A 112,799-nucleotide genomic window follows, 5' to 3' on the forward strand; every position below is an offset into this window, starting at 1 on the left:
CGGTCTTTTCGGCGTCCCCAAGCCGCCCATTTCCGGCTGATGGGCAACTTGTTCGGAGTTTCCTTAGCTCGATTCATCGCCGTCAGGATTTTTTGCGTACTCTCCTCGCGACGCTCACCTGATCCGTATATTCGATCTTTCAGGCGCCCGCAAAGGCGCCTGGCTCGCTCGTTGGCGAAGCGTCAGGTTGGTCTGCGCTTGTAATGAATGCTCGAAGACTTTTCCTGCCCGCTCCGCGCTTGAATGAAGTCAGAACAAAATTTCCTGCCTTTGTATGAACCACCCAGAAGCGCCCTACCCTATTCAACGAGAAGATCGGCGTGGTCGTTAGCAAATATGCCCCTGTGCGCTTTTCAATAAGCCCTGAAACGATTTGACCAACCACGACCCCCACTGCGCAATCATTCGAAATTTCAACGTCGCTCAGATAGGCAGTGATCGGCACAGGATACTGCTGAGCCATCGCTTGTATGATGCGCGTGAGCTGAAGAATCGATGGTTCTTCACCTGGGTACCTGATGATCTCATCTGTCATGAGTTCTTGCGCTCCTGCGTCCAATTCAACACCCCTCTGAGAGCTTTCGCTCCTAGAGGTGCTTAGATTTCAATGATGAAGTCCGGTACAAAGCCGGTCTTTTCACCTGGATACCCTCTGGGGTTCGATATGAGCCGACATCCCGAAACGACCGTGTCGACCGCGTAATGGGTATGGCCGAAGATCCAGGCATCAGCCTGCGAAACTAGGTCACCCCACTGGTTGAAGTACGCAGCACCGAGGTGGCCCTCATGACCATCACCAGAGACCTCTTCAATCGGGCAATGATGCGTGACGACGACCGTCTTGCCACCGAAGTCCTTAGCCAACTCCGTAGCCAGAAAGTCCCGCGCACAAATGTTGCGAGCGATGAGATCGACAGGGCGAAGCTTTCTAAAGCCCTCGCCGATTCGGATCTGGGTGAAGTCGCTCATCCACTCCCAGCACAACGACATCGCTACGCGGTAATCCCCTGTGGACGTAAAATCTGTCCACCCCGTCGCCGCTAAAAATCTCACATCACCAACGATCAGTGTCTGGTTATCCAGAACATGAACATGCCCAGCTGCCGCCTGTTGCATCTTCGTCAGCGTGCGGTCTAAGTGCCCCCGGTAGAACTCGTGATTACCAGGGACGTAGATCACTGGACAGTCAAACGCCGCGTTCGCCCACTCGACGCCTTGACCGCGCACAGAGATGTCACCCGCGAGCACGACCAGCTCGACGTCCAGCTTAGCTGGATCGAACGCCGAAAACTCATTGTGCAAATCCGAGTACACCGCAATCTTCATACCGCGCTCCATAGGGTAGCGTCGCTACTCCCGGGCCAGTCCGAAGGACGACCGGGCTGCAAAATATGCAATGTTCAAGGACGAAATGACAGAACCATCTCGAGCGAGGCTTGCTTCTTGTATCCGTCGCCGACAAGCAGATAGACCGTATTGCGAGTCTCAAACATAGATGGATGCTCATGGGAGATCGCGTACGTGGAACGCACCCAGCTGCCAGGTACGAACCGTCCTTGGCTGTCGTAAATGACCTCATGAGCGAGCACAATCATCGGCGCGATCCCGTCCGGCAACGGCTCAACCTCATTCGCGGGAATCTCAACGATGATCCAACGCTTCACCAAGCAAAACGCTTTTCCTGGAAAGCGCTGCTCTGCTGCTTGAACCAGCTCTCCTCTATCGTCAGTCCAACCATGGACAACCTCGCCGCCGCCGTAAAGAAACTCTGTAACCTCATCCAACGTGACCGCCATGAATCAACCTCTCGCGCTCGAGTAGACGTGTCCATCAGACGTGACAAATTCGTAAACCGGGGTCGGCTGGGTACCATCCTTGATCCGAATCTCGGAAAGCAGCTTCATCGAAAACTCTGATTGATTGGTCATCGCCGGGGGAGCGAGCAGATGAACTCGATTGACACTCAGGAAATCCACCGCATCCCCTTTGCACAGGGAGTCAACCCCCTCAACGCTCGACACCAAGCGTACAGTCGGGCCTAGGCATCCATTCACGAAGCCACTTCCTTCAACGACAAAGTAATAGCAATCAGGATTGAGACTTGCTGAATCCCAAAACAGATTCAGGCTGTCCAGAGCTAAAAACTGCCCTCGAAGTTCGGTTCTTTGGGTGACCAGCACAACACACTCCACCTATCAATCGGGGCAACTAGCTAGAACTTCGCCCAGAAACAATTCATATATATTGACAACTTTTCGCCCAGCAGCAAATGTCCATGCAGAACGCAAGTCATCTGTGGGAGCTAGTGAGACCACCATATCACCATTCCACATTCACTGCCTATAGTACGTGGATGTAGAATTTTCAGTGTGGCCTTATGCTTCCCTTTGCGGGAAGCTCTCCCATGCCAACGCGATACACTCTGGCAGCAGTCCTTCGCACCACGCGTGCCGCTCGTGGCCTATCCCAAGAACAGCTCGCCTCCACGGTGGAGCCTAGTCATTTGCACAAGATCGAGCACGCGAAATCCAATATCAGCCTCGAGATGCTCGAAGACATCAGTAAGCGCTTGGACGTCGATTCGGTGGCACTCCTCGCCGCTGCCGCCTCCTACGAACGCCAGGAATCACTCGAAGAGTTTATGACCCACCTCTGGGCGGAGCTGGGCAAGCTGGGTGAGATGCGTGTGATGGAAAGCCTGCCTGCGCAATTCTCGGGTAAAGCATTGATCGCAGCGAAATCAGGTAAGCCGCCAATCCCACCAGACAGAATTCAAGCAATCCTCGACTGCAAGGCAGAGGGCCTCACTCAAAAAGAGACCTCAGTGAAGCTGGAAATGCCATATTCCACAGTCCACAAGTTCTGGCACATGCCAGTTGCAGATCAGTGACGTAAGATGGCGGAAACGCTATAGGTCGACCGCCACTTAACGTATGCGACATTGAGACGTGGTCATGCCTCACATCTAGATCATGTCCCCCTAGGCTTAGCTCTTGCAGTTGCTTGTGCGACAAGGGGATCGTCAGGCCAGAAATGCTTGGGGTACCTACCCTTCAAATCCTTCTTCACCTCAACGTAAGTGGAAGCCCAGAAGTTCGCCAAGTCTTGAGTAACCTGAACCGGTCGGCGAGCAGGCGATAGCAAGTGCAGCTTGAGCACTTGGCGACCATTAGCAATGCGCGGCGTATCCGCTTGCCCGAAGAGTTCCTGTAGCCTCACGGCAAGTACAGGGGGACGCTCACCATAGTCCACACGGATGTTCGATCCCGAGGGTACTGCAATCGTCTGAGGCGCCTGTGTGTCTAACTGTTGTGGCAGAGGCCAGGGCAACAAGTTGCGAATGATGCTGGACAGGTCAAGTTGGCCAAAATGACTGAGGCGGGTCACCTTCCCAACGTAAGGCCCCAACCAATCCTCCAGCGACTGCAGCAATGACTCATCACGTAAGTCAGGCCACTCACTTTTGCTACCAGCTTCCTCATCAAGCACGCGCAGCAATTCGACCCTCGCCTGCCACTGACGGAGCTCAGGTGTCCACGGCAAAAGCTCCAGGCCTTTTCGCCGTACGTAGTTGAGCAACGCCTGAACGCGCGCTTCATCACCAAGGTTTGTCAGCGGCGCGCGGGACAGAACCAACTCCCCTACTTTCACTTGTCGCTCAGCGCGGAGTGCCCCCTCCCGTTCATCCCAATCAAGTTCATCCACCTGGCTGACCTGGTCTTTCAAGACCGTATCAAACAAAGCTTCATCCAGGTCGGCAGCGAGGTAAATCCGCTCTTCACGTTGGCCTTGCCGGCTGCCCAGGTCGGCGATCACCAGCCAAGAATGCTTCATCAGGGCATCGGTCTCGGTGAACATAGCTGCCCGACCATTCGCCAATCGGTATTCAGCCCCACCGGCACGACGTTGTTGCGCGACCCGGTCGGGATAGGCCAAAGCAAGTAGGCAGCCCACCCACCTCGGGTGGTCTGAATCAGCGACTGGTTGCGATGCTGAGCCGCGCAAGAATGACCGATATTGCCTGGCGAGTTGCTTCACACGTTGAACACCACCTTGCTCTCCCCGTTGCGCACGTTGCTCACCAGAGAGTATGGCCAAACGACTATGTAGGTCTGCCCCACCGCCACGCTGAATATCGCGCTCGCCGAGCAACGCTGCTATGTTGCACGCGGTTTCAGCCAGACCAAGCTCATGACCACGCAGCAGCAAATGCGCGATCCGTGGATGACTCGGCAACTCGGCCATCGCTTGGCCGTGCTTAGTCAATTGCCCATCTGGTTGCAAGGCGCGAAGGCGTCGAAGCAAGTCGTTTGCTTGGGCGTATGCAGCAGCAGGTGGCGCATCCAGCCAAGTCAGCTCGCTCGGCTGTACGCCCCATTTAGCCAGCTGCAGGGCTAGACCTGTGAGATCCGCTTGTTGAATTTCGGGCGAGCTGAAACCCGCCATCTGGTCGTGCTGAGTTTCAGACCAGAGTCGGTAGCAGGCACCAGGCTCCAGTCGACCGGCACGCCCCGCTCGTTGGGTGGCACTGGCCTTGGATATCCGCTGAGTATCCAGCCGGGTCATGCCACTGCGAGGGTCAAAACGCGGAACACGCTCAAGACCCGCATCGATGACCACACGCACACCGTCGATGGTCACACTGGTCTCTGCGATGTTCGTGGCCAGCACCACCTTGCGCATGCCTGGCGGTGCCGGATCGATTGCAGCTCGCTGCTGATTCAGATCAAGCTCACCGTGCAGGGGGCAAAGCAGCGTGTTTTTCTGTAACGACGGTGAGGCATGGAGCGCTTCCTCAAGCCCTGACAACACGCGGCGAATTTCGGCCTGGCCGGGAAGGAAAACCAGAAGACTCCCGGCCTGATCGGTGAGGGCGTCTAGGCATGCGCTGATGACCCGAGGCTCGATGTACTCACCCGGTTGCTGCGGTTTGTTCCAGATGGTGGTGACCGGGAACATTCTTCCCTCGCTCGTTACGATCGGAGCGTCATTCAGCAAACGCGACAGCCGCTCACCTTCCAGTGTTGCCGACATCAGCAACACCTTCAGCGGCGCATCGTCACGGAACAGTTCACGGCCATTGAGCGTGAGTGCCAAGGCAAGATCGGCATCGAGGTTTCTCAAGTGGAACTCGTCGAAGATCACTAAGCCCACGCCTTCGAGCGCCGGGTCGCTTTGTAGTCGGCGCGTGAGGATACCTTCAGTGACCACTTCGATTCGCGTCTTCGGCCCGACCTTGCTGTCCAGGCGGATGCGGTAGCCCACGGTCTCGCCAACCTTCTCACCGAGTTCTCCAGCCATTCGTTCGGCAGCAGCGCGCGCTGCAAGACGGCGTGGTTCGAGCATGATGACCGTCTGGCCTTGCAGCCACGGCTCATCGAGTAAAGCGAGCGGGACGCGAGTCGTCTTACCGGCGCCTGGCGGTGCTTGGAGCACCACTTCATCTCGCTCTTGGAGGGCATCAAGAAGGGCCGGCAGCGCGGCATTGATTGGCAACGAACTCATGTGGACTCCTGCGACAGGCGCGCAGTATACAAAGGTTCGTCAGGGGATAGATGCGAAGGACGGATAGCTCAGCGACCAGCGCCCCTGAGTAGAGCCGTTGTCGGCGAAACCACGGTCAAGTGAGAAAAGTCGGGGCATCGCTCTCCCTCGACAGCAGCATATGTTCAACCGTGCGCTCCTCCGTTTATCTGCTAAACCTCTTGGTGAACGCTGCGCGCAATTCGACACTAAAGTGCGTTTCCGATTTTGTAATGACCTCTAGGCACCAAGACTGTTCATGTATACAGTAGTGGTATGAACCATCAGTTCAGCATGACCTTTCGGCGAATACGTAGGCCAAATGGATTGATCTCGTATAAGCTTTGCCGCCGAAAAAGCACGCCCACAATGCCCACGTTCGTCGCTACCGCGACAGTAAGGATTCGAATGAGCAAGCGGCTTCCCAACCTGAGGCTTACGTCGCCTCGATGCACATTCTGCGGAGCCATATGGCACCCGGCAGAAGGCATCGATGCGGTCACCACGTGTTGCCCGAACTGCGCCGACCAGCGCAGGGCCGTTGCTCAAGCTCATTTCCAAACCAAGCCACTGAGCGCTGCCGACTTTGTGGACGGTTATCTGCTCCCGCGACGATCGCGCATTGCCGCTGGCTGAGTTCCGCTGGCGATTCCTCTATTCGCTGAAGTAGCTTTCCAGCTCTCGGTCGACCTGCTTGCGGCCTATGACGCCTGGCGATTGCTTGAGGGTCATCACGCGGCCTGCCCCAAGTGGCTGGCTCCATGCCTTCCACTCATGGCGCCGCTCCGAATGCAGCTTCCACTCTACGACCTTTGTGCGCTTGGGGGCCGGTAGCTCCCACCGCACCAAATCCGGCGTAACAGTGGTCTCCCAGGATGGCTGGGTCGGCAGAGCTGATATAGCGTTGAGAACTTCACCCGTCGTTGCATACCGCGCAGACGGATCATCGGCGAGCATCTTGCGGATGACGCGGCGCCAAGTCTTAGGCACATGCGGCAGCCAGCGCAAGCGATCAACGAGTCCACCTTCATGCACTATGTCGCCCGGTGCCTCGTTTTGAAGAACGTACCAAGCTTCGCCATGCAACAGCCGGAACAAGGTCATGCCTAGGGCCCAGATGTCAGTTTTGACACTCGTGTTCGCTCCCTGCCAGACCTCAAAGGCAATGTGATCCCGATACCCAGCAGCAGAGCCGTAGCCGAGCAGCAGGTCATCCGTGACAAGACCAAAGTCACCCAACTTCGCCAAACCTGCCTGATCAAGCAGAATGTTCCCCGGCTTGATGTCCCGGTGCAGCATGCTCTTGCCATGCAACGCGCCAAGCCCAATCAACACGTCCGTCGCCACTTTGTGAACACGGGACAGTGTCATCGGCCCTTGCTCATACGGCGTCTGCAGCGAACCGCCCGAGCAGTACGCCATGGTGAAACGGATGCTGGTGCCGAGATCCTCAATGCCGTAGACCTGCACGACATTCCGATGCGAAGCGGTCGACAGGTGTTTGGCTTCGGCCAGGAACCCCTCCTTTGTAACCACCCACGTCGCGTCGTCATGCTCGGGCTTACGGGAAAGAACCTTAACCGCGACATCCCCATGGACGCCGCACTTGCCCAAGAAAACCTCACCGAAGTGGCCGTTGCCCAGCCTCCTAATGATTTGCAGCGCCGGAACAACACTACTCATGGCCGATTCCTGTGGGCGACTACCAACATGGCGGCCTCGCGGCTCCCCTTACGCAGCTTGGCTCCATCGAGCTGCTCCTCCCAGAAGTCGTCATCCTTCAGGACTTCATCAACCTTTCGCTTGTAGGTTCTGCTTATCCAGCCCTTTTCCAGTACACGGGTCGCACATGCGGACGCAGCGGCGCACATGATCACACCCCGCAATTCTGCACCGTCCAGAATGCCATTCCCGCCGCCACCCTGAGGAAGAGCACTGGCCTTGATAACGATCTGATCTACACCGTTCTGCTGGATGTAGCCCGCACAGCGGTGGAACAGCGTTTCATAGGCTTTCGCACGATCGCCCCCCGCGAGCTTCCAGGTCTCATCCCTGTTCAGGATGAGCGGGGCATCCGGCTCGTCCGGAATAGTGGTGTCTACAACTGTTACGTCACTCGCGGTGATGACCAGCCCTACGCAACGTGATGCCATGTACTTTTCCTTGTGAAGGCAATTAAATATCACGCCATGGTATTACAGCGGCCTGCATCGTCAATTCACTTGCTCTGTGAACGACGATCAGCAGGCCACCGATTAACTAGAATAAGCTGTCTATCCTGCAGGTTTCAGCCATTTAAGATATCCGATGATTGGTTCGAAATTGGCTGATCTGGGAGTATCACTGCCGGTGCCCGAAATTGTGATAGCGGCACGAGCGCGGCTTCAGGGCTGCTCTTCATGCGGCTATGTGTAGACGCTGGAAATGAAAGGGATATGGCCTAATCGGCCATTTGCAACGGCTCAACGTAGGACTGAATCGTGGACGATTGGCAGGAAATGCTGCGGAAAATGTGGGGCCGGGCAAAGACGTTTTTGTGTTGGACTGGCGCCTTCATCAAGAAGATCTTCTTGGGTACGTGCATGCTCGTAGGAACGAGCTGGGGATCCATGATCATCGCGTTCCTCACTATCGGCAGCGCCGCGATGATCTCGGTGATGAGCGGCGACATCAAAAACGAGTACACCGCCGTACACACCTGGCCCGAGTTCTTCGCAACAGACTACCTGTGGCCGTCCATTCAGCTCTCCATCGCCGCAGTCATCTTGGTGTTCTTACGTGAGGTAGGGGTCGTCACCTCAACCCGGAAGAAGGAAAAAGAGCTACAGGATCGCCTGACCACCATGCCGCCCAAGCAGTTTCTCGCCGCCTATAGCGACGCGATGATCGACATTCGGCAGCTTTACGAGGGCCTACTGGAAGAAGGTGCGCCGCCGTTGACCCGTAAAGGTCTCGCAGGCGACATCCGCATGATGCTCACGAAGATCCTGGTCTTGGCACAGAACTGGGACAGTGCGCCCTCCGAAACGTACAGGGCCAACATCATGATGATTGAGGAAGACAAGGATCTCATCCGCAGGGAGTACTCGGAGCAGGTAAACGACAGCCCCTTCTTCCTGTTCAACTCCAACATCGATGCTCGCTTGGATAACGCAGACGGCATCCTACACATCACAGACCTTGAGCTCTCAACCTTGGTCGGCGCCCAGGTTTTGGCAAAGCCGGACACCGATATCGTGCCGATTTGCTTCCCGTTCAAAATGGATGCGTCGGATCACGCCAAATCGCACCCGAACCTACCCGGCGGGCCTGTAGCGGTCTCGACCATGGCATCTCAATATATCGAAGACTCTCGGACACACTTCAAGCAGTGGCTAGATGATGAAGCGCTGCAAAATTCGCATATAACTGAACACTATAAAACCACCATCTCCCGTTATTACAACTCTCACCGCTACGCTACGTCCATTCTTTCCATTCCATTAGTTTCTCGTAATAATGGTGAAGGGATCCCACACCCAATTGGATGCTTAAATATCTACAACAACAAAGCGAACATCCTTATGGGTGATAGCCGTAACGCACAATTTGTACAGTTATTGCAACCAATTTGCGCGTATTTGCATGATATGATATTCTTATACCGTGAAACTAACGACATGGAGGCTAGTTAAAATGACCGAACTTGCCAGAACTGAAGACGTTACTGTGACTACAGGTGACGTAGCAGTTGAGGTCTCCAATGCTCGGAAGAACAAAGCTTTCGCGAAGATTTACAATAGCCGTATGTCTCGTGAAGAGCTTAGGGCTTCTATGCTGGAGAAGGCGAAGAACGTTGTCGAGAAAGGCATCGGCTCGCTCGACCTGGTAACTGTAGTCGAGCACCGCTAGCCGCTCAGTACCCCATCACTGCGACGCGCTAGCAGCTTGCTTGAAGGCCACCGAAAGGTGGCTTTCTTGTTTCTGTCATCCATGCACTCATCCGCCCCGTAAGGCGACGCGCCCCGCTCACTTACAGCAGCAATCGTGTCCTTCCCACTTACACGCGAGTGGCTTCAGGATCAGCCCCCACGTTGAGCAGAGGGGATCAAACTCTGAGCGCTTTGGTGGCAAAAACTCTCTTGTCGCCGCCGTCACGCTGTGTCGGGCCACGTCATATTTTGCAGTCGCTCATCCGGCAACGCCGGCTTGGCTCTTGTGCCCTTAGCTCTGCGACTCCTGCTGCTCTAGACTAGCTGGAGTAATGTCCACCTCCTGGCAAACGCTCCAAACATCACTATCTTCTAAGAAAGTCGAGAGCGTGGTATCCGATGTAGCGTGGACTTCGACTTTTGAATTTCGCTCGCCATCAATCTCAGTATAAAACACATATTCAACTTTCGAATACAACCTCACAACCCGCGGCACCTGAATTATGCTACCGAAAACCTCAAACTTCTGACCTTCTCCTTCGGCAATCCGAATTATCTTCCCGCCAGGATTATTATCAATCTCTTCGAAAGAGGCACCTTCATGATACGCGAATGGCCCGACACATATCCTCGTAGGCTGTAGGGCACGTTCAATCGAACCACTTCCTAGTCGAGCATAATTTCTTAGGAGCTTATATGTAGCCGGGTTCAGCATGGTATTCTTAATTATCAGAGGCTCAGCGCACCTTTGTGCAATTGCCCTGGCAAAACCGATGTAGTCAATTAAAAACTGTACCTGCGCGTGTAAAACCTCATTGTGCGAGTTGGCTTGCGAACTGAATGTGCTCGCATTCTCGGCAATTTCGATTTCAATTACGAACCGCCCTGTATCTAAAAGCTTGGCAGCATTGGCGAGTTTTTGAAACCGGGGAAGATTAAGAATATTTTTCCCGACCCACGCCTCGAGATTGAACAACAAGTCGAACTTGGCATCTCGCCCTTCGTGAGAGCAGTACGCTTTGACCTTAAAGAAACCATCGAAAGCACTACCTTCAAACACTGTCCGAAGTGAGCCAGAATAGTAGTAACAAGGGAACACATCCAATACGGTTTCATGGCCCTCAGGGGTTCTGACAAAAAGAGTCGCGCGAGCTTCCTTTCTAGGAGCCGACATAGTCAGCACTGCTTGTTCAATCCCCTTGATGCCGCTATGGAATGCTTCGAACAGCTTGGAACCTTCAATTTTAAAATGCGCACCAGAAATGGTCAGTTCCCGACCCTCTTCTAGGAAGGCCTTTTCGGCTGCCAAATACCCTTCAATTTTATCTACGTCTTCGATGACGAGGTTGACGTTAACGTCTTCATCAACTGCCCTGATCAAATGCGTGAAAGCACTTCCAATTTTATTCACTTCGACGGTGAATCGCGGATCGAGGTTGGCCAGGTTAGATTCGTAGCCCTTCATTATTTCCGCAACCGGTGTTTGGAGCGGATCATCGGATCTGTTAATAAATCGATGGAGCAGATCGGCTGATTCTTTACCCGCAGCTGCTTTAACTTCTTTCTCAGTGAAGCTCTTTTGGTTCAGGAGGGAGTTGGATCTAGCCTCGGCATCGCGCTTCCACTGGAGCAGCGTTTTAACACTGTAGGGGGACTCGTCAGCATCAATGAGCTTCGAATGTGTTTGGCACATCCAGATGCCATTGTCGAAGTGCTTGCGATCTTCTGGGGACTGGTGCTCATCGTATCGTGGGCCGCCTGGTGCAGCAGCTTTAATGTGGCATGCGACACCAATGCCTACAGTGCCCTCTCCGTTCGATTTCGCGCCATGGGTATGTACGTAGCAGCCCGGGAAAGAACACACGTTTCCAGCGCTATCACGAAGCTTCTGTGTTGTCGTTCCTAGGAAGTTGTCGCGCTTTGGAGCGGCTTTGGCTTTCTTCTTTGCGCTGTTTTTTGGCTTGGATTTCGGCCCGCTCATGCACTGTCCTGGTGATGAATTTTGGATGTGCTGATGATGCTTGGAAATCGAGCGGATTGCGATGGTTGGAGGGGTGATGGTGTGGTTGGGTGGGATGGGTCTGGAGGGCGTCGGGGGTGGCTGTGGTCGACGTGGTTGGGTGGGTTGGGTTTGAGATCGTGGCACCTACCGGGGGTGGGATTTGGAATCGCACCGAGGTTGCTTAAGGAAGGAAAAAGAGGATGGGGCCCCTAGGGAGATGTCCTGGAAGGAGCTCAGTGGAGGGAGGGGAATGCCCTGCTTTTTGACAAGATATTGGGGTTTTTCAGTGAAAGTGACAAAACGTGGAATTCGTCAAAGATCAGCAGGCCCACGCCTTCCAGCGCCGGGTCGGCTTGCAGGCGGCGGGTCAGAATGCCTTCGGTCACCACCTCGATACGGGTTTTCGGCCCCACCTTGCTGTCCAGGCGGATGCGGTATCCCACCGTTTCACCCACCTGCTCGCCCAGTTCACTCGCCAGCCGTTCGGCTGCCGCACGCGCCGCCAGGCGCCGCGGTTCGAGCATGAGGATGGTCTGCCCGGCAAGCCACGGCTCGTTCAGCAGCGCCAGCGGCACGCGGGTGGTCTTGCCGGCGCCGGGTGGCGCTTCGAGCACAGCTTCGTCACGTTTTTCCAGGGCTTGGCGCAAAGCAGGCAGCACGGCATCGATCGGTAATGAAATCATGGTGGTCCTCGAACAATCTGGCGAGTATAACGGCGAACCCAGCCTGCTCTATCATGGTCTTAAGCTTCAGGCGCAGGCGCTTCGCTTGCCCTGATGAATACCTTCTCGGAGATTTACATGCGCATCCCATCCCGCGTCATCGGCGGCGCCCTCATCGCCACCTTGCTGACCCAGCTGACGGCCTGCGGTACCATTTTCTACCCGGACCGGCGCGGCCAGATCGGCGGCAAGATCGACCCCGTGGTAGCCGCAATGGACGCCATCGGCATTCTGTTCTACGTCATCCCGGGGCTGATTGCCTTCGGCATCGACTTCGCCACTGGCGCCATCTACTACCCGGGTGGCCGCACCGCCCAGGTCGACCCGGCCAAGCTGCAGGAAGCGGTCAGCCCCGACGGCAAGGTCGACAACCTGAAGTTGCAGGCCATCATCGAAAGCGAACTGGGCCAGCGCCTGCCGCTGAACGACCCACGGCTGATCCAGCACCGCGGCAGTGTCGAACAGCTGGCCAGCCTGGGCCTGGTGCCGGCAGCCTGACACCCACTCACGGACCTGGACCACGGATGATCACCTCGGCTGAACACCAGCGCCTGCTACGCCTTGCCACCCGCGCTTCACTGGCGGTGGCCAGTATCCTGGTGCTGAGCAAGGCGCTGGCCTGGTGGCTGAGCGGCTCGGTGAGCCTGCTGGCCGGGTTGACCGACTCGGCACTGGATGCTGTCGCTTCGTTCATCAACCTGCTCGCCGTGCACTACGCCTTGCGCCCGGCCGACGACGACCATCGTTTTGGCCATGGCAAGGCCGAAGCCTTGGCCGGTATGGCGCAGGCGCTGTTCATCGGCGTCAGTGCGGTGCTGATCGGCGTGCAGGCGGCCGAACGCCTGCACACGCCACAACCTTTGGGCGATACCGGCGTCGGCATTGCAGTGATGCTGTTATCGCTGGGGCTGACCCTTGCCTTGCTGGCACTGCAACGCAAGGTTATTCGCCTGACCGGCTCCACCGCAGTGCGGGCCGACTCCCTGCATTACCGCTCGGACCTGCTGTTGAACGGCAGCATTCTGCTGGCCCTGTTGCTGGCACGCTTTGGCTGGCCACAACTGGATGCACTGTTCGGCCTGGGCATTGCCTGCTACATCCTCTGGAGCGCTTTTCAGATTGCCCGCGAGAGTACGGCGATCCTGATGGACAAGGAGCTGCCCGGTGAAGTTGGCGAGGACATGACCACACTGGTGTTGGCCATACCCGGGGTGAAAGGCGTGCATGACCTGCGTACGCGGGTGTCGGGTAACCAGTGGTTCGTGCAGCTGCACCTGGAGCTGCCGGAGCAGTTGCCGCTGCATGATGCGCATGGGTTGTGCGTGGAGGCCTCGCGGGTGATCCGCCAGCGTTATCCTCTGGCGGATGTGATGGTGCACGCCGACCCGGTGTGAATTAACAAGGGCCCTATCGCCGGCGAGCCAGCTCCCACAGGGGTGCACTGGCCTGACGGCATGTGCAATACCTGTGGGAGCTGGCTTGCTGACGACAGGGCCGGGACCGACAGCACATCTGGCTTAGTTGATGCTGTAACCCCGGCCACTGAAGCAGGCACCCAGCGCCCGGCGATAGGTGTCGAGCACATTGGCCGCCGGTGCGTAGGTCGCCGTCGCCGGGTCGAACCCCGACTGGCTCACCGCCCAGCGATGGCACTGGTAGCGGTCCTGCTCCTGCTGCTGTTGCCCCTGCCCGTTCATCGGGTAAGCCACCACGTCATACCCGCCGTTTGCCGGTGCCACCGGTACAGGCGCAGGGGCGCCGACGGGCGGGTTGACCACCACGTATTCCTGGCTGTCAGCCAGGTACTGGTAATAGGTGTCGGCCACCAGGAAGAACATCGCCCCACCCAGCCAGACCTCCTGCGCATAGGGCGGCAGGTAATTGACCCGCACGCCGTAAGGCGGGGTCACGACGATGTAACTGCCACCATGGGGGCGATACCAGTAGCCACCGGAGTAGAAGTAGTCCGCCCCCCGGTAGGGCACTTTCCAGTAGCGGTCGGGGAAATGATCGACAGTGTGACCCGGTCGATACTGCGGCCCAGGCCCCCAACCATTGCCGTGGCCATCCGGGCGCCCCTGCCAGTCGCCACCGGGGCGTTGCCCCGGGCCGCCAGCCTCCCATTGATGGTTATCGCCGTGGCGCCGGGGGATGTCCTGATAGTAACCCTGCCTTGGCGGCTGGGTCTGGCGCACTTCGTCGCGCGAGTTCAGCGAGCGGCCGGGCGTACCTTCTGCCTGCCCCTGTTGGCCACGTTCGCCATGCCCCTCACCCGGCCCTTCGGCCAAGGCCCCCAGGCTGATGCTCAAACCCAGCAAAACAACACCTGCCAACTGCCAGATGCGCGACTTCATGGTGTTCCTCACGGTAGAAAATACGGCAACTAGAGCCAGTCTACCGTGACGGCACCACAGGCCAATTAAATTTCCAGACAGAAAAAAGGGAGGCCACAGGGCCTCCCTTCTGAAATTGTCGTCCGTGCTCGGCACTTGTGGCGCCGGCTCACCTCACACCGTCTTCTGGAAGGTGTGTAGCCCGGGGGCCGAGTGCATCCTGTTGGATGGCTGGCCGCGACCGCCCGCCTAGGGCGCGTCGCCGTGGACTGATGTCCGGGCAGTGATTCTGTTGATAAAGATACCGGACAGGTTGCGGCAGAGGATTGCGAAGATTGCTCAGATAAATAGCACTTGCGCAATTTTTCACCCTGGATTGATAATTCGCCGCAATACGAACAGAAAAGGGCAAATGCCATGAGCAAACTTGACCGCTACGACCTGAGCATCCTCGCCGAATTGCAGCGCGATGCGCGCATTTCCAACCAGGAACTGGCCGAACGCATAGGCCTGTCGCCTTCGCCATGCTCGCGTCGGGTCAAGCAACTGGAGGACGACGGCTACATCTCGCGCCAGGTGGCGCTGCTCGACCGCAAAAAGCTGGGCCTGAGCCTCACCGCCTACGTGCTTATCGGCATGGACCGCCATACCCCGGAGCGCTTCGAAACCTTCGAGGCGGCCATCCGTATCCTGCCGCAGGTGCTTGAATGCAGCCTGGTCACCGGGATGGATGCCGACTACCAGCTCAAAGTGGTGGTGCCGGACATGGACCATTACCAGAAACTGCTTCTAGGCAGCCTGACCCGTATCGAAGGCGTCACCAGCGTGCGTTCAAGCTTCGTGCTCAACCAGGTGTTGGCCAGCACCGAGCTGCCATTGACCCACCTGCGTTAAATGCCCACGGTAGCCGGCGTATAATCGGCTGCTCAGCCTGCCTGGAGAACACAGATGGATCCCGCCGTATTCGAAGAGTGGATGATGATAATCCTGGTCACCGTATTGATCGGTTTCATGGGTTTCATCGTCTGGGACCTGGCGAAAAAGTCCAAGGCAGGCAAGTTCGGGACGTTGATCCTGTTCTTCGTGCTGGGGCTGGGGGTGCTGGCCTTTATCATCAAGAGCGTGGTGGTGGGGTTTCTCGAAGGCGTATAAAAATTTCAGGGCCCATTCGCGGGCACGCCCGCTCCCACAGATTTGGCGTTGCCTTCGAGTACTGCGCCGTCCCTGTGGGAGCGGGCGTGCCCGCGAACAGGCTCATGACCTGAACTAAAGCTTGGCAGGGACTTCGCGCCAGCAACCCTGCTCCAGCCCATCCAGCGCCCAACCCCCTATCCGCACCCGCACCAAACGCAAGGTCGGCAGCCCCACTGCCGCCGTCATCCGCCGTACCTGCCGGTTACGCCCCTCGCGAATCACCAGTTCCAGCCAGCTGGTCGGCACGCTCTTGCGAAAGCGTACCGGCGGGTTGCGTGGCCACAGGTCGGGTTCTTCCAGGCGCCGCGCCTCGGCCGGCAAAGTCGGCCCATCGTTCAGCTCCACGCCATCACGCAAGCGCTGCAATTGCTCGTCGCTCGGTTCCCCTTCCACCTGCACCCAGTAAGTCTTGGCCAGCTTGTGCTTGGGGTCGGCAATACGCGCCTGCAGCCCGCCATCGTTGGTCAGCAACAGCAGGCCTTCACTGTCGCGGTCCAAGCGCCCGGCCGGGTAAACGCCCGCGATGTCGATGAAGTCCTTGAGGGTCGCGCGCCCTTCGCCGTCGCTGAACTGGGTCAGCACGTCGAACGGTTTGTTGAACAGGATCAGGCGCGGCTCGGCCGGCGGCGCCTTGGGCTGGCGACGCGGGCCGGCGGCAGGCCGCGCCTGGGGGCGGCGCGGCTTGTTACGGGGTGGCAGTGACATGGATCCTCAGCGGAACGGCGGCTCATCGAAGCTGCGCAGTTTACGCGAGTGCAGCGAGTTGAGCTCGGTGCGCAACAGGTCGAGGGCGGCAATGCCGATCTTCAGGTGCTGGCTGACCGCCCGGTTGTAGAAGGCGTTGGCCGAACCCGGCAGCTTGATCTCGCTGTGCAGCGGCTTGTCGGACACACACAGCAAGGTGCCGTACGGCACGCGCAAACGGTAACCCTGAGCAGCAATAGTGCCGCTTTCCATGTCCACGGCCACGGCACGCGACAGGTTGATCAACGGCCGTTCCTGGGCCCATCGCAGCTCCCAGTTACGGTCGTCGTAGGTCAGCACGGTGCCGGTGCGCAGGCGTTTCTTCAGCTGTTCGCCACGTTCGCCGGTAACCTGCGCAGCCGCTTCCTGCAAGGCCAGTTGCACTTCGGCCAGGGCTGGAATGGGGATGTTCGGCGGCACCACCCGGTCGAGAATGCCGTCACGGCGCATGTAGGCGTGGGCCAGCACGTAGTCGCCGATGGTTTGCGACTGCCGCAAGCCGCCGCAGTGGCCGATCATCAGCCAGCAGTGCGGGCGCAGCACGGCCAGGTGGTCGGTGATGTTCTTGGCGTTGGAAGGGCCGACACCAATGTTGACCAAGGTCACGCCGTCGCCGTCGGCGGCGATCAGATGGTAGGCCGGCATCTGGTAGCGGTGCCAGATCACGCTGGCGACCAGGGCCTGGGTTTCACCGTGATCCATGGCTTTTTCGATCACCACGTTGCCTGGCAGCACCATGCGCACGAAGCGCGGGTCGTCGCGAAGTTGCTCCAGACCGTGGCTGATGAACTGGTCGACATAACGGTGGTAGTTGGTCAGCAGGATCCACGGCTGCACATGGCGCCAGTCGCTGCCGGTGTAGTGCACCAGGCGGCGCAGCGAAAAGTCGACGCGCGCGGCGTCGAACAGCGCCAGTGGGAAAATTTCGGCACGGTCCCAGTCGTACAGGCCATCGGCGATGTTGTCAGTGGCGGCCGACAGGTCGGTGCTAGGGAACACCCGCGCCAGCTGCGCGGCGGTAATGCCGCTGCCGGCCAGTTCGTCGCCCTGGTCGACTACGTAAGGGTATGGAATGTTCTGCTCGCTGATGCCTACCTCTACCGTGACGGTGTAGTCGTGCATCAGGGGGCGCAACTGCTCCAGCAAGTAGCCACGGAACGCAGCGGGCTGGGTGACGGTGACGCTGTAGGTGCCGGCCACCTGCACCTTGGCATAGGCCCGCGTGGTGGCGGCGACCTCACCGTGGCTGTAGTAGGTCAGGCGCAGCGCCGGGTAGCGGAACAGGTCGCGCTCATCGGCGCCCGGCTCGGTACGGTCCTTCAGGTAACGCTTGAGGGCCTGGCTAAGGGCCCCGGTGGCCTGTTCATGCAGGGCCGCCAGACGGTCGACGGCCTGTTCGGGGGTATCAACGACTACAAAAGCGTGGCTCACACTGTGCTTCCTGTCTGGACATGCATGTGAACCATCTTGCCTGCGTTTCATGGCAATTACATCCCCGGCGGTCAGTACCGGCCTCAACGCCGGCAAGCCAGCTCCCACAAGTCCTCCACCGGTATCGAACATTGCGCATTACCTGTGGGAGCTGGCTTGCCGGCGATAGGGCCTTCAAACACACCTCAACTCGGCCAGGCAGGTGTTGCCCTGACCACCAATGCCTGCACATCCACACCCCGTGGCAGCGCCCCATACGCCCGTCCACCACCCGCCAGGCGGCTACCGATAAACGCATCGCTGACCACCGCGTTGCCCGCCTCCAGCAACAGCTTGGCCTGAAGCGCCAGGGCGATATCCTCGGTCAGCTGCCGCGCGCGGTACTGTATGTCGCCGGTGTCGGCAAATGCCCCCTTGAGGTTGCCGATATGCGCCGCCAGCCGCGGATCCCCATGCCCGTCGCCCAATTCGGCGAACAGCGCATCGAGCACGCCCGGCTCCTTGGACAAGGCCCGCAGCACATCCAGGCACTGTACGTTGCCAGAGCCTTCCCAGGTCGAATTGACCGGTGCCTCGCGGTACAGACGTGGCAGGATGCTGTCTTCGACATAACCCGCACCGCCCAGGCATTCGGCGGCCTCGTTGATCATGGCCGGCGCCCGTTTGCAGATCCAGTACTTGCCAACCGCCGTGACCAGCCGGGCGAAATGCGCCTGCTGCGGGTCGTCGGGTTGCTCCAGCGCCTGCCCCATACGCAGGCTCAGGGCCAGTGCCGCCTCGCTTTCCAGGGCAAGGTCGGCCAGCACGTTCTGCATCAGCGGCTGCTCATTGAGCAACCGGCCGCCGACCTTGCGGTGCGCGCAGTGGTGGGCCGCCTGGGTCAGCGCCTGGCGCATCAGGGCGCTGGAGCCGACCATGCAGTCGAAACGGGTCATGGCGACCATCTCGATGATGGTCGGCACACCCCGCCCTTCCTCCCCAATCATCCATGCCAGCGCACCACGGAACTCCACCTCGCTGGAGGCGTTGGAGCTGTTGCCCAGCTTGTTCTTCAGGCGCTGGATATAGAACTGGTTGCGGTTGTCGTCCGGGCGATGGCGCGGCAGCAGGAAGCAGCTCAGGCCTTTTTCGGTTTGCGCCAGCGTGAGGAAGGCATCGCACATGGGTGCCGAGCAGAACCACTTGTGCCCGACCAGCTCATACGGCTGGCCTGGACCAGGTGCCCCTACCGGGTAGGCCCGCGTGGTATTGGCGCGCACATCGGTGCCGCCCTGCTTCTCGGTCATGGCCATGCCCAGGGTGACCCCGGCCTTGTGCCGGTCGCCGACGTTGCGCGGGTCATACTCGCAGGCAAGGATTTTCGGCAGCCAGTACTCGGCCAGCTCGGGCTGAAGGCGCAGCGCCGGCACGGCAGCGAAGGTCATGGTCAGCGGGCAGCCAGTACCGGCTTCGGCCTGGCTGTGCATGTAAGTCATCGACGCGCGTGCCACATGGGCGCCAGCGCGGGGTTCGGCCCATGGCAAAGAAGGCAGGCCGTGTTCGACGGCGGTACGCATCAGCTCGTGGTAGGCCGGGTGGAACTCGACCAGGTCGATGCGATGGCCATAGCGGTCGTGGCTGATGAACTCCGGCTTGTGCGCGTTGGCCAGGAAACCTGCCTGCATCAGCGGGCCGCCCGCCAGGGCGCCGTAGGCATCTATCCGCGACTCGGCCCAGCCCGCGCCGAAACGCCGTGACCATTCCTGCAAAGGCAGGTCGAGGCGGTACAGGTTGGCACCGTCGAGAGGCGGCGGCTGGTTGGTGACTTCGTGGGTTTCAGCGTACTGGTGCAGGTTCATCGGGGGGCTCCTGGATCCGGGTAGGCTTGAGAGACCCAGTGAAGCACTGCTTGCGGGGGAGTCAAAGGGGCATTAATGACTAAACGTGTGGTGGGGGCGGCGCATGCCTTGGGAGGCATCAGGGCTGACAGGCGGTGCCACCCTGGAAGGTTTGTAGTCCAATTCTCTATCCCCTGTAGGTCCTTTCCTAAAGCCTCCCTGCCCCGAAAATACCCGTCTAGAGGCTGCTAGGTTCCTGGCTTTCATCCTCAAAAAAGAGGCAAGCCATGAGCATGCGCATGAACATCTTTGGCCGATACCAGGGCCTTGAGGGCGACCAAACCACCACAGGCGCTATCTGCATTGCCAGCCGGGCCAGGGGCCGCGTGCATGGCCGCAACTGGCTGCTTCAAGGCGACCCGACCACACCCTGCCCGCTCTGTGGACAAGCGGGCACCATCATCGAGGGCGAATCCCGCTGGCGGCAGGACGACATACCCACTGCTCTGGATGGAGCGCTGGTGCAATGCGGGTGCCCATCGGGCAGCAATCGCCTGGTTGCAAGTGGACACGCCCCTGCGGCGTCGCGCAGGGCGCCTGCACCTGAGCCTGTTCATGAGGCACCACCACAGGCCCAAGCGAGTAACCAAGTAAGCAGCAGCTATCAACCTCGGGCACATCAGCCCTCAAAAACAGCGCAGGGCATGGAGCCTGGCTTCTACATTGTTCCGCGCTGCGTGACGTATCAGGAAGTCTTGGCAGAACTCGGCGCGCCGCAGGCCAACCTGCCTAGCTCGATTCTGGAACGACTGAACCCGACCTATCAGCGAGGGTTCAAGGCAGGTGAGATCTTTGTTATCGGCGACGGTTTGCGGCGGCCGGTGTGCACGCGTGAAGAACTGACTGCAATGAGTGCGGCGAAGCAGGCGCGGGAAGCGTTGGCGAGCCTGACGCCAGAAGAGGCCGAGTTCATGATGCGCCATCAGGCCGAGATTGCCGGTTTGCTCAGCGATGTGAGCCTGGCGATGGGGGTAAGTGAGGCGATGGTTGGCAGGTCGCTGGATGAACTCAGCGAGATACTAAGAAAAATTGAAGACCTGCATAAAGATCAATTCATCAAGCATGGGCATCTTAGGCACCCTGAGTTCTTTGCGGAACGCCAAAAACTGTTCACACAACTAAGTGCAAACTTAAAAGCAACCGTTTTAAACAAACGCCTCAACCTTGGAAATTATGAAAACCTCCGCAGGGATTTAGGTATATCATCAAGAAGCTTAGTACACCACTGGAGTAAAGCAGGGGCTCCGAGCCACATCCCTGGTTATTCGACACATCTAAAGAAACTGGCCAAGATGGCTAAATACCTTAAAGCTGGAGGATCTGTTGCCATTACTGTTGGCGGCGCTAGTTCGGCGGTAAAAATCTCCGAAGTTTGCCAAGCAGGCAATGTTAAATCCTGCCAAAAGATCAAAGTCACTGAGGCAGGAAATTTTTCTGGTGGACTAGCTGGGGGCTGGCTAGGCGGCAAAATAGGAAGCAAAGCCGCCACGAAGGTTTGCTGGAAAGCCGGAGCCAATGGATTGGTGTGCGGAGTAGTGATTACTGGCGCAGGAGCATTGGCCGGAAGCCTCCTAGGCATGGGAAGTGGCGAAAAATTAGGCGAGGTCATTTTTGAGGCCATTCAAGATGATTGATCATCTGGACATCAAATTACGGCTACTCATATTGGCCTCACCATTCTGCCTGGGCCTTCTATCACTCGCAATAGATATTCAAATAGCCTGCTCTCGCCAATATGCAAGCATGACCAAATCACTCTCCCGGAGCAAATGCCTTTCCTATTCCGTAGCTCTCTGGGGTGAAGAACATATACGCTCGAGACTTTTGGTGATTTTCATGATCACTGGCACCATTACATTCCCTAAGTCCAGCATCCGCAGAGGCATACTGGATGCTCGAGACTACGATCAACTACCCAGAAACTTGAGAGCGAAATTGGTTATCGCATCCTGGGCAAACACCATTGGATTCACCTGGCTGACCATCAACTACTTTTTGATATAGCCGCCTTGCTTGAGGACTCATCGCGGGGCACCGATTCCCACAGTGATACCGCATCTTTCAATCTATGCACAATTCCTGTGGGAGCGGGTTCACCCGCGAAAGGGCCGGTACAGCCAATACAAAAGTCAGCGCATCAAGCCCAGCTCGGCATCATCCAGCAGCGCCTTGGCCATGGCTGCGAAGTAATGCGGTGCCCACATCATTTGCTGGTCGCCATCCATCAAACCGGTCAGCGACAAGTCCCGTGCATAGCCCATCAACTCGGAGGCCTGCTCGCGGGCGCTGCGGCAGGGGATGCCTTCGGCTATGCGGAACAGCGGATGGGTTTGGCCTTCGCCTTGGTAGAAATAGGTTACGCCTGGGGTGGTTTTGGTTTCGTCGGTCATCGATTGGGCACCATATCGTTATGTGCCACCCGTCAGTTTCCACACATTGGGGTGACAGCTGCACACGGAGTGGAAATCCAGGCATATGGCAAACCCGGTAGGCGAAAGCCTCCCGCGTACAGCTGTCATGACAACAAGCACCATATGTACTGCCAGGTTTCCACACCCGATCGCTGAACCGTCAGCGACAGGCAAAGCCTAGAGGGCGGGATTTGCAGGAACAATCAGACGCGTGTCGACAGAGGTTGTAGGGTATTTCGCAGGAGGGTGGAGTTACCAGCCCCGAGCCGTAGGAAGAGTCTGAAATCATCGTAGCCAATGAATCTCTTGGGGCCGCTTTGCGGCCCTTCGCAGGCACGCCCGCTCCCACTGGTTTTGTGCTCAGCCCAAGCTGTGCGCGATCCTTGTGGGAGCGGGCGAGCCCGCGAAGGGCTGCAAAGCAGCCCCAATAAAAACCTACAGCGAACGCCTCGTCTGTTGGATATTCGGAGTCATCTGCACCTGCGAAATCGCCACGTTCAAACTCAACTCGAACCGACTCCCCAACCCGCGCGTCGATTCATGCGCCAACCTGGCCCCCAGCAACTCCCCCATCTGCCGGCAGATCGACAAACCAATCCCCAGGCCGCCATACCGCCGGGTCATCGAACCGTCGACCTGGAAGAACCGCTGGTACAGGGTCGACTGCTCCAGGTCATCGAAGCCGATACCGCTATCACTGACGGTAAAGGTCAAGGCCAGGTCGCCCGGCCCCAACCGGCGGCCGCGCACCTGGATCATTACTCCGCCCTGATGGGTGAACTTCAAACCGTTGTCCACCAGGCAGCCCAGGCACTGGGCCAGCTTCTTCCCGTCACCCAGCAGCCCGTCCGGCAGGTCGGCCGGTATGTCCAGGCTGAGGTACAAGCCTTTGCGCAGGGACTGCCCTGCGTAACCAGCGCGCAAGCCATGCAGCAGCGCGCGCAGGCTGAACGGCGCCGGCTGCGCGCGCAGGCGGCCTGCCTGCAGCTCGGACAGGGTAAGAATGGCGTCGACCATGTCCATCATGCCTTGCGCCGACCCCACCGCCGTGCGGTGGTACTGGGCCATTTCGGCTTCCATCGGCAGGGTGTGCATCAGCTCCAGCGAGCCGATCACGCCATTCATCGGGGTGCGCAGCTCATGGGTCACGCTGGCCAGAAACTCGTCCTTCAGGCGGTTGCTCCTGGCAAGTTGCAGGTTCAGCTGCTCCAACGTGCGCCCTGTCTCGCGCAAGGTCTGCGCCTGTTGCTCACGCAGGCTGTTGATACGGTCGGCCAGCGCCAGCGACAGCAATGCTACCTCCAGCGCCGAACCGAGCTGGCTGGCATACATGGTGATGAACACATTTGGCAGGTGGCCCAGCACCATCAGGGTGTTGACCAGCCCGCCAAGCAGGAACGCCGTCCAGGCGATGATGAACCAGCGCGCCACGCGCAAGCCACGCCACCAGGCGTACAAGCCGGCGCTGAAGATGCTCACGGTGAACAGCAACGCCAGTAGCGTGGCCATGCGCAGGGCAATGCCGTAGGGCATGCTCACCGCCATTACCATGACCAGCGCGCCGCCCAGCATCAATAGCTGCAGCAGCCGGTCGAAACCACGGCTGATGTTGCCCAGTTGCAGGAAGTGCCGGGCGAACTGGCAGCCGAACAGGCCCGCCGCACCGATGAACAGCGGCGTCGAGGCGTTCGCCCACCAGGGGCTGTCCGGCCAGAAGTAGGCCACGCCTGCACCGTTCACCGATACCTGGTAGAAACCGAACGAGGCGATATAGAGGATGTAGTAGAGGTAGCTGACGTCGCGCACGCTGAGGTAGATGAACAGGTTGTACACCAGCATCACCAGTAACACGCCGTAGATGATCCCCAGCACATACAGGCGCGTGGGCTGCTCTTCCAGGTAGGCTTCAGGGGACCACAGCGCCAGCGGCGCTTGTACCGAACCCTGGCTGTGCAGCCGCAGGTAGGCGGTGGTCACCTTGCCAGGGGGCAACTGCAACTTGAACAGGTAGTTGTTCTGCCGTATCTGCCGGCTGTCGTAGGGCAAGGCATCGCCGGTGCGCTGCGCCAGGCGGTATACGCCGCTACCGTCAGGCAAGTACAGCTCGAGGTGGTCCAGCGGCGGATAGGCCAGCTCCAGCAGCCACTGCCGCGGGGCAGCGCCGGGCGGGGCAACGGGGCGCAGCTCGACCTTGAGCCAGAACACCGAGGTGGAGTAACCGGCGTTCAGCACGTCTTCATGGTGGGGGCGGAAGAATTTGGCAAACCCGGGGGCACTGACCTGGGCGATGCTGGCACTGCCATCGAGGTCTTCGTAAACCTGCATGGCCTTGCCCAATGGAAGATGCCGGGTAGCGTCGTCGAAATCGACCGCTCCGGCCAGCACGGGCAGCAAGCCCAGAAGCACAATCAGCAAATAGCGCATACAGCCCCAGCATGGCCTGTCCGGTCGCGTCGCGGTAGCCTCCCATCCGTTTGAGACGACGTGATCCAGCAGAACCCGTTTGTCGAGTTATCCGAGCACTCTAGCATAGCTTCGCAACCTGGCAATCGGCCATATCAAAAACCAAAGAAAAGGCTCTAAATCAATACTTTCAGAAGATCAGACAATTAGAATCTGACCGATCGATCAGTAAAACTCGTTTGTCGGACGATCCGCCCAAACAGGTTTGGTGGTAAGCTCGCCGACCATGAATACCTACAGCTCCCGCCCCGTTGTCCTCTGTCTCTCCGGCCACGACCCCAGTGGCGGCGCCGGCCTGCAGGCAGATATCGAAGCCCTGATCGCCCAAGGCTGTCACGCTGCACCCGCAGTGACCGCCCTGACCGTGCAGGATACCGTCAACGTTTCCGACTTCCGCGTGCTCGACCGCGAGTGGGTACTGGCCCAGGCCAATGCCGTGCTGGCCGACTCCACGGTGGCCGCCGTCAAGCTGGGCATGCTCGGTTCGATCGAGATGGTCGACACCGTCGCCGAACTGCTGGCCGCCCACCCGCACCTGCCGCTGGTCTGCGACCCGGTGCTGCGTGCCGGCGGCGGTGGCCGCCTGGGCAAGGACGAAGTGGGCTACGCCCTGCGCGAACGCCTGCTGCCGCTGGCGACCATCGCCACGCCGAACCTGCCTGAAGCCCGCATCCTCGCCGAACTGCCCGAAGGCACCGCCGACGAATGTGCCGAAAAGCTGCTGCCGTTCTGTAGACACCTGCTGATTACCGGCGGTCACGGCGACGAAGACGAAATTCACAACCGCCTGTACACCCAGGACGGCCAGCTCCACACCTGGACCTGCCACCGCCTGCCGGGCAGCTACCATGGCTCGGGCTGCACCCTGGCCAGCGCCCTGGCTGGCCGCCTGGCCCTCGGCGAGCAGCTGGAAAGCGCCGTGCGCAGCGCCCTGGACTACACCTGGCGCACCCTGCGTGACGCCGAGCAGCTGGGCAGGGGCCAGTACGTGCCGCGCCGCCTGCCCCTGGACTTCTGTTCCTGATACGAGGCTTTCAATGAAGCTACGCGGTCTGTATGCAATCACCGACAGCCAGCTGCTCGCCGGCCGGTTCCTGTCCCATGTCGAGGCGGCACTGGAAGGCGGCGTGTGCCTGCTGCAGTACCGCGACAAAAGTGACGACGCGGCGCGCCGCCTGCGTGAAGCAGAAGGGCTGATGAAGCTCTGCGAGCGCTACGGCACCCAGCTGCTGATCAACGACGACGCCGAACTGGCCGCACGCCTGGGCGTCGGTGTACACCTGGGCCAGACCGACGGCCCGCTAACCCCGGCCCGCGCCCTGCTCGGCCGCCGGGCGATCATCGGTTCCACCTGCCACGCCAGCCTCGACCTGGCCGCCCAGGCCGCCAGCGAAGGCGCCAGCTACGTCGCCTTTGGCCGCTTCTTCAATTCCGTTACCAAGCCGGGCGCGCCCGCCGCCAACGTCGAACTGCTGGAGCAGGCGCGTGCCCAGGTGAAACTGCCGATTGCCGTGATCGGCGGCATCACCCTCGACAACGCCGCCCCGCTGGTCGCCCACGGCGCCGACCTGCTGGCGGTGATCCATGGCCTGTTCGGTGCCGACAGCGCGCAGGAAGTTACCCGCCGCGCCCGCGCCTTCAATGCCTTGTTCGCATCCTGATTTCGAGAGAGCCTTTCATGTCCCGTTCCGAAGACCTGTTCGCCAAAGCCCAGAAGCACATCCCCGGCGGCGTCAACTCGCCAGTGCGCGCTTTCAAAAGCGTGGGCGGCACGCCGCTGTTCTTCAAGCATGCCGAAGGCGCCTACGTCGTTGACGAAGACGACAAGCGCTATGTCGACTACGTCGGCTCCTGGGGCCCGATGATCCTCGGCCACGGCCACCCGGACGTACTGGACTCGGTACGCAAGCAGCTGGAGCACGGCCTGTCCTACGGCGCACCGACCGCCATGGAAACCGATATGGCCGACCTGGTCTGCTCGCTGGTGCCGTCCATGGAAATGGTGCGCATGGTCAGCTCGGGCACCGAAGCCACCATGAGCGCCATCCGCCTGGCCCGTGGCTACACCGGCCGTGACGCCATCATCAAGTTCGAAGGCTGCTACCACGGCCACTCCGACAGCCTGCTGGTAAAAGCCGGTTCCGGCCTGCTGACCCAGGGCGTGCCAAGCTCGGCCGGCGTGCCGGCAGACTTCGCCAAGCACACCCTGACCCTGCCGTTCAACGACATCGCCGCGGTCGAGAAAACCCTGGCAGACGTCGGCCAGACCGTGGCCTGCATCATCGTCGAGCCCGTAGCCGGCAACATGAACTGCGTCCCACCGGCGCCGGGCTTCCTTGAAGGCCTGCGCGAGCAGTGCGACAAACACGGCGTGGTGCTGATCTTCGACGAAGTGATGACCGGCTTCCGCGTCTCGCTGGGCGGCGCCCAGGGCCACTACGGCATCAAGCCGGACCTGTCCACCTTCGGCAAGATCGTCGGTGGCGGCATGCCGGTCGGTTGCTTCGGCGGCAAGCGCGAAATCATGGGCTGCATCGCCCCGCTCGGCCCGGTTTACCAGGCCGGCACCCTGTCGGGCAACCCGCTGGCCATGGCCGCTGGCCTGACCACCCTGAAGCTGATCAGCCGCCCGGGCTTCCACGCCGAGCTGACCGACTACACAAGCCGCATGCTCGATGGCCTGCAGCAACGTGCCGATGCCGCTGGCATACCGTTCGTCACCACCCAGGCCGGTGCCATGTTCGGCCTGTACTTCAGCGGCGCCGACGACATCGTCACCTTCGAAGACGTGATGAGCAGCGATGCCGAACGCTTCAAGCGCTTCTTCCACCTGATGCTGGAAGGCGGCGTGTACCTGGCACCGAGCGCGTTCGAGGCCGGCTTCACCTCCATCGCCCACGGCGACAAGGAGCTGCAGATCACCCTGGACGCGGCTGAGAAGGCCTTTGCCGCCCTGAAATAAGCAGCTACTCCCCTTTGTGGGAGCGGCCTTGTGTCGCGATAGGGCCGCAAAGCGGCCCCGGCAATCGATGCATTTCTGCTGGAATTCTGGGGCTGCTGCGCAGCCCTATCGCGACACAAGGCCGCTCCCACAGAGGCCGGTACAGGCAATAATTACGCATGCACAATCAGCTGACTTCCCCAACCAAGCAGAAATTCGAGTAAAACTTTGTAAGGTTGGCGCTGCTTATCCCATAATGTGCCACCAGAGACATTGGCCGCAGCTTTGCAGAGGTAAGTCGATCCCCATGAACCGCACCGGCCGCGCCCTGACCCTGGGCTGCCTGTTGCTTCTTCAGCCCCTGCTGGCCTTGGCGGAGGGCGGTAACTCGTTGCTGATTCCGGCGACGGGCCGCTGCACCTTGAATGTTCAGCCTGAAGACCTGGCAAACGCCCTCAAGGCCTGCGAGCAGACGGCTACCGCGGGGGATGCCCAGGCGCAATTCGAACTGGGCGAGTACTACTACACGCAAACGCCGAAAAACCTCGACAAAGCCCTGGACTGGTTCCAGAAGGCTTCGCTGCAAGGCCAGGCCGACGCCCAGTACCGTCTGGGTGCCATGTTCTTCCATGGCGAAGGGGTCAAGGCCAACAACGTGCAGGCCTACATCCTGCTGAAGATGGCCGCGGTCAACGGCGCCGAAGATGCACTGGACATGGCCGACGAAGTCACCGAGCAAATGCCCCGCGACGAACTGGAGCATGCCACCCAGGTGCTCGGCCAGATCTTCCGCAAATACCTGCTGGAACTGCAGAACGCCGAAGGGCGCACGCCGTTCTCGCCACTCCCCTGACGGTTACTTTTCCGGCATTGGCATCGGGAACGGCATCACATTGCCGCCGCCCTTGGCTTCGCTGATCTTTGCCGTGCCCAGCCGCTCCACTTCGTCGATGCGCACGATCGAGTGCATCGGCACGAAACTGCGGATCACCCCCTCGAACTGGTTCTTCAGCTTCTCCTCGCTCGGATCCACCACCAGTTGCGAGCGCTCGCCGAACACGAACTCCTCGATTTCCAGGAAGCCCCACAGGTCGCTCTGGTAGATCTGCTTGGCATACATCTCGAAGACCTGCCCCTGGTTGAGGAAGATCACTTTATAGATGGCAGGTTCGCGTTTGCTCATGTTTGGCGGGATAACACATGCGTAAGAAAAGGGGCGCATCATAGCAGACAGGTTTGCAGATCTGTGTCGGCTGTACCGGCCTCATCGCCGGCAAGCCAGCTCCCACAGGTACTGCGCAAGCCTGAGGCCTGTGCAGTACCTGTGGGAGCTGGCTTGCCGGCGATAGGGCCAGAACAGGCAGTACATACCGTTGAACGTTTCAGTGCTTTCGCCACTGGCATTCAAGGGTTATTCTTGAGTTCACACCCATTGCCGTCGAGCGGCTAAAAACGACCTTGAACGCACCCATAGAACCCCATCGTTTCATCCTCGAGCCCTTCGAGGCCCACCGTTTCGCCAACTTGTGCGGGCAGTTCGACGAGCACTTGCGCCTGATCGAACAGCGCCTGGCCATCGAAATCCGCAACCGCGGCAATCAGTTCGAACTGATCGGCGAACCCAAGACCACCTCTGCGGCCGAACAGTTGCTGCGCCGTCTCTACCGCGAGACCAAGGCCACCGACCTGTCGCCGGAAACCGTGCACCTGTACCTGCAGGAGTCGGCTGTCGAAAACATCGACAACCCGGCCGTCAACGAGGTCAGCGTGTCGCTGCGTACGCGCAAGGGCAACATCCGCCCGCGCGGGCTCAACCAGCAGCGCTACGTGAAGGAAATACTGGCCAACGACATCAACTTCGGCGTCGGCCCGGCCGGTACCGGCAAGACCTACCTTGCCGTGGCCTGTGCCGTGGATGCGCTGGAGCGCGAACAGGTGCGCCGTATCCTGCTGGTGCGCCCTGCGGTCGAGGCAGGCGAAAAGCTTGGTTTCCTGCCCGGTGACCTGGCACAGAAGATCGACCCGTACCTGCGCCCGCTGTACGACGCCCTGTACGAAATGCTCGGCTTCGAACACGTTGCCAAGCTGATCGAGCGCCAGGTGATCGAGATCGCCCCGCTGGCCTACATGCGTGGCCGTACCCTGAACAACAGCTTCATCATCCTCGACGAAAGCCAGAACACCACGCTGGAACAGATGAAAATGTTCCTCACCCGCATCGGTTTCGGCTCCACCGCGGTGATTACCGGCGACATCACCCAGGTCGACCTGCCACGTGGCACCAAGTCAGGCCTGGCACACGTCATCGAGGTGCTGAAGGACGTTCCGGGCATCAGTTTTACCCACTTCCAACCCAAAGATGTGGTTCGTCACCCACTGGTGCAGCGTATTGTCGAAGCCTACGACCGCTTCGAAGCCCGCCAGGCCAAGCCCGAGGCGCCCGGCAAAGATGCTTGAACTTGATATCCAACGGGCCACGGACGCTGCCGCCCCGGATGACGCCGCCTTCCGCCGCTGGTGCGAGCTGGCCCTCCGCCAGCGCAGCGCCGACTCGGAAATGACCATTCGCCTGGTCGACGAAGCCGAAGGCCGTGAGCTGAACCACACCTACCGGCACAAAGACTACGCGACCAATGTGCTGTCGTTCCCGGCCGATGTGCCCGACGAACTGCTCGATATTCCGCTGCTGGGGGACCTGGTGATCTGCGTCCAGGTGGTCGAGCGCGAAGCGGCCGAACAAGGCAAGTCGCTCGAAGCCCACTGGGCGCACCTGGTCATTCACGGTTGCCTGCACCTGCTCGGCTACGACCACATCGATGATGAGGAAGCCGAAGAAATGGAAAGCCTGGAACGGGAATTGCTGGCAGAACTGGGTCACCCCGACCCGTATGCCGACGATGAAACCGACTCAATCACACACTGAAACACGAAGGATCACGAGAACCGCCATGAGCGAAGATCGATCGAGCAACGGGCAAAAGTCCTGGCTGGGCAAACTGACCCAGGCTTTTGCCCATGAGCCGAAAAACCGCCAGGAGCTCCTTGAGCTGCTACGCGAAGCCCATCAGAACAAACTGCTGGACAGCGAAGCGCTGACCATCGTCGAAGGCGCCATCCAGGTCGCCGACCTGCAGGTGCGGGACATCATGGTGCCGCGCTCGCAGATGAACAGCATCAAGGCCGGCCAGTCGCCTCGCGAGTTTCTGCCAGCGGTGATAGACGCCGCGCACTCGCGCTACCCGGTGATCGGCGAAAGCCACGACGATGTGCTCGGGATCCTGCTTGCCAAAGACCTGCTGCCGCTGATCCTCAAGGAGAACGGCGACAGCTTCAATATCAAGGACCTGCTGCGCCCGGCCACCTTCGTGCCCGAGTCCAAGCGCCTGAACGTGTTACTGCGCGAGTTCCGCGCCAACCATAACCACATGGCCATCGTCATCGACGAATATGGCGGCGTGGCGGGCCTGGTCACCATCGAAGACGTGCTGGAACAGATTGTCGGCGACATCGAAGACGAGCACGACGTCGAGGAAGACAGCTACATCAAGCCGCTGCCAAGCGGCGACTTCCTGGTCAAGGCGCTTACCCCGATCGAGAACTTCAACGAGTTCTTCGACAGCCAGTTCTCCGATGACGAGTTCGACACGGTTGGCGGGCTGGTGATGAGCGCCTTTGGCCACCTGCCCAAGCGCAACGAAACCACCGAGATCGGGTCCTACAAGTTCCGTATTCTCAACGCCGACAGCCGGCGGATACACTTGCTGCGCCTGACTCCGATCACCCGTTAAGGACAAACATGCGTTGGATCACCCGCCCCGGCTGGCCCGGTAACCTGCTGGCCCTGGCGGCCGGTGCTTCCACCCTTCTGGCCCTGGCGCCGTTCGACATCTGGCCGCTGGCCATATTGTCCATCGCCGTGCTCTACCTTGGCCTGCGCGAGCTTAGCCCGCGCCAGGCCATGTGGCGGGGCTGGTGGTTCGGTTTCGGCCTGTATGGCGCCGGCACCTGGTGGATCTACGTCAGCATGAACACCTACGGCGGCGCCTCGCCGCTGCTGGCGATCCTGCTGCTGTTGGCGTTCTTCGCCGCCCTGGCCTGGTTCTTTGCCCTGCCCACCTGGCTGTGGGCACGCTGGCTGAGGCGCAATGAAGCGCCACTGGCCGACGCCTTGTGCTTCGCCTCCCTCTGGCTGCTGCAAGAGGCCTTCCGCGGCTGGTTCCTGACCGGTTTCCCTTGGCTTTATGCCGGCTACAGCCAGCTGGATGGCCCATTGGCCGGGCTGGCACCGCTGGGCGGCGTATGGCTGGTTTCCTTCACCCTGGCGCTCACGGCGGCCCTGCTGTGCAACCTGCACCGCTTGCGCGCCCGCCCCTCGTTCCTTGCCGTGGCCTGCTTGCTGTTGCTGGCCCCGTGGGTACTGGGCCTGGCGCTCAAGGGCCATGCCTGGACCAAACCGGCAGGTGACCCGCTGAAAGTGGCAGCCATTCAAGGCAACGTCGAGCAGGACCTGAAATGGGACCCGGCGCACATCGACGCGCAACTGGCGCTGTATCGTGACCTTAGCTTCAGCTCCAAACCTGTGGACCTGCTGATCTGGCCAGAAACCGCAGTGCCGGTGCTCAAGGACCAGGCACAGGGCTACATCGACGTGATGGGGCGCTTCGCTGCCGAGAGGCATTCGGCGCTGATCACCGGCGTGCCGGTGCGTGAAGTGGTGCATCATCAGCGCCGCTATTACAACGGCATCACCGTCGCCGGTGAAGGCGATGGCACCTACCTCAAGCAGAAACTGGTGCCGTTTGGTGAATACGTGCCGCTGCAGGACATGCTGCGAGGGATGATCGAGTTCTTCAACCTGCCCATGTCCGACTTCGCCCGCGGGCCGGAAGATCAGCCGCTGCTGCAGGCCAAGGGCTATCAGATTGCGCCGTACATCTGCTACGAAGTGGTCTACCCCGAGTTTGCCGCAGGCCTGGCCGCACGCAGCGACCTGCTGCTGACCATCAGCAACGACACCTGGTTCGGCAAATCGATCGGTCCTTTGCAGCACTTGCAGATGGCACAGATGCGCGCCCTGGAAGCCGGCCGCTGGATGATCCGCGCCACCAACAACGGCGTGACGGCCCTTATCGACCCGTTTGGCCGCATTACCACGCAAGTGCCGCAGTTCGAGCAGGCGGTGCTGTATGGCGAAGTGGTGCCGATGCAGCAATTGACGCCTTATCTGAAATGGCGCTCGTGGCCGCTGGCGATTGTGTGTGCGCTGCTGCTGGGCTGGGCGTTGCTGGCAGGGCGCATAGCCAAAACCGTCTGATGATACTGCCAGTGCCGGCCTCTTCGCGGGCTTGCCCGCTCCCACAGGGACTGCACACGCCTCGAAGGCTGCGCTAATTCTGTGGAAGCGGGCAAGCCCGCGAAGAGGCCGTCACAGGCAGCAGAACATTCAGTAGAACACCCGATACCCCACCAACCCCACCACTTCATTGAGCAACTGCCCGCTCTGCCACATCGCCCGGCTCTCCGGCAGCAACCCGGCAAACGGCCGCGCATGATCGCGCCCCAGGAACCCCACCGGCGCCGACACCACCTCGAACCCCGCCTGCTCAAAGCTCCAGCGCGAGCGCTGCATGTGCCAGGCCTGGGTCACCACCACTACGCGGCGAATCCCCAACGGTTGCAGCACCTTGGCCGTGAGCTGGGCATTTTCCCAGGTCGTGCGGCTGGCCTCTTCGCGCCACTTCACCTCGACCGCAAAGTCCTCGCGTAGCCGATCCGCCATCAACCGCGCCTCGCTCGGCGGCGTGCCATAGTGCAGCCCACCGCTGGTCAGCACCGGCAACCCTGAGGCCTTGGCCAGCCGCGCGGCAAAGCGCATGCGCTCCAGCGCCGTGGCCGTAGGCTGGTCGCTACCGCCCCAGGCCAGGTCGCCCCGTTCACGTCCCGCCCCCAGCACCACGATCGCATCCGCCCGGCTCGCCAGGCCGGCCCAGTCGCTCACGGCCAACGGCGGCTCGCTTTCCAGCACACGGGCGGTTTCCTGCACTACCAGCGGCAGGCTCATCAGCCACAGGCCTCCAAGCCCCATGGCAAAGCACAGCGCCGCTAGCCGTGGCCGCCGTGCACGCAGCCACCACGCCGCAAGCAACAGCAGCAACAGGATGCCCGGCGGCATCAGCCATTGTTTGATGAAGAATCGGATCGGCATCGGCCACCCCTCCTTGGCAGGGGTGCAGCCTAAAAGGATCGGCGCCGGTCAACAAGGGTGCGACCGGCGCCAATCGTGAGCTTTGTGATATTGAAGAACCGGCGCGCGATGGCCTGCGGCTGGCATCCTGAACGGCTAGCGATGTGGCAGCGTCCTGGATCTCGCCGTATTGGCGGGGCGTTTCTTGTCCTTGAGCCAGATGATCTTGGCCGATGCCGGCTCCGCTTGTGGGTAACTGCCGGCACAGGCACTCTGGCGCACCGGGAGCGATTCCAGGTAGGCCTTGATCACTTCGAACTCTGCGTGGCTCAAGCCGCGCAATTCCAGCTCGGCCGGCATCTCGTCGCGCAATCGCACCGAGGTCCTGGCGGTTTCCAGCGCCAGGCCAAGCCGGTCGATCAGACGTTCGTAAAGCTCCGGCTTGATTGCGGGTAGCTGCGTCTCTCCCATCCGTTCACCTCATTGAAGATAAAGAATATCTCCCCCCACACCTGAGCTTAGCGGCGCAATGAAAAGCAGCCGCCTGCCGCGACCAGCGGGCATTCGCAACGAAGGTTTCCCACGATGCGCAACGCTGCTGTATGCTACGGCGTTCACTCTAAACGACACCGGAGTACCGGTTGCAGCGAGGTTCCGCTGCCTGGAACAAGGTCTCTTCTCTCTCAGCCAAAAGTAGCCATGCACGAACAATACACGCCCCGTGATATCGAAGCCGCCGCCCAGAACTTCTGGGACGAGCAACAATCGTTCGCTGTTACCGAACAGCCAGGCAAAGACACCTACTATTGCCTATCGATGTTCCCGTACCCGAGCGGCAAGCTACACATGGGCCACGTGCGCAACTACACCATCGGCGACGTGATTGCCCGCTACCAGCGCATGCTGGGCAAGAACGTCCTGCAGCCGATGGGCTGGGACGCTTTCGGCATGCCCGCGGAAAACGCGGCGATGAAAAACAACGTCGCCCCGGCCAAGTGGACCTACGAAAACATCGACTACATGAAGACCCAGCTCAAGAGCCTGGGCCTTGCCATCGACTGGGCACGTGAAGTGACCACCTGCAAACCCGACTACTACCGTTGGGAGCAGTGGCTGTTCACCCGCCTGTTCGAGAAAGGCATCATCTACCGCAAGAACGGTACCGTGAACTGGGACCCGGCTGACCAGACCGTACTGGCCAACGAGCAGGTCATCGACGGCCGTGGCTGGCGTTCGGGCGCGCTGATCGAGAAGCGCGAAATCCCGATGTACTACTTCCGCATCACCGACTACGCCGACGAGCTGCTGGAAAGCCTCGACGAGCTGCCGGGCTGGCCTGAGCAGGTCAAGACCATGCAGCGCAACTGGATCGGCAAGTCGCGCGGCATGGAAGTACAGTTCCCGTACGACCAGGCCAGCATCGGCCACGAAGGCACCCTCAAGGTCTTCACCACCCGCCCGGACACGCTGATGGGCGCGACCTACGTCGCCGTAGCCGCCGAGCACCCGCTGGCCACCCAGGCCGCCCAGGGCAACCCGGCGCTGCAGGCGTTCATCGACGAGTGCAAGAGCGGCAGCGTTGCCGAAGCCGACATGGCCACCCAGGAGAAGAAGGGCATGGCCACTTCCCTGCTGGTCGAGCACCCGCTGACCGGCGAGAAGCTGCCGGTATGGGTCGCCAACTACGTGCTGATGCACTATGGCGATGGCGCGGTAATGGCCGTGCCGGCCCACGACGAGCGCGACTTCGAGTTCGCCCGCAAATACAACCTGCCAGTCAAGGCGGTGGTACGCACCAGCGAAGGCGATGACGTCGGCAACGAATGGCTGGCTGCCTACAACGAGCACGGCCAGCTGATCAACTCGGGCGAGTTCGATGGCCTGGACTTCGCCGGCGCCTTCGACGCCATCGAAACCGCCCTGATCCGCAAGGAACTGGGCAAATCGCGTACCCAGTTCCGCCTGCGCGACTGGGGTATCAGCCGCCAGCGCTACTGGGGCTGCCCGATTCCGATCATCCACTGCCCGTCCTGCGGCGACGTACCGGTGCCGGAAGACCAGCTACCGGTCACCCTGCCGGAGAACGTAGTACCGGACGGTGCCGGCTCGCCACTGGCGCGCATGCCTGAATTCTACGAATGCACCTGCCCGAAATGCGGCACCGCGGCCAAGCGCGAAACCGACACCATGGACACCTTCGTCGAATCGTCCTGGTACTTCGCCCGCTACGCCTCGCCTAATTACGACAAGGGCCTGGTCGACCCGAAAGCCGCCAACCACTGGCTGCCTGTCGACCAGTACATCGGTGGTATCGAACACGCGATCCTCCACCTGCTGTACGCGCGCTTCTTCCACAAGCTGATGCGCGACGAAGGCCTGGTTACCTCGAACGAGCCGTTCAAGAACCTGCTGACCCAGGGCATGGTGGTCGCCGAAACCTACTACCGCGTGGCCAGCAATGGCGGCAAGGACTGGTTCAACCCGGCCGATGTCGAAATCGAGCGCGATGCCAAGGCCAAGATCATCGGCGCCCGCCTGAAGACCGACGGCCTGCCGGTGGAAATCGGCGGCACCGAGAAGATGTCCAAGTCGAAAAACAACGGCGTCGACCCGCAATCGATGATCGAAGCCTACGGCGCCGACACCTGCCGCCTGTTCATGATGTTCGCCTCGCCGCCCGACATGAGCCTGGAATGGTCCGACTCTGGCGTCGAAGGTGCCAGCCGCTTCCTGCGCCGTGTCTGGCGCCTGGCCCAGGCTCACGTCAGCCAGGGTCTGCCGGGCAAGCTGGATGTCGCCGCCCTGGACGACGCGCAGAAAGTCATCCGCCGCGCCATCCACGCCGCCATCAAGCAGGCCAGCAATGATGTAGGCCAGTTCCACAAGTTCAACACCGCCATTGCCCAGGTGATGACCGTGATGAACGTGCTGGAAAAGGCCCCGCAAGCCAGCGAGCAGGACCGTGCCCTGCTGCACGAAGGCCTGGAAGCCGTCACCCTGCTGCTGTCGCCGATCACCCCGCACATCTCCCACGCGCTGTGGCAGCACCTCGGCCACACAGGGTCGGTAATCGATGCCGCCTGGCCGAGCGTCGACGAGCAGGCACTGGTGCAGGACACCGTTACCCTGGTGGTTCAGGTCAACGGTAAACTCCGCGGCCAGGTCGAAATGCCTGCCGCAGCCAGCCGCGAAGAAGTCGAAGCCGCCGCCCGCAGCAACGAGAATGTCCTGCGCTTCATCGATGGCCTTACCATCCGCAAGGTCATCGTGGTACCGGGCAAGCTGGTCAACATCGTCGCCAACTGATGAAAACGCCCACCCGCAGTGGCTGCGGGTGGGCGGTACAGGCCCACAAGGGAGCAACAACATGATCAAACGCAATTTGCTGGTAATCGGCCTGGCGGTCATGCTCAGCGCCTGCGGTTTCCAGCTGCGCGGCACCGGCTCCACCGAGCTGAGTGTGAAGGAAATGGACGTCAGCGCACGTAATGCCTACGGCCCGACCGTGGTCCAGCTTCGAGAGGTACTGGAGCGTAGCGGTGTCAACGTGCATGCCGGCGCGCCTTACCGCCTGGTGTTGACCAACGAGCAGGAGCGCGAGCGCTCGGCAACCTACAGCAGCGGCAACCGTTCCGCCGAGTACGAGCTGACCACGGAGCTGAACTACAGCATCCAGGGCCTGAACAACCTGGAGCTGCTGAGCGACAAGCTGGAAGTGCGCAAGATCTACGTGCGTGACGGCTCGAACATCACCGGTTCCGAGCAGGAAGCCAACCGCGCGCGTGAAGAAATGCGCCGCGACCTGGTCAATGCCATGGTCGTCCGCCTGCAAATGCTGAGCCCGTCCCAGCTGGACGAGCTGCAGCGTAAAGCCGACGAGCGCGCCAAGGCCGAAGCCGACGCGCTGGAGGCCGCACGCCGCCAGCAGGCCGAAACGCCTCAGCAGTCGCCACTGGAAGTGCCGGGCAACTAAGCCCGCGTGGGGCACCCTCGGGTGCCCCGCCTGTTTCCCATGAAACTCGCCCCCGCCCAACTCAACAAGCACCTGCAAGGCGCCCTGGCACCGGTCTACGTGGTCAGCGGCGACGACCCGCTGCTGTGCCAGGAAGCCGCTGACGCCATCCGCAACGCGGCACGTCAGCAAGGTTTCGACGAACGTCAGGTGTTCAGTGCCGACGCCAATTTCGACTGGGGCACCCTGCTCCAGGCTGGCGCCAGCCTGTCGCTGTTCGCCCAGCGCCGCCTGCTGGAACTGAGGCTGCCCTCGGGCAAGCCTGGTGACAAGGGCGCCGCCGCGTTGATGGAATACTGCGCCAGGCCCGCCGAAGACACCGTGCTGCTGGTCAGCCTGCCCAAGCTCGACGGCAGCGCGCAGAAGACCAAATGGGGCAAGGCGTTGATCGAAGGTGCGCACTGCCAGTTCATCCAGATCTGGCCGGTGGATGTGCACCAGCTGCCACAGTGGATCAACCAGCGGCTGCAGCAAGCCGGCCTGTCGGCGCAACGTGACGCTGTCGACCTGATCGCTGCGCGCGTGGAAGGCAACCTGCTGGCCGCCGCGCAGGAAATCGAAAAGCTCAAGCTGCTTGCCGACGGCAACCAGATCACCGTGGAAACCGTGCAGGCTGCAGTCGCCGACAGCGCCCGCTTCGATGTCTTCGGCCTGGTCGACGCCATTCTCAACGGCGAAGCGGCGCATGCCCTGCGCATGCTCGAAGGCTTGCGTGGTGAAGGCGTGGAGCCGCCCGTGATCCTCTGGGCCCTGGCCCGTGAACTGCGCCAACTGGCCGGGCTGGCCCAACTGTTCAGCCAAGGCGTGCCGCTGGACAAAGCCTTTAGCCAGGCCCGCCCGCCCATCTGGGACAAACGCCGACCGCTGGTCAGCAAAGCCCTGCAACGCTTGTCAGCGCAACGCTGGGGGCAGCTGTTGCAGGATGCCCAACGTATCGATGCGCAGATCAAGGGCCAGGCCGAGGGTTCGCCCTGGACAGGGCTTGCGCGCTTGTCGCTGTTGATGGCGGGTCAGCGCCTTACCCTGCCCCCCGAGTAACCAGGGCCACTGTGGGAGCGGGCGCGCCCGCGAATCAGGCGACGCGGTGGATGGCACCGGCTTCGCCGGTGTTCGCGGGCACGCCCGCTCCCACAGGGATGCTATGCCCAGGATCCTGACCATAAACACAATTAATTGGCGGCCCGGTAGCCCAAGCCCTACAGTGCGCCCCGAAACCCACCCAAACAGGGAACCCCGCCATGAGCAAAAAGCCGAAAAAGCACGGCCCCAACAAGGCCAAGTCCATCGTCGCCCAACCCCTGTTCCGCTGCCGCCAGGAACAACCGGACAAGGGCAAAGGCAGCTACCGCCGCGAAGCCTTCCAATCGAGAGATTGGGAGGCTTCCTACTTTTTGGCAGCATGAAAGCATCGCAAGCGCAGGCATGGTATGGTCGTCACCTGACCTGCAATTCTGGATCTGTGCATGCTCTTCCGTCTTCTCCCCCGTTGGGAAACCCGCCAGCTGATCGCGGCCTCCAGCTTCATCCTGCTCGTGGCCTGCGCGGAAAAACCCACCGCTGCCGACGCACTGCCGCTGGCCCCTGCCCAACCCGCTCCAGTGGTGACTGTGCCCGGCACAACGCCTGACGTCAGCACTGAAATCCAGCCTCTGCAAACCTTCGCCCAATGGCAGGCAGGCTTCCGCCAGCAAGCCCTGCAAGCCGGCATCTCGCCGAGCACGTTCGACAGCGCCTTCCTCGGCGTCACCCCCGACATGGACGTGATCAAGGCTGACCGCAGCCAGCCAGAGTTCACCCGCCCGGTATGGGAATACCTCGAAGGCGCCCTGTCGCCTCTGCGCGTGCGCAATGGCAAGAGGCTGCTGGAGCAGAACGCCGAGCTGCTGGCCCGCCTCGAGCAACGCTATGGCGTCGACCGCCAGGTGCTGGTCGCCGTGTGGGGCATGGAAAGCAACTTTGGCCAGTTCCAAGGCAACAAGTCAGTGATTCGCTCGCTGGCCACGCTGGCCTATGAAGGCCGTCGCCCGCAGTTCGCCCAGGACCAGCTGATCGCCGCGCTGCAAATTATCCAGCATGGCGACATCCAGCCTGAAGCCATGCGTGGTTCGTGGGCCGGCGCCATGGGCCAGACCCAGTTCATCCCGACCACCTACAACACCCATGCCGTGGACTTCGACGGTGATGGCCGCCGCGACATCTGGAACAGTACGCCGGATGCCCTGGCCTCCACGGCGCATTACCTGCAAAGCTCGGGCTGGAAGCGTGGTCAGCCATGGGGCTTCGAGGTACAAGTGCCGGCTGGCTTCGATTTCTGGCAAGCCGATGGTGCGCTGCGCAAACCGGTCAGCGAGTGGCTGGCGATGGGTGTGACACTGCCTGCAGGCACGCAGTTGCCCGCCAACAGCAACCAGCTGTCAGCCGCCCTGCTGCTGCCAGCGGGCGCACGTGGCCCGGCGTTTTTGGTGCTGGACAACTTCCGCGCAATCCTCAAGTACAACAACTCGTCGTCCTATGCCTTGGCGGTGAGCCTGCTGGGGGATCGCTTCAGTGGTTGGGGCTTCATTGCCGGCAGCTGGCCGAAAGAAGACCTGCCATTGAGCCGCAGCGAGCGCATGGAGCTGCAGAACTTGCTGAACAGCCGTGGGCACGAGGCCGGCAATGCCGATGGCATCATCGGCGCCAATACCCGCAAGGCCATTCGCACCGCCCAGCAGGGGCTGGGGTGGCCAGCAGATGGCTACCCGACCCACAAGCTGCTTGAGAGCCTGCGTCAACCGTGAGATTGCTGAGGGCGCTCCTACAGCCAACCGCGTAACTGCAATGTATCGCAATCCCCTGTAGGAGCGGCCTTGTGCCGCGATGGGCTGCAAAGCAGCCCCGACAATCTCAAGCCTTGAACAGATCCTGCTCCAACACCAGGCTCTGCCGATCACTGTCCAGCCTGACCCGAGCCCCCAACGGCAAGCACACATTCGGGTCGCAATGCCCACTGCGCCACCCCGCCAGCACCGGTACACCCAGCGGCGCAAACGTGTCTTCCAGCAACGGCGCCAACGCCGCCGTGGTAATCCCGGCAAAGTCCCCCACCAGCACGCCCTTCACCCCCTCCAGCTTGCCCGCCAGGCGTAACTGGGTCAGCAGCCGGTCCACCCGGTACAACGGCTCGTTGACGTCCTCGATGAACAGGATGCAGCCCTGAGTATCCAGCTCGGCAAGCGTCCCCATGGTCGCCCCCAGCATCGACAGGTTGCCGCCCAGCAGCGGCCCGCTGGCCACACCCGGCAACACCGTGGTCAAGGCATAGTCCGCCGGGTGCGCGATCAGCTCGCCGCCCCGCACAAGCCCAGCCAACTGTGCCAACAACGACGATTCGGTCGGCGGCAACTTGGCCCCCAGCAGATCGGCATTCAGCATCCCCCCGTGGAAGGTAACCAGCCCGCCGCAATGCCGGTAGATCGCAGTGTGCAGTGCGGTAATGTCGCTGTAGCCGATCAACGGTTTAGGGTTGCGGCGAATGAGCTCGAAGTCGAGCTGATCGAGCAAACGCATGCTGCCATAGCCCCCGCGCATGCACAGGATGGCGTCGATGGCCGGGTCGGCAAAGGCATCGTGCAGGTCCTGCAGGCGCTGCTGGTCCGGCCCTGCCAGGTAACCCTGCGCTTGCAGGGCACCCGGGTAGATACGGCAACGGTAGCCGCGGTCAGCAAACCACTGGCTGACCTTGTGCGTATCCAGACGCGCCGCGCCTGCCGGCGCGACAATGGCAAAGCAGGCGTTAGCCGGCAGCGCGGCTGGCAGGCTGGGTTGGACAGTTTCGGCGCAATTCATCGCGGCTCCTTGCAGCGGGTGTGGCACAAACAAAAATGCCGATGCCGCCTTTCGGCGTGCATCGGCATACGTAACTCTGCTTTTGGCTCAGAGCTTGATCTTGGCTTCGTGAGCTTGCTGGTCAGCGTGATACGAAGAACGCACCAACGGGCCGGAGGCGACGTTCTTGAAGCCCATCTTGTAACCTTCCTCGGCGAACCAGGCGAAGGTGTCCGGGTGAACGAAACGTTGCACCGGCAGGTGGCTACGCGATGGCTGCAAGTACTGGCCGAGGGTGAGCATGTCGATTTCATGCTCACGCATACGGTGCATCACCTCGATCACTTCTTCGTCAGTCTCGCCCAGGCCGAGCATCAGGCCCGACTTGGTCGGTACGTGCGGTACCATCTGCTTGAACTTCTGCAGCAGGTCCAGCGACCAGTCGTAATCGGAACCCGGGCGCGCGGCCTTGTACAGGCGCGGCACGGTCTCGAGGTTGTGGTTGAACACATCTGGCGGCTCTTGTGCAGTGATCGCCAACGCAACGTCCATGCGGCCACGGTAGTCCGGCACCAGGGTTTCCAGCTGCACACCCGGCGACAGCGCGCGAATTTCGCGGATGCAGTCGGCAAAGTGCTGGGCGCCGCCATCACGCAGGTCGTCGCGGTCCACCGAGGTGATCACCACGTACTTCAGGCGCAGGTCGGCAATGGCGACCGCCAGGTTTTTTGGCTCGTCCAGGTCCAGCGGTTTCGGTCGGCCGTGGCCAACGTCACAGAACGGGCAACGACGGGTGCAGATGTCACCCATGATCATGAAGGTGGCGGTGCCACCAGAGAAGCACTCACCCAGGTTCGGGCAGGAGGCCTCTTCGCACACGCTGTGCAGCTTGTGCTTGCGCAGCAGTTGCTTGATGCGGTCTACCTCGGGCGAAACCGGGATACGCACGCGGATCCAGTCAGGCTTTTTCGGCAGCTCATCGGTCGGGATGATCTTTACCGGGATGCGCGCGACTTTGTCGGCACCACGCAGTTTGACCCCGGCTTCCACCTTTTTCGGCGCTTGGCGCGGGGTGGCATCCAGGGTAGGTATCAGGTTCGGCACGGCTTCTTGCACAGTTGTCATATTCAGTCGATTCCGCCCGTGAGGGTCGTCTGCTCAGCGTAGTCGAGGTGCTTGACCAGCTGTCCGCGCAGCCTTGTCCTGACCTCGTCGAGTTCGATCGGACCTGCCAGATCGCGCAGCTGGGTCATGGCCAGCCCCGCATAGCCGCAGGGGTTGATTCGGCGGAATGGCGCAAGGTCCATGTCCACGTTCAGGGCAAGGCCGTGGAACGAACGGCCGTTGCGAATTCGCAGGCCGAGGGAGGCGATCTTCGCTCCGTCGACATAGACGCCCGGAGCATCGGGCTTGGCCGATGCCAGCACGTCGTAACTGGCGAGCAGGCCGATCAGGGCCTGTTCGATACGGCTGACCAACTCGCGTACACCAAAGCCCAGCCGGCGCACGTCCAGCAGCAGGTAGGCCACCTGCTGACCGGGGCCATGGTAGGTCACCTGGCCACCGCGGTCGGTCTGCACCACCGGGATGTCGCCCGGCACCAGCAGGTGCTCGGCCTTGCCGGCCTGGCCCTGGGTGAAGACTGCGGGGTGCTCGACCAGCCAGATTTCATCCTGGCTGTCCGGGCTGCGCTGCTCGGTAAAGCGACGCATGGCCTCCAGCACCGGTTCGTAGGGCTGCAGGCCAAGCTCGCGAAAACCGAGACAGGCGGACATCACAGCACCATTTTCACGATGCCGGTAGCGCGCAGGGCGCTATTGATGTCGTGCAACTGGTCTTCGCTGGTGGCAACGATGTGCAATTGCACGGTGGTGTACTTGCCTTCCTTGCTCTGGCGCTCAGCCAAGGTCTTCATGTCGACCTCAGCATATTTCTTCAAGATCTCGACGACCGTGTCCTTGAAATGGACAACGGTATCGCCGATCACCTTGATCGGGTAATCAGCGCAAGGGAATTCGATCTTGTGCGACTTGACGTCTGGTTCGCTCATGGCGGAAACGGCCTCGTAAGCCGTGGCAACAACAACACCCCCGCTAGATACGCGGGGGCATGCAGGTCACGTATCAGTTGAACAACCCGAAGAAGAATAGACGGATGCTATCCCACATACGGCGGAAGAAACCACCTTCCTCGACGCCATCGAGGGCGATCAGGTCGGCGCTGTGAACCACTTTCTCGTCCAGTTTGACTTCCACTTTGCCGATCACGTCACCTTTGGCGATTGGCGCGGTGAGCTGCGGGTTCATGGTCATCGAAGCCTGCAGGCGCTTCAATTGGCCTTTAGGCATAGTCATGGTCAGGTCGTCGGCCAGGCCAGCCTTGATCTGGCTGGTGGCGCCCTTCCAGACCGGGGCCTGGGTCAGCTCGGTGCCCTTCTGGTAGAAGGTCTGGGTTTCGAAGAAGCGGAAACCGTAGGTCAGCAGCTTCTGGGTCTCGGCAGCACGGGACTGCTCGCTGTTGGTGCCGAACACCACGGCGATCAGGCGCTGGCCATCACGAACGGCCGAAGCCACCATGCAGTAGCCGGCTTCGTCGGTGTGGCCGGTCTTCAGGCCATCGACGGTCTTGTCACGCCACAGCAGCAGGTTGCGGTTAGGCTGCTTGATGTTGTTCCAGAAGAACTCTTTCTGCGAGTAGATGGCGTAGTGGGCCGGGTCGACGGTGATGATCGCACGGGCCAGGGTTGCCATGTCATGCGCCGACGAGTAGTGCTCCGGGTTCGGCAGGCCAGTCGGGTTCATGAAGTGGCTGTTGCTCATGCCCAGGTCGGCTGCCGTCTTGTTCATCATGTCGGCAAAGGCATCTTCGCTGCCGGCGATGTGCTCGGCCAGGGCGACCGAGGCGTCGTTGCCGGACTGGATGATGATGCCGTGCAGCAGGTCGCTGACAGTCACTTGGCTGCCGACCTTGATGAACATGCGCGAACCGCCGGTACGCCAGGCGTTTTCGCTGACGGTAACCGGGTCGTTCTCACCGATCTGGCCGCGGCGGATGTCCAGGGTGGCGATGTAGGCGGTCATCAGCTTGGTCAGGCTGGCTGGCGGCAGACGCTCGTCACCGTTGTTCTCGACCAGCACGTTGCCGCTGGACGCGTCCATGAGTACGTAGGACTTGGCTGCCAGTTGCGGTGGCGCCGGCGTCATCTGCTCTGCCGCGAAGGCGGCAGGCGTGATCATCAGCAGTACAGGCAGGCAAAGTCGTTTGGCAAGGTTGGTGATGTTCATCCGTCTCTCGAAAATCGCTAATGGTCTGAGATGTTCCCTGGGCAAGATCGTGTGCCCAGCGCCAGTCAGTCTAGTTTTATGGCCGTTGGCCTGGCCCGCGCATGTGCGGCTTTATGTCGCTGCGGGCAAAAGCCGTCATTGTACATGGCCGCGCCCGGCAATTCATGACAAAACCGACAGTTTGGTGTTGCCTTCTTCGCGGGCACGCCCGCTCCCACAGGGTGTCGCATACCCCTGTGGGAGCGGGCGTGCCCGCGAAGAAGACGACGCGGTCAGTCTGCTGTGACCAGCTTGGCCTGCCCCAAGTTCGCCAGGCGGATGCTGTCTTGTGCTTGCTGGATCTCGCCCTGGCTGCCAATCGGCCCCAGGCGCACGCGGTGCAAGGTCTGCTGGTTACGCACGATCGAGCTGATGAACACCGGTGCGCTGACCATGGTGCTGAGCTTGGAGCGCAGCAGTTCGGCGGCGTCCGGGTTGGCGAAGGCGCCCACCTGCAGGAAGCTGCCGCCATTGCCGCCAGGTACGTTGTTGCCCCCGACCTGCACCGGCACTACCGGCGCTGCATGCTGTTGGGCCGGCGGGGTCCATTGCTCGACACGCCCGGTAGTGGCCGGGATCGCCTGGGTCTGGGCCACCTGCGGCTCTTTCAGCACCATCGGCGGCGTCTGGCCACGCTGGGCCCACCACTGCTGCGGGTCGATACCCTCGACACGCACATGCGCGGTACCGGTCTCGGCATAGCCGAGCTTTTTCGCCGCCGCGTAGGACAGGTCGATGATGCGGTCCGAATAGAACGGGCCACGGTCATTCACCCGCAGGATCACGCTCCGGCCGTTGGCAAGGTTGGTCACCCGCACGTAGGCCGGCAGCGGCAGGGTCTTGTGCGCCGCGCTCATGCCATACAGGTCGTACAGCTCGCCGTTGGCGGTGTTCTGGCCGTGGAACTTGGTGCCGTACCACGACGCGGTGCCCTCGGCGCGGTAATTGCGCGAGTCCTGCATCGGGTAATAAGTCTTGCCCAGCACCGTGTAGGGGTTGGCCTTGTAGTTGCCGGTGTGCACGGTCGGCGTGGCATCGGGGATCTTGTTCACATCCACGTCCCACCACGGCGCGCCGTCCTTGTGGGCCCGGTTGATGTCCAGCCCCGGCTGGGCACGCACAACGTTGCCACTGCTTTGCTGGGGCGGGCGGCTGGATGAACAGCTGGCCAGCACCACGCCAACGGCGAGGCAGGTCAACAGCTTGAAGGAATTGGCAGAAATGATTGCGCGCATTACTTGACGCCCCGTGCTTGAACCAGCTGTTGCGCAAGCTGATGCACCGCCATGGCATACATCACGCTGCGGTTATAGCGAGTGATCGCGTAGAAGTTCTTCAGGCCCACCCAGTACTCGGGGCCATTGTCGCCCTCAAGGCGGAAGGCAGTAACCGGCAGATCATCGCGCAGCGAATCATGAACCGACCAGCCAAGCGCGCGCAACTCCCCTACCGTCTTCACCGGCTCGATGCCGGTGGTCAGGCCTTGGTCGGCACGTGCACCGTCCACCCAGGCGCGGCTGACCACGCCCCCGCCCGCCACCCAGCCATGGCGCTTGAAGTAGCTGGCGACGCTGCCGATGGCATCGTCCGGGTTATTCCAGATATTGATGTGGCCATCGCCGTCGAAGTCCACCGCATAGTTGCGAAAACTGCTCGGCATGAACTGCGGCAGGCCCATGGCGCCGGCGTAGGAGCCTTTGAGCGTCAGCGGGTCGAGCTGTTCATCACGGGCCAGCAGCAGGAACTCGCGCAGTTCCTTGCGGAAAAACTCGGCCCGCGGCGGGTAGTCGAAGCCCAGCGTCGACAGGGCGTCGATCACCCGGTAGTTGCCAGTGTTGCGGCCAAAGAACGTTTCCACACCGATGATCGAAACAATGTACTGCGCCGGCACGCCGTATTCCTGCTCGGCACGGGCCAGCACGGCCTCGTGCTGGCGCCAGAAGTCCACACCACGGGCAATGCGCGCGTCGGTGAGGAACATCGGCCGGTAGTCCTTCCACGGCTTGACCTTTTCGGCCGGGCGCGAGATGGCGTCGAGGATCGACTGCTTGCGCTGCACTTCACGGAACACGCCCATCAACTGCTCAGGGGCAAAACCATAGTCGCGGCTCATTTCGCCAACAAACTCGGCCACCTGCGGTGAGCCTTGGTAATCGCCGGCATGGGCCAGATGTACAGCGCCGAACAGGCCCACCGCGCCGATCCACGGCGCACAACGGGCAGCCCAGTTACGCACTGCTTGCATGAAATTCTTCACCTTATTCAAACCTGTGCGATCCATTTGCGGTGCGTGTGGATCGACATCAGAACGCCAAACGCTGAAAGCAGCGTCACCAACGATGTTCCGCCATAGCTGATGAAGGGTAGCGGCACGCCCACCACGGGCAGGAGGCCGCTGACCATCCCGATATTGACGAACACGTATACAAAGAAGGTCATGGTCAGGCTGCCCGCGAGCAGCTTGCCAAACAGGGTCTGCGCCTGGGCGGTGATCATCAGGCCACGGCCGATCAGCAGCAGGTAGACAATCAGCAGCAGGCAGATACCGACCAGGCCGAACTCCTCGCCCAGTACGGCGATGATGAAGTCGGTGTGGCTTTCCGGCAGAAAATCCAGGTGCGACTGGGTGCCGAGCAGCCAGCCCTTGCCGAACACCCCGCCCGAGCCGATCGCCGCCTTGGACTGGATGATGTTCCAGCCCGTGCCCAGCGGGTCGCTTTCCGGGTCGAGGAAGGTCAGTACCCGCTGCTTCTGATAGTCGTGCATGACGAAAAACCACATCGCCACCGCCACCGGCACCGCCGCCGTCAGCACACTGAGGATCCAGCGCCAGCGCAGGCCACCCATGAACAGCACGAAGGCGCCGGAGGCGAGAATCAGCAGCGCCGTACCCAGGTCGGGCTGGCGCACGATCAGGATGAACGGCACGCCGATCAGCACCAGGCTGATCGCCACGTGCTTCAAGTGGGGCGGCAAGGTGCGCTTGGACAGGTACCAGGCGATGGTCGCCGGCATGATGATCTTCATGAATTCCGAGGGCTGGAAGCGGATCACGCCGGGAATGTTGATCCAGCGCGTGGCGCCCATGGCGTTGTGGCCCATCACGTCCACCACCACCAGCAACAGCACCCCGGTCAGGTACGCCAGCGGCACCCAGCGTGCCATGAAGCGCGGCTCCAGTTGGGCGATGACGAACATCGACACCAGGCCGATGCCGAACGAGGTGGCCTGCTTGAGCAGCAGGTCCCAGTTCTTGCCACTGGCCGAATAAAGGACGAACAGGCTGCCGGCCGCAAGGGTGAGCAGAATGATCAGCAAGGGGCCGTCGACATGGATGCGCTGCAGAAAGCTGGCGCGCCGACGCATCACATCCTCACTGGAGAGCATGCGATCGAAATTGTTCATCACAGGGCCGATTCCTGGGTAACGGTGGCAGGCGCGAACTCGGGCTTGAGCCGGCCATTTTCGTCGAGCAGCCAGGCGTCCATGATCTGGCGTACCACGGGCGCAGCCACGCCCGAGCCGGACTCACCGTTCTCGACCATCACCGATACCACGATTTTCGGGGCTTCGGCCGGGGCAAAGGCGACGAACAAGGCGTGGTCGCGGTGGCGCTCCTGAAGCTTGTTGCGGTCGTACTTCTCGCCTTGCTTGATCGCCACCACCTGGGCGGTACCGCTCTTGCCGGCAATGCGGTACTGGGCGCCGGCGGCAGCCTTGCGCGCAGTACCGCGGGCGCCGTGCATTACCTGCTCCATGCCATGGGTGACCTTGGCCCAGTCGGACTTGTCACGCAGCACGATGTTTTCCATGGGGTTTTCGTCCACAGGCTGCTGGCCTTCGATGGTCTTGGCCAGGTGCGGGCGGTTCCACACGCCCTTGTTGGCGATCAGCGCAGTGGCTTGGGCCAGCTGCAGCGGCGTGGCCTGCATGTAGCCCTGGCCAATACCGAGAATCAGGGTTTCACCAGGGAACCAGGCCTGGCGGCGGGTGGCACGCTTCCATTCGCGCGAAGGCATCAAGCCGGCAGACTCCTCGAACATGTCGAGGGAAACCCGCTGACCGATGCCGAACCTGTTCATGTAGCTGGACAGCCGATCGATGCCCATCTTGTGCGCAAGGTCGTAGAAGTAGGTGTCGTTGGAACGCATGATCGCGGTGTCCAGGTCGACCCAGCCATCGCCGGAGCGGTTCCAGTTACGGTATTTGTGGTCATAGTTGGGCAGTTGGTAATAACCCGGGTCGAACACCCGGCTGCTGGCATTGACCACGCCACTGTCCAGGCCGGCGATGGCCACCGCCGGCTTGATGGTCGAACCGGGCGGGTACAGGCCACGCAGTACGCGGTTGAACAGCGGCCGGTCGATCGAGTCGCGCAGTTCGGCATAGGCCTTGAAGCTGATGCCGGTGACGAACAGGTTGGGGTCGAAGCTTGGCTGGCTGACCATCGCCAGCACCTCGCCAGTACGTGGGTCGAGTGCTACCACTGCGCCCCGCCGGCCACCCAGGGCGGCCTCGGCGGCTTCCTGCAGCTTGATGTCCAGGCTCAGCACAATGTCCTTGCCCGGTTTCGGGTCCGTGCGCTTGAGCACCCGCAGCACGCGGCCCCGAGCGTTGGTCTCGACTTCCTCGTAGCCGACCTGGCCGTGCAGGTCGTCTTCGTAGAAGCGCTCGATGCCGGTCTTGCCGATATGGTGGGTGCCGCTGTAGTTCACCGGGTCGAGGGTTTTCAGCTCTTTCTCGTTGATGCGCCCCACATAACCCACCGAGTGGGCGAAATGCGCACCCTGCGGGTAATGCCGCACCAGCTGGGCCACCACTTCCACGCCTGGCAGGCGGAACTGGTTCACCGCCACCCGGGCGATCTGCTCTTCGTTGAGTTCGAACAGGATCGGCACCGGCTCGAACGGCCGACGGCCCTGGCGCATGCGCTTCTCGAACAGGGCCCGGTCGTCGGTCGTCAAATCCAGCACTTCGACGATGGTATCCAACACTTCCTGCCAGTTACCCGCACGTTCGCGGGTCATCGACAGGCTGAAGCTGGGCCGGTTGTCGGCAACGATCACCCCGTTGCGGTCGAAGATCAGCCCGCGGGTCGGCGGGATCGGCTGCACATGCACCCGGTTGTTCTCCGACAGCGTCGAGTGGTAGTCGTACTGGATGATCTGCAGGTAGTACAGCCGCGCAATCAGCACGCAAATAAGCAGCACGATCGCCACCGCGCCGACCACGACGCGGTTGCGCACCAGGCGGGCGTCTTTCTCGTGGTCCTTGAGGCGGATCGGCTGCGACATCTGACTGCTTACAGGCTCATTTGTGGTAAGGGTGCCCGGACAACACGGTCCAGGCGCGGTAGATCTGCTCGCCGATGAGTATCCTTACCAACGGGTGCGGCAAGGTCAGCGGCGACAGCGACCAGCGTTGCTCGGCGCGTGCGCAAACCTCAGGCGCCAGGCCTTCCGGGCCGCCGACCATCAAATTCACCGTGCGCGCATCCAGGCGCCAGCGGTCCAGCTCGGTCGCCAGCTGCTCGGTGCTCCAGGGCTTGCCATGGACCTCGAGGGTGACAATGCGTTCCCCTGGCTGAACCTTGCTTAGCATGGCTTCGCCCTCCTGACGGATCAGGCGGGCGACATCGGCATTCTTGCCACGGGTATTCAGCGGGATTTCCACCAGCTCCAGCGACAGCTCGGCGGGCAGGCGCTTGGCATATTCATGCCAGCCTTCCTCGACCCACTTCGGCATGCGCGAGCCGACCGCGATCAGGCGCAGACGCACGACGCTTCCTTATTCCCGGTCTTTGATCTTGTCATCGAAGTAGGCGCTGGCGTTTTCCGGGCTGTGATGCTTGGCATCAGCAGCACGGCTCTGCTCGGCACCCGCCCACAGACGCTCCAGGTCGTAGAACTGACGGGCAGCGGCAGTCATCATGTGCACGATGACGTCATTCAGGTCCAGCAGCACCCAGTCGCTGTCGCCCTTGCCTTCTTCGCCCAGCGGCTGCGCGCCTTGTTTCTTGACCGCTTCACGGACCTTTTCCAGCATCGCGTTGATCTGGCGGTTGGAGGTACCGGTGGCAATGATCATGTAGTCGGTCAGGCTGTGCTTTTCGCGCACGTCGATAACCTGGATGTCCTGGGCTTTGACGTCTTCCAGAGCGCTAATGGTCAGTTTGACCAGTTCTTCGCCACTGATGCCATTGGTTTTCTGCTTGCTCATATAAAACTCGTTCAACTCGTTGGATGAGGCGCCAGAGGCACCGTCAGTTAGGCGCACGATACAGTTCGTGCGCCTCGATGTAGGCCAGTACGGCGTCCGGCACCAGGAACCTCACCGATTTGCCGCTGGCCAGCAGCTGTCGGATCTGTGTAGCCGACACCGCAAGCGGCGTCTGCCAGACGAACGAAATATTTCCCGCCGGGCCGGACATGGCGGCGGGATCGCTCTTCGAGCGCGCAGCCAGCAGGTTGCGCAGCTCGTCAGGGGGTTCTACGTCGGCATCCGGGCGTTGCAGCACCAGGATGTGACAATGTTGCAGCAATTCTTCCCAGCGGTGCCAACCAGGCAGGCCACAGAAGGCATCCCAGCCCAGCACCAGGAACAGCTGGTCGTTGCCGGCCAGTTCGGCGCGGATCGATTCCAGCGTATCAATGGTGTACGACGGCTTGTCCCGTTCCAGCTCGCGGGCATCGACGCTCAGGCAATCAACGCCTTGCACCGCTTCGCGAACCATGGCCAGGCGATCCTGCGCGGCCACCTGCGGGGTGTCGCGGTGCGGCGGCCGGGCATTGGGCAACAGGCGCAGCTCGTCCAGCCCCATGAGCTCGGCCACTTCCAGCGCGCTGCGCAGGTGGCCGATGTGCACGGGGTCGAAGGTGCCGCCTAGAATGCCGATGCGCCGGACTGCCTGGGCCTTGCTCAACTCAGCAGGACTCCTGACCGCGCAGCTGGCCGTCGCCGATCACTACGTACTTCTCGCAGGTCAGGCCTTCCAGGCCGACCGGGCCACGGGCATGCAGCTTGTCGGTGGAAATACCGATTTCCGCACCCAGCCCGTACTCGAAACCGTCGGCGAAGCAGGTCGGGGTGTTGAGCATGACCGACGCCGAGTCGACCTCAGCCATGAACTGGCGGGCTTCACCCTGGTGTTCGCTGATGATCGAGTCGGTGTGGTGCGAGCCATAGTGGTTGATGTGCTCGATGGCCTGGTCCAGGCCATCGACGACACGGATCGACAGGATCGCGTCCAGATACTCGGTGTGCCAGTCGTCTTCAGTGGCCGGCCTGGCCTCGATCAGCGCGCGGGTACGCTCGCAGCCACGCAGCTCCACGCCCTTCTCCTGGAAGCGGCGGGCCATTTCCGGCAGGAAGCGCTCGGCCACTTGCTGGTCGACCAGCAGGGTTTCCATGGCGCCGCAGATGCCATAACGGTAGGTCTTGGCGTTGAAGGCCACGTTCCAGGCCTTGTCCAGGTCGGCATGCTGGCTGACATAGATGTGGCAGATGCCGTCCAGGTGCTTGATGACCGGAACGCGGGCATCGCGGCTGATGCGCTCGATCAGCCCACGGCCGCCACGCGGCACAATGACGTCGACAAACTGCGGCATGCTGATCAGCGCACCCACGGCTTCGCGGTCGGTGGTCTCGACCACCTGCACCACGGCGGCCGGCAGGCCCGCAGCGGCCAGGCCACGCTGGATGCAGGTGGCGATGGCGCGGTTGGAATGGATGGCTTCGGAGCCGCCACGCAGGATGGTTGCGTTACCCGACTTCAGGCACAGGCTGGCGGCATCGATGGTCACGTTCGGGCGCGACTCGTAGATGATCCCGATCACCCCCAGCGGTGCGCGCATCTTGCCGACCTGAATACCGGATGGGCGGTAGCTCATGTCGCGGATTGCACCGACCGGGTCCGGCAGGCTGGCGACCTGACGCAGGCCGGTGATCATGCCGTCGATGCGCGCGGGGGTCAGCGCCAGGCGGTCGAGCAGCGCCGGCTCAAGGCCATTGGCGCGGCCGGCGGCCAGGTCCAGCTCGTTGGCGGCAGTCAGTTCGGCACGGGCAGCATCCAGCGCATCGGCAGCGGCTTGCAGGGCGCGGTTCTTCTGCGCGGTGCTGGCACGGCCGATCACCCGGGAAGCCTCACGGGCAGCGCGACCCAAACGGGTCATGTAGTCAAGAACGGACTCAGTCATGGGTTCGGTGTCTTGGCGAAGGGGAAATCGGCTGATTATAACTGCCGCGCAGGTGTACGCCCAGCGGCGGGTGGCGGATGGTAGAAAATGGCTGGGGCAATGCGCAGGAAAGATGTAACCGCACTTATCGAAAATTCCTTTCCCTGTTCCGACCCTTTCGCGGGTGAACCCGCTCCCACGCTGATTCCACGAGGCCTGAGCCCTATGCAATACCAGTGGGAGCGGGTTCACCCGCGAAGAAGCCGGCACTGCCAACTTCCATATCCGATTCAGCCTCGATTAAGCCATTCATTGCTATCATCCCCGCCTCCCCAGCCACGAACTGCCCGCATGCCAGCCCTGCCCGACAGCTTTTTCAACCGTGATGCCCAGACCGTGGCCAAGGCACTGCTGGGCAAGGTAATCCGCCATCGCCACGGCGACCTGTGGCTGGCTGCGCGCATCATTGAGACCGAGGCCTACTACCTCACTGACAAGGGCAGCCACGCCTCGCTCGGCTATACCGAAAAGCGCAAGGCATTGTTCCTCGATGGCGGGCACATCTACATGTACTACGCCCGCGGCGGCGACTCGCTGAACTTCAGCGCCCAAGGCCCGGGTAACGCGGTGCTGATCAAGTCTGCCTACCCTTGGCAGGACGCCCGCTCGGGCCCCGACAGCCTGGCGCAGATGCAACTGAACAACCCCGACGCCAGCGGCAAGCTGCGCCTGGATGCGCGCCTGTGCGCCGGCCAGACCCTGCTCTGCCGGGCGCTGGGCCTGAAAGTGCCCCACTGGGACGCCCAGCGCTTTGACGCCGAGCGGCTGTACGTGGACGATTGCGGCAATGCCGTACCGAGGGTGATCCAGACCGCAAGGCTGGGCATCCCGCACGGGCGCGACGAGCACCTGCCCTACCGCTTCGTCGACGCCGAGTACGCCCGGTTCTGCACGCGGAACCCGTTACGTCGCGGCCAAGTCGAAGGCCGTGACTTCTTCATTCTCGAACAAGGAAGCTGAACATGGGCCAATGGCTCGACAGCCTGACCGGCTGGCTCAGCGCCAACCCGCAGTGGCTTGGCCTGGCGATTTTCCTGGTGGCCTGCATCGAATGCCTGGCCATTGCCGGCATCATCGTGCCTGGCACCGTGCTGCTGTTCGCCGTCGCGGTACTGGCCGGCAGTGGCGCCTTCAGCCTGGGCGAAACATTACTACTGGGTTTTCTCGGCGGCTTGCTGGGCGACGCGGTGTCGTACACGTTGGGCAAGTACTTCCACCAGAACATTCGCCGCCTGCCATTGCTGCGCCATCACCCTGAGTGGATCGGCAGCGCCGAAACCTACTTCCAGCGCTACGGCATCGCCAGCCTGCTGGTTGGGCGCTTCATCGGGCCGCTGCGGCCCATGCTGCCAATGGTCGCCGGCATGTTCGACATGCCCCTGCCGCGCTTCATCGCCGTCAGCCTGGTGGCCGGCGCCGGCTGGTCGGTGGCCTACCTGCTGCCAGGCTGGGCCACCGGCGCGGCCATGCGCCTGCCGCTGCCGGAAGGCTTCTGGCTGGATGCTGGCATCATCGCCGGCGCCCTGGCAGTCATCATCGGCCTTAGCCTGACCACCAGCATTCGCGACCAGCGCCATGGAACACGACTGATCGCCGGCATGAGCTTCGCTGCCCTGGCCGGGGTATTCCTTGGCTGGCCTTACCTGCACGAGTTCGACCAAGGCGTGATGACATTGGTACAGGAACATCGCAGCCAGGCCATCGATGGCGCCGTGGTACTGGTGACCCGGCTGGGCGATTTCCGCACGCAACTGTTTCTTGGCGGCCTGCTGACCGGCCTGCTGCTGCTTGCCCGGCAATGGCGGCACGCCTTTTTTGCCGCTGGCGCGCTGATGGGCACGGCAATCGCCAACGGTACGCTGAAATGGCTGTTCGCCCGCGCAAGGCCGGAAGTGCTGACCGACCCACTGACCAGCTACAGCATGCCCAGCGGGCACAGCTCGGCGTCGTTTGCGTTCTTTCTGGTGATGGCGGTGCTGGCAGGGCGCGGCCAGCCGCCACGGATGCGCCTGACCTGGGTGATGCTGGGTTGTATTCCGGCGCTGGCGATTGCCCTGTCACGGGTGTACCTGGGGGCGCACTGGCCGACCGATATCCTGGCTGGGGCGCTGCTGGCGTGCTGCGTGTGTGCGCTTAGCCTGGCAGTGGTGCAGCGCCAGCAAACACTGCCGGCCCTGCCGCTGCGGGTGTGGTGGCTGGTGTTGCCGGCATGTATCGCGCTGCTGGCGTTCTTTGCCATGCATGCGCTGCCGCAGGCTTTGCTCAGATACCAATATTGATATCGCCTGTGCTGGCCCCTTCGCGGGTAAACCCGCTCCCACAGGGGTTTCACCAGCCCCGAGACCTGCGCAGTACCTGTGGGAGCGGGTTTACCCGCGAACGGGCCGGCACAGACAACACACCAGTGTCAGGCAAACAGCTCACCCTGAATCCGCTCCAGCAATTTCTGAATCTCCCCCAATCGCTGCTGCGGCGAGTCAAGGGTCAGCAGGTCCAGCTTGTCTTCTTCCATGAACGGCAGCAGGTACGCCAGCTGATTGGCCAGCGCCTGGCGCCCGTCCACCGGGCGCGGCATGTCCAGCGCCTCGACCATCGGGTGCTCGCCCAGCGCCACCAGCAGCGCCAGCAGGTCGTCATCGGCCTCGAGCAACGGGCTGTCCGCCTGCTCCGGTAGCCATTGCACCTGCCCCACCAGCAACTGGTCCTTCTGCACTTCGGTGCTTTCCAGGTTGAAGCGCCGCACGCCCTCGACGCGAATCCCCAGCAAACCGTTGTCCTGCTGCACGAAGTCGCGGATCACTGCTTCGCAGCCGATCGACGCGACCATCGGTGGCGCCTTGCCAACCTGCTCGCCCTCCAGGATGCAGACCACCCCAAAGCCTTCGCCCTGCTTCATGCAGCGCCCGATCATGTCCAGGTAGCGCGCCTCGAAAATCTGCAAATCGAGAAAGCAACCCGGGAACAGCACGGTATTGAGCGGAAACAGCGGTAGTGTCATCACAACTCCTCAAGCCACCAGGCTGACCGCCAACGGCAGGAACACTGCCGTGGCTACCCCCATCAAGCTCATCGCCAGCGCGGCAAAAGCGCCGCATTCGTCACCTTCCTGCAGGGCGACCGAAGTACCCACCGCATGCGCGGTCACACCCAACGACATGCCGCGCGCCTCAGGGCTGTGCACGCCGAAGCGGCTCAGCAGCGCCGGGCCGAAGATCGCGCCGATCACCCCGGTGATCAGTACGAACACTGCCGCCAGCGCCGCCACACCGCCAATCTGCTCTGCCACCAGCATGGCGATTGGCGAGGTCACCGACTTGGGTGCCATGGTCATCAGGATCATGTGCTCGGCACCGAACCACCAGCCTAGCAACAGGCAGCAGAGCGTGGCGAACAGCCCCCCGATTACCAGCGTAGTAAATGTGGGCCAGAACAGCTGCCGGATACGCCGCAGGTTGAGATAGAGCGGCACGGCCAGCGCCACGGTGGCGGGGCCCAGCAGGATGTTCATGATTTCGGTGCTCTTGCGGTACTCGCTGTATTCGATGCCGCACAGCAGCAACACGCCGATTACCAGCAACATCGACACCAATACCGGCTGCAGGAAGATCCAGCGGGTTTTCTCGTAGGCCGCCAGCACCACCTGGTAGGCACCGAGCGTGATACCGATACCGAACAAAGGGTGGTGCACCACGGCATTCAGCGCGCCTTGCCAATCGAGCATCATGGCTGCTCCTCGCGCTTGCCCTGGCGATGCATGAGCTTTTGCATCAGCACACCAACAAACACCAGCGTCACCAGGCAGGAAATCAGCAGGGCGCCGGCAATCGCCCAGAAGTCAGCGGCAATGTCCTTGGCGTATACCATCACCCCCACTGCCGGCGGCACCAGCAACAGCGGCAGGTAGCGCAGCAGGCTGCTGGCCGCCTCGTTCAGCGGCTTGCCCACCTCACCACGGGCCATAAGGAAGAACAACAGCAACACCAGGCCAATGATCGGCCCCGGCAGAAACGGCACCAACAGGTGGTTGATCGCCGTCCCCAGCAGCTGGAACAGCACCAGCCAGGTCAAACCACGCAACAGCATAAGCATCTCCCTCGGGCATGGCCGCCATTATAAGCACGGGCAGCTATAGACCGATATTCGCCGAAAAGCAGACAACTTGACTGAAACGGTTCGCCGTGCTGATCTTGCACTTTCGTACCAACTGACAACCTGGAGAGTCCGCGATGCCCTATGTACCGGTTACAGAGCTTTCGCAATATGTTGGTAAGGAACTGGGCCGCTCGGCCTGGCTGAAAATCGACCAGCAGCGCATCAACCTGTTCGCCGAGGCGACGGGCGATTTCCAGTTCATCCATGTCGACCCTGAAAAGGCGGCCAAAACCCCGTTTGGCGGCACCATTGCCCACGGCTTCCTGACATTGTCACTGATCCCCAAGCTGATCGAGGACATTCTGGTCCTGCCAGAAGGGCTGAAGATGGTGGTGAACTATGGGCTGGACAGCGTACGGTTCATTCAGCCGGTCAAGGTCAACAGCCAGGTTCGGCTTAAAGTGGACCTGGCCGAAGTGGTGGAAAAAAAACCGGGGCAGTGGTTGCTCAAGGCGATTGCCACGCTGGAAATCGAGGGTGAAGAGAAGCCTGCTTATATAGCTGAGTCGCTCTCGCTCTGTTTCGTCTGATTTATCCCCGGGGGCGCTATGCGCCCCATTCGCAGCACAAGGCTGCTACAGGGGTATGCGATCTCCTGTAGGAGCAGCCTTGTGCTGCGAACGGGCTGCACAGCAGCCCCCGATCCACAAATCTTCCGCACTCGCGTAGACTGCCAGCCTCCGCGCAGCCTAGGGCTGCCCCTGTCGATTTACCAAAGGTGCCCGCCATGCCCTGGCTGCAAGTACGCCTGGCCATCAGCCCGGAACAAGCCGAAACCTACGAAGATGCCCTGCTTGAAGTAGGCGCCGTCTCGGTCACGTTCATGGACGCCGAAGATCAACCGATCTTCGAACCAGACCTCAACACCACCCCGCTGTGGTCGCATACCCACCTGCTGGCACTGTTCGAAGCCGATGCCGAGCCCGAGCAGGTGTTTGCCCACCTGCGCCTGCTGACCGGCGCCGAGCTGCCACAGCACCAGGCCGAAGTGATCGAGGACCAGGACTGGGAACGCAGCTGGATGGACAACTTCCAGCCCATGCGTTTCGGCCGCCGCCTGTGGATCGTGCCAAGCTGGCACGAGGCTCCGGAAAAAGGCGCCGTCAACCTGCTGCTGGACCCGGGCCTGGCCTTCGGCACCGGCACCCACCCCACCACGGCCCTGTGCCTGGAATGGCTCGACGGCCAGCAACTCGAAGGCACCCAGGTGCTGGACTTCGGCTGCGGCTCGGGCATCCTGGCCATCGCCTCGCTGCTGCTGGGCGCCCGTGAAGCAGTCGGTACCGACATCGACGTGCAGGCCATCGAGGCTTCGCGCGACAATGCCCAGCGCAACGGCATCGCCGATGAAAAGCTGGCCCTGTACCTGCCCGAGCACATGCCGGCCATGCAGGCAGACGTGCTGGTCGCCAACATCCTCGCTGGCCCGCTGGTGTCGCTGGCGCCGCAGTTGTCCGGCCTGGTCCGCCCTGGTGGCCTGCTGGCACTGTCCGGCATCCTGGCCGAACAGGGCGAGGAGGTGGCCGCGGCCTACGCCGCCGACTTCGAGCTGGACCCGATCGTCGTCCGCGACGGCTGGGTGCGCATCAGTGGTCGCCGCCGCTAAGCGGGCCTAGAATATCTTTCTGCACAGCTCCCGGATTGCCGCATGACCGACAGTTTCGTCACCCAGTGCCCGCATTGCCAGACCAGCTTTCGCGTCACCCACCACCAGTTGAGCGTGGCCCGCGGCGTGGTTCGCTGCGGCCATTGCCTGCAGGTGTTCAATGCCGCCAAGCAACTGCTGGAACAGAACCGCGCCAGCGCACCTGAGGTGCCGGTACCGGCGCCTGTGCCAGCGGCACCTGCCGAGCCAGTGGTCGAGGCGCCGGTTACCCCCGAGCCTGTCACCCGCGAGCGCAGCATCACGCCTGACGAGGACTGGGCCCTGACCGCCCAGGCGCTGGACGCACTCGACCTCGACCAGGAACTGGCACGCCTGGAGCGGCGCGGCCAGCCGGCCCCGGCACGCCCCGCCAACCTGGATGGCGGGCTGCAAGCGCGGCGTGACGAACTGCACCCGGACGAGCATGCGGACGACCTGTTCGGCAACGCCACCGATGAGCCCTTCGAGCCGCAAACGCCGGCAGAGCCCGCACCTGTGTTGCTGGAGCCGCAGCCGCTGGAGCTGGACCTGGAGCCCGTACCCGGCGAGCGCACTGAGCCGACCCTGGGCCGTAACCTTGACCTGGACATCGATGACGAGCCGCCCGTACACCGCGCAGCTGAAATCGACGACCAGCCCGCCTTCAGCGAACCGCTGCGCACCCGTGATGACGAAATCCCGGAAAAAGGCCTGAGCGCCCGCGACGATGAACCGCTGGCGCTGCACCTGTCGGCGCGCGACGACGACCCTGTCGAGCCGCTGCCGGGTGACCGCCTGGAGCCAGGCCTTGCCAGCAAGCCCGAGCGCCAGGCGCGCAAAGAGCCGCTGGTCGATGTAGTCGACGACCCGCTGCAACTGGGCTGGGAAAAACCAGCGCCCAACTGGGGCAAGCGCCTGCTGTGGGGCTTCCTGACCCTGCTGGCCGCTGGCCTGCTGGCGTTCCAGTATGTGTGGTTCCACTTCGACGAAATGGCCCGCCAGGACCAGTACCGGCCGATCTTCCAGCAAATTTGCCCGATCGTCGGGTGCCAGGTGCCGACCCGGGTCGATATCGCAAGAATCAAGAGCAGCAACCTGGTGGTGCGCAGCCACCCGGACTTCAAGGGCGCACTGATCGTCGATGCGATCATCTACAACCGTGCACCGTTCGCCCAACCGTTCCCGCTGCTGGAACTGCGTTTTGCCGACCTCAATGGCCAGCTGATCGCCAGCCGGCGCTTCAAGCCCAGCGAGTACCTGTCCGGCGAGTTGGCCGGGCGTGGCGACATGCCAAGCCAGACGCCGATCCATATCGCCCTGGACATCCTCGACCCGGGGCCAAAGGCCGTGAACTACAGCCTCAGCTTCCGCTCGCCGGAATAGTCAGCACAACCCAGTGGGAGCGGGCATGCCCGCGAACCCGGGCAAAGCCCGTGCCATGCACCGCGGCGTCTGCTTCGCGGGCGCGCCTGCTCCCACAGGGGTCCGCGCGATACCCGGGTCTTGGCTCATACCAAAAGTCATAAGCCGACAACTGTTCAGATTTTATCCAAATCCATCTTTATCCGGTCACCGAGAGCGGGTATCATGCCCACCCTTTTTCGAACTCCAAGATTCGGCCCCACAACAGGGATCACCTATGTCGGCGGTACGCATCGGCCCATACACACTACGTAACAACCTGATCCTCGCGCCCATGGCCGGGGTCACGGACCAGCCTTTCCGTACACTTTGCAAGCGCCTGGGCGCGGGCATGGTGGTGTCGGAGATGGTCTCCAGCGACATGAGCCTGTGGAACAGCCGCAAGTCGAGCCTGCGCCGCATCCATGAAGGTGATCCCGAGCCCCGCTCGGTGCAGATCGCCGGTGGTGATGCACAGATGATGGCTGCGGCAGCAAAGGCCAACGTCGAAGCGGGTGCCCAGATCATCGACATCAACATGGGCTGCCCGGCAAAAAAAGTCTGCAACAAAGCTGCAGGCTCTGCTTTATTGAGAGATGAAGCCTTGGTCAGCGAGATCCTCCACGCCGTGGTCGGCGCTGTGGACGTCCCGGTGACCCTGAAGATCCGCACCGGTTGGGACCGGGCAAACAAGAACGGCCTGAACGTGGCGAAGATCGCCGAACAGGCCGGCATCCAGGCGCTGGCGGTGCATGGCCGCACACGCGCCGACCTGTACACGGGCGAAGCCGAATACGACACCATCGCGGCCATCAAGCAAGCGGTGTCTATCCCGGTTTTTGCCAACGGCGATATCACTTCGCCAGAAAAGGCCCGGGCGGTGCTGGATGCCACCGGGGTCGACGGCCTGTTGATCGGCCGGGCTGCCCAGGGGCGGCCATGGATCTTTCGCGAGATCGAGCATTACCTGCGCACTGGCGAATACCTGCCAGCGCCGCAACTGGACGAAGTGGAACGCATCCTGCTGGAGCACCTGGCCGCGTTGCATGCCTTTTATGGCGATGTGATGGGCGTACGTATCGCCCGCAAGCACGTGGGCTGGTACCTGGCAACACGACCCGGCGGCAAGGAGTTTCGCTCCCGGTTCAACGCTTTGGAAGACACACAAGCGCAGTGCGCCAACGTTCGTGCGTTTTTCAGCGAGCGTCGACAGAGCCTTGAGACAGAGGACGGACAAGGGGTGGCCGCATGACGATGATGACCGAGAATTTTGTGAGTGGAACAACGCCCGTGAGCGACAACGCCAACCTGAAACAGCACCTCAACACGCCGAGCGAAGAGGGCCAGACCCTTCGCGACAGCGTCGAGAAGGCGCTGCACAACTACTTCGCCCACCTGGAAGGCGCGACCGTGACGGACGTGTACAACCTGGTGCTCTCCGAAGTGGAGGCGCCACTGCTCGAAAGCGTGATGAACTACGTGAAGGGCAACCAGACCAAGGCCAGCGAGATGCTCGGGCTGAACCGAGGCACCCTGCGCAAGAAGCTCAAGCAGTACGACTTGCTGTAAGCCAGAATCCCAACCAGAAAAGGCGGCTCCCTGAACAGAGGCGCCTTTTTTGCAGACTCCACCGCGTTATTGGAACCCGAAATGACCGACCAGACTACCCGCCTGCCAGTCCGCCGCGCCCTGATCAGCGTCTCCGACAAGACCGGTATCCTCGAATTCGCCCGTGAGCTGCAGCAGCTCGGTGTCGAGATCCTGTCCACCGGCGGCACCTACAAGCTGCTCAAGGACAACGGCGTGAACGCGGTGGAAGTGGCCGACTACACCGGCTTTGCCGAAATGATGGATGGCCGGGTCAAGACCCTGCACCCGAAAATCCACGGCGGCATCCTCGGCCGTCGCGGCACCGACGACGCCATCATGAACGAGCACGGCATCAAGCCGATCGACCTGGTTGCGGTCAACCTGTACCCGTTCGAAGCCACCATTTCCAAGCCTGGCTGTGACCTGCCGACCGCCATCGAGAACATCGACATCGGCGGCCCGACCATGGTCCGTTCGGCAGCCAAGAACCACAAAGACGTCGCCATCGTGGTCAACGCCAGCGACTACGCCGGCATCGTCGACGGCCTCAAGGCCGGCGGCCTGACCTACGCCCAGCGCTTCGACCTGATGCTCAAGGCGTTCGAGCACACTGCTGCCTACGACGGCATGATCGCCAACTACATGGGCACCATCGACCAGGCCAAGGACACCCTTTCGACTTCCGCACGCAGCGAATTCCCGCGCACCTTCAACAGCCAGTTCGTCAAGGCCCAGGAAATGCGCTACGGCGAGAACCCGCACCAGAGCGCGGCGTTCTACGTAGAAGCCAAAAAAGGCGAAGCCAGCATTTCCACCGCCACCCAGCTGCAGGGCAAGGAACTGTCGTTCAACAACGTGGCCGACACCGACGCCGCGCTGGAGTGCGTGAAGAGCTTCGTCAAGCCCGCCTGTGTCATCGTCAAGCACGCCAACCCGTGCGGCGTGGCCGTTGTGCCTGAAGACGAAGGCGGCATCCGCAAGGCCTACGACCTGGCCTACGCCACCGACACCGAGTCGGCCTTCGGCGGCATCATTGCCTTCAACCGCGAACTGGACGGCGAAACCGCCAAGGCCATCGTCGAGCGCCAGTTCGTCGAAGTGATCATCGCCCCGAAAATTTCCCAGGCTGCCCGCGACGTGGTAGCTGCCAAGCAGAACGTACGCCTGCTGGAGTGCGGCGAGTGGCCAGCTGAGCGCGCTGCCGGTTGGGACTTCAAGCGCGTCAACGGTGGCCTGCTGGTGCAAAGCCGCGATATCGGCATGATCACCGCAGACGACCTGAAGATCGTCACCAAGCGTGCCCCGACCGAGCAAGAAGTCCACGACCTGGTGTTTGCCTGGAAAGTGGCCAAGTTCGTCAAGTCCAACGCCATTGTCTACGCCAAGCAGCGCCAGACCATCGGCGTCGGCGCTGGCCAGATGAGCCGCGTCAACTCCGCCCGCATTGCTGCAATCAAGGCCGAGCATGCTGGCCTGCAAGTGCAAGGCGCAGTCATGGCATCGGATGCGTTCTTCCCGTTCCGTGATGGCATCGACAATGCGGCTAAAGTGGGTATCAGCGCCGTGATCCAGCCGGGTGGCTCGATGCGTGATGCCGAGGTCATTGCCGCTGCCGATGAGGCAGGTATCGCGATGGTATTCACCGGTATGCGCCACTTCCGCCACTGATTTACGGCAATCGGCCGCACTGAAGCAGGCATCTGCTGCGTTGGGGCCGGTTCCGCTGATGCTCATTGCCAGAAGGCAACTCCGCTCATCGGAACCGGCACCGCCTTGCATCTACCTGCTTCATTGCGACCTCGTACAGCGTGAGGCTTCGCTTCGCGCCCGAAAGAATTCGAGGTTTTGACATGAAAGTTTTGATCATCGGCAGCGGCGGCCGTGAGCACGCCCTGGCCTGGAAAGTTGCCCAGGACCCACGCGTCGAGAAAGTCTTCGTTGCCCCTGGCAACGCGGGTACCGCCATTGAAGCCAAGTGCGAGAACGTCGCCATCGACGTGTGCGCTCTGGAACAACTGGCCGACTTCGCCGAGAAGAACGTCGACCTGACCATCGTCGGCCCGGAAGCACCGCTGGTCATCGGTGTGGTCGACCTGTTCCGCAGCCGTGGCCTGGACTGCTTCGGCCCAACCAAGGGTGCGGCCCAGCTGGAAGGCTCCAAGGCCTTCACCAAGGACTTCCTGGCGCGTCACAAGATCCCGACCGCCGACTACCAGAACTTCACCGAAATCGAGCCGGCGCTGGCCTACCTGCAGGAAAAAGGTGCGCCGATCGTGATCAAGGCCGACGGCCTGGCTGCGGGCAAAGGCGTGATCGTCGCCATGACCCTCGAAGAAGCCGAAGCCGCCGTGCGTGACATGCTGGCCGGCAACGCTTTCGGTGAAGCCGGTTCGCGTGTGGTGATCGAAGAGTTCCTCGACGGCGAAGAAGCCAGCTTCATCGTCATGGTCGACGGCCACAACGTGCTGCCCATGGCCACCAGCCAGGACCACAAGCGCGTCGGCGACCAGGACACCGGCCCGAACACGGGCGGCATGGGTGCCTACTCCCCTGCCCCGGTCGTTACCGACGACGTGCACCAGCGCGTGATGGACCAGGTAATCTGGCCAACCGTGCGCGGCATGGCCGAGGAAGGCAACGTCTACACCGGCTTCCTCTATGCTGGCCTGATGATCGACAAGGCAGGCAACCCCAAGGTCATCGAGTTCAACTGCCGCTTCGGCGACCCAGAGACCCAGCCAGTCATGCTGCGCCTGGAGTCGAGCCTGGTGCTGCTGATCGAAGCCGCCTTCGCCAAGGCGCTGGACAAGGTCGAAGCCCAGTGGGACCCACGTCCGAGCCTGGGCGTTGTGCTGGCGGCTGGCGGTTACCCGGGCGACTACGCCAAGGGCGACGTGATCAGTGGCCTGGACGCAGCAGCCAAGATCGAAGGCAAGGTATTCCATGCCGGTACTTCGCTCAAGGACGGCCAAGTGGCCACCAATGGCGGGCGCGTGCTGTGCGCCACGGCAATGGGCAGCACGGTTGCCGATGCGCAGCAGCAGGCTTACCGCCTGGCCAGGGAAGTAAGCTGGAACGGTAGCTTCTACCGCACTGACATCGGCTACCGGGCCATCGCCCGAGAGCGCGGTGAGCACCAGCAGTAAGCACTACCGGAGCGCCGTGCCGCCCAGGGCTGTCCACCGCCCGGCGCACGGCATCCGGCTCGTCGACAAGGCCCGGCACGGGCCTTGCCTTCGACTTGGCGCGCCGCGCATAGTTAGTACCCGGCACATCGGCTAAGAAGGGATTTCGTAGTGCGTCGGCTTCGGATTGCCTCAGCTCTGATCGTCACCTTGTTGACCTTGCTCTGCATGTTCCCGGCTGCAGCCGAACATGACGGAGGCTGGACCGTTTTGCTCGACGAACAGGCCAACCTGCAACTGAGCGATGTACGCTCGGAGCGCTACCGCAACCAGTTCAGCCCGCTGGTGCTTACCGAGCTGGATGCCGCCCCGCCGGAACAGGCCTTGTGGCTGCACTACCGCCTGGAACCAGGCGACCAGGAGCAACTGCTACGGGTATTCGCCCCCGACCTGTCTGGCCTTGATCTCTACGCCCTCGAAGGCGACCAACTTCTGCGTCAGCTGCACCACGGGCGCCAGGCCGGCAATGCCAGCCCGACCCTGCGTGGCAGCGACCATGTACTGCCCCTGCCCAACAGCAAGCAACCGCTGGATATCTACCTGCGCCTGGTCTCCGAGCACCAGTTGCGCCCAGCCATCAGCCTGGAACCTGCGGCCGTAGCCGCCTCGGACCAGAGCCAGCCACTGCTGTTCGGCATGCTGTTCGGCGGCCTGGTCATGTTGATCCTGCACAACCTGATCCGCTTCCTCTACAGCCGCTCGACCACCACCCTGATCCTTGCGCTATACCACGGCCTGATGCTGCTCAGCGGCCTGATCCTGCTGAACCTCAGCGGCCCCTGGTGGCACGTCTGGCACAACGCACAAACCCCGGCCGCCTACCTGACACTGGTCCTGGCCGGCCTGGCGGGGCTGTATTTCACCCAACACTTCTTCAACCCGTGCAACTCACCCCGGCTTAACCGCCTGCTGCAGGGCGAAATGCTGGTGGTGGGGGTCAGCGGGCTGGTGCTGTTGTTTGTCGACACCCTGCCCCTCAACCTGATGACCTACGCCCTGATGGCCTTGGGCAGCGTGAGCATGCTGCTGGTCAGCAGCTACCACTGGTACCGGGGTTACGCGCCTGGGCGCCTGTTCAGCCTGGCCATGGTGGTGTTCAACCTGGGCGGCCTGGTGCTGCTGCCAGCACTGCTGGGCCTGACCCGCACCTCGACGCCCTGGCTGCTGTGCGTGCTACTGGGGCTGGCCGTTGCCAGCGGCCTGCTGCTCAACCTGGCAGTCAGCGAGCGCCTGCGCCGCATGAGCGAGGAGCGCTTCAGCGCCAGCCGCGCCCTGGCCGCCAGCGATGCCGAAATAAACGCCAAGGCCGAGTTCCTGGCCAAGATCAGCCACGAAATCCGCACCCCCATGAACGGCGTGCTGGGCATGACCGAGCTGCTGCTGGGCACACCGCTGTCCGTCAAACAACGTGACTACGTGCAGACCATCCACAGCGCCGGCAACGAGCTGCTGACGCTGATCAACGAGATTCTCGACATTTCCAAGCTGGAGTCCCGGCAGATCGAACTGGATGACGTGCAGTTCGACCTCAACGCGCTGATCGAGGACTGCCTGAACATCTTCCGCGCCAAGGCCGAACAGCAGAACATCGAGCTGATCAGCTTTACCCAGCCGCAAGTACCGCGGGTGATCAGCGGCGACCCGACACGCCTGCGCCAAGCCTTGTCGAGCCTGCTGGAAAACGCCCTGAAAAACACCGACCAGGGCGAGATCCTGCTGGTCGTGGCACTGGACCAACGGGGTGAGCTACCGCGCCTGCGCATCGCCGTGCAGGACAGCGGCGAGCCGTTGGCCGCCGCAGACCGTGAAGCCTTGTTGCAGGCCGAGTTGCACAGCCACCACTTCCTGTCCAGCAACAAGCTGGGTGGCCACCTTGGGTTGGTCATCGCCAAACAGCTGATCGGCCTGATGCAGGGCGAGTTCGGCATCAAGAGCAGCACCGGCATGGGCAACACCCTGTGGTTGACCCTGCCGCTGGACCCTTCTCGCCTGGAACAGCCACCGACCGACCTCGACAGCCCGCTGCGCGATGCCCGCGTGCTGGTGGTGGACGACAATGACACCTGCCGCAAGGTGCTGGTGCAACAATGCAGCGCGTGGGGCATGAACGTCAGCGCAGTGCCATCAGGCAAGGAAGCCCTGGCCCTTCTGCGCACCAAGGCCCACCTGCGCGACTACTTCGACGCGGTGCTGCTGGACCAGAACATGCCCGGCATGACCGGCATGCAGCTGGCCGCCAAGATCAAGGAAGACCCGAGCCTGAACCACGACATCCTGGTGGTGATGCTCACCGGCATCAGCAATGCGCCGAGCAAGGTCATCGCACGCAATGCCGGGGTGAAGCGGATACTTGCCAAGCCGGTGGCCGGCTACACGCTGAAAACCACCCTGGCCGAAGAACTGGCCCAACGCGGCCGCGATCAGGCAGTGCCGGCCAGCCTGCCCGGTGTCCCGCAGGCACTGGACCTGCCCGGCGACTTCCGCGTGCTGGTTGCCGAAGACAACAGCATTTCCACCAAGGTGATACGCGGCATGCTTGGCAAGCTGAACCTTGAGCCGGACACCGCGTGCAATGGCGAAGAGGCCCTGCAGGCGATGAAAAACCAGCGCTATGACCTGGTGCTGATGGACTGCGAAATGCCGATTCTGGACGGTTTCTCGGCCACCCAGCAGCTGCGCGCCTGGGAAACCGCCAACCAGCGCCAGCGCACCCCGGTGGTGGCACTGACCGCGCACATTCTTACAGAACACAAGGAACGCGCCCGTCTGGCGGGCATGGACGGCCACATGGCCAAGCCGGTCGAGCTGTCGCAGTTGCGCGAGCTGATCCAGTACTGGGCCAATCACCGGGAAGCCAAGGTAGACCCGGCGCATACTTCCTGATCTGTAGTGCCTGTACTGGCCTCATCGCCGGCAAGCCAGCTCCCACCTCGATCGCATCGTTCTCAAGCCATGTGCAGTACCTGTGGGAGCTGGCTTGCCGGCGATGAGGCCAGTGAAGACAACCACAATGCTGCTGATACACTTCCCGTCAACTTCCCTGCAAGGGGCTACCCCATGCTCCATGAGTTGTTCAGCGTCTACCTGAAAATGCTTGTGCTCTACAGCCCGTTCTTCGTGCTGTCGTGCTTCATCAGCCTGACCCGCGGCCACTCCAGCAAGGAACGCAAGCAACTGGCCTGGAAGGTAGCCTTCGCAGCCCTGCTCGCCAGCGTGCTGCTGTACCTGTTCGGTCGGGTGATCTTCGGCATTTTCGGCATCACCGCCGACGCCTTCCGCATCGGTGCGGGCAGCGTGCTGTTCATCTCGGCATTGGGTATGGCCCAGGGCAAGCCAGCGGTGCAGGCCGACAACGTGCAGCAGGATGTGACCATCGTGCCACTGACCATTCCGCTGACGGTTGGTCCCGGCACCATCGGGGCCCTGCTGGTGATGGGTGTGAGCCAGCCGCACTGGGACGACAAACTGCTGGCCATCGTCAGTATCGCGCTGGCCAGTTTCACTGTCGGCCTGGTGCTTTACCTGTCCCACGGTATCGAGCGGATCCTGGGCGACCAGGGCCTGCAGATCGTCAGCCGTCTGATGGGGCTGTTCGTCTGTGCCCTGGCGGCGCAGATCATTTTTACAGGGATCAAAGGGTACCTGGTGCCTTAGATGGCATAGTCATGAATGCGCGCCAGGGATACCTTGACGACGCTTTCCTGCACTTTTGGCATTACGCTGTTCTCGAAGGCCAGAATATTGAACCGGACCAGCTCCGCACGCACATTCTTGTAACTGCGCTTGCGGCTGATGAACCCTGCACTGAAAACAGACTGCTTGTCCGTTTCGTGGTAAATCACCATGTCGACACGGTTATTACCGGCCGGCGCACAGGCCAACACTTGAAAGTGCTGCATCTCGAATGCCTTTTTCTCAAGTTCCTTCAGCACCGACGGCTTGGTCAGCAACGCTTGAATGGACACTTTGACCGACGACGCAAAGCTGTCCCCGGCAGTTTTGGACAGGGTCTGCAGCACCTGATCCGTCTGTTGCGTACGCGTCTTGTCCGGCCAATGGATCTGCTCAGCCGTTACCGCATCCCACCCCATGAATTTGAGCTGGTTACGGTAATAAGCGAACCAGTCTTTAATCAGCCCCTCTTTGAAAGCGGCCTCGGTGGCTCTTTCGGCCATTGCCAAGGCCAGCTTCACCTTGTTTTTCTGCGCAGCGTCGACGCCCGGCAAGAACGAAACAATCCCAGCGCCGATCACGGCAGATGTGGCTTCACTCATGATGCTGCTCCTGTAGGTTGTGCGTAAGGGTCGAACCGGTAAACGACCTGTGCATCCTTGGTTTTCATCAAGGCCTGCAATTCATCACGCTGGCGTTGGAAGCGTCCTTCATCCAATGCCAGAGAAACGCCGTTGAACTCGGCCTCGCCCTCAAGTACTTGTTCGCCCAGAAATGTCTCCAGCGAAACTAGCGAGAGTGGCTTGTCGATTTGCAGCGAGATGCTGCACAAGTCCAGCGCCGGGCCCGGCTTGAGTACGCCAAGTTCGATGACCAGGGTGCAGCACTGCGCCTGATCATGCGCGCAGAAACTCAGCAAGTGCCGGAAGCCTTCAGCAGACTGGCCAAGGCCCGTCTTTATCGCCGCCAGCACGGCCTCATGGCGCAGCGAACGCATCTTCAGCCACGCTTCAAGTGGCTGTATATGCGCGTTGCGCACAGGTCGCCCCAACGGTTTCAGGTCATGGGTACTGGCCAGCTTGATCCAGCCCAGTTGGCGGTAGGCCTCCCGATACGCGGCATACCAGTTTTCATAATTGTCCACGCGTGAACCGGCGTGCTTGTTGGCTACCAACTGCGCGTACAGGACTGAATCGAAAGCGGCCTGGCGTTGTGCCTCGACTGCGCCTGGCGAATACAACAATGCTGTTCCGCCAATCAACATCAGTTGCTCAGCTGCTCTATCCATCGTGTTACCTCGTCACAAAGAACCGAACAAGGCGGCGTTGCGACTACGCCGCCGAGCAATCAGATGTCGTACTCGAGCACGTTCTCGACACTGCGCACGCCGAGTTTGTTTTCTACGGTTTCGCGGACTTTGTCGTAGACAAAGTTATTGAGGGTGAGCACTGCCGTGCCGGCGTAGTAAGCGGACCTGTCCAGCTTCCACTGGATGCCGAGCACATCGTCGTCCAGTGCTGGGGCAGATGCCTGGATGCAGCTCACCACCATGACCACATCGTTTTCTTGGGTTTCAATGCAGGCGGCCAGGCCGACCAGGCCCCTGGCTTTGTTCTTGCGCTTGTGGTGGAGCACCTTGGCGTCGTTTTCGACTGTGGTCATTTTGTCAAACGCCCGCTTTGCCACTTCACCCAGCTTGGTGCCGCCCAGCATCGCATTGCCGACCACACCTATCGCGCGGATGGCCACGGCGCCTACGGTGACGGACAGTTCCACCGAGGTTTCAAGTTCGAAGGTACGGCGTGGGATGGTAAAGCCAAGGTCTCGCATGACATCGATGAATTTGTCGTACCACTCCCGGCTCTGCTTTTCGGCGTCAAAAGCTTTGTCGGCGACCAACGTGGCGAAGTGGAAGGCATTCTTCACATCATGACGGCTTTGCGCAGACATGCCCGCGCCGAAGGCAAGCAGGTTGCCGTCTACCAGGATGGCGGCATCGGTGGTGGTGATTTGGGTTGCATCGGACATTGGAAACTCCTTGATGGTTGCCCCTTGAGTCAGGGGCAATCACCTTAGCCAGCGCGCTGGCCACAAAGCGCGCTGAAGAGTTTCCGACGCAACTAGTTGGCGGTGGGGTACCAACGCGGCGTGTAGGCCCACACCCCACCCGACAGGCGAGGGAATACACAGGTTGTAGAGGAGCCAACCAGAACCATGGTGCGCATATCGACCATTTCCGGCAGCAGCTCGGCCAAGGTGACTACCTTAAGCGTCTGCCCCGGCCTACCGATGTCGCGCCCAAGGACTACAGCCGTGTTCCCCTCGCGGTGGCGACGCACAACTTCCAGGGCCACCCCGAGCTGGTGCGGCCTGGATTTGGAAATCGGGTTGTAGAAGGCCAGCACCAGGTCAGCCTGGGCCGCCAGGTCCAGGCGCTTTTCAATGATCGACCAGGGCTTGAGATTGTCCGACAACGACATCACACAGAAGTCATGGCCCAGCGGTGCCCCCGCCTGCGCAGCGGTAGCGAGCGAGGCCGACACCCCTGGCAGGATCTCGAGGTCGACGCGATGCCAGGCGGGGTCGCTGGATTCGTGCAGCGCTTCGAGCACTGCAGCGGCCATGGCGAACACGCCTGGGTCGCCCGACGAGACCACCACCACCGAACGGCCTTGTGCCGCCAGCTCGAAGGCATGCCGGGCGCGCTGCATCTCTTCACGGTTGTCGGTGCAGTGCATCACCTGATCGTCACGGAACGGCCCGGCCATGCGCACGTAGGTTTCGTAGCCGAGGATGTCCTCGGCGCGTGCAAGTTCGGCCTTGACCGCCGGCACCATTAGCTCGGCAGCGCCGGGGCCGAGGCCGATCACCGCCAGCCGGCCACGACGGCGGCCGACCTGCGCGGCATCCACCGGCGCCGGGGCCACGGCGATGACGGTATCCGCCTGCTCGATCAGCTCGGCGCCGGGCAGCGCCTGGGCCAGCATGCCTCGCAGGTCGCCAGGCTTGGCCGCAAAACGCAGCGCCACGCCAAGGGCCTGCGCGGCCTCGTGCAGGGCTGCATCAGCCATGGCGTGCTCGCCAGCCAGCAGGCAAGCCAGCGATTGTTCGGCGATACCCGCCGCCTGCAGCGCGGCGCGGATGCGTTGCAGGTCGGCGGTATCGACGCCCACCACCACCGAACGCGGGTGGATCAGCAGCTCATCACGGCTGCTCGGGCGTGCCTGATGGCCGACATGGATGGTGCGCCGGGCGCTCTCGCTGGCGGGGAGCTGCGCCTGCTCCAGCCAAGGTGCATCGCCTTCGACGCGCACCGCCTCGCCGGCCAGCAAATCAGAGACAAAGCGCTTGCCTTGCTCGATATCCGCCAGTGCATAACCCTGCGGCGGGTTCAGCAGGCAAGTGCCGAAACGCAGCTCGCCACTGGTGGTGATCGCAGCAGCAACGCCCAGAACCTCTGCGATTTCGCGTGCCATCACATTCACGCCAGCCAGGCCACCGAGCAGCGGCACCACCGCACTGCCATCTTCGGCCACGGCCAGAACCGGCGGCTCGCTGCCCTTCTCGCTGAGCAGGCTGGCCAGGCTACGGATGACAATGCCCGCAGCGCACAGGGCGATGATCGGCGTATCCTGCTGATACAACCCGCGCAGGGTGTCGCCGAACGTGCTGTACGATTGGTCTGCACCCTCGACACGCCCCTCCAGGCCATGAATCGTGGCCTGTGGATAACAGTGCTGGATACGCTGCGCCGTCGCCAGGCTGCCCGGGCCAAGAATGATGATCGCCGGCGCCTTGTGGATGTTCAGCCCTGCCATTTTTCCCCCGGCACGATGATCAGCGAGAAGTACGGCGACGACTGTGGATCAACCTGATCCAGCGGCACGATCTTCTGGTTGGCCATGGTGGCCCGCTCCACATACAGCGCGCGCCCGTCCAGGCCCAGTTCGGTCAGTACTTCGCGTACTTTCGGGAAGTTGCGCCCAAGCTTCATGATCACTGCTGCATCGGCGTCGGCCAGGCGACGCTTGAGCTCCTCGGCGGGCAACACGCCAGACAAGACCGAGAGGCTCTGGTTGCGGTACACCAGCGGCGCACCCAGCACCGAGGCGCCACCGAGCATCGAGCACACGCCAGGGATCACTTCAGCCTCATAGCGCTGCGCCAGGCGGTCGTGCAGGTACATGTAGGACCCGTAGAAGAACGGGTCACCTTCGCAGATCACCGCCACGTCGCGACCGGCATCCAGGTGCTCGGCCACCTGCACGCTGGCTTCGTCGTAGAAGTCGCTGATCACCTGCTCGTAGGACAGCGGCGCCGGCAGGGCTTCGGTGGTGACCGGGTACACCAGCGGCAACAGCGTCTGCTGCGCTTGCAAGTGTGCCTCGATGATGCCGAAGGCATTGCCACGCTTGCCCTTGGCCACGAAGTAGCCGACCACTGGCGCTTCGCGCAGCAGGCGCAGGGCCTTGAGGGTGATCAGTTCAGGGTCGCCCGGGCCCACGCCCAGGCCAAGCAGACGTCCACGCGGCGCCATCACTCCACCTCCGTGGCCAGGGCGTTGACCGCGGCGGCGGCCATCGCGCTGCCGCCCAGGCGGCCTTGCATGATCACGAACGGCACACCACGGCTGTCGGCGGCGAGCATCGCCTTGGACTCGGCAGCACCGACGAAACCTACCGGGAAGCCGAGGATCAGCGCCGGCTTGGGTGCACCGGCGTCAATCATCTCCAGCAGGTAGAACAGGGCGGTGGGCGCATTGCCGATCACCACCACACTGCCTTCCAGGTACGGGCGCCACAGCTCAAGGGCTACGGCAGAACGGGTGTTGCCGGCGTCCTTGGCCAGGCCCGGTACGCTTGGGTCGCGCAGGGTGCAGATGACTTTGTTGTCGGCTGGCAGGCGGGCCCGGGTGATGCCTTCTGCGACCATGTGCGCATCGCACAGGATTGGCGCGCCGTTGAGCAGCGCCTCGCGCCCGGCCCGGCCGGCACCTTCGGAGAACTGCAGGCCATCGATGGCATCGACCATGCCACAGGCGTGGATCACGCGTACGGCGAGCTTTTCGAGGTCTGCGGGGATCCGCTCGAGTCGGGCTTCCTCACGGATGATCCGGAAGGAATTGCGATAGATCTCCTGACCATCGCGGATGTAGTCAATCATCAAGGTGCTCCGTCGGCAGGTCGAGCATGGCGCCTGCTTCATTCAAGGTAAGGTCGGTGGCGCGCAGGGCGCCGAAGCCCGGCTGGCGCGCGTCACGCAGATAGAGGTCATATCGGCCCGGCGAGCGGGCCAGCAGGGTGGCCGGGGCAACATGGGCCACGGCGCAGGAACGGGGGCAGCCAGACAAGTGCACGCTGGCAGGCACGCCAGGGCCCAGCAGCGCGGCAAGGGCAACGGCGTCGGCCTTGGTTTCGCCAAGGGCCTTGGCGCAGCCGCTGGCACCCGTACAGGCGCTGATACGCGCCAGCGGCTCGTGGTCGTGGCACAGCAGGCCCAGGGCCGAGAGATCAGCCTGGGCCTGGTCGATGGAGTCGGCTTGCAGGTTGGTCAGCACCAGGCTTTGCCAGGGGCTGAGATGCAAGCTGCCATCGCCCCGCTCACGGGCAACCTGCGCGGCGCCGCGCAGCATGGCCGGGGTCAGGCGGCCTTGCGGCGGGGCGACGCCAAGGGCAACGCCATCTGCCTGTGGCAGCGTGCCCAGCCAGGAGGCGCGGTGATGTTCACGGCGCCAGGCAAGCACGGCGGCATCGCGGCGGATGCCCAGGCCGAGCCCATCGACGAAATCGCTTGCCGGGCACACCTCGAGCAGCTGGCGCATGCGCGATTGCATCGGGGTTGCCAGGTCGAGAAAGCGCTCCAGCACCGCACGCACCAGCGCCAGGCCCTGCGCCAGCGGCACGGCGCCGAGCACCTGGCCGTCCGCCGGGCAGCCCGCCAGGCCGAACGCCAGCCAGGTCTGCTGCTCCAGACGCAGGGCCGATAGCCACAGGTCATGGGGGTGTCGGAGCATGGCCAGGCGTTCGCCGGCATCCAGCTGCACGGCAAACTTGGCCGACAACTGGTGAAAGCGCGGGGTGCCTTCCAACAAGTCGAGGATCTGACCTGCCAAGGGCCGTGCGTCCAGCAGCATCGCCGGGTCATGCCCGGCCAGCGGGCTGAGCATCAGGTTGCGCACATCGTCACCGGCCGCGTCGCGCGGACCCAGGCCAGCGGCGAGCAGGGTCTCGACCAGGGCCCGATGCTCGTTGCCAATGCCGCGAATCTGCAAATTGCCACGGTTGGTGGCCTCGATCACGCCGCCGGCGAAGCGCTCGGCCGCCGTCGCCACCGCTTCGGCCTGGTCGGCCAGCAGCAGGCCGCCCGGCAGCTTGATGCGGCAGATGCCGCCATCACGGGCACTGACAATGCGCCACAACCCCGGGCAGGCCGAGGGGCGGGGCGAAACGTTGGGGGCATGGGCCTGCGTCAAAGGGGCGTCCGGCAATCTGTGAAAATGCGCTTGAGTGTAGAAGGCACGGTATTATGCCTGCTTTGTCCGGCGGCATGAAAAGCCGGTGGTCGAGCATCCTCAGCGATTGAGGAGAAATCCAGGGCTGTGTCGCCCTCTTCGCGTGCACGCCCGCTCCCACAGGATCATCGCTACCCTCAATGGCTGCGCTGTACCTGTGGTAGCGGGCGTGCCCGCGAAGGGGCGCGAAGCGGCCCCAAAAAATGGCGGAATGAAATACATGGCACCCTGGCTGACAGTAGTAGGCATCGGCGAAGACGGCTTCAGTGGCCTGGGCAAGCAGGCCCGGCGCGCGCTGTTGGGCGCTGCGCGGGTCTTCGGCAGCCCGCGCCAGCTGGCCTTGCTGCCGCGCTGCGTGCCCGGCGAGCGGCTGGGCTGGCCAAGCCCGTTTTCCTTAGGCCCAGTGTTGGCCCTGCGCGGCGAGCCGGTGTGCGTGCTGGCCAGCGGCGACCCGATGTTCTTCGGCGTCGGCGCCAGCCTGGCGCGGCAGGTGCCCGCCGATGAAATGCGCGTGCTGTCGATGCCCTCCTCCTGCGCCCTGGCCGCCGCCCGCCTGGGCTGGCCGTTGCAGGAGGTGCAGGTTGTGTCGCTGGTGGCGCGGCCACTGGCGGCGTTGAATGCCCACCTGCACAGCGGCATGCGCCTGCTGGTGCTGAGCAACGATGGCGACAGCCCGGCGGCAATTGCTGCACTGCTGCGCGAACGTGGCTTCGGGCCAAGCCGCCTGCGGGTTTTCGAGCACCTGGGTGGCCAGGAAGAACGCGAGTTGCCCGGCACCGCCCAGGACTGGCCGCACGCCGATATCGCCACGCTCAACCTGGTGGCCATCGAGTGCCTGGCCGCGCCCGATGCGCCACGCCTGCACCGGCTGGCCGGGCTGCCCGACAGCGCCTTCCGGCACGACGGCCAACTGACCAAACGTGACGTGCGCGCCATCACCCTGGCGCGCCTGGCGCCCCAGCCCGGCGAACTGCTGTGGGACGTGGGCGCGGGCTGCGGCTCGATCGGCATCGAATGGATGCGCGCCCACCCGGCCTGCCGCGCCCTGGCCATCGAGGCCGACGAAGGCCGCCAAGGCTTCATCGAACACAACCGTGACGCGCTGGGTGTACCCGGCCTGCAACTGGTCTGCGGCAAGGCGCCTGCGGCACTGCAAGGCCTGGAGCAGCCCGATGCAATCTTCATCGGCGGGGGCGTCACCCGCGAAGGCGTGCTGGACCTGTGCTGGGCCAACCTGCGCCCAGGCGGGCGGCTGGTGGCCAATGCAGTGACCTTGCAAAGCGAACTGGCCCTGGCGCATTTCCGCGAGCAGCACAGTGGCGAGCTGACCCGCATCCATGTCGCCCATGCCCAGCCCCTGGGCGCGTTCGACACCTGGCGCCAGGCGCTGCCGATCACCCTGCTGGAAGTGGTGAAGCCCGTCGATGCGTGAAGAAACCCGCGAACAGCCCGCGCCCCTGCGCAGCGGCCTGACCACCGGCAGCTGCGCCACCGCCACAAGCCTGGCAGCCGCTCGCTTGCTGCTGAACGGCGAAAGCAGCGACGCCGTCAGCATTACCCTGCCCAAGGGCAAGGTGGTGCAGATGCGCCTGGAATTCTGCCGCCTGATTGACGAGCGTGCCGAAGCGGGCACCCTCAAGGATGCTGGCGACGACCCGGACGTGACCCACGGCGCCCTGCTCTACAGCCAGGTACGCCTGCTGGGCGAACCGGGTATCCGCTTTGTCGCCGGGGCCGGCGTTGGCACCGTGACCCGGCCGGGGCTGGTGCTGGCGGTGGGTGAGCCGGCCATCAACCCGGTGCCACGGCGCATGATCACTGAACACCTGCAACGCCTGGCCGACGAGTGCGGCTACCTCGGTGGCTTCGAGGTCACGGTCAATGTGCAGGGCGGCGACCAACTCGCTCTCAAGACCATGAACCCGCGCCTGGGCATCCTCGGCGGGCTGTCGATCCTCGGCACCAGCGGCATCGTGCGGCCGTTCTCCTGTGCGGCCTACATTGCTTCGATCCATCAGGGCATCGACGTGGCCCACACCAACGGCTACACGCACATCGCCGCCTGCACAGGCAACGCCAGTGAAGACACCATGCGCCGGGTCTACGGCCTGCCGGAAATCGCCCTGATCGAAATGGGCGATTTCGTCGGCGCAGTACTCAAGCACCTGCGCAAGGTGCCGGTGCCACGCCTGACCCTGTGTGGTGGCTTCGGCAAGATCAGCAAACTGGCCGCCGGGCACATGGACCTGCACAGCCGCCATTCCAGCATCGACCTGCCGCAACTGGCCGGCTGGGCGGCAGACATTGGCGCTGACGAAACGCTGCAAGCGGCCATCATCGGCGCCAACACCAGCCAGCAAGCGCTCGCCCTCGCGCATACAGCCGGTATCGCCTTGGGGGATGCAGTGTGTGCTCACGCCCTGGCCTTCGCCCGCAGCGTCGTGCCGGCGCAAGTGCAAGTGGAAGTGTTCGCCATCGACCGCCAGGGCGGCATCGTTGGCCAGGCAGGTGTGCAATGACCACGCGCATCCTGCTGCTGGGCGGTATTACTGAAGCCCTCGCCATCGCCCGCCGCCTCGGCCCACAGCATGTTTATAGCCTGGCCGGTATCGGCCGCGTGCCGCAGGACCTGCAATGCCAGGTGCGGGTCGGGGGCTTTGGCGGTGCCGAGGGCCTGGCCAGCTACCTGCGCGAGGCGGGCATCACCCTGCTGATCGATGCCACCCATCCCTATGCCGCGCAGATCAGCCGCAATGCCGCCAGCGCCGCACGCAACGCTGGCATCCCGTGCTGGGCCTTGCGCCGCCCGGCCTGGCAGGCGCAAGCGGGGGATGACTGGCGCGAAGTCGAGGACTGGGCGGGGCTGATGGACGCGCTCAAACCGTTCCGCAGGCCGCTGTTTACGCTGGGGCGTGAGCCACTGCAGCACCTGGACGAGATTCCACCGGAGCAGTTCTGGACGCTGCGTGCGCTGGAAGCGTGCCCTGGCAACGAGCGCTGCGAAGTGATTGGCGCGCGCGGGCCATTCCACATTTTGGATGAACGGGCGTTGTTCCAGCGCCGTACTATCGATGTGCTGATCAGCAAGAACAGCGGCAGTGTGGCGACCGAGCCGAAGCTCGAGGTGGCGCGGGAGCTTGGGGTGCCGGTGCTGATCCTCAAGCGCCCGGCGTTGCCGGATGTTGACCGCGCATTCGAATCGCAGGCTGACATGGCAGCAGCACTCGACTTGCATCAACACATCTCGCAAGCACGCTAGGGGCCCCTGTGGGAGTGGGCAAGCCCGCGAACACCGGCCAAGCCGGTGCCATAAACCGAGTCGTCTTCTTCGCGGGCACGCCCGCTCCCACAGAAGACCGTGCCAGGCTTAAAACCTGTATCGGACCATTACCCTACAGCCCTTTCGGATTTTTCTTTCAGGCCCACACGTGGCCCCAGGTCGTACTGCTGCCGTAAACTCAACTCCCCCTCCCCCGGAAGGTTTCACCCATATGGAAATGCAATGGTGGATCTGGCTGGTCTTTGGCATCGCGCTGATCCTGCTCGAACTGGTCCTGCCGACGTTCTTCATCCTCTGGTTCGGCATCGGTGCCGTGCTGGTCTCGCTCATCTCGCTCGCCGCCCCCAGCCTGCAACTGGACATGCAGGTGCTGCTGTGGGTACTGCTGTCGTCTGTCACCACCGCGCTGTGGTTCAAGGTATTCCGGCGCAAGCAGCCAGACGTGCGCTGGACTGCCGACAGCGTGATCGGCGAGGTGGGCTTGCTGACCGCTGGCGTTTCAGAGTTTCAGAAAGGCCGCGTGCGTTTCCAGAAGCCGATTCTTGGCAGCGAAGAATGGATCTGCATTGCCGACAGCGAGATCCCGGTTGGCGAGCGGGTGCGCCTTACCGCCATTGAGGGCAACACTGCCCGTGTCATCCGGGCCTGAATCCGCACTAAAAGGAATTTCGCATCATGACCAGCCTCATCGTTGTCGCCGCCATCGCCCTGTTCGTCCTGATCACCGTGTTCAAGGGGGTACGTATCGTGCCCCAGGGCGAGGAATGGATCGTCGAGCGCCTGGGCCGCTACCACAGCACGCTCAAGCCCGGCCTGAACATCCTCATCCCGTACATGGATGTGGTCGCCTATCGCCTGCCGACCAAGGACATCATCCTCGATGTGCAGCAGCAGGAAATCATCACCCGGGACAACGCCGTGATCGTCGCCAATGCCCTGTGCTTCGCCAAGGTGGTCGACCCGCAGAAAGCCTCCTATGGCGTGCAGAACTTCTCGTTCGCCGTCACCAGCCTGACCATGACTTCGCTGCGCGCCATCGTCGGTGCCATGGACCTGGACGAAGCGCTGTCCAGCCGCGAGCAGATCAAGGCACGCCTGCGCGAGGCGATGTCGGAGCAGACCGAAGACTGGGGCGTGACCGTGCGCTCGGTGGAAATCCAGGACATCAAGCCTTCGGAAAACATGCAACTGGCCATGGAGCGCCAGGCGGCGGCCGAGCGTGAGCGCAAGGCCGATGTAACCCGCGCCGAAGGTGCCAAGCAGGCCGCGATCCTGGAAGCGGAAGCACGCCTGCAGGCGGCCAGGCTGGATGCCGAAGCACAGATCAGCCTGGCCGAGGCCTCGGCGCGGGCGATTTCGCTGGTCAAGGAAGCGGTGGGCAACGAGACCGTGCCGGCGATGTATTTGCTGGGTGAGCGTTATGTCGGGGCCATGGAGAACCTGGCGAGCAGCAACAACGCCAAGGTGGTGGTGTTGCCGGCGGATCTGCAAGAGACCGTACGCGGGCTGATGGGCCGAAACAAGGCTTGAGATTGATTTCACCCTCTTCGCCGGCACGCCCGCTCCCACAGGTACCCCCGCAGCTTTCAAGGTTGTTGGTAATCCTGTGGGAGCGGGCGTGCCCGCGAAGACGGCGACACCGATTCAACTGCCTGCCTGCGTCACTTCACCGCACCCCGCCATTTTTACCTATACTCCGCCTTACAATAGCCACCACGATTCCTGACCGGATCTCTCCATGCCCCCACGTCGGCACATCGCCTGGATAGCCTGCCTTGCAGTGCTGTTCAACCTGCTGGCCATGCCGCTGGCCTCTGCCGTGCCCAAGGGCCCGGCCGAGCAGCTGCTGTGGGGGGCTTTCTGTTCCAGCATGGCCAACAAGGCCAAGCTCGACGTCCAGGCCCTGGCCAAGATCGACCTCGGCCCGCAAAGCGACGACAGCGCCAGCATGATGAATTGCTGGTGCTGCTCGGGCGCTGCACCACTGCTGGCCCTGCCCGGCTCCCCGCCGCAGCTGCACAACCCGCCAACACTGTTTGCCGGCCTGCTGCCGCCCCCCGCCGACTACCAACCCACGCCGCGCCAGCTCTGGCCTGCGTTAAACCCCCGTGCCTCTCCGCTGGCCTGAGTTCATCTCGCTGTCTGCCTGAACCTGAACAGAACGGAGATTCACCATGCTCAAGCACGCCCTCGTCATGGCCGCCCTGCTGCTGCCCGGCGCCTTTGCCAATGCCCACGAATACAGCGTGGGCGACCTGCACATCGCCCACCCCTGGTCGCTGCAGCTGCCGCCCAACGCCCCCAATGTCGCCGCGTATTTCGTGGTGCACAACAATGGCCAGGCCGATGACCGCCTGTTGAGTGTCGACAGCCCCATCAGCGATGACGCGCAACTGCACGAGCACGCCATGAGCGCCAGCGGTGCCATGAAGATGCAGCAAGTACCCAGCGTTGTAGTGCCTGCCGGCAAGGACCTGACCTTCGCCCCCAGCGCCTACCATGTGATGCTGATGCAGCCCAAGGACCGCAGCCTGCTCAGCGACGGCAAGCGCTTCCCGTTGACCCTGCACTTCGAGAAGGCCGGCGACGTCACCGTCGAAGTGGCCGTGCAGAAGCAGGCGCCAACGGACCAGCCGCAAGCCCACGAACACGCGCACTGACACCTGCTGACAGGCACTCGCCATGAGCCTGCCACGCAACAGCATCAGCCGTACCACCCGCCCTGACCGCAGGCGCGCCGGTGGCGGATGGCTGAGCCTGTTCGCCATGTGGATGATCTTCATCGGCCCGCTGATTTCCCAGTCGATGCCGATGGACCACCACGCCGGTCTGAGCATGCCGATGGACATGCCGATGGCGGCTGCCCATCAGCATGGCGGAGACGCCCATCACGGCCACGGCAGCGATGGCCAGCTGCATGTGATGTGGGAAAAGTGCGGTTATTGCAGCCTGTTGTTCAACTGCCCGGCCCTGCCCCAGGCCCTCAGCCCGCTCAGCGCCGGCAGCGTCGTCCCCACCACCCACCTGCTTGCGCCAACGCACCAGGGCCATGCCCGGCAGGCTGTATTCCCCGGTGCGCGCAGCCGCGCCCCACCCTCCTCGATCAGCGTCTGAACCCACATTTTGCGCACGGAGCCAGGAGGCTTCGCGCTAACTCATGACTGATCGACTGGAATCATTATGTCCGGCTGTACCCCTGTTTTTGCCTTGTCCCTGCGTGGGGCCCTCGCCGCCGTGTGCGGCTCGCTGCTCGCGCCCGTGGCCCTGGCCGCCGACACTGGCCATGAAGGCCATGCGCACGACGCACCCGAGCTGAGCCCGACGGTAATCACCGCCGTGGCCCCGAGCTCGCCGCTGACCGTGGTCACCAACCCGAAAGACCCGCGCCAGCCAGTGCCGGCCAGCGACGGCGCCGACTACCTGAAGACCATCCCCGGCTTCTCGGCGATCCGCGCCGGCGGCACCAACGGTGACCCGGTGTTGCGCGGCATGTTCGGCTCGCGCCTGAACATCCTCACCAATGGCGGCCTGATGCTGGGCGCCTGCCCCAACCGCATGGACGCGCCCACGTCCTATATTTCGCCGGAAACCTACGACCGCCTGACCGTGATCAAAGGCCCGCAAAGCGTGATCTGGGGCCCGGGCGGTTCGGCAGGCACCATTCTTTTCGAACGTGAACCCGAAAAGTTCGGCACCCTCGGCAGCCGGGTAAATGCCAGCCTGCTGGCCGGCTCCAACGGCCGCTTCGACAAGGTGCTGGATGCCGCCGCCGGCAACAGCCAGGCCTACGCCCGCTTCGTCGGCAACCAGTCGCGCTCGGATGACTACCACGACGGCAACAACGACACCGTGCCGTCGCGCTGGGAAAAATGGAACGGCGATGTCGCCCTCGGCTGGACGCCCGACCAGGACACCCTGCTGGAGCTGACGGCCGGCAAGGGCGATGGAGAGGCCCGCTATGCCGGGCGCGGCATGGACGGCTCGCAGTTCAAGCGTGAAAGCCTGGGCCTGCGCTTTGAAAAGTCCAACCTTGGCGAGGTGCTCGACAAGGTCGAGGCGCAGGTCTACTACAACTACGCCGACCATGTGATGGACAACTACAGCCTTCGTACCCCATCGGGCAGCGGCATGATGGGCATGCCGATGGTCAGCAACGTCGACCGTCGCACCATGGGGGCACGCATCAAGGCCACCTGGCGCTGGGCCGATGTGCAGCTGATCAGTGGCATCGACGCGCAAACCAACGAACATCGCCAGCGTGGGGGCATGGGCGTAGACGCACACAAGGGCCAGGCCTGGACCAAGGACGCCGACTTCCACAACTACGGTGCCTTCAGCGAACTGACCTGGTACGTCAGCGGTGAAGACCGGCTGATCACCGGTGCCCGCCTGGACCGCGCCTCGGCCCGAGACTTCCGTAAAGGCAGCGCCACAGAAGGTGATAGCCGCGCCGACACCCTGCCCAGCGGTTTCATACGCTATGAGCACGACCTGGCAGCCATCCCGGCCACCACCTATATCGGCCTCGGCCATGCCCAGCGTTTCCCCGATTACTGGGAGCTGTTCTCGCCCAAGCTGGCACCGCCCGGTGCAGCAAATGCCTTTGACGGCATCAAGCCAGAGAAGACTACCCAGCTCGACTTCGGCATCCAGTATCGCACCGAGCGCCTGGAAGCCTGGGCTTCGGGCTATGTCGGGCAAATCCGCGACTACATCCTGTTCGACTACCGCACGGGCATGATGGGCATGAGCACCTCGCAGGCACAGAACATCGACGCCCGCATCATGGGCGGCGAACTGGGTGCCGCCTACCAGCTGACCGAAAACTGGAAGGCCGACGGCACGCTGGCCTACGCTTGGGGCAAGAACAGCAGTGATGGCAAAGCGCTACCGCAAATGCCACCTCTGGAAAGCCGCCTCGGTCTGACCTACAGCCGCGATGTATGGAGCGTCGGTGCACTGTGGCGGCTGGTGGCGGCGCAAAACCGCATTGCCGAGAACCAGGGCAACGTGGTCGGCAAGGACTACGACAAGAGCGCCGGCTTCGGCGTGTTCTCCCTGAACGGCGCCTACAAGGTGAACAAAAACCTCAAGCTCAGCGCAGGGGTCGACAACCTGTTCGACAAAACCTACGCCGAGCACTTGAACCTGGCCGGGAACGCCGGGTTCGGCTACCCGGCTACCGATCCACAGCCGGTCAACGAGCCAGGCAGGACCTTCTGGACCAAGGTCGACTTCAGCTTCTGACAACAACCACGGGCGCAGCCTCGGTTGCGCCCCTCTGCTGGTCAAACAGGAGGTTCCCATGAGAGGAACACGCACCAATTTCTATAACCTGGCCTGGCGTTGGCACTTTTATGCGGGGCTGTTCGTGGCCCCGTTCATGATCCTGTTGGCGATCACCGGGATCATCTACCTGTTCAAGCCGCAGCTCGACCCGCTGCTGTACCGCGACCTGATGGTGGTCGAAGCCGGCCACCACCGACAGGGCGCCGATGCGATGCTGGCGCAAGTGCGCCAGACTTACCCCAAAGGCCACGTCGGCCAGTACCTGCCGCCCATCAACGCCGAGCGCAGTGCGCAGTTCGTGGTGCATGACAGCGGGCGCGAACTGAACGTGTTCGTCGACCCGTATAGCGGCAAGGTGCTCGGCGAGCAGGACGCCAAGCAGAACCTGCAGGCCATCGCCCGCGCCCTGCATGGCGAGCTGATGGTTGGCACGGTCGGTGACCGCCTGGTGGAGCTGGCCGCAGGCTGGGGCATCGTGCTGGTGGTGTCGGGCCTGTACCTCTGGGGGCCACGCGGGCGCAATGGCGCTGGCGTGCTGTGGCCACGGCTGTCGGCACGCGGCCGGTTGTTCTGGCGCGACCTGCACGCGGTTACCGGCTTCTGGGGCTCGGCCTTGCTGTTGCTGATGCTGGTCAGCGGCATGACCTGGACCGGGCTTTGGGGCAAGCAGTACGCCGATTTGTGGAACCGTTTCCCGGCAGCCATGTGGAACGACGTGCCCAAGTCGGACCAGCAGGCGGGTGAGCTTAATAGTGCCCACCGCCAGACCGTGCCCTGGGCGATGGAAAACACGCCGATGCCGCAGTCCGGCGCACACGCCGAACACGCCGGGCACCACATGATGTCGGACCTGCCCGCAGCGCCCCAGGTGAGCGTGCAGCAGGTCGAAGACATCGCCACCTCCCGCCAGGTCGAGCCGGGCTACAGCATTACCCTGCCGACCACGGCTGACGGAGTGTTCACCATTGCCGTGTTCGCCGACGACCCTCGCAACGACGCCACCCTGCATGTCGACCAGTACACCGGCAAGGTCCTGGCCGATGTGCGCTGGCAGGACTACAGCCCGGTCGCCCGCGCCACCGAGCTGGGGGTGATGCTGCATGAGGGCAAGATGTTCGGGGCGTTCAACCAGATCATCATCCTGCTGGTGTGCCTGATGATCCTGCTGGGGTCGGTGAGCGGGCTGGTGATGTGATGGAAGCGCCGGCCTGAAGGCGGGCTGGGTGTGCCGCCGCTGCGCCATGACCTGCCGCGCTGGAAGGCGGCGGTGGGGGTGATGCTGGTGCTGGGGCTGATGTTCCCGTTGGTGGGCGTATCGATGGTGGTGATGTGGGTGGTGGACAGCCTGGTGGTGCGCCGCCGCCGGGAGCTGGCCAGCGCCTGAGCCCTGCATAACCTGCACTGGCCTCTTCGCGGGCTTGCCCGCTCCCACAGGATCTCTGCCGCCCTCAGGCGTGGCGCGATACCTGTGGGAGTGGGCATGCCCGCGAAGAGGCCGGTGAAGGTCTCGAACTTTTCCTGCGAAAGCACGGCTGCCATCTGAAAATCGTGGCGATCTGTCGCGATCTCGAATTGGAACGCCCGTGTTAGCCTAGCCGGCGACTTTCAAGGGAATGCAGCTTATGACCGCAATTTCACCAAAACCACAAGAAGAGCAGCACCTGCAACGCAACCTGACCAACCGCCACATCCAGCTGATCGCCATCGGCGGCGCGATCGGTACCGGCCTGTTCATGGGGTCGGGCAAGACCATCAGCCTGGCGGGCCCGTCGATCATCTTCGTCTACATGATCATCGGCTTCATGCTGTTCTTCGTCATGCGCGCCATGGGCGAACTGCTGCTGTCGAACCTGAACTACAAATCGTTCATCGACTTCTCGGCCGACCTGCTCGGCCCCTGGGCCGGTTACTTCACCGGCTGGACCTACTGGTTCTGCTGGGTAGTCACCGGTATCGCCGACGTGGTTGCCATCGCCGCCTACACACAGTTCTGGTTCCCCGACCTGCCGCAGTGGATACCGGCGCTGACCTGCGTAGGGCTGCTGCTGTCGCTGAACCTGGTGACGGTAAAAATGTTCGGCGAGATGGAGTTCTGGTTCGCCCTGGTCAAGATCATCGCCATTCTCGGCCTGGTCGCCACCGGCCTGTACATGGTCATCACCGGCTTCACCTCGCCCAGCGGGCGCACTGCACAGCTGGCCAACCTGTGGAATGACGGCGGCATGTTCCCCCATGGGCTGATGGGTTTCTTCGCCGGTTTCCAGATCGCCGTGTTCGCCTTCGTCGGTATCGAGCTGGTGGGCACCACCGCCGCCGAAGCGAAAAACCCGGAGCGCACCCTGCCGCGGGCGATCAACTCGATCCCGATCCGCATCATCGTGTTCTATGTGCTGGCGCTGATCGCGATCATGGCCGTGACACCTTGGCGCGACGTGGTCCCGGGCAAGAGCCCGTTCGTCGAGCTGTTCGTGCTGGCCGGCCTTCCAGCGGCGGCCAGCATCATCAACTTCGTGGTACTGACCTCGGCGGCCTCGTCGGCCAACAGCGGCGTGTTCTCCACCAGCCGCATGCTCTTCGGCCTGAGCCAGGAGGGTGATGCACCCAAGGCGTTCGAGAAGCTTTCGAGCCGCTCGGTGCCGGCTAACGGCCTGTACTTCTCCTGCACCTGCCTGCTGCTCGGTGCAGTGCTGATCTACCTGGTGCCGAACGTGGTCGAGGCGTTCACCCTGGTGACCACGGTTTCGGCGGTGCTGTTCATGTTCGTGTGGACGCTGATTTTGCTGTCGTACCTGAAGTACCGCAAAAACCGTGCGGCGCTGCATCAGGCGTCGAAGTACAAGATGCCGGGCGGGCGCTTCATGTGCTACGTGTGCCTGGTGTTCTTTGCCTTCATCCTGGTGTTGCTGAGCCTGGAGGCGGACACGCGTTCAGCGCTGGTGGTAACGCCGATCTGGTTCGTATTGCTGGCGGTGACCTATCAGTTTGTACGCAGCAGGCGCCATCCGCGTTCGGCTGTGCGCAACGGCTGATAGCCTCGGGGGCTGCTCTGCAGCCCCAATCCTGTGCACATCAATGTCCCAGGCACCAACCTGGACCTCGCAAACGCCCCAACACCTCGCACAACCCCTCTATTACGCCCATTTCGCCACTAGGCACATCCCTTGCAACGCCCCTCCCCGCTTGCCCAACACTCTAAAAAACTCAGCGGAGAGAGCACATGAAGCGTCGCAGTCTGATCAAGGCTTTTACCCTCAGCGCATCGATTGCGGCGATGGGCCTGAGCTGGAGCATCCAGGCCGCCGAGACCATCAAGGTTGGCATCCTGCATTCGCTGTCGGGGACCATGGCCATTTCCGAGACCTCGCTCAAGGACATGGCGCTGATGACCATCGACGAGATCAACGCCAAGGGCGGCGTGAACGGCAAGATGCTCGAACCGGTGGTGGTCGACCCGGCCTCCAACTGGCCGCTGTTCGCTGAAAAGAGCCGCCAACTGCTGACCCAGGACAAGGTCGCGGTGGTGTTCGGCTGCTGGACCTCGGTGTCGCGCAAGTCGGTGCTGCCAGTGTTCGAAGAGCTCAACGGCCTGCTGTTCTACCCGGTGCAGTACGAGGGTGAAGAGATGTCGCCAAACGTGTTCTACACCGGCGCCGCCCCCAACCAGCAGGCCATTCCTGCCGTCGAATACCTGATGAGCGAAGACGGCGGCAGCGCCAAGCGCTTCTTCCTGCTGGGCACCGACTACGTCTACCCGCGCACCACCAACAAGATCCTGCGCGCTTTCCTGCACAGCAAAGGCGTGGCCGACAAGGACATCGAAGAGGTGTACACGCCGTTCGGCCACGCCGATTACCAGACCATCGTTGCCAACATCAAGAAGTTCTCCGCCGGCGGCAAGACGGCGGTGATTTCCACGGTCAACGGCGACTCCAACGTGCCGTTCTACAAAGAACTGGCCAACCAGGGCCTGAAGGCCACCGACGTGCCGGTTGTGGCGTTCTCGGTGGGCGAAGAAGAGCTGCGCGGCATCGACACCAAACCGTTGGTGGGGCACCTGGCAGCGTGGAACTACTTCGAGTCGGTGGATAACCCGGTGAACCAGAAGTTCGTCGCCGACTGGAAGGCCTACGCCAAGGCCAAGGGCCTGCCAGGCGCTGACAAGGCGGTGACCAACGACCCGATGGAAGCCACCTACGTGGGCATCCACATGTGGGCGCAGGCCGCCGAGAAGGCCAAGTCCACCGACGTCGACAAGGTGCGTGAAGCACTGGCCGGGCAGAGCTTCAAGGCACCGTCGGGCTTCACCCTGACCATGGACAAGACCAACCACCACCTGCACAAGCCGGTGATGATCGGCGAGATCCAGGATGACGGGCAGTTCAGTGTGGTGTGGGAAACCGAGCAGCCGCTGCGGGCGCAGCCTTGGAGCCCGTTCATTCCAGGGAATGACAAGCGACCTGACTACGCAGTGAAAGGTAACTGAGTGCACTGGGGCCGCTATGCGGCCCATTCGCGGGCTTGCCCGCTCCCACAGGTCCCCACTGCCCTCTGGACCAGTGAAATACCTGTGGGAGCGGGCAAGCCCGCGAAGAATCCACCACTGTATTCCAGGATTGCCCGCATGCTCAGAATGCTGCTCACCCTGCTTCTGCTACTCCCCATGGCCACCCAGGCCAGCGAGGGCGAATTCTTCCTCACCGCCAAGCCCGCCGAGCAGGCCCGCCTGCTCGAAAGCTGGGCGGCGCAACCCGATGCCGCGCGCCTGCCACTGCTGGACAACCTGCGCCAAGGCCGCATTGCCACTGACGACACCCGCAAGGTGCGCCTGAACAACCGCCTGCGCGGTCTGATCGACAACGCCCTGGCCAGCCACCAGCTGCTCAGCGACAACAGCGAAACGCGCCTGGCCGCCGCCCAGCAACTGCAAAAAAGCGCACAACCCGCGCAAATGGCCTTCCTCGACCGGCGCTTCGCCAGCGAGCCGGATGCTGCCGTGCACGCCGCCATCGGCCTGGCCCTGGCCAACCTGCAACTGGGCGCCAGCGAACCGGCAGTACGCCTGGCAGCCGTGCGCCTGCTGGGCGAAACCGGTGACCCGCTGGCCCGCACCCGCCTTGAAGCGCTGCTGCAACCCGACGCTGAAGCCGACCCGGGCGTGCGCATCGCTGCCGAAACCAGCCTGGCCCAGGTCAAACGCAAGCTGCTGGTGGGCGAACTGCTCGGCCAGGCCTTCAGCGGCCTGTCGCTGGGCTCGATCCTGCTGCTGGCGGCGCTCGGCCTTGCCATCACCTTCGGCCTGCTCGGGGTGATCAACATGGCCCACGGCGAGATGCTGATGCTCGGCGCCTACAGCACCTATATGGTCCAGGTGCTGGTGCAGCGCTACGCCCCGGGTGCCATCGAGTTCTACCCGCTGATTGCCCTGCCCGTGGCCTTCGCTGTGAGTGCCGGGGTCGGCATGGCGCTGGAACGCACCGTGATCCGCCACCTGTACGGCCGCCCGCTGGAAACCCTGCTGGCGACCTGGGGCATCAGCCTGATGCTGATTCAGGCCATCCGCCTGCTGTTTGGCGCGCAGAACGTCGAGGTGAGCAACCCGGCGTGGCTCTCGGGTGGCATTCAGCTGCTGCCCAACCTGGTGCTGCCGTACAACCGCCTGGTCATCATCGGCTTCGCCTTGGCCGTGGTGCTGCTCACCTGGCTGCTGCTCAACCGCACACGGCTTGGCCTGAACGTGCGCGCAGTCACCCAGAACCGCAACATGGCCGCCTGCTGCGGCGTGTCCACCGGGCGCGTCGACATGCTCGCCTTTGGCCTGGGCTCTGGCATCGCCGGCCTCGGCGGCGTGGCCCTGAGCCAGGTCGGCAACGTCGGCCCGGACCTGGGCCAGAGCTACATCATCGACTCATTCCTGGTGGTGGTGCTGGGCGGTGTCGGGCAGCTGGCCGGCAGCCTCTGGGCCGCGTTCGGCCTTGGCATCACCAACAAGCTGCTGGAGCCGCAGATCGGTGCCGTGCTCGGCAAGATCCTCATCCTTGCGTTGATCATTCTGTTCATCCAGAAGCGCCCGCAAGGCCTGTTCGCCCTCAAGGGACGGGTAATCGACTGATGAACCAGCCACTGCTTGTCACCGCTACGCAAAAGGCCGGGCCGCGCCTGACCCTGACCATCGGCGCCCTCGTCGTGCTGCTGTTGCTGGCCCTGCCGCTGTTGTCGCTGCTCCCGGCGGATCACGCGCTTCAGGTATCGGCCTACACCCTTACCCTGGTCGGCAAGATCCTCTGCTACGCCATCGTCGCTCTGGCCCTGGACCTGGTCTGGGGCTATGCCGGCCTGCTGTCGCTGGGGCACGGCCTGTTCTTCGCCCTGGGCGGCTACGCCATGGGCATGTACCTGATGCGCCAGGCGGCCGGTGACGGCCTGCCGGGGTTCATGACTTTCCTGTCATGGACCGAGCTGCCGTGGTACTGGGCCGGTACCCAGCATTTTGCCTGGGCCCTGTGCCTGGTGGTGCTGGCGCCTGGGCTGCTGGCACTGGTGTTTGGCTGGTTCGCCTTCCGCTCGCGGATCAAGGGGGTGTACTTCTCGATCATGACCCAGGCCCTGACCTTCGCTGGCATGTTGCTGTTCTTCCGCAACGAAACCGGCTTCGGCGGTAACAACGGCTTCACCAGCTTTCGCACCATCCTCGGCTTCGACATTGCCGCACAAGGCACCCGCGCGGTGCTGTTCCTGCTCACCGTCGGGCTGCTGCTGGCCAGCCTGTACCTGTGCTGGCGCCTGACCCGCAGCAAGTTCGGCCGCCTGCTCACCGCCGTGCGCGACGCCGAGAATCGCCTGATGTTCTGCGGCTACGACCCACGCGGCTTCAAGTTGCTGGTGTGGGTGCTCAGCGCCGTCCTGTGCGGCCTGGCGGGCGCGCTGTATGTGCCGCAGGTGGGCATCATCAATCCCAGCGAAATGTCGCCGACCAACTCCATCGAAGCCGCCGTGTGGGTGGCCTTGGGCGGGCGCGGCACGCTGATCGGCCCGCTGCTCGGCGCCGGCCTGGTCAATGGCATGAAAAGCTGGTTCACCGTGGCCTTCCCGGAGTTCTGGCTGTTCTTCCTTGGCGCGCTGTTCATCCTCGTCACCCTGTACCTGCCCAAGGGCGTGGTCGGCCTGTTGAAGAAAAGGAGCCAGCCATGAGAGGCGTGCCCCCGGTCCACCCTGAATTCATGCTCGAACCGGTGTTCGACACCCTCGGCGCCAGTCGCGACGCAATCGGCCTGGGCCAAAGCCGCAAGGCCGGCCTCGACACCCGTCACGGCACAGTGCTGAGCCTGGAGGACATCAGCGTCAGCTTCGATGGTTTCAAGGCGCTCAACGGGCTGAACCTGTACATCGGCGTGGGCGAACTGCGCTGCATCATCGGCCCCAACGGCGCCGGCAAGACCACGATGATGGACGTGATCACCGGCAAGACCCGCCCCGACACTGGCAGCGCCTACTTTGGCGACACCCTCGACCTGACCCGCATGAGCGAATACCAGATCGCCCAGGCCGGCATTGGCCGCAAGTTCCAGAAGCCCACGGTGTTCGAGGCACTGACGGTGTTCGAAAACCTGGAGCTGGCGCTGAAGACCGACAAGTCGGTGTGGGCCAGCCTGGCCGCGCGCCTGGGTGGCGAGCAGCGCCAGCGCATCGAAGAAGTGCTGACCACCTTGCGCCTGCTGCCCCTGGCCCAGCGCCAGGCCGGCTTGCTGTCGCACGGGCAGAAGCAGTTTCTGGAAATCGGCATGTTGCTGGTGCAAGAGCCGCAATTGCTGCTGCTGGATGAGCCAGTGGCCGGCATGACCGACGCCGAGACCGAGTTTACCGCCGAGCTGTTCAAAGGCCTGGCTGGCAAGCATTCGCTGATGGTGGTGGAGCATGACATGGGCTTTGTCGGCAGCATTGCCGACCATGTGACCGTGCTGCACCAGGGCAGTGTGCTTGCAGAAGGGTCGCTGGAGCAGGTGCAGGCAGATGAGCGGGTGGTCGAGGTGTATCTGGGCCGCTAGACATTGACGCCTGTAGCGGCCCTATCGCCGGCAAGCCAGCTCCCACAAGAGCTCCACAGGGCCTGAGGCTTGCGCTTCGCCTGTGGGAGCGGGCAATCCCGCGAACGGGCCAGCACAGGCACAGTAACTCTTTCAGGAACACTCACATGCTCAAGATCGACTCCCTGCACCAGTACTACGGCGGCAGCCATATCCTGCGCGGCCTGTCCTTCGAAGCCAAGGTCGGCGAAGTCACCTGCCTGCTGGGCCGCAATGGCGTGGGCAAGACCACCCTGCTGCGCTGCCTGATGGGCCTGGTACCCGCCCGTGACGGCAGCATCGAATGGGAAGGCAAAACCATCACCAGCCTCAAACCGCAGCAACGGGTCCAGGCCGGGATCGCCTATGTACCCCAGGGCCGCGAAATTTTCCCGCGCCTTACCGTCGAGGAAAACCTGCTGATGGGCCTGTCACGCTTCCCGGCCCGTGAAGCCCGCGAAGTCCCTGCCTTCATCTACGAACTGTTCCCGGTGCTGGAGCAAATGAAGCAGCGCCGCGGCGGCGACTTGTCTGGTGGCCAGCAGCAACAGCTGGCCATCGGCCGCGCCCTGGCCAGCCGCCCACGGCTGCTGATTCTCGACGAGCCCACCGAAGGTATCCAGCCCTCGGTGATCAAGGAGATCGGCGCGGTCATCCGCCGCCTAGCCCAGCGTGGCGACATGGCGATCCTGCTGGTGGAGCAGTTCTACGACTTTGCCGAAGAACTGGCCGACCAGTACCTGGTCATGGCCCGTGGCGAGATCGTGCAACATGGCCGCGGCGAAAACATGCAAGCCGAAGGTGTGCGCGGGCTGGTAACCATTTAATCTGCGAGCAACGACCCTGCGAGACGCTGTCATGAGTTACGAAATCCGCGACGCCCTGCCCACCGACGTGCCGGGCATCCTCGACATCTACAACGACGCGGTGCGCAACACCACGGCGATCTGGAACGAAACGCCGGTTGACCTCGGTAACCGTCAGGCCTGGTTTGAAGCGCGGGCGCAGCAGGGGTATCCCATTCTGGTGGCAGTGGATGAGACGGGTGTACTGGGGTATGCCTCGTTTGGCGACTGGCGGCCGTTTGAAGGGTTTCGTAACACCGTTGAGCACTCGGTGTATATCCGCGCAGACCAGCGTGGCAAAGGGCTGGGGCCGGTGTTGATGGCAGCGCTGGTGGAGCGTGCGCGCGGGTGTGGCAAGCATGTGATGGTGGCGGCCATCGAGAGTGGCAATGCGGCGTCGGTGCGCCTGCATGAGCGGCTGGGCTTCGTGGTGACCGGGCAGATGCCGCAGGTGGGGGTGAAGTTTGGCCGCTGGCTGGACCTGACCTTCATGCAGCTGGTGCTGAACCCCGGAGCCGAACCGACCTGAAATTGATGTCGGCTGTGCTGGCCTCTTCGCGGGTAAACCCGCTCCCACAGGGACCTCACATGTCTTGGGCAATGTGGGATCTCTGTGGGAGCGGGTTTACCCGCGAAGAGGCAGGGCCTGCAAACCTTACATCTGGGTAAACCTGCCCAGCCGCTGGCGCAGCATGGTGTTCTCGCTGCGCAACTGCTGCACTTCCTGCAACAACTCCAGCGCCAGCGCCACCCCTTCCCACTCCAGTTCCAGCTCCTGGTGCAGCTTCGCCGCGCGCTTGGCCACCAACGGCGCCTGATCGTCGAACAACCAGTCCTCAGGCGTTCGCCCGGAGGGTTCGACAATGCCGTGTTCGACGATCTCGATCACGCAGTCCGCCGTGACATCGGCTTCCTGACACAAGGTACGCATGTCCAGTTGAACGATCAGGGTGCTGCTCATGATCACTTACTCCATTGTGTCCTCGGGTTGAACGCCGCTTTCTCGGAAAGCTTGGTCCACAGTTCGCGGGCAGCCTCGTCGGAGGTCGGCGGCATGACCACTTTCAGTTGCGCATAAAGGTTGCCGCGCTCACCGCTCTTGTTCGCCAGGCCCTTGCCCGGTACACGCAGGCGCTGGCCGCTCTGGCTGTCGGGGCGGATGGTCAGGTTGATCTTGCCTTCCAGGGTCGGCACCGCAACCTTGGTGCCCAGCGCCGCCTCCCACGGTGCCAGCGGCACAGTGATGATCAGGTCATGTCCTTCGACATCGAACAGCGGGTGCGGTGCCATGCGGATGGTCAGGAACAGGTCACCATTGGCCCCACCACCGCTGCCCGGCGCGCCCTGGCCCTTGAGGCGGATACGCTCACCGTCGGTCACACCGGCCGGGATCTTCACGTTCAGGGTCTTGGTGGTGAAGCCGGTGCGTTGGCCCAAGGCATTGGTTTGCGGCACCTGGAAGCTGATCTGCTTGGACTCCTTGCTCAGGGTCTCTTCAAGGAACACAGCCAGTTCAAGCTCCACATCCTGCCCTCGCCTGCCGGCACTGCGTTGCTGCTGCCGGGCACCACCGAAGGGGTTGCCACCCCGCCCACCGAAGACCGAACTGAAGAAGTCGGAGAAGTCGCCGCCCTCGAAGCCGCCGCCACCGCCACGGCTCTCCCAGCCCGGTGGTGCCTGGAACGGCCGGCCATGTTGGCCGCCGTACTTGCGAATTTCGTCGAACTCGGCACGTTTTTGCGCGTCGCCCAGCACTTCGTAGGCCTCGTTGGCCTCCTTGAACTTGTCCTCGGCGTCGCGCTCCTTGCTGACATCGGGGTGATACTTGCGCGCAAGCTTGCGGTACGCGGCCTTGATCGCCTTCTCGTCCGCCGTGGGCTCTACGCCGAGTATCTTGTAATAGTCTTTGAAGTCCATCTGTGGATCACCAATGTGAATGTGCGTGTTGCAACAGAAGATAGGGGTCAAGCATAGCCTTTCAAGACCGCCTTGGGTTTGCGCCATGGCAGACGACTGGTCTTGATTCTGTAGCCAAGTGGCATAAACTGCGCGGCCGTTTTCCTTCCGGAAGCTGATTTCCCATGTCTGACGTATCCCCGGCCCGCGCCCTGGGCATCGACTTTGGCACCTCCAACTCCACGGTCGGCTGGCACCGCCCTGGCGTGGAGTCGCTGATTGCCCTGGAAGACGGCAAGATCACCTTGCCCTCGGTGGTGTTCTTCAATATCGAAGAGCGGCGCCCGGTGTATGGCCGCCTGGCACTGCACGAATACCTGGAAGGCTACGAAGGCCGCCTGATGCGCTCGCTGAAGAGCCTGCTGGGCTCCAAGCTGATCAAGCACGACACCAGCGTGCTGGGCAGTGCCCTGCCGTTCAAGGACCTGCTGGGCATGTTCATCGGTGAGCTGAAAAAGCGCGCCGAAACCGCCGCTGGCCGCGAATTCGACCAGGTGGTGCTGGGCCGCCCGGTGTTCTTCGTCGACGAAGACCCGGCTGCCGACCAGGAGGCCGAGGACACCCTGGCCGACGTGGCGCGCAAGATCGGCTTCAAGGATGTGTCGTTCCAGTACGAGCCGATTGCCGCGGCCTTCGACTACGAGTCGGGCATCAGCCGTGAAGAACTGGTGCTGATCGTCGACATCGGTGGTGGTACTTCGGACTTCACGTTGATCCGCCTGTCGCCCGAGCGCCACCTGATCGCCGAGCGCCAAAGCGACATTCTCGCGACCGGCGGCGTGCACATCGGCGGTACCGACTTCGACAAGCAGCTGAGCCTGCAAGGCGTGATGCCGCTGTTCGGCTACGGCAGCCGCATGAAAAGCGGCGCGCTGATGCCCACCAGCTACCACCTTAACCTGGCCACCTGGCACACCATCAACGCCCTGTACTCGCAGAAGTCGCAGCTGGCGCTGGGCAGCATGCGCTATGACATCGAGGACAGTTTCGGCATCGACCGCCTGTTCAAGCTGATCGAGCAGCGCGCCGGGCACTGGCTGGCGATGGAAGTGGAGGCCAGCAAGATCGAGCTGACCGAGCAAGACAGCCGCCACATCGACCTGCGCCGTGTCGAGCCCGAACTGACCGCAGCGCTGACCCGTGCGCTGTTCGAAGAGGCGATCGAAGGCCTGCTGGAGCGCGTGCGCGGCAGTGTGACCGAGCTGCTGGCCAAGGCTGGCGTGAGCGAAAGCCAGGTTGACACCGTGTTCTTCACGGGCGGTTCCAGCGGCATTCCGGCGCTGCGCAACAGTGTGTCGGCGATGTTGCCGAATGCGCGGCATGTGGAAGGCAACATCTTTGGCAGCATTGGTAGCGGCCTGGCCATCGAAGCCCGCAAGCGTTACGGCGCAGCCTGATTCATCTCTATGGCCTGGACTGGCCTCTTCGCGGGTAAACCCGCTCCCACAGGGATCGCACAGTACTTGAGACTTGTGCAGTACCTGTGGGAGCGGGTTTACCCGCGAAGAGGCCGCTACAGGCTAATGAAGAATCAGACCAGCTCTTCGCGCTTCAGCTCGCTCTTGAGGTAGGCATAGTAGATCGGCCCCGCCACCACCCCCGGCAGCCCGAATGCCGCCTCGAACACCAGCATCGCCAGCAGCAGTTCCCAGGCCTTGGCACTGATCTGCCCGCCAACGATCCGCGCGTTGAGGAAGTACTCGACCTTGTGGATGACGATCAGGTAACCCAGCGCTGCCGCCGCCACCCAGATCGACAGCGACAGGCCGACAATGGTGATCAGGGTGTTGGACATCAGGTTGCCGATCACCGGCAGCAAGCCCAGCAGGAAGGTCAGCACGATCAGCGTCTTGGTCAGCGGCAGGTGCACGCCGAACAGCGGCATCACCACCGCGAGGAAGATGCCGGTAAAGGCCGTGTTGAGCAGCGAGATCTTGATTTGCGCGAACACGATGTTGCGAAACGCCTTCACCAGCAGGTTCAACCGTTCGAACAGCGCTGCCGCCAGCGGCTTGCGCCGGGAAACATCGGGGATGCGCTGCAAGGCGATGATCGCGCCGAGGATCATGCCGATCAGCAGCGTCACGAACATGTGCGCCATGCCCTTGCCCACCAGTTGCAGGTCGCTCAGGTGGCTCTTGATCCAGTCACCGATGGCCACCTTGAACTCAGCGGCACTAGCGGGCAGGTAGCCCTCGATGAAGGGCGGCAGCTGACCGCGGGCACGCTCCACCAGGGCCATGAACTTGTCCAGCGAGGCGCCGGGGTTTTCCGCCTCGTGCAACAAAAAGCTGAAGGCACCGGCAATCAACAGCGTCAAGGTAATGACCACCAGCGTACCGAGCAGCGCTACGGCCAGCCAGCGCGCGCGTTGGCCGGCCAGTAGCGGTTGCAGGCGCGGGGTCAGCATGTTGACCAGTTCGAACACCAGCAGGCCGGCCAGCAGGCTGGGCAACAACTTCAGGGGCAAAGCCAGCAGCAGGCCCGCCATGACGATGATCAGGCTGGCCAGAGTGATCTGACGGGGGGTAAAGGTCATACAGCCTCGACGGCAGACAGCGGGAATGCCCGCAGTCTGCCAGCCTTGGCGGCGCAGGCATAGGCGCAGGTCATTTCTTCTTCAGGCAGTCGCTCATGTACGCCTTGCGCTCGTCACCCTTCAGGGCTTTGGTGGTGGCGTCGGCGTTGCAGGTCTTCATCTTCTCCTGCTGGGTTTGTGGCACGTCCTTCTTCAGGCAGGTGCTCATGAAGGCTTTGCGTTCATCGCCCTTCAGGGCTTTGGTGGTGGCGTCGGCGTTGCAGGTTTTCATTTTTTCCTGCTGCGCGGTATTGGCCGCGAAGCCTTGGGCGCTGAACAACACCGCCAACGCCAGCAATGGAATTTGCAGCACTTTCATGGAGTGATCTCCTTGGCTCCGTGCCCGACGCACGGGGGTCGAGCTGAGTGTAGCCAAGAATTTCAGCGCCCCGCCCGTGCCTGCCGACGGTACTGCTCGGGGGTGCACTGGGCCTGGCGCTGGAACATGGCGATGAACGCCGACGCGCTGCTGTAGCCAAGGTCGAAAGCAATGGCCTGAATCGGCAGGCCAGCCTCCAGCGCTTCGATGGCCCGCAGAAAACGCAGGCGCAGGCGCCATTCGCCAAAACTGATGCCCAGTTCGCGCAAGAACTGGCGGGCCAGGGTGCGTTCGCTGACATGCACACGGGCGGCCCAATCGGCCAGCGGGCGATTGTCACCGGGCTCGGCACCAAGGCCGTCGAGTACCTGGCGCAGGCCATCGCTGTGGGCAAACGGCAGGTAGCAGGCCTGGGTGGGCGCCAGCAGCAACTGGTCGAGCAGTACCTGCACCAGGCGCTGGTCGCGCTCGTCCTCGGCTACCTTCAGGTCACGCCGGGCGAAGTCGCCAAGGATGGCCTTGAGGATATCGCTGATCATCAGGCTGCACGGTTGCTGCGGCAGGGCTGTGCACAGGCTGCGGTCGAGATAGATGGAGCGGTAGACGATGGCCTGCGGGTTGTAGCAGCCATGCGCGGTGTCGGGCGGTACCCAAACAGCGTATTGCGGCGGCGACAGGAAACGCTGGCCGGCCACATCCAGGTGCATCACGCCGTGAGCGGAGTAGTTGAGCTGGCCCCAGGCGTGGCAGTGCACGGCGCTGTGGGTGTCGGCAACGAACTCGTCGTGGCGGAAGTACACCGGGGCCGGCAGTTGGGTGAACTGGGGGATATCGAGGAGTTTGCGCGGCATGCTGTCTGCTTTGCGGGGTGGGTTGTCTGGATAGGAGTATAGGCTTATTGACAGACACTCGATAATACAGCCCTATCGAGGGCCCAATGAGTAACCCGCTACATGAATTACCTTTTCCCCCTCACCGCCATCCTCATCTGGGCCGGCAACACCGTGGTCACCAAGATGTCCGCTGGCGCCATCCACCCTGCCGAAATCGGCTTCTACCGCTGGCTGCTGGCCGGCTTGCTGTTCACGCCGTTCCTGTTGCCCGCCGTGTGGCGCAACCGCGCAGCCATTCGCCCGCACCTGGGCAAAGTGTTCGTGCTGGGCGTGCTGGGCATGGCGATGTACCAGAGCCTGGCCTACTTCGCCGCCGGCATCACCAGCGCCACCAACATGGGCATCATCCTCTCGCTGATGCCGCTGATGTCGCTGGCGCTGTCCATCGCCTGGCTGGGCCAGCGCCTGAGCTACGGCGCCCTTCTGGGCGCGGTGGTGTCATTTTTCGGCGTGCTGGAAGTGGTCAGTGCCGGCCACCCCGCCAGCCTGCTGGAACAGGGCCTGAACGGCGGCGACCTGTTGATGCTGGTGGCCACACTGGCCTACGCGCTGTACAGCTTCCTGCTGAAGAAATGGCAGTTGCGCCTGCCACCGCTGCAATTGCTGTACTTGCAGGTGCTGGTGGCAATCGTGGTGCTGCTGCCGCTGTACCTGCTGTCGGAAAAGACGGGCCTGCACAGCCATAACATCGGCCTGGTGCTGTACGCCTGCGTGCTGGCTTCGATGATCGCGCCGCTGCTGTGGATGCAGGCCGTGCACCGCCTGGGCCCAAGCCGCACCACGCTGTTTTTCAACCTGCTGCCGCTGGTCACCGCACTGATCGCCGCCGTGGTGCTGGACGAGCAACTGGCCAGTTACCACTTGGTCGGCGGCGTGCTGACCCTGGTCGGTGTGGTGCTGGCTGAGCGCTGGACCACGCCGATACGCCGCTAAAGCCCGGCTGCCTTGAGCCGGGCTGCGTGCTCGGTGAACAGCCGCACCGGCTCGGCGCCCTTGCCCACGGCGCCGAGCGACTGGTTGACGATATCCAGGTGATCAAGTGGATAGTCATCGCCGATCACCTGCCCCAGGTGCGAACTGAAACGCCCGACCATGCCGTCGCACTGGCCCTTTTCCTTGACGAAGCTGCGCGCGAACAGGCGGCAGAAGCGGTTGCTGCCGTCAAAGCGGTTGCGTCCCTGGTCAGTCAACCCGGGCTGCAACGTGCCGGACCACGAGTAGTAGCGCACGCCATTGACCTCATAGGCCCCTTCCCCGCCCCAGGTGTTCGGCAGGCCCTGTGGATAAGCCTGGTTGAACAGCGCGACCCCGGCGCTGGTCAGTGCCTGATGCGAGGCATGCACATCAACCGGCAGCGGGTCGCGGCGCCAGCCGGTTTCCAGCCACACCAGCAACACGGCAAAGCCATGCAGCACGGCCTTCAGGATACGCCCCTGGGGTGAATGGCCCGGTGCCGTGCGCTCAAGGTGGTCGGCCAGTTCCGAGCCGTGATTGGGGCCGGCCACCGAGGTGACCGAAGCCACCCGACCAGGCCGCTTGGCCGCTGCGTAACGGGCGCTCAGTGCACCCTGGCTGTGGCCGATGAGGTTGACCTTGTCGGCGCCGGTGCGCTGGCAGATGTCTTCGATGATCGCCAGCAACTGCTCGCCGCGCACCTCGCTGGAATGCAGCGGCGAAACCTGCACCGGGAACACCTGCGCCCCGCCCTTGCGCAGGGCAGGCACGATGCCGAACCAGTAGGGGTAGAGCACTAGCCGGACAAACCCGAGCATGCCCGGGACCAGCACCAACGGGTATCGCGTGGCCAATTCCTGCTGCATTGCCCCAGCCCCTTTCCGTGGACGACCGGCCAACACTACAGCGCCAATCATGACCATCGCAATCGAACTCCCGGCGCGCGCTGTGGTTCCAAACCACACAGACCCTTTGCAAGGAGCGGGACCATGTACAAGCAGACCCTGGCAATCCTTCTGGCAAGCGCCACCCTGGCCGCCTGCGGCAGCCGCCCGGAAAACCCGGTGGACTACGTCACCTACCGCGACGAACCGCTGGTCAAACAGGTGGAGCACGGCATGACCATGCAGAAGGTCATCGCCATCGGCGGCAGCCCGTCGAACGTGATCGACCTGCCGCACGGGGGTACCTGCAACGACTACATCCTCAACCGTGACGGCAAGCAACAGCCCTACTACGTGCGCTTCGATGCCACCGGCCACGTCGATGCCAAAGGGTTCAAGACCTGTAAACAACGCCAAGAGGACAGCGACGCCGTCCCCGGCGCGTAAGCCTGCGTCCCCACCCTGACCCTGATCCGCCTGGAGATAAACATGAGCAACGTTGAACTGACCGATGTGAAAACCCTGCGCGAACGTGCCCGCCAGCATGTGGAGCAAGGCGCGGTGACCGAGGGTTACCACGCCGACCGTCAGGAAATCCTGCGCCTGCTGAATGAATCGCTGGCCACCGAGCTGGTGTGCGTGCTGCGCTATAAACGCCACTACTTCATGGCGAGTGGCATCAAGGCCAGCGTGGCTGCCGAGGAATTTCTGGAGCATGCAAACCAGGAAGCCGAACATGCCGACAAGCTGGCCGAGCGCATCGTCCAGCTGGGCGGCGAGCCGGATTTCAACCCCGATAACCTGACAAAAAACTCCCATGCCCAGTACGTGGCGGGTAATTCGTTGAAGGAGATGGTGCTGGAAGACCTGGTGGCTGAGCGGATTGCCATTGACAGCTACCGCGAGATCATCCAGTACATCGGCGACAAGGACCCGACCACCCGACGCATCTTCGAAGACATCCTGGCCCAGGAAGAAGAGCACGCGGACGACATGTCCGACCTGCTGCAAGGGCTGTAATCGCAAGGGGCTGGTTTGCAGCCCATTCGCGGCACAAGGCCGCTCCTACAGGGGTAGGCGATCCCTTGTAGGAGCGGCCTTGCGCCGCGAATGGGCCGCAACGCGGCCCCCATCACTTCTTGCCTTTCACTTCAGCCGGCGCCTTGCCCGCCTTCATCTGCTGCAACAGCGGCGTGCACTGGTTGGGATCATCCCCGCTGCTGGGCGCAATCAGCGCCAACAACCCCGCCGCCGGCCCGGCCACCACCCCCAGAGCCACCATTCCCGCCCCGCGCAGTGCCAGCGGCAACGCCTGCACGCCGGCATTGGGCTTGGCAAACGGCCCACGCACATACAGCGGCGAACGCAGCGAGAACAGACGCAGCCCTTTCGATTCCGGAGTGATCTTCAAGTCCAGCCGCTCGCTGGCGAAGTTGGCGGTGCCGTTGATGTAGATGATCGCGTTCTCAGTGTCGAAGATGAACAGCCGCGTAGTCGCCAGGCCGTCCTTGAGCCCGACATCGGCCGCTGCGCAATTGATCTTCACATCCTCATCACCAAACAGCTTGCCGACCACATAGTTGCCCACGTTCAAGCCGGCGATCTCCATCAGGCTGCGGCTGATCGCGCCATCGTTGATCAGCATGCGCAGGTCGCCATTGGCCGTCCCCAGCAAGGCCGCCACCGAATTGCCGCGGCCGCTGATGTCGGCATCGCCGTTCAGCTCGCCAAAGCTGGTCTGCATCGGCGCGAAAGTGGGGAACAGCTGCTTGAGCTTAAAGCCCCGGGCAGTCAATTGGGCGCGGCCCTGCAAAGGCACGCTGCGACCGTCCAGGCGGATTTTGGAGGCCAGGTTGCCGCCCGCCACGCCAAAACGCAGGGGCTCCAGGCGCAGCAGGCCGTCTTCAAGCATCACGTGGGCCGAAAGGTCGTTGAACGGCAGTTGCGTGCTGTGCACGATGCGCTTGCCGGCAAAGGTGACATCGGCGTCCATCGCGCGCCAGCGCTCTGTGCGGAATTCTTCAACCGGCAGCACCTTGCCCGTTGGCTGCTTGCTGGCACCACCACGGGCCTTCTGCTCGGCGTTGGAGTCGGCGCCGATAAGTGGCGCCAGGTCCTTGAACAGCAACTGGTTGGACACCAGGTTGCCGGACAGCTTGGGCCGTGGCTGGCTGGCGACGAAGGCCAGGTCACCGTGGATGTCGCTGTCACCGATCTTGCCGTTGAAGCCCTGGTAGTTGAACGTTGCGCCTTGCGGCGCATGCAGGTTGGCGCTGAGACGACCGTCGGTCGAGTAGGCCGGGGTGTCTGGCAGAGTTACCCCGGTCAATGGGTAAAGGTTGCCCAGGCTGGCACCGGACAGGCGCAGGCGCAGATCGAGCGCGCCGAGGTTGCGCGGGTCGGTCAGGGTGCCGGCGAGCACTACATGGGTGTCGGCGATGCGCACGTCGGCTTGCAGCGGAAAAGGCTGGCTGGCGTCCTGCAGGGCCAGCAGGCCGCCGATCTTGCCGGTGCCGGACACCGGCTGACCTTTGTAGCGGCCTTGGGCCTTGAGCCCGAAGGCGTAGTCCTGTGCACCGCCGGCCTTCTCGGCGCTGGCCTTGCCGACAATGTCGCTGAACGGGATCGGCTTGCCCAGCGGGTCGATCTGCACCTTCATGCTGGTTTTCAGGGTCTGGTCGTCGAAGCTGACATTCCCCTGGTCGAAACCGATCGCACCGATATCCAGCTGCCATTTGGACGGTTCTGCGTTTTCATCCTTGGGGCCGAAGTCGAACGTCCAGTTGGCACGGCCATCGGCCAGGCGAGTGAGGCTGGCAGTGGGCTTGGTCAGGTCGATGCGCGGGATGCTGATCTGCTGGAACAGCAGCGGCAACGGCGCCAGGCGAAACTCCACGCGCTCCAGGCCGACCATCTTCGGCTCCTTGAGCCAGTCCGGGTTGCCCAGGGTCAGGTCCTCGGCGGTGAAATGCGGCCATGGTACCCAGGCACGCCAGCCGCCCTCTTCAGGCTCAGTCCGCCAGTGAAGGGCCAGGTTGCCGTTGATTGCGAAGGGCCGGTGCAGGGCCTCGGAAACCTTTTCGTTGAGCAGGGGTTTTACGCGGTTCCAGTCGAAGGTAGCGATCACCACCACCAGAATCGCCAGCAGGGTGAGCAGGGTGGCGAGGGTCCAGACGAGGATTCTGGCGGGACGCGTCATTGCGTGATTCTCCTTGCGGCATGGCACAAAACGGGTGCAGCGATGGCAGTCAATATGTCGGACTGTGGAAAACCCGTGGGGTTTTATCGAGAGCGCCATGATAGCGAAGTTTTCCTGGCCTTTTGCTCAGCAATACGTCGCGCCAAGCGATGCCTGCTACCCGGCAACAGCCCAACCAAATCGTCATCAGCCGACCTGTATGGCGCTGCCTAGAGCGCTTGCAAACCTCTATCAATGCGGTCGATTGTTACCATTACCCGTATGAACTTCTCTCTGGCGTTACCGAGCGTAGCATTGGCTCCGTACCCACTTTCCAGCCCCCGAGAGGAGCACCGAAATCATGAAACGCCACCTGCTGACCCTGACCCTGTCCATCCTGGCTGCCAACGCTTTTGCCCTGCCAGCCGACGAACAACACCTGACCGCCGAATCCCGCTCCAGCGCTGCCGAAATCGCCCAGCCGCTGAAAACCGTTGCCGAAGGGGGTTCTGACCGCCTGATCGAACGCAGTGGGCGTGTTGCCGAAGGTGGCTCGGATCGCCTGATCGAACGCACTGGCCGCGTCGCTGAGGGTGGCTCGGATCGCCTGATCGAACGCAGTGGCCGCGTCGCTGAAGGTGGCTCGGATCGCCTGATCGAACGCAGTGGCCGTGTCGCTGAAGGTGGCTCGGATCGCCTGATCGAACGCAGTGGCCGCGTCGCTGAAGGTGGCTCGGATCGCCTGATCGAACGCAGTGGCCGCGTCGCTGAAGGTGGCTCGGATCGCCTGGTTGAACTCAGCCGTGTGAGCTGATCACCATGGCCGAAAAGAACAACCTGAGTCACACCGCTTGCTCCCCTCCAGGCCCGGTCCATTGACCGGGCTTTGTTTTTTTATCTAGAGTGCCCAGCCTTACCGCCACAGAAGCCCGCACCATGCTGCCGCGCGCCGAACAGAAACTACAGACCCGCCAGGCCCTGCTCGATGCCGCCTGCCTGCTGATGGAGAGTGGCCGTGGTTTCGGCAGTATCAGCCTGCGTGAAGTGGCGAAGACGGCCGGCATCGTGCCCACCGGCTTCTACCGGCATTTTCCCGACATGGACGCCCTCGGCCTGGCCCTGGTGGCCGAAATCGACACCACCTTCCGCCAGACTATCCGCCTGGTGCGCCAGAACGAATTCGAACTGGGCGGCATCACAGACGCTTCGGTGCGCATTTTCCTCGACGTAGTGGCTGCTCACCGCGCGCAGTTCCTGTTCCTGGCCCGCGAGCAGTACGGCGGTTCACAGGCCGTGCGCCAGGCCATTGCCCGCCTGCGCCAGGACATCAGCGACGATCTGGCCACCGACCTGGCGCGCATGAAGCGCTGGCAGCACTTGGACAACGCCGCGCTGGCAGTGATGGCCGACCTGGTGGTGAAGACCGTGTTCGCGACCCTGCCCGAGCTTATCGACAGCCCCGAATCGGGTTATCCACAGGCGCTGACGGCGCAGGAAAAGATCACCCAGCAATTACGCTTCATCTTCGTCGGGGCACGGCATTGGCAAGGGCTCGGCAACCCAGGCTGATGGGTTGCCTGTGCCGGCCCCTTCGCGGGCTTGCCCGCTCCCACAGGTAACCCAAATTGCTCGGGCCTGTGGTGATCCTGGGGGAGCGGGCAAGCCCGCGAAGGGGCCGGCACAGGCTACCGAAAACCCCAGTTCTGCTACCATGGCGCCCTGCCCGACAGCGACGAGCGCCGAAATGTCCGACCCCCGCCCCACCCTGCCTGAACTGGCCCGCTTCAACCAGCACTTCGCCGAATGCATCGTGCCGTTGTGGCAAGGCCCGGGCTGGAATGCCGACCTGGCCCTGCCCTACGAGGCGCTGGACGCCAAGCACCAGCCGTTGCCGGCGCAGCGCTACCGGGCCATGGCCTGCGCACGCCAGTTGTACCTGTTCAGCAGCCGTATCGGGCAACCGGGCGCTGCCGAGCGCGCGGCGGCGTTGTTCCGATCGCTGCAAAAGCACTTCCACGATGCCGAGCACGGTGGCTGGTTCTACAGCATCGATGCCCAAGGCAAGCCGCTGGACCGTCGCAAGGACCTGTACACCCACGCGTTCATCGTCTTTGCCTGCGCGCACTACTGGGGCAAGGTGCGCGAAAGCCTGGTGGAATCAACCCTGAACGCTGCGCTGGGCATCATCGACCAGCAATTCGCCCGTGACGACGGCCTGTACGAGGCCAGCCTGGGCGAAGACTGGGCTGACCTGGGCAGCGGCCCGCTGCAGAACCCACAGATGCACTTGGCCGAGGCGTTCCTGCAGGTGCTGGCGGTGCGCGCTGATGAACATACCCAGCAGTCGCTGCTGCAGTTGTGTGAAGCGCTGCAGGCGCACTTCGTCGAACCGGCCCATGGCCTGATGCTGGAAAAGCCACGCGGGGCTGTGGATAACTGGTTCGAGCCGGGGCACCAGTTCGAATGGTTCTACCTGCTGCACACCTCACCGCTGCTGCGTGACACGCCGCTGCATGCGTCCATCGACCGGGCTTTCGGCTTTGCCGAACAGTATGGGGTGAAAGAGGGAGCAGTACTGGCGATGCTGGATGTGGATGGGCGGGTGCTGGATGCCACGCAACGCATCTGGGCCCAGGCGGAGTACCTGCGGGCGCTGGTATTACGCGCTGGGAGTGAGGCGAAGCTGGTTGACCAGCTGCAGGCGCTGCAAGCGCGGTTCCTGCGCGAAGCGGGCTGGTATGAGTGCCGGGATGGTGAGGGCAATGTCAGCCGGCATGATATGCCATCGACTACGCCCTACCATCTGGCGACTTGCCTGAAAGGGTTGCAGCGCCTGAGCTGACGCTTTGTTGATCAGCCCTTGGCCGAACGGTCGATGGAGAACCCTGCCCAATCCTGGCTCACCGGCATCAGCTCCAGGCTGTTGATGTTGATGTGCGCCGGCTGGTTGAGGATCCAGAAGATGGTCTCGGCAATGTCCTGCGGCTGGATCGGCTCGGCACCCGCGTAAGTGGCGTCGTACTTGGCCTGGTCACCGCCGAAGCGCACCAGCGAGAACTCGCTCTCGCACAGGCCCGGCTCGATGTTGCTCACGCGCACACCAGTGCCGCGCAGGTCGCAGCGCAGGCTCAACGAGAACTGGCCGACGAAGGCCTTGGTGCCGCCGTACACATTGCTGCCCGGATACGGGTAGTTGCCCGCCACAGAACCTACGTTGAGGATCGACGCGCCGCGACCGTGGGCGATCAGGCGTGGCAGCAGCAGGCGGGTGGTGTACATCAGGCCCTTGATGTTGGTGTCGACCATGGTTTCCCAGTCGTCGAGGCTGCAGTTCTGCGCCGCATCCACACCCAGTGCCAGGCCGGCGTTGTTGACCAGGCCGCGAATCTTCTCGAACCCGGCCGGCAAGCTGGCGATGGCCTGCTCCATGGCCTTGCGGTCACGCACGTCGAGCACCAGGCCGTGGACCTCGGTCTTGGCCGACAGCTCTGCGCACAGGGCATCCAGGCGCTCCTTGCGGCGGCCAGTGAGCACCAGCTTCCAGCCAGCTTCGGCAAAGCGGCGGGCGGTGGCCTCGCCGAAACCGGAAGTGGCGCCAGTGATGAATACGATGGACGTCATGCTCTGTTCCTCACGGTAGGTTGTCATCGGCAGCTTTGCAGCATGCCCGCGCCGCGCGCGGGCAGCAAGCCGTTCAGGGCGCTGTACATTTTTTGTACATGTCCGGCAAACCCTTGCGGCAGAAGGCTCGGCGCCAGCTATGCGCATGTTATCCACAAGGCTTTCCCCACGGATTGGGGGCAACTCGTCCACAGTGCGGAACCCTTTCAGCGTTGGGTGGTCGGTGGATATCTTTTCGTTGAGGATGCAAAGCTTTCAAGCATGCAGCCTGCAGCAGTCTGTCCAAGGTTTCCCCACAGAGTTATCCACAGCTTTGACATTGATTTCCAGGTGCTTTCGGGTCTGTGAAAAACCCTGAAAAGTCACCCACAGGAACGATGTGATCAAAAAATGATCGCATCGCTGCAGGGTTTGGTATCAAAGGGCTGTAGCGAGATGCCACCATGTTTTCCACAGGCGGTTCCACATTATCCGTGGACAAGATCAAGCCTGTGGAAACAAGGGCTTGCGAGGGAGTGGTGGTGTGTATAGAGAACAAGGCGCGGCAAGTTGTCCACATGGGAATGGGGCTGCTTGGCAGCCCCGGATGTAACTCAGTGCCCGCCAAGATAGGCGTTGCGCACTTCCTCGTTGACCAGCAGCTCCTGCCCGGTGCCGGTCATGCGAATCTCCCCGTTGACCATTACATAAGCCCGGTCGGACAGCTTCAAGGCATGGTTGGCGTTCTGCTCCACCAGAAAAATGGTCATCCCGGTCTTGGCCAGCTCACGCAGGGTCGCAAAGATCTGCTTGACCACGATCGGTGCAAGCCCCAGCGAGGGCTCATCCAGCAACAGCAACTTCGGCCGGCTCATCAGCGCCCGGGCAATCGCCAGCATCTGCTGCTCGCCACCGGACATGGTCATGGCCCGCTGGGTACGCCGCTCCTTCAGCCGCGGGAACAGCTCGTACATGCGCTGCATGTCTTCAGCGGCATGCTTGTCGCCGATGGGGATGGTGCCCATCATCAGGTTTTCCTCGACGGTCATGTCGGGGAATACCCGGCGCCCTTCCGGCGACTGGGCAATACCATTGGAAGCGATGTAGTGCGACGACTTGCGGGTAATGTCGGTGCCGCGATAGACGATATGCCCGGATGCCGCCCGCGGCTGGCCGAAGATCGACATCAGCAGGGTGGACTTGCCGGCACCGTTGGCACCGATCAGGCTGACCGTCTCCCCTTCGTTGATGTGCATCGATACCTTTTTCAGCGCTTGGATCGGCCCGTAGAACACGTCCAGGTCCTTCAGTTCGAGAATGGGTGCACTCATACCAGTTCCTCTTCATCTGCACCCAGGTAGGCGGCGATCACCGTCGGGTTGTGGCGGATTTCCTGCGGCGCGCCTTCGGCAATCACGTTGCCGTGGTCCAGCACCACGATATGGTCGGAAATGCTCATGACCATGCCCATGTCGTGCTCGATCAGCACCACGGTGATGTCATGCTCGTCCCGCAGTACACGAATCATGCGGCTTAGGGCTTCGGTTTCCTGCGGGTTAAGGCCCGCCGCCGGTTCGTCCAGGCAGATGATCTTCGGCCGCGTGCACATGGCCCGGGCAATTTCCAGCCGGCGCTGCTGGCCGTACGACAGCTCGCCGGCCAGGCGGTTGGCGCAGTCGACCAGGTCGACCACTTCCAGCCAGTAGAATGCGTGGTCCAGCGCGTCGCTTTCGGCCTTGCGGTAGGCCTTGGTGTTGAGCACCCCGGCCAGCAGGTTGCGGTTGACCCACATGTGCTGGGCCACCAGCAGGTTTTCCACTACCGACATTTCCTTGAACAGGCGGATGTTCTGGAAGGTGCGCGCCAGGCCTGCGCGGTTGACCAGGTGTGTGCCGCCGAACATCTTGTAGTACAGGCGGTTGGCAAAGCGCGCCGGCGACACGAAGTCCGCCGCCTGGAAGCGCTCGCCAAGCAACTGGATGACGTTGGTGTGGCTGCCGCGCACGTTCAGCTCGATGCGCCCGCCACTGGCCTTGTAGAAGCCGGTCAGGCAGTTGAACACCGTGGTCTTGCCGGCGCCGTTGGGGCCGATCAGGGCGAAGATCTGGTTGCGCCGGACCTTCAGGCTGACATCACTCAGCGCCTTGATGCCACCGAACTGCATCATCAGGTTGTCGACAGAGAGAATGATATCGTCGCTCATGGCGCCACTCCTTTACGCGGGGTCACACCGGTACGGCTGATGCGGATCAGCCCACGCGGTCGCCAGATCATCATCAGCACCATCAGCACGCCGAACAGCAGCACCCGGTATTCGGAGAAGCTGCGCAGCAGTTCGGGTGCCACGGTCAGCACGAACGCTGCAATTACCACGCCCACGGTCGAGCCCATGCCACCCAGCACGACAATGGCAAGGATCAGCGCCGACTCGAAGAAGGTGAACGACGACGGGTTTACGAAGCCCTGGTAGGTGGCGAAAAACACCCCGGCCAGGCCGGCCGTGGAGGCACCCAGGGTAAACGCCGAAAGCTTGACCAGCACGTGGTTCAGGCCCATGGAGCGGCAGGCGATCTCGTCTTCGCGCAGCGCTTCCCACGCGCGGCCTACCGGCATGCGGGTCAGGCGGTGCTTGATGTACAGCACAGCCAGCACCACCAGGAACAGCACCGCGTAGATGAACACGAACTTGAGGTTGGCGTTGTAATCGAAGCCGAAGAACTCGTGGATCGGCACCCCGCCATCTTTGGCCCGGCGGCCGAATTCCAGGCCAAAGAAGGTTGGCGAAGGCGCCGGCATGCCGTTGGGGCCTCCGGTGAACGACAGCCAGTTGTTCAGCACCAGGCGGATGATCTCGCCAAAGCCCAGGGTCACGATAGCCAGGTAGTCACCGTGCATTCGTAGCACCGGGAAGCCCAGTATGCACCCCGCCAACGCGGCGGCGATGGCCGCCAGGGGCAGCACGCTCCAGAAACCCAGACCGAGGTACTGGTAACCCAGTGCCAGGCCGTAGGCGCCAATGGCGTAGAACGCCACGTAGCCCAGGTCGAGCAGGCCGGCCAGGCCGACCACGATGTTAAGGCCAAGCCCCAGCAACACGTAGATCAGCCCGAGGATGACGACGGTCAGCAGGTACTTGTTGGCGAAGATCGGGAAGACGATGGCAATCACCACCAGCGCCGGGATGATGTAGCGCAGCCGCGACTTGTAGTCCGGCGCGTTCACATGCACGCCAGAGCCACCGTTATCGAAGCCCTGGAGCATGCGCACGCCAGCGGCGGTCTGCAGGTACAGGCTGAGCAGGAAGCGCCCCACCATCACCCCGCCGACCAGCCAGGCTACGCGGCGCGGCTCGGCATTGAAGGTGTAGCCGTCGAGCACCACGCCGACGACCGGGCCAAACACAATGAGTGCCAGCAGGCCGGCGACGAGGGTCTCCAGCAGGCTGCGTTTAAGGTCGAAACCCTTGGTTTCGGAAGCAGAGGCAGTTTTGGCAACGGACATGTTCACACCTTAGCCACGAGCGGGCGACCCAGCAGGCCTTGTGGGCGGAAGATAAGGATCATCACCAGCAGCGAGAAGCTGAACACGTCCTTGTAGTCGGAGTTGATCAGGCCAGAGAACAGCGACTCGGAAATCCCCAGGATGATGCCGCCAAGCATGGCGCCAGGCAGCGAGCCGATACCACCGAGCACTGCGGCGGTGAACGCCTTGATGCCGATGATGAAGCCGGCATAGAAGTCGAAGGTGCCGTAGTTCATGGTGATCAGCACACCGGCCAGGGCGGCCATTACCGCACCGATGACAAACACGTACGAAATCACCCGGTCGGTGTTGATGCCCAGGATCGAGGCCATCTTGCGGTCTTGCTGAGTGGCACGGCACATGCGGCCGAGCTTGGTGTACTTGATCACGTAGGTGAGCAGGCCCATGCCCACGAAGGCGGCGATCAGGATGAAGATCTTGGTGTAGGTCAGTTGCACGAAGCCGGTGCCGACTTCGACACGCCAGGCCCCTTCAAGCAGGGTCGGCACGCCTTGCTGGCGGGCGCCCTGGCTGATCTGTGCGTAGTTCTGCAGGATCAGCGAGATGCCGATGGCACTGATCAGCGGCGCCAGGCGGGTGGAGTTACGCAGGGGTTTGTAGGCGATGCGTTCGATGGTGAACCCATAGACGCCCGTGACGACGACGGTGAACAACAGCGTGCCCAACATCAGGAGCGGGAACGACTCGACGCCGAAATAGGCCAGCAATGCCAGGCTGATTGCCGCGAGGTACGCGGAAATCATATACACCTCGCCGTGCGCGAAGTTGATCATGCCGATGATGCCATAGACCATTGTGTAGCCGATGGCGATCAGGCCATAGACCGACCCGAGGGTCAGGCCGTTGACCAGTTGCTGCAGGAAAATACCATCCATAACGCAATCTCACCTGATTGAGATTGCACGAGCGCCGACCACGGCAGGCCACGGATGAAGCGGCCCCCGCAGTGCAGAACCGTGCAGATCTCCGAATAAAGACAGGTACCGCAGGGGCTTGGGCCCGGGCATCAGCCCGGGCCGTGGGCCGTTATTATTTTTGTTTTTCCAGCTGGTGGTATTTACCGTCTTTGTCCCACTGGTAGACCACGTAGTCGGACACGGTCAGGTCACCCTTGCTGTCCCACTTCTTCTCGCCCATGACGGTCTTGACCGGGTTGGCCTTCAGCCACTTGGCCGCGTCTTCGCCCTTGTTCGACTTGGCGCCGTTGAACGCAGCGGCCAAGGCTTCCAGCGAGGCATAGGCATACAGGGTGTAGCCTTCAGGTTCGGTACCGGCCTTGCGGAACTCCTCCACCACCGCCTTGCTGTCTGGCAGCAGGCGCGGGTCGGCGCCGAAGGTCATGTACACGCCATCGACGTATTGCGCGCCACCGGCAGTGGACACCAGTTCGTCGGTGACGATGCCGTCATCGGACATGAACTTGACGTCCTTCAGGCCCTGCTCGCGCAGCTGGCGTACCAGCGGGCCGGCCTCTGGGTGCAGGCCGCCAAAGTAGACAACGTCGGCACCGGTGGAGCGGATCTTGGTAACCACGGCGCTGAAGTCTTTTTCGCCGCGGGTCAGGCCTTCGTACAGCACAGGCTTCACGCCGCGCTTTTCCAGCTGCGCCTTGGTCGCGTCGGCCAAGCCCTGGCCGTAGGTGTCCTTGTCGTGCAGCACCGCGACTTTCTTGCCCTTGAGCACGTCGACGATGTAGTCGCCAGCAACGATACCCTGCTGGTCGTCACGGCCGCACATGCGGAACATGGCGCCGAGGCCGCGCTCAGTCACCTGTGGGTTGGTCGAGCCCGGGGTAATGGCGATGATGCCCGCTTCGTCATACACCTCGGACGCCGGAATGGTGTTGGAAGAACAGAAGTGGCCCACTACGCCGATCACCTTGTCCTGATCGGCCAGGCGGTTGGCCACGGCCACGGCCTGCTTCGGTTCGCAGGCGTCATCGCCTTTGACCAGGACGATTTTCTCGCCGTTCACGCCACCGGCGGCGTTGATCTTGTCGGCCGCTGCCTGCGCACCTTTCATGTACTGCTCGCCAAACGCCGCGTTAGCCCCGGTCATCGGGCCCGCTACACCGATCTTGACGTCGGCCTGAACATACGAAGAAACACCTAGGGCCGTAGCTACGGCCAGAGCCAGGAAACCTTTCTTGTAAAACGTCTGCGACATGAGGTGG

Annotated in this window: 108 protein-coding genes and 2 pseudogenes; 56 read left to right on the plus strand and 54 right to left on the minus strand. The window is 62.6% G+C overall.

The genetic code is table 11. The features are described 5' to 3' along the window. Positions 1-139: 139 nt before the first annotated feature. The 4 genes from WF331_RS01985 to WF331_RS02000 all read right to left on the minus strand — a co-directional run bounded on the left by WF331_RS01985 (position 140) and on the right by WF331_RS02000 (position 2,180). Complete coding sequence (locus WF331_RS01985) at positions 140-535, minus strand: hypothetical protein (RefSeq protein ID WP_340622611.1); 396 nt, start codon at positions 533-535, stop codon at positions 140-142. A 62-nt stretch (positions 536-597) separates the two neighbouring features. After that, entirely contained in the window at positions 598-1,326 is a 729-nt protein-coding gene (locus WF331_RS01990) for a metallophosphoesterase (RefSeq protein ID WP_340622612.1), read from the minus strand. A gap of 74 nt (positions 1,327-1,400) precedes the next feature. Next, positions 1,401-1,796 carry a DUF6957 family protein gene (locus WF331_RS01995; RefSeq protein WP_340622613.1) on the minus strand — a complete coding sequence of 132 codons (396 nt, stop codon included), beginning with the start codon at positions 1,794-1,796 and terminating at the stop codon, positions 1,401-1,403. A gap of 3 nt (positions 1,797-1,799) precedes the next feature. After that, entirely contained in the window at positions 1,800-2,180 is a 381-nt protein-coding gene (locus tag WF331_RS02000) for a hypothetical protein (protein ID WP_340622614.1), read from the minus strand. 224 nt (positions 2,181-2,404) lie between these two features. Here WF331_RS02000 and WF331_RS02005 point away from each other — a divergent pair, with 224 nt between their 5' ends. After that, positions 2,405-2,890: a helix-turn-helix domain-containing protein gene (locus tag WF331_RS02005; RefSeq protein ID WP_340622615.1), complete on the plus strand. Its 486-nt coding sequence runs from the start codon at positions 2,405-2,407 to the stop codon at positions 2,888-2,890. An 80-nt stretch (positions 2,891-2,970) separates the two neighbouring features. On the opposite strand, the gene hrpB is transcribed toward WF331_RS02005, so the two are convergent. From hrpB to WF331_RS02020, 3 genes are all read right to left on the minus strand, one after another. Next, positions 2,971-5,505, minus strand: a complete 2,535-nt coding sequence (hrpB, locus tag WF331_RS02010) for an ATP-dependent helicase HrpB (protein ID WP_340622616.1) — start codon at positions 5,503-5,505, stop codon at positions 2,971-2,973. A gap of 672 nt (positions 5,506-6,177) precedes the next feature. After that, complete coding sequence (locus WF331_RS02015) at positions 6,178-7,206, minus strand: serine/threonine-protein kinase (RefSeq protein ID WP_340622617.1); 1,029 nt, start codon at positions 7,204-7,206, stop codon at positions 6,178-6,180. Beyond that, positions 7,203-7,676 carry a hypothetical protein gene (locus WF331_RS02020; protein ID WP_340622618.1) on the minus strand — a complete coding sequence of 158 codons (474 nt, stop codon included), beginning with the start codon at positions 7,674-7,676 and terminating at the stop codon, positions 7,203-7,205. Before WF331_RS02020 ends, WF331_RS02015 begins: the two co-directional genes overlap by 4 nt. Positions 7,677-8,003: 327 nt before the next feature. Here WF331_RS02020 and WF331_RS02025 point away from each other — a divergent pair, with 327 nt between their 5' ends. Beyond that, entirely contained in the window at positions 8,004-9,197 is a 1,194-nt protein-coding gene (locus tag WF331_RS02025; RefSeq protein ID WP_340622619.1) for a hypothetical protein, read from the plus strand. A 1-nt stretch (position 9,198) separates the two neighbouring features. After that, entirely contained in the window at positions 9,199-9,414 is a 216-nt protein-coding gene (locus WF331_RS02030) for a hypothetical protein (protein WP_028697843.1), read from the plus strand. A gap of 312 nt (positions 9,415-9,726) precedes the next feature. On the opposite strand, the gene WF331_RS02035 is transcribed toward WF331_RS02030, so the two are convergent. Both WF331_RS02035 and WF331_RS02040 read right to left on the minus strand, forming a co-directional pair. Continuing rightward, positions 9,727-11,415 carry a hypothetical protein gene (locus WF331_RS02035; RefSeq protein ID WP_340622620.1) on the minus strand — a complete coding sequence of 563 codons (1,689 nt, stop codon included), beginning with the start codon at positions 11,413-11,415 and terminating at the stop codon, positions 9,727-9,729. 311 nt (positions 11,416-11,726) lie between these two features. Next, positions 11,727-12,119 (minus strand): annotated as a pseudogene (locus tag WF331_RS02040) (DEAD/DEAH box helicase); the annotation flags it as partial. A 117-nt stretch (positions 12,120-12,236) separates the two neighbouring features. On the opposite strand from WF331_RS02040, the gene WF331_RS02045 reads away from it, so the two are divergent. Both WF331_RS02045 and WF331_RS02050 read left to right on the plus strand, forming a co-directional pair. Next, entirely contained in the window at positions 12,237-12,656 is a 420-nt protein-coding gene (locus WF331_RS02045; protein ID WP_016501777.1) for a hypothetical protein, read from the plus strand. Between the two features lie 26 nt (positions 12,657-12,682). Next, a complete protein-coding gene (locus WF331_RS02050; RefSeq protein WP_016501778.1) occupies positions 12,683-13,552 on the plus strand; it encodes a cation diffusion facilitator family transporter in 870 nt (289 codons plus the stop codon). A 123-nt stretch (positions 13,553-13,675) separates the two neighbouring features. On the opposite strand, the gene WF331_RS02055 is transcribed toward WF331_RS02050, so the two are convergent. Continuing rightward, positions 13,676-14,512: a DUF6515 family protein gene (locus tag WF331_RS02055; RefSeq protein ID WP_016501779.1), complete on the minus strand. Its 837-nt coding sequence runs from the start codon at positions 14,510-14,512 to the stop codon at positions 13,676-13,678. A gap of 396 nt (positions 14,513-14,908) precedes the next feature. On the opposite strand from WF331_RS02055, the gene WF331_RS02060 reads away from it, so the two are divergent. Beyond that, positions 14,909-15,385 (plus strand): Lrp/AsnC family transcriptional regulator, encoded by a 477-nt coding sequence (locus WF331_RS02060; protein WP_016501780.1) that lies wholly within the window; start codon positions 14,909-14,911, stop codon positions 15,383-15,385. Positions 15,386-15,439: 54 nt separating this feature from the next. Further along, on the plus strand, positions 15,440-15,643 hold the full coding sequence (locus WF331_RS02065; protein WP_003249787.1) for a DUF2788 domain-containing protein: 204 nt from the start codon (positions 15,440-15,442) through the stop codon (positions 15,641-15,643). Positions 15,644-15,757: 114 nt separating this feature from the next. On the opposite strand, the gene WF331_RS02070 is transcribed toward WF331_RS02065, so the two are convergent. From WF331_RS02070 to WF331_RS02080, 3 genes are all read right to left on the minus strand, one after another. Beyond that, positions 15,758-16,390: a pseudouridine synthase gene (locus WF331_RS02070; protein ID WP_084966609.1), complete on the minus strand. Its 633-nt coding sequence runs from the start codon at positions 16,388-16,390 to the stop codon at positions 15,758-15,760. A gap of 6 nt (positions 16,391-16,396) precedes the next feature. Beyond that, positions 16,397-17,911 carry an AMP nucleosidase gene (gene amn, locus WF331_RS02075; RefSeq protein WP_217436105.1) on the minus strand — a complete coding sequence of 505 codons (1,515 nt, stop codon included), beginning with the start codon at positions 17,909-17,911 and terminating at the stop codon, positions 16,397-16,399. A gap of 134 nt (positions 17,912-18,045) precedes the next feature. Continuing rightward, a complete protein-coding gene (locus tag WF331_RS02080; protein ID WP_016501783.1) occupies positions 18,046-19,698 on the minus strand; it encodes an acyl-CoA dehydrogenase family protein in 1,653 nt (550 codons plus the stop codon). A gap of 272 nt (positions 19,699-19,970) precedes the next feature. Here WF331_RS02080 and WF331_RS02085 point away from each other — a divergent pair, with 272 nt between their 5' ends. Further along, positions 19,971-21,371 carry a PAAR domain-containing protein gene (locus WF331_RS02085; protein ID WP_041168144.1) on the plus strand — a complete coding sequence of 467 codons (1,401 nt, stop codon included), beginning with the start codon at positions 19,971-19,973 and terminating at the stop codon, positions 21,369-21,371. A gap of 495 nt (positions 21,372-21,866) precedes the next feature. Here WF331_RS02085 and WF331_RS02090 read toward each other — a convergent pair whose 3' ends face one another. Both WF331_RS02090 and WF331_RS02095 read right to left on the minus strand, forming a co-directional pair. Continuing rightward, positions 21,867-22,127: a DUF3077 domain-containing protein gene (locus WF331_RS02090; protein ID WP_340622621.1), complete on the minus strand. Its 261-nt coding sequence runs from the start codon at positions 22,125-22,127 to the stop codon at positions 21,867-21,869. 456 nt (positions 22,128-22,583) lie between these two features. Further along, positions 22,584-24,572, minus strand: a complete 1,989-nt coding sequence (locus tag WF331_RS02095) for a sensor histidine kinase (RefSeq protein ID WP_016501786.1) — start codon at positions 24,570-24,572, stop codon at positions 22,584-22,586. A gap of 265 nt (positions 24,573-24,837) precedes the next feature. Here WF331_RS02095 and WF331_RS02100 point away from each other — a divergent pair, with 265 nt between their 5' ends. From WF331_RS02100 to WF331_RS02115, 4 genes are all read left to right on the plus strand, one after another. Further along, entirely contained in the window at positions 24,838-25,635 is a 798-nt protein-coding gene (locus tag WF331_RS02100) for a hydroxymethylpyrimidine/phosphomethylpyrimidine kinase (RefSeq protein ID WP_016501787.1), read from the plus strand. A gap of 13 nt (positions 25,636-25,648) precedes the next feature. Further along, positions 25,649-26,272: a thiamine phosphate synthase gene (gene thiE / locus WF331_RS02105; RefSeq protein ID WP_016501788.1), complete on the plus strand. Its 624-nt coding sequence runs from the start codon at positions 25,649-25,651 to the stop codon at positions 26,270-26,272. A 17-nt stretch (positions 26,273-26,289) separates the two neighbouring features. Beyond that, the gene (gene hemL, locus WF331_RS02110; protein WP_016501789.1) at positions 26,290-27,573 is read left to right on the plus strand and encodes a glutamate-1-semialdehyde 2,1-aminomutase; all 1,284 of its coding nucleotides are present in this window, start codon (positions 26,290-26,292) and stop codon (positions 27,571-27,573) included. 286 nt (positions 27,574-27,859) lie between these two features. Further along, positions 27,860-28,405, plus strand: coding sequence for a tetratricopeptide repeat protein (locus WF331_RS02115; RefSeq protein WP_016489345.1), 546 nt, complete (start codon positions 27,860-27,862; stop codon positions 28,403-28,405). A 3-nt stretch (positions 28,406-28,408) separates the two neighbouring features. Here the strand turns inward: WF331_RS02115 and WF331_RS02120 are convergent, their stop codons facing one another. Continuing rightward, positions 28,409-28,735, minus strand: a complete 327-nt coding sequence (locus WF331_RS02120) for a DUF1820 family protein (RefSeq protein ID WP_041167902.1) — start codon at positions 28,733-28,735, stop codon at positions 28,409-28,411. 275 nt (positions 28,736-29,010) lie between these two features. On the opposite strand from WF331_RS02120, the gene WF331_RS02125 reads away from it, so the two are divergent. From WF331_RS02125 to lnt, 4 genes are read left to right on the plus strand one after another with little or no spacing between them, the layout of a single operon-like run. After that, complete coding sequence (locus WF331_RS02125) at positions 29,011-30,009, plus strand: PhoH family protein (RefSeq protein ID WP_016501791.1); 999 nt, start codon at positions 29,011-29,013, stop codon at positions 30,007-30,009. Further along, positions 30,002-30,475, plus strand: a complete 474-nt coding sequence (gene ybeY / locus WF331_RS02130) for an rRNA maturation RNase YbeY (RefSeq protein WP_016501792.1) — start codon at positions 30,002-30,004, stop codon at positions 30,473-30,475. The genes WF331_RS02125 and ybeY overlap by 8 nt, the downstream gene beginning before the upstream one ends. Before the next feature lie 25 nt (positions 30,476-30,500). Beyond that, a complete protein-coding gene (locus tag WF331_RS02135) occupies positions 30,501-31,340 on the plus strand; it encodes an HlyC/CorC family transporter (RefSeq protein WP_016501793.1) in 840 nt (279 codons plus the stop codon). Between the two features lie 8 nt (positions 31,341-31,348). Beyond that, positions 31,349-32,866 (plus strand): apolipoprotein N-acyltransferase, encoded by a 1,518-nt coding sequence (gene lnt / locus WF331_RS02140; protein WP_197899584.1) that lies wholly within the window; start codon positions 31,349-31,351, stop codon positions 32,864-32,866. 129 nt (positions 32,867-32,995) lie between these two features. Here lnt and WF331_RS02145 read toward each other — a convergent pair whose 3' ends face one another. Both WF331_RS02145 and WF331_RS02150 read right to left on the minus strand, forming a co-directional pair. Next, positions 32,996-33,757: a YdcF family protein gene (locus tag WF331_RS02145; RefSeq protein ID WP_197899585.1), complete on the minus strand. Its 762-nt coding sequence runs from the start codon at positions 33,755-33,757 to the stop codon at positions 32,996-32,998. A 135-nt stretch (positions 33,758-33,892) separates the two neighbouring features. After that, positions 33,893-34,207: a hypothetical protein gene (locus WF331_RS02150; RefSeq protein WP_016501796.1), complete on the minus strand. Its 315-nt coding sequence runs from the start codon at positions 34,205-34,207 to the stop codon at positions 33,893-33,895. 228 nt (positions 34,208-34,435) lie between these two features. Between WF331_RS02150 and leuS the strand changes: the two genes are divergently transcribed. The 5 genes from leuS (at position 34,436) to WF331_RS02175 (ending at position 40,528) form a co-directional block, all read left to right on the plus strand. Next, positions 34,436-37,042: a leucine--tRNA ligase gene (leuS, locus tag WF331_RS02155; protein ID WP_016501797.1), complete on the plus strand. Its 2,607-nt coding sequence runs from the start codon at positions 34,436-34,438 to the stop codon at positions 37,040-37,042. A 61-nt stretch (positions 37,043-37,103) separates the two neighbouring features. Then, positions 37,104-37,709: an LPS-assembly lipoprotein LptE gene (locus tag WF331_RS02160; RefSeq protein ID WP_016501798.1), complete on the plus strand. Its 606-nt coding sequence runs from the start codon at positions 37,104-37,106 to the stop codon at positions 37,707-37,709. 39 nt (positions 37,710-37,748) lie between these two features. Then, positions 37,749-38,786, plus strand: coding sequence for a DNA polymerase III subunit delta (gene holA / locus WF331_RS02165; protein ID WP_197899587.1), 1,038 nt, complete (start codon positions 37,749-37,751; stop codon positions 38,784-38,786). A 200-nt stretch (positions 38,787-38,986) separates the two neighbouring features. Beyond that, a complete protein-coding gene (gene arfA, locus WF331_RS02170; protein WP_016501800.1) occupies positions 38,987-39,151 on the plus strand; it encodes an alternative ribosome rescue factor ArfA in 165 nt (54 codons plus the stop codon). 60 nt (positions 39,152-39,211) lie between these two features. After that, a complete protein-coding gene (locus WF331_RS02175; protein WP_016501801.1) occupies positions 39,212-40,528 on the plus strand; it encodes a lytic murein transglycosylase in 1,317 nt (438 codons plus the stop codon). Positions 40,529-40,634: 106 nt separating this feature from the next. On the opposite strand, the gene WF331_RS02180 is transcribed toward WF331_RS02175, so the two are convergent. From WF331_RS02180 to WF331_RS02240, 13 genes are all read right to left on the minus strand, one after another. Continuing rightward, on the minus strand, positions 40,635-41,576 hold the full coding sequence (locus WF331_RS02180) for a S66 peptidase family protein (RefSeq protein WP_016501802.1): 942 nt from the start codon (positions 41,574-41,576) through the stop codon (positions 40,635-40,637). A gap of 87 nt (positions 41,577-41,663) precedes the next feature. Beyond that, entirely contained in the window at positions 41,664-42,680 is a 1,017-nt protein-coding gene (gene lipA / locus WF331_RS02185; RefSeq protein ID WP_016501803.1) for a lipoyl synthase, read from the minus strand. A gap of 2 nt (positions 42,681-42,682) precedes the next feature. After that, positions 42,683-43,330 (minus strand): lipoyl(octanoyl) transferase LipB, encoded by a 648-nt coding sequence (lipB, locus tag WF331_RS02190; RefSeq protein ID WP_174370689.1) that lies wholly within the window; start codon positions 43,328-43,330, stop codon positions 42,683-42,685. Further along, positions 43,330-43,605: a DUF493 domain-containing protein gene (locus WF331_RS02195; protein WP_016501804.1), complete on the minus strand. Its 276-nt coding sequence runs from the start codon at positions 43,603-43,605 to the stop codon at positions 43,330-43,332. The genes lipB and WF331_RS02195 overlap by 1 nt, the downstream gene beginning before the upstream one ends. Before the next feature lie 73 nt (positions 43,606-43,678). Further along, complete coding sequence (locus WF331_RS02200; RefSeq protein WP_016489361.1) at positions 43,679-44,839, minus strand: D-alanyl-D-alanine carboxypeptidase family protein; 1,161 nt, start codon at positions 44,837-44,839, stop codon at positions 43,679-43,681. Positions 44,840-45,111: 272 nt separating this feature from the next. Continuing rightward, complete coding sequence (locus tag WF331_RS02205; protein ID WP_016501805.1) at positions 45,112-46,113, minus strand: septal ring lytic transglycosylase RlpA family protein; 1,002 nt, start codon at positions 46,111-46,113, stop codon at positions 45,112-45,114. Further along, the gene (gene mltB, locus WF331_RS02210; protein WP_016501806.1) at positions 46,113-47,123 is read right to left on the minus strand and encodes a lytic murein transglycosylase B; all 1,011 of its coding nucleotides are present in this window, start codon (positions 47,121-47,123) and stop codon (positions 46,113-46,115) included. The genes WF331_RS02205 and mltB overlap by 1 nt, the downstream gene beginning before the upstream one ends. Positions 47,124-47,140: 17 nt before the next feature. Beyond that, complete coding sequence (gene rodA / locus WF331_RS02215; protein ID WP_049275595.1) at positions 47,141-48,244, minus strand: rod shape-determining protein RodA; 1,104 nt, start codon at positions 48,242-48,244, stop codon at positions 47,141-47,143. Positions 48,245-48,282: 38 nt separating this feature from the next. Beyond that, positions 48,283-50,172, minus strand: coding sequence for a penicillin-binding protein 2 (gene mrdA, locus WF331_RS02220; protein ID WP_016501807.1), 1,890 nt, complete (start codon positions 50,170-50,172; stop codon positions 48,283-48,285). A 16-nt stretch (positions 50,173-50,188) separates the two neighbouring features. Continuing rightward, on the minus strand, positions 50,189-50,656 hold the full coding sequence (gene rlmH, locus WF331_RS02225; RefSeq protein WP_003249722.1) for a 23S rRNA (pseudouridine(1915)-N(3))-methyltransferase RlmH: 468 nt from the start codon (positions 50,654-50,656) through the stop codon (positions 50,189-50,191). A gap of 9 nt (positions 50,657-50,665) precedes the next feature. Further along, positions 50,666-51,097 carry a ribosome silencing factor gene (gene rsfS, locus WF331_RS02230; protein ID WP_016489366.1) on the minus strand — a complete coding sequence of 144 codons (432 nt, stop codon included), beginning with the start codon at positions 51,095-51,097 and terminating at the stop codon, positions 50,666-50,668. A 43-nt stretch (positions 51,098-51,140) separates the two neighbouring features. Next, on the minus strand, positions 51,141-51,800 hold the full coding sequence (gene nadD / locus WF331_RS02235) for a nicotinate-nucleotide adenylyltransferase (protein ID WP_016501808.1): 660 nt from the start codon (positions 51,798-51,800) through the stop codon (positions 51,141-51,143). A 1-nt stretch (position 51,801) separates the two neighbouring features. Beyond that, on the minus strand, positions 51,802-53,073 hold the full coding sequence (locus WF331_RS02240; RefSeq protein WP_016501809.1) for a glutamate-5-semialdehyde dehydrogenase: 1,272 nt from the start codon (positions 53,071-53,073) through the stop codon (positions 51,802-51,804). A 330-nt stretch (positions 53,074-53,403) separates the two neighbouring features. Here WF331_RS02240 and WF331_RS02245 point away from each other — a divergent pair, with 330 nt between their 5' ends. Together WF331_RS02245 and WF331_RS02250 are read left to right on the plus strand one after the other, a co-directional pair. Continuing rightward, positions 53,404-54,072 carry a DNA-3-methyladenine glycosylase gene (locus WF331_RS02245; protein ID WP_197898561.1) on the plus strand — a complete coding sequence of 223 codons (669 nt, stop codon included), beginning with the start codon at positions 53,404-53,406 and terminating at the stop codon, positions 54,070-54,072. A 2-nt stretch (positions 54,073-54,074) separates the two neighbouring features. Further along, positions 54,075-55,391, plus strand: a complete 1,317-nt coding sequence (locus WF331_RS02250) for a bifunctional DedA family/phosphatase PAP2 family protein (RefSeq protein WP_016501811.1) — start codon at positions 54,075-54,077, stop codon at positions 55,389-55,391. A gap of 128 nt (positions 55,392-55,519) precedes the next feature. On the opposite strand, the gene WF331_RS02255 is transcribed toward WF331_RS02250, so the two are convergent. Genes WF331_RS02255 through WF331_RS02265 form a run of 3 tightly spaced genes read right to left on the minus strand, consistent with a single transcriptional unit; the run spans position 55,520 to position 57,195 of the window. Beyond that, entirely contained in the window at positions 55,520-56,110 is a 591-nt protein-coding gene (locus tag WF331_RS02255) for an LON peptidase substrate-binding domain-containing protein (RefSeq protein ID WP_016501812.1), read from the minus strand. Positions 56,111-56,119: 9 nt separating this feature from the next. Beyond that, positions 56,120-56,836 (minus strand): LrgB family protein, encoded by a 717-nt coding sequence (locus WF331_RS02260; RefSeq protein ID WP_016501813.1) that lies wholly within the window; start codon positions 56,834-56,836, stop codon positions 56,120-56,122. Then, entirely contained in the window at positions 56,833-57,195 is a 363-nt protein-coding gene (locus WF331_RS02265) for a CidA/LrgA family protein (RefSeq protein WP_016501814.1), read from the minus strand. The genes WF331_RS02260 and WF331_RS02265 overlap by 4 nt, the downstream gene beginning before the upstream one ends. A 143-nt stretch (positions 57,196-57,338) precedes the next feature. On the opposite strand from WF331_RS02265, the gene WF331_RS02270 reads away from it, so the two are divergent. The 9 genes from WF331_RS02270 (at position 57,339) to WF331_RS02310 (ending at position 68,718) form a co-directional block, all read left to right on the plus strand. Continuing rightward, complete coding sequence (locus WF331_RS02270; protein WP_049275586.1) at positions 57,339-57,794, plus strand: MaoC family dehydratase; 456 nt, start codon at positions 57,339-57,341, stop codon at positions 57,792-57,794. 197 nt (positions 57,795-57,991) lie between these two features. Next, entirely contained in the window at positions 57,992-58,870 is an 879-nt protein-coding gene (prmA, locus tag WF331_RS02275) for a 50S ribosomal protein L11 methyltransferase (RefSeq protein ID WP_016501816.1), read from the plus strand. A 42-nt stretch (positions 58,871-58,912) separates the two neighbouring features. Continuing rightward, a complete protein-coding gene (locus tag WF331_RS02280) occupies positions 58,913-60,271 on the plus strand; it encodes a DUF3426 domain-containing protein (RefSeq protein WP_197898560.1) in 1,359 nt (452 codons plus the stop codon). Between the two features lie 256 nt (positions 60,272-60,527). Beyond that, positions 60,528-61,541, plus strand: a complete 1,014-nt coding sequence (dusB, locus tag WF331_RS02285; protein ID WP_016501818.1) for a tRNA dihydrouridine synthase DusB — start codon at positions 60,528-60,530, stop codon at positions 61,539-61,541. After that, positions 61,538-61,858: a DNA-binding transcriptional regulator Fis gene (gene fis / locus WF331_RS02290; protein WP_003249693.1), complete on the plus strand. Its 321-nt coding sequence runs from the start codon at positions 61,538-61,540 to the stop codon at positions 61,856-61,858. Before dusB ends, fis begins: the two co-directional genes overlap by 4 nt. 81 nt (positions 61,859-61,939) lie before the next feature. Beyond that, entirely contained in the window at positions 61,940-63,547 is a 1,608-nt protein-coding gene (gene purH, locus WF331_RS02295; RefSeq protein ID WP_197898559.1) for a bifunctional phosphoribosylaminoimidazolecarboxamide formyltransferase/IMP cyclohydrolase, read from the plus strand. A gap of 182 nt (positions 63,548-63,729) precedes the next feature. Then, positions 63,730-65,025, plus strand: a complete 1,296-nt coding sequence (gene purD, locus WF331_RS02300; protein ID WP_340622622.1) for a phosphoribosylamine--glycine ligase — start codon at positions 63,730-63,732, stop codon at positions 65,023-65,025. Between the two features lie 150 nt (positions 65,026-65,175). Further along, positions 65,176-67,947: a hybrid sensor histidine kinase/response regulator gene (locus tag WF331_RS02305; protein WP_016501821.1), complete on the plus strand. Its 2,772-nt coding sequence runs from the start codon at positions 65,176-65,178 to the stop codon at positions 67,945-67,947. A gap of 174 nt (positions 67,948-68,121) precedes the next feature. Beyond that, complete coding sequence (locus WF331_RS02310; RefSeq protein WP_016501822.1) at positions 68,122-68,718, plus strand: MarC family protein; 597 nt, start codon at positions 68,122-68,124, stop codon at positions 68,716-68,718. On the opposite strand, the gene WF331_RS02315 is transcribed toward WF331_RS02310, so the two are convergent. The 7 genes from WF331_RS02315 to cobG form a co-directional block, all read right to left on the minus strand. Next, the gene (locus WF331_RS02315; protein WP_012053821.1) at positions 68,715-69,338 is read right to left on the minus strand and encodes a hypothetical protein; all 624 of its coding nucleotides are present in this window, start codon (positions 69,336-69,338) and stop codon (positions 68,715-68,717) included. The genes WF331_RS02310 and WF331_RS02315 overlap by 4 nt on opposite strands. Further along, positions 69,335-70,024 (minus strand): hypothetical protein, encoded by a 690-nt coding sequence (locus tag WF331_RS02320; RefSeq protein WP_340622623.1) that lies wholly within the window; start codon positions 70,022-70,024, stop codon positions 69,335-69,337. Before WF331_RS02320 ends, WF331_RS02315 begins: the two co-directional genes overlap by 4 nt. Positions 70,025-70,083: 59 nt before the next feature. Then, positions 70,084-70,764, minus strand: a complete 681-nt coding sequence (locus WF331_RS02325; protein WP_197898557.1) for a hypothetical protein — start codon at positions 70,762-70,764, stop codon at positions 70,084-70,086. Between the two features lie 92 nt (positions 70,765-70,856). Then, entirely contained in the window at positions 70,857-72,554 is a 1,698-nt protein-coding gene (gene cobJ / locus WF331_RS02330; protein WP_340622624.1) for a precorrin-3B C(17)-methyltransferase, read from the minus strand. Further along, complete coding sequence (locus WF331_RS02335) at positions 72,542-73,273, minus strand: precorrin-2 C(20)-methyltransferase (RefSeq protein WP_016501827.1); 732 nt, start codon at positions 73,271-73,273, stop codon at positions 72,542-72,544. Before WF331_RS02335 ends, cobJ begins: the two co-directional genes overlap by 13 nt. Further along, complete coding sequence (locus WF331_RS02340) at positions 73,273-73,899, minus strand: precorrin-8X methylmutase (RefSeq protein WP_016489386.1); 627 nt, start codon at positions 73,897-73,899, stop codon at positions 73,273-73,275. The genes WF331_RS02335 and WF331_RS02340 overlap by 1 nt, the downstream gene beginning before the upstream one ends. Beyond that, positions 73,892-75,223: a precorrin-3B synthase gene (gene cobG / locus WF331_RS02345; protein WP_197898555.1), complete on the minus strand. Its 1,332-nt coding sequence runs from the start codon at positions 75,221-75,223 to the stop codon at positions 73,892-73,894. The genes WF331_RS02340 and cobG overlap by 8 nt, the downstream gene beginning before the upstream one ends. A 244-nt stretch (positions 75,224-75,467) precedes the next feature. Here cobG and cbiE point away from each other — a divergent pair, with 244 nt between their 5' ends. The 17 genes and pseudogenes from cbiE (at position 75,468) to WF331_RS02430 (ending at position 93,250) form a co-directional block, all read left to right on the plus strand. Continuing rightward, the gene (gene cbiE, locus WF331_RS02350) at positions 75,468-76,679 is read left to right on the plus strand and encodes a precorrin-6y C5,15-methyltransferase (decarboxylating) subunit CbiE (RefSeq protein WP_340622625.1); all 1,212 of its coding nucleotides are present in this window, start codon (positions 75,468-75,470) and stop codon (positions 76,677-76,679) included. Then, entirely contained in the window at positions 76,672-77,766 is a 1,095-nt protein-coding gene (locus WF331_RS02355) for a cobalt-precorrin-5B (C(1))-methyltransferase (protein WP_016501831.1), read from the plus strand. Before cbiE ends, WF331_RS02355 begins: the two co-directional genes overlap by 8 nt. Further along, the gene (locus WF331_RS02360) at positions 77,763-78,506 is read left to right on the plus strand and encodes a cobalt-precorrin-6A reductase (RefSeq protein ID WP_340622626.1); all 744 of its coding nucleotides are present in this window, start codon (positions 77,763-77,765) and stop codon (positions 78,504-78,506) included. The genes WF331_RS02355 and WF331_RS02360 overlap by 4 nt, the downstream gene beginning before the upstream one ends. A gap of 232 nt (positions 78,507-78,738) precedes the next feature. Further along, positions 78,739-79,176 (plus strand): NfeD family protein, encoded by a 438-nt coding sequence (locus tag WF331_RS02365; RefSeq protein ID WP_016501833.1) that lies wholly within the window; start codon positions 78,739-78,741, stop codon positions 79,174-79,176. Between the two features lie 26 nt (positions 79,177-79,202). Continuing rightward, entirely contained in the window at positions 79,203-80,057 is an 855-nt protein-coding gene (locus WF331_RS02370; protein WP_016501834.1) for an SPFH domain-containing protein, read from the plus strand. 208 nt (positions 80,058-80,265) lie between these two features. After that, positions 80,266-80,655, plus strand: a complete 390-nt coding sequence (locus tag WF331_RS02375; protein ID WP_340622627.1) for a DUF2946 domain-containing protein — start codon at positions 80,266-80,268, stop codon at positions 80,653-80,655. 46 nt (positions 80,656-80,701) lie between these two features. Continuing rightward, a complete protein-coding gene (locus WF331_RS02380; RefSeq protein ID WP_016501836.1) occupies positions 80,702-81,187 on the plus strand; it encodes a copper chaperone PCu(A)C in 486 nt (161 codons plus the stop codon). 22 nt (positions 81,188-81,209) lie between these two features. Beyond that, positions 81,210-81,641 (plus strand): DUF2946 domain-containing protein, encoded by a 432-nt coding sequence (locus tag WF331_RS02385; RefSeq protein WP_340622628.1) that lies wholly within the window; start codon positions 81,210-81,212, stop codon positions 81,639-81,641. A 66-nt stretch (positions 81,642-81,707) separates the two neighbouring features. Continuing rightward, complete coding sequence (locus WF331_RS02390) at positions 81,708-83,774, plus strand: TonB-dependent copper receptor (protein WP_340622629.1); 2,067 nt, start codon at positions 81,708-81,710, stop codon at positions 83,772-83,774. A gap of 58 nt (positions 83,775-83,832) precedes the next feature. Beyond that, positions 83,833-85,200 (plus strand): annotated as a pseudogene (locus WF331_RS02395) (PepSY-associated TM helix domain-containing protein). A gap of 238 nt (positions 85,201-85,438) precedes the next feature. Next, positions 85,439-86,845 (plus strand): D-serine/D-alanine/glycine transporter, encoded by a 1,407-nt coding sequence (gene cycA / locus WF331_RS02400; RefSeq protein WP_016501840.1) that lies wholly within the window; start codon positions 85,439-85,441, stop codon positions 86,843-86,845. 188 nt (positions 86,846-87,033) lie between these two features. Then, positions 87,034-88,299 carry an urea ABC transporter substrate-binding protein gene (gene urtA, locus WF331_RS02405; protein ID WP_016395201.1) on the plus strand — a complete coding sequence of 422 codons (1,266 nt, stop codon included), beginning with the start codon at positions 87,034-87,036 and terminating at the stop codon, positions 88,297-88,299. 138 nt (positions 88,300-88,437) lie between these two features. Then, positions 88,438-89,925, plus strand: coding sequence for an urea ABC transporter permease subunit UrtB (urtB, locus tag WF331_RS02410; RefSeq protein WP_445324368.1), 1,488 nt, complete (start codon positions 88,438-88,440; stop codon positions 89,923-89,925). Beyond that, positions 89,925-91,004 (plus strand): urea ABC transporter permease subunit UrtC, encoded by a 1,080-nt coding sequence (urtC, locus tag WF331_RS02415; RefSeq protein ID WP_016501842.1) that lies wholly within the window; start codon positions 89,925-89,927, stop codon positions 91,002-91,004. Before urtB ends, urtC begins: the two co-directional genes overlap by 1 nt. Beyond that, positions 91,001-91,858: an urea ABC transporter ATP-binding protein UrtD gene (urtD, locus tag WF331_RS02420; protein ID WP_016501843.1), complete on the plus strand. Its 858-nt coding sequence runs from the start codon at positions 91,001-91,003 to the stop codon at positions 91,856-91,858. The genes urtC and urtD overlap by 4 nt, the downstream gene beginning before the upstream one ends. A 146-nt stretch (positions 91,859-92,004) precedes the next feature. Next, positions 92,005-92,703, plus strand: a complete 699-nt coding sequence (gene urtE / locus WF331_RS02425; RefSeq protein WP_016501844.1) for an urea ABC transporter ATP-binding subunit UrtE — start codon at positions 92,005-92,007, stop codon at positions 92,701-92,703. A gap of 31 nt (positions 92,704-92,734) precedes the next feature. Next, positions 92,735-93,250 (plus strand): GNAT family N-acetyltransferase, encoded by a 516-nt coding sequence (locus WF331_RS02430; RefSeq protein WP_049274598.1) that lies wholly within the window; start codon positions 92,735-92,737, stop codon positions 93,248-93,250. A gap of 126 nt (positions 93,251-93,376) precedes the next feature. On the opposite strand, the gene WF331_RS02435 is transcribed toward WF331_RS02430, so the two are convergent. Then, on the minus strand, positions 93,377-93,682 hold the full coding sequence (locus WF331_RS02435) for a chaperone modulator CbpM (protein ID WP_016501846.1): 306 nt from the start codon (positions 93,680-93,682) through the stop codon (positions 93,377-93,379). A 2-nt stretch (positions 93,683-93,684) separates the two neighbouring features. After that, positions 93,685-94,638: a curved DNA-binding protein gene (gene cbpA, locus WF331_RS02440; protein WP_016501847.1), complete on the minus strand. Its 954-nt coding sequence runs from the start codon at positions 94,636-94,638 to the stop codon at positions 93,685-93,687. A gap of 164 nt (positions 94,639-94,802) precedes the next feature. Between cbpA and WF331_RS02445 the strand changes: the two genes are divergently transcribed. Then, positions 94,803-96,074, plus strand: coding sequence for an Hsp70 family protein (locus WF331_RS02445; protein WP_016501848.1), 1,272 nt, complete (start codon positions 94,803-94,805; stop codon positions 96,072-96,074). Positions 96,075-96,208: 134 nt separating this feature from the next. Here WF331_RS02445 and WF331_RS02450 read toward each other — a convergent pair whose 3' ends face one another. The 3 genes from WF331_RS02450 to WF331_RS02460 form a co-directional block, all read right to left on the minus strand. Beyond that, the gene (locus WF331_RS02450; RefSeq protein ID WP_016501849.1) at positions 96,209-97,216 is read right to left on the minus strand and encodes an AI-2E family transporter; all 1,008 of its coding nucleotides are present in this window, start codon (positions 97,214-97,216) and stop codon (positions 96,209-96,211) included. Positions 97,217-97,286: 70 nt separating this feature from the next. Continuing rightward, a complete protein-coding gene (locus tag WF331_RS02455) occupies positions 97,287-97,574 on the minus strand; it encodes a PsiF family protein (RefSeq protein ID WP_016501850.1) in 288 nt (95 codons plus the stop codon). A 62-nt stretch (positions 97,575-97,636) separates the two neighbouring features. Then, positions 97,637-98,425, minus strand: a complete 789-nt coding sequence (locus WF331_RS02460) for an AraC family transcriptional regulator (protein WP_016501851.1) — start codon at positions 98,423-98,425, stop codon at positions 97,637-97,639. Positions 98,426-98,527: 102 nt separating this feature from the next. Here WF331_RS02460 and WF331_RS02465 point away from each other — a divergent pair, with 102 nt between their 5' ends. Beyond that, positions 98,528-99,400 carry a DMT family transporter gene (locus WF331_RS02465; protein WP_016501852.1) on the plus strand — a complete coding sequence of 291 codons (873 nt, stop codon included), beginning with the start codon at positions 98,528-98,530 and terminating at the stop codon, positions 99,398-99,400. Here the strand turns inward: WF331_RS02465 and WF331_RS02470 are convergent. Beyond that, a complete protein-coding gene (locus WF331_RS02470) occupies positions 99,397-100,287 on the minus strand; it encodes an esterase/lipase family protein (protein ID WP_016501853.1) in 891 nt (296 codons plus the stop codon). The two genes, WF331_RS02465 and WF331_RS02470, sit on opposite strands and share 4 nt — an antisense overlap. A 123-nt stretch (positions 100,288-100,410) precedes the next feature. Here WF331_RS02470 and osmE point away from each other — a divergent pair, with 123 nt between their 5' ends. Then, the gene (gene osmE, locus WF331_RS02475) at positions 100,411-100,752 is read left to right on the plus strand and encodes an osmotically-inducible lipoprotein OsmE (protein WP_016501854.1); all 342 of its coding nucleotides are present in this window, start codon (positions 100,411-100,413) and stop codon (positions 100,750-100,752) included. 42 nt (positions 100,753-100,794) lie between these two features. Next, positions 100,795-101,325 (plus strand): ferritin-like domain-containing protein, encoded by a 531-nt coding sequence (locus tag WF331_RS02480; RefSeq protein WP_049274600.1) that lies wholly within the window; start codon positions 100,795-100,797, stop codon positions 101,323-101,325. Between the two features lie 112 nt (positions 101,326-101,437). Here WF331_RS02480 and WF331_RS02485 read toward each other — a convergent pair whose 3' ends face one another. Continuing rightward, positions 101,438-103,504 carry an AsmA family protein gene (locus tag WF331_RS02485; protein WP_284363093.1) on the minus strand — a complete coding sequence of 689 codons (2,067 nt, stop codon included), beginning with the start codon at positions 103,502-103,504 and terminating at the stop codon, positions 101,438-101,440. Positions 103,505-103,844: 340 nt separating this feature from the next. Here WF331_RS02485 and WF331_RS02490 point away from each other — a divergent pair, with 340 nt between their 5' ends. The 3 genes from WF331_RS02490 (at position 103,845) to WF331_RS02500 (ending at position 106,325) form a co-directional block, all read left to right on the plus strand. Continuing rightward, positions 103,845-104,297, plus strand: coding sequence for a phage infection protein (locus WF331_RS02490; RefSeq protein WP_340622630.1), 453 nt, complete (start codon positions 103,845-103,847; stop codon positions 104,295-104,297). A gap of 122 nt (positions 104,298-104,419) precedes the next feature. Beyond that, entirely contained in the window at positions 104,420-105,052 is a 633-nt protein-coding gene (locus WF331_RS02495; RefSeq protein WP_016501858.1) for a TetR family transcriptional regulator, read from the plus strand. 175 nt (positions 105,053-105,227) lie between these two features. Then, the gene (locus tag WF331_RS02500) at positions 105,228-106,325 is read left to right on the plus strand and encodes an AGE family epimerase/isomerase (RefSeq protein ID WP_016501859.1); all 1,098 of its coding nucleotides are present in this window, start codon (positions 105,228-105,230) and stop codon (positions 106,323-106,325) included. Positions 106,326-106,336: 11 nt separating this feature from the next. On the opposite strand, the gene WF331_RS02505 is transcribed toward WF331_RS02500, so the two are convergent. The 6 genes from WF331_RS02505 to WF331_RS02530 form a co-directional block, all read right to left on the minus strand. Beyond that, on the minus strand, positions 106,337-107,104 hold the full coding sequence (locus WF331_RS02505) for an SDR family oxidoreductase (RefSeq protein ID WP_340622631.1): 768 nt from the start codon (positions 107,102-107,104) through the stop codon (positions 106,337-106,339). Positions 107,105-107,697: 593 nt separating this feature from the next. Continuing rightward, positions 107,698-108,414 carry an ABC transporter ATP-binding protein gene (locus tag WF331_RS02510; RefSeq protein ID WP_016501861.1) on the minus strand — a complete coding sequence of 239 codons (717 nt, stop codon included), beginning with the start codon at positions 108,412-108,414 and terminating at the stop codon, positions 107,698-107,700. Continuing rightward, positions 108,411-109,286, minus strand: a complete 876-nt coding sequence (locus WF331_RS02515; protein WP_016489420.1) for an ATP-binding cassette domain-containing protein — start codon at positions 109,284-109,286, stop codon at positions 108,411-108,413. Before WF331_RS02515 ends, WF331_RS02510 begins: the two co-directional genes overlap by 4 nt. Beyond that, positions 109,283-110,584, minus strand: coding sequence for a high-affinity branched-chain amino acid ABC transporter permease LivM (gene livM, locus WF331_RS02520; RefSeq protein ID WP_016501862.1), 1,302 nt, complete (start codon positions 110,582-110,584; stop codon positions 109,283-109,285). Before livM ends, WF331_RS02515 begins: the two co-directional genes overlap by 4 nt. Before the next feature lie 2 nt (positions 110,585-110,586). Continuing rightward, entirely contained in the window at positions 110,587-111,501 is a 915-nt protein-coding gene (locus tag WF331_RS02525; protein WP_016501863.1) for an ABC transporter permease subunit, read from the minus strand. 154 nt (positions 111,502-111,655) lie between these two features. Next, positions 111,656-112,792 carry a branched-chain amino acid ABC transporter substrate-binding protein gene (locus tag WF331_RS02530; protein WP_197899572.1) on the minus strand — a complete coding sequence of 379 codons (1,137 nt, stop codon included), beginning with the start codon at positions 112,790-112,792 and terminating at the stop codon, positions 111,656-111,658. Between the last annotated feature and the right edge of the window lie 7 nt (positions 112,793-112,799).

It is taken from the genome of Pseudomonas sp. YNh (assembly GCF_037993085.1).
GTDB classification, from domain to species: Bacteria; Pseudomonadota; Gammaproteobacteria; order Pseudomonadales; family Pseudomonadaceae; genus Aquipseudomonas; species Aquipseudomonas putida.

Bases quoted from the DNA above. Each gene is read 5' to 3' on its own strand.
- WF331_RS01985 (WP_340622611.1), bottom strand. From the start codon at position 535: ATGACAGATGAGATCATCAGGTACCCAGGTGAAGAACCATCGATTCTT.
- WF331_RS01990 (WP_340622612.1), bottom strand. From the start codon at position 1,326: ATGAAGATTGCGGTGTACTCGGATTTGCACAATGAGTTTTCGGCGTTC.
- WF331_RS01995 (WP_340622613.1), bottom strand. From the start codon at position 1,796: ATGGCGGTCACGTTGGATGAGGTTACAGAGTTTCTTTACGGCGGCGGC.
- WF331_RS02005 (WP_340622615.1), top strand. From the start codon at position 2,405: ATGCCAACGCGATACACTCTGGCAGCAGTCCTTCGCACCACGCGTGCC.
- hrpB (WP_340622616.1), bottom strand. From the start codon at position 5,505: ATGAGTTCGTTGCCAATCAATGCCGCGCTGCCGGCCCTTCTTGATGCC.
- WF331_RS02015 (WP_340622617.1), bottom strand. From the start codon at position 7,206: ATGAGTAGTGTTGTTCCGGCGCTGCAAATCATTAGGAGGCTGGGCAAC.
- WF331_RS02020 (WP_340622618.1), bottom strand. From the start codon at position 7,676: ATGGCATCACGTTGCGTAGGGCTGGTCATCACCGCGAGTGACGTAACA.
- WF331_RS02030 (WP_028697843.1), top strand. From the start codon at position 9,199: ATGACCGAACTTGCCAGAACTGAAGACGTTACTGTGACTACAGGTGAC.
- WF331_RS02035 (WP_340622620.1), bottom strand. From the start codon at position 11,415: ATGAGCGGGCCGAAATCCAAGCCAAAAAACAGCGCAAAGAAGAAAGCC.
- WF331_RS02045 (WP_016501777.1), top strand. From the start codon at position 12,237: ATGCGCATCCCATCCCGCGTCATCGGCGGCGCCCTCATCGCCACCTTG.
- WF331_RS02050 (WP_016501778.1), top strand. From the start codon at position 12,683: ATGATCACCTCGGCTGAACACCAGCGCCTGCTACGCCTTGCCACCCGC.
- WF331_RS02055 (WP_016501779.1), bottom strand. From the start codon at position 14,512: ATGAAGTCGCGCATCTGGCAGTTGGCAGGTGTTGTTTTGCTGGGTTTG.
- WF331_RS02060 (WP_016501780.1), top strand. From the start codon at position 14,909: ATGAGCAAACTTGACCGCTACGACCTGAGCATCCTCGCCGAATTGCAG.
- WF331_RS02065 (WP_003249787.1), top strand. From the start codon at position 15,440: ATGGATCCCGCCGTATTCGAAGAGTGGATGATGATAATCCTGGTCACC.
- WF331_RS02070 (WP_084966609.1), bottom strand. From the start codon at position 16,390: ATGTCACTGCCACCCCGTAACAAGCCGCGCCGCCCCCAGGCGCGGCCT.
- amn (WP_217436105.1), bottom strand. From the start codon at position 17,911: ATGAAACGCAGGCAAGATGGTTCACATGCATGTCCAGACAGGAAGCAC.
- WF331_RS02080 (WP_016501783.1), bottom strand. From the start codon at position 19,698: ATGAACCTGCACCAGTACGCTGAAACCCACGAAGTCACCAACCAGCCG.
- WF331_RS02085 (WP_041168144.1), top strand. From the start codon at position 19,971: ATGCGCATGAACATCTTTGGCCGATACCAGGGCCTTGAGGGCGACCAA.
- WF331_RS02090 (WP_340622621.1), bottom strand. From the start codon at position 22,127: ATGACCGACGAAACCAAAACCACCCCAGGCGTAACCTATTTCTACCAA.
- WF331_RS02095 (WP_016501786.1), bottom strand. From the start codon at position 24,572: ATGCGCTATTTGCTGATTGTGCTTCTGGGCTTGCTGCCCGTGCTGGCC.
- WF331_RS02100 (WP_016501787.1), top strand. From the start codon at position 24,838: ATGAATACCTACAGCTCCCGCCCCGTTGTCCTCTGTCTCTCCGGCCAC.
- thiE (WP_016501788.1), top strand. From the start codon at position 25,649: ATGAAGCTACGCGGTCTGTATGCAATCACCGACAGCCAGCTGCTCGCC.
- hemL (WP_016501789.1), top strand. From the start codon at position 26,290: ATGTCCCGTTCCGAAGACCTGTTCGCCAAAGCCCAGAAGCACATCCCC.
- WF331_RS02115 (WP_016489345.1), top strand. From the start codon at position 27,860: ATGAACCGCACCGGCCGCGCCCTGACCCTGGGCTGCCTGTTGCTTCTT.
- WF331_RS02120 (WP_041167902.1), bottom strand. From the start codon at position 28,735: ATGAGCAAACGCGAACCTGCCATCTATAAAGTGATCTTCCTCAACCAG.
- ybeY (WP_016501792.1), top strand. From the start codon at position 30,002: ATGCTTGAACTTGATATCCAACGGGCCACGGACGCTGCCGCCCCGGAT.
- WF331_RS02135 (WP_016501793.1), top strand. From the start codon at position 30,501: ATGAGCGAAGATCGATCGAGCAACGGGCAAAAGTCCTGGCTGGGCAAA.
- lnt (WP_197899584.1), top strand. From the start codon at position 31,349: ATGCGTTGGATCACCCGCCCCGGCTGGCCCGGTAACCTGCTGGCCCTG.
- WF331_RS02145 (WP_197899585.1), bottom strand. From the start codon at position 33,757: ATGCCGATCCGATTCTTCATCAAACAATGGCTGATGCCGCCGGGCATC.
- WF331_RS02150 (WP_016501796.1), bottom strand. From the start codon at position 34,207: ATGGGAGAGACGCAGCTACCCGCAATCAAGCCGGAGCTTTACGAACGT.
- leuS (WP_016501797.1), top strand. From the start codon at position 34,436: ATGCACGAACAATACACGCCCCGTGATATCGAAGCCGCCGCCCAGAAC.
- WF331_RS02160 (WP_016501798.1), top strand. From the start codon at position 37,104: ATGATCAAACGCAATTTGCTGGTAATCGGCCTGGCGGTCATGCTCAGC.
- holA (WP_197899587.1), top strand. From the start codon at position 37,749: ATGAAACTCGCCCCCGCCCAACTCAACAAGCACCTGCAAGGCGCCCTG.
- arfA (WP_016501800.1), top strand. From the start codon at position 38,987: ATGAGCAAAAAGCCGAAAAAGCACGGCCCCAACAAGGCCAAGTCCATC.
- WF331_RS02175 (WP_016501801.1), top strand. From the start codon at position 39,212: ATGCTCTTCCGTCTTCTCCCCCGTTGGGAAACCCGCCAGCTGATCGCG.
- WF331_RS02180 (WP_016501802.1), bottom strand. From the start codon at position 41,576: ATGAATTGCGCCGAAACTGTCCAACCCAGCCTGCCAGCCGCGCTGCCG.
- lipA (WP_016501803.1), bottom strand. From the start codon at position 42,680: ATGACAACTGTGCAAGAAGCCGTGCCGAACCTGATACCTACCCTGGAT.
- lipB (WP_174370689.1), bottom strand. From the start codon at position 43,330: ATGTCCGCCTGTCTCGGTTTTCGCGAGCTTGGCCTGCAGCCCTACGAA.
- WF331_RS02195 (WP_016501804.1), bottom strand. From the start codon at position 43,605: ATGAGCGAACCAGACGTCAAGTCGCACAAGATCGAATTCCCTTGCGCT.
- WF331_RS02200 (WP_016489361.1), bottom strand. From the start codon at position 44,839: ATGAACATCACCAACCTTGCCAAACGACTTTGCCTGCCTGTACTGCTG.
- WF331_RS02205 (WP_016501805.1), bottom strand. From the start codon at position 46,113: ATGCGCGCAATCATTTCTGCCAATTCCTTCAAGCTGTTGACCTGCCTC.
- mltB (WP_016501806.1), bottom strand. From the start codon at position 47,123: ATGCAAGCAGTGCGTAACTGGGCTGCCCGTTGTGCGCCGTGGATCGGC.
- rodA (WP_049275595.1), bottom strand. From the start codon at position 48,244: ATGCGTCGGCGCGCCAGCTTTCTGCAGCGCATCCATGTCGACGGCCCC.
- mrdA (WP_016501807.1), bottom strand. From the start codon at position 50,172: ATGTCGCAGCCGATCCGCCTCAAGGACCACGAGAAAGACGCCCGCCTG.
- rsfS (WP_016489366.1), bottom strand. From the start codon at position 51,097: ATGAGCAAGCAGAAAACCAATGGCATCAGTGGCGAAGAACTGGTCAAA.
- WF331_RS02240 (WP_016501809.1), bottom strand. From the start codon at position 53,073: ATGACTGAGTCCGTTCTTGACTACATGACCCGTTTGGGTCGCGCTGCC.
- WF331_RS02245 (WP_197898561.1), top strand. From the start codon at position 53,404: ATGCCAGCCCTGCCCGACAGCTTTTTCAACCGTGATGCCCAGACCGTG.
- WF331_RS02250 (WP_016501811.1), top strand. From the start codon at position 54,075: ATGGGCCAATGGCTCGACAGCCTGACCGGCTGGCTCAGCGCCAACCCG.
- WF331_RS02255 (WP_016501812.1), bottom strand. From the start codon at position 56,110: ATGACACTACCGCTGTTTCCGCTCAATACCGTGCTGTTCCCGGGTTGC.
- WF331_RS02260 (WP_016501813.1), bottom strand. From the start codon at position 56,836: ATGATGCTCGATTGGCAAGGCGCGCTGAATGCCGTGGTGCACCACCCT.
- WF331_RS02265 (WP_016501814.1), bottom strand. From the start codon at position 57,195: ATGCTGTTGCGTGGTTTGACCTGGCTGGTGCTGTTCCAGCTGCTGGGG.
- WF331_RS02270 (WP_049275586.1), top strand. From the start codon at position 57,339: ATGCCCTATGTACCGGTTACAGAGCTTTCGCAATATGTTGGTAAGGAA.
- prmA (WP_016501816.1), top strand. From the start codon at position 57,992: ATGCCCTGGCTGCAAGTACGCCTGGCCATCAGCCCGGAACAAGCCGAA.
- WF331_RS02280 (WP_197898560.1), top strand. From the start codon at position 58,913: ATGACCGACAGTTTCGTCACCCAGTGCCCGCATTGCCAGACCAGCTTT.
- dusB (WP_016501818.1), top strand. From the start codon at position 60,528: ATGTCGGCGGTACGCATCGGCCCATACACACTACGTAACAACCTGATC.
- fis (WP_003249693.1), top strand. From the start codon at position 61,538: ATGACGATGATGACCGAGAATTTTGTGAGTGGAACAACGCCCGTGAGC.
- purH (WP_197898559.1), top strand. From the start codon at position 61,940: ATGACCGACCAGACTACCCGCCTGCCAGTCCGCCGCGCCCTGATCAGC.
- purD (WP_340622622.1), top strand. From the start codon at position 63,730: ATGAAAGTTTTGATCATCGGCAGCGGCGGCCGTGAGCACGCCCTGGCC.
- WF331_RS02310 (WP_016501822.1), top strand. From the start codon at position 68,122: ATGCTCCATGAGTTGTTCAGCGTCTACCTGAAAATGCTTGTGCTCTAC.
- WF331_RS02315 (WP_012053821.1), bottom strand. From the start codon at position 69,338: ATGAGTGAAGCCACATCTGCCGTGATCGGCGCTGGGATTGTTTCGTTC.
- WF331_RS02320 (WP_340622623.1), bottom strand. From the start codon at position 70,024: ATGGATAGAGCAGCTGAGCAACTGATGTTGATTGGCGGAACAGCATTG.
- WF331_RS02325 (WP_197898557.1), bottom strand. From the start codon at position 70,764: ATGTCCGATGCAACCCAAATCACCACCACCGATGCCGCCATCCTGGTA.
- cobJ (WP_340622624.1), bottom strand. From the start codon at position 72,554: ATGGCAGGGCTGAACATCCACAAGGCGCCGGCGATCATCATTCTTGGC.
- WF331_RS02335 (WP_016501827.1), bottom strand. From the start codon at position 73,273: ATGGCGCCGCGTGGACGTCTGCTTGGCCTGGGCGTGGGCCCGGGCGAC.
- WF331_RS02340 (WP_016489386.1), bottom strand. From the start codon at position 73,899: ATGATTGACTACATCCGCGATGGTCAGGAGATCTATCGCAATTCCTTC.
- cbiE (WP_340622625.1), top strand. From the start codon at position 75,468: ATGGCACCCTGGCTGACAGTAGTAGGCATCGGCGAAGACGGCTTCAGT.
- WF331_RS02355 (WP_016501831.1), top strand. From the start codon at position 76,672: ATGCGTGAAGAAACCCGCGAACAGCCCGCGCCCCTGCGCAGCGGCCTG.
- WF331_RS02360 (WP_340622626.1), top strand. From the start codon at position 77,763: ATGACCACGCGCATCCTGCTGCTGGGCGGTATTACTGAAGCCCTCGCC.
- WF331_RS02365 (WP_016501833.1), top strand. From the start codon at position 78,739: ATGGAAATGCAATGGTGGATCTGGCTGGTCTTTGGCATCGCGCTGATC.
- WF331_RS02370 (WP_016501834.1), top strand. From the start codon at position 79,203: ATGACCAGCCTCATCGTTGTCGCCGCCATCGCCCTGTTCGTCCTGATC.
- WF331_RS02375 (WP_340622627.1), top strand. From the start codon at position 80,266: ATGCCCCCACGTCGGCACATCGCCTGGATAGCCTGCCTTGCAGTGCTG.
- WF331_RS02380 (WP_016501836.1), top strand. From the start codon at position 80,702: ATGCTCAAGCACGCCCTCGTCATGGCCGCCCTGCTGCTGCCCGGCGCC.
- WF331_RS02385 (WP_340622628.1), top strand. From the start codon at position 81,210: ATGAGCCTGCCACGCAACAGCATCAGCCGTACCACCCGCCCTGACCGC.
- WF331_RS02390 (WP_340622629.1), top strand. From the start codon at position 81,708: ATGTCCGGCTGTACCCCTGTTTTTGCCTTGTCCCTGCGTGGGGCCCTC.
- cycA (WP_016501840.1), top strand. From the start codon at position 85,439: ATGACCGCAATTTCACCAAAACCACAAGAAGAGCAGCACCTGCAACGC.
- urtA (WP_016395201.1), top strand. From the start codon at position 87,034: ATGAAGCGTCGCAGTCTGATCAAGGCTTTTACCCTCAGCGCATCGATT.
- urtB (WP_445324368.1), top strand. From the start codon at position 88,438: ATGCTCAGAATGCTGCTCACCCTGCTTCTGCTACTCCCCATGGCCACC.
- urtC (WP_016501842.1), top strand. From the start codon at position 89,925: ATGAACCAGCCACTGCTTGTCACCGCTACGCAAAAGGCCGGGCCGCGC.
- urtD (WP_016501843.1), top strand. From the start codon at position 91,001: ATGAGAGGCGTGCCCCCGGTCCACCCTGAATTCATGCTCGAACCGGTG.
- urtE (WP_016501844.1), top strand. From the start codon at position 92,005: ATGCTCAAGATCGACTCCCTGCACCAGTACTACGGCGGCAGCCATATC.
- WF331_RS02430 (WP_049274598.1), top strand. From the start codon at position 92,735: ATGAGTTACGAAATCCGCGACGCCCTGCCCACCGACGTGCCGGGCATC.
- WF331_RS02435 (WP_016501846.1), bottom strand. From the start codon at position 93,682: ATGAGCAGCACCCTGATCGTTCAACTGGACATGCGTACCTTGTGTCAG.
- cbpA (WP_016501847.1), bottom strand. From the start codon at position 94,638: ATGGACTTCAAAGACTATTACAAGATACTCGGCGTAGAGCCCACGGCG.
- WF331_RS02445 (WP_016501848.1), top strand. From the start codon at position 94,803: ATGTCTGACGTATCCCCGGCCCGCGCCCTGGGCATCGACTTTGGCACC.
- WF331_RS02450 (WP_016501849.1), bottom strand. From the start codon at position 97,216: ATGACCTTTACCCCCCGTCAGATCACTCTGGCCAGCCTGATCATCGTC.
- WF331_RS02455 (WP_016501850.1), bottom strand. From the start codon at position 97,574: ATGAAAGTGCTGCAAATTCCATTGCTGGCGTTGGCGGTGTTGTTCAGC.
- WF331_RS02460 (WP_016501851.1), bottom strand. From the start codon at position 98,425: ATGCCGCGCAAACTCCTCGATATCCCCCAGTTCACCCAACTGCCGGCC.
- WF331_RS02465 (WP_016501852.1), top strand. From the start codon at position 98,528: ATGAATTACCTTTTCCCCCTCACCGCCATCCTCATCTGGGCCGGCAAC.
- WF331_RS02470 (WP_016501853.1), bottom strand. From the start codon at position 100,287: ATGCAGCAGGAATTGGCCACGCGATACCCGTTGGTGCTGGTCCCGGGC.
- osmE (WP_016501854.1), top strand. From the start codon at position 100,411: ATGTACAAGCAGACCCTGGCAATCCTTCTGGCAAGCGCCACCCTGGCC.
- WF331_RS02480 (WP_049274600.1), top strand. From the start codon at position 100,795: ATGAGCAACGTTGAACTGACCGATGTGAAAACCCTGCGCGAACGTGCC.
- WF331_RS02485 (WP_284363093.1), bottom strand. From the start codon at position 103,504: ATGACGCGTCCCGCCAGAATCCTCGTCTGGACCCTCGCCACCCTGCTC.
- WF331_RS02490 (WP_340622630.1), top strand. From the start codon at position 103,845: ATGAAACGCCACCTGCTGACCCTGACCCTGTCCATCCTGGCTGCCAAC.
- WF331_RS02495 (WP_016501858.1), top strand. From the start codon at position 104,420: ATGCTGCCGCGCGCCGAACAGAAACTACAGACCCGCCAGGCCCTGCTC.
- WF331_RS02500 (WP_016501859.1), top strand. From the start codon at position 105,228: ATGTCCGACCCCCGCCCCACCCTGCCTGAACTGGCCCGCTTCAACCAG.
- WF331_RS02505 (WP_340622631.1), bottom strand. From the start codon at position 107,104: ATGACGTCCATCGTATTCATCACTGGCGCCACTTCCGGTTTCGGCGAG.
- WF331_RS02510 (WP_016501861.1), bottom strand. From the start codon at position 108,414: ATGAGTGCACCCATTCTCGAACTGAAGGACCTGGACGTGTTCTACGGG.
- WF331_RS02515 (WP_016489420.1), bottom strand. From the start codon at position 109,286: ATGAGCGACGATATCATTCTCTCTGTCGACAACCTGATGATGCAGTTC.
- livM (WP_016501862.1), bottom strand. From the start codon at position 110,584: ATGTCCGTTGCCAAAACTGCCTCTGCTTCCGAAACCAAGGGTTTCGAC.
- WF331_RS02525 (WP_016501863.1), bottom strand. From the start codon at position 111,501: ATGGATGGTATTTTCCTGCAGCAACTGGTCAACGGCCTGACCCTCGGG.
- WF331_RS02530 (WP_197899572.1), bottom strand. From the start codon at position 112,792: ATGTCGCAGACGTTTTACAAGAAAGGTTTCCTGGCTCTGGCCGTAGCT.